At 65.1% G+C, this 113,676-nt stretch carries 101 protein-coding genes, 1 other RNA gene and 1 riboswitch (2 of these 103 only partly in view); of the genes, 54 read left to right on the forward strand and 48 right to left on the reverse strand.

All coding sequences use genetic code 11. The features are described from left to right. Both ACT89O_RS04200 and ACT89O_RS04205 read left to right on the forward strand, forming a co-directional pair. On the forward strand, positions 1-496 hold the end of the coding sequence (locus tag ACT89O_RS04200) for an ABCB family ABC transporter ATP-binding protein/permease (RefSeq protein ID WP_487261920.1). The gene continues 1,343 nt to the left of window position 1, outside the view; the window shows 496 of its 1,839 coding nt (coding positions 1,344-1,839); its start codon lies off the left edge, out of view; the stop codon is at positions 494-496. A gap of 109 nt (positions 497-605) precedes the next feature. After that, complete coding sequence (locus tag ACT89O_RS04205; protein WP_487261921.1) at positions 606-1,646, forward strand: AraC family transcriptional regulator; 1,041 nt, start codon at positions 606-608, stop codon at positions 1,644-1,646. A 140-nt stretch (positions 1,647-1,786) separates the two neighbouring features. On the opposite strand, the gene ACT89O_RS04210 is transcribed toward ACT89O_RS04205, so the two are convergent. Both ACT89O_RS04210 and ACT89O_RS04215 read right to left on the reverse strand, forming a co-directional pair. After that, positions 1,787-2,692 carry an SDR family NAD(P)-dependent oxidoreductase gene (locus ACT89O_RS04210; protein ID WP_487261922.1) on the reverse strand — a complete coding sequence of 302 codons (906 nt, stop codon included), beginning with the start codon at positions 2,690-2,692 and terminating at the stop codon, positions 1,787-1,789. After that, on the reverse strand, positions 2,685-4,115 hold the full coding sequence (locus tag ACT89O_RS04215) for a flavin-containing monooxygenase (RefSeq protein ID WP_487261923.1): 1,431 nt from the start codon (positions 4,113-4,115) through the stop codon (positions 2,685-2,687). The genes ACT89O_RS04210 and ACT89O_RS04215 overlap by 8 nt, the downstream gene beginning before the upstream one ends. A 415-nt stretch (positions 4,116-4,530) precedes the next feature. Here ACT89O_RS04215 and ACT89O_RS04220 point away from each other — a divergent pair, with 415 nt between their 5' ends. Both ACT89O_RS04220 and ACT89O_RS04225 read left to right on the forward strand, forming a co-directional pair. After that, positions 4,531-5,463: a 2-hydroxyacid dehydrogenase gene (locus ACT89O_RS04220; protein WP_487261924.1), complete on the forward strand. Its 933-nt coding sequence runs from the start codon at positions 4,531-4,533 to the stop codon at positions 5,461-5,463. A 71-nt stretch (positions 5,464-5,534) separates the two neighbouring features. After that, positions 5,535-5,891, forward strand: a complete 357-nt coding sequence (locus ACT89O_RS04225) for a nucleotide pyrophosphohydrolase (protein WP_487261925.1) — start codon at positions 5,535-5,537, stop codon at positions 5,889-5,891. A 147-nt stretch (positions 5,892-6,038) separates the two neighbouring features. Here ACT89O_RS04225 and ACT89O_RS04230 read toward each other — a convergent pair whose 3' ends face one another. The 3 genes from ACT89O_RS04230 to ACT89O_RS04240 are packed head-to-tail and all read right to left on the reverse strand — an operon-like array spanning position 6,039 to position 8,969. Further along, positions 6,039-7,076, reverse strand: coding sequence for a DctP family TRAP transporter solute-binding subunit (locus ACT89O_RS04230; RefSeq protein WP_487261926.1), 1,038 nt, complete (start codon positions 7,074-7,076; stop codon positions 6,039-6,041). Positions 7,077-7,116: 40 nt separating this feature from the next. Beyond that, complete coding sequence (locus ACT89O_RS04235) at positions 7,117-8,415, reverse strand: TRAP transporter large permease (RefSeq protein WP_121422277.1); 1,299 nt, start codon at positions 8,413-8,415, stop codon at positions 7,117-7,119. After that, positions 8,412-8,969, reverse strand: a complete 558-nt coding sequence (locus ACT89O_RS04240) for a TRAP transporter small permease (RefSeq protein ID WP_487261927.1) — start codon at positions 8,967-8,969, stop codon at positions 8,412-8,414. Before ACT89O_RS04240 ends, ACT89O_RS04235 begins: the two co-directional genes overlap by 4 nt. Before the next feature lie 261 nt (positions 8,970-9,230). Here ACT89O_RS04240 and ACT89O_RS04245 point away from each other — a divergent pair, with 261 nt between their 5' ends. The 6 genes from ACT89O_RS04245 (at position 9,231) to ACT89O_RS04270 (ending at position 14,577) form a co-directional block, all read left to right on the forward strand. Then, positions 9,231-10,163: a LysR family transcriptional regulator gene (locus tag ACT89O_RS04245; RefSeq protein ID WP_055400828.1), complete on the forward strand. Its 933-nt coding sequence runs from the start codon at positions 9,231-9,233 to the stop codon at positions 10,161-10,163. Between the two features lie 192 nt (positions 10,164-10,355). After that, complete coding sequence (locus ACT89O_RS04250; protein WP_121422279.1) at positions 10,356-11,252, forward strand: amino acid ABC transporter substrate-binding protein; 897 nt, start codon at positions 10,356-10,358, stop codon at positions 11,250-11,252. 113 nt (positions 11,253-11,365) lie between these two features. After that, positions 11,366-12,265, forward strand: coding sequence for an amino acid ABC transporter substrate-binding protein (locus ACT89O_RS04255; protein ID WP_228897373.1), 900 nt, complete (start codon positions 11,366-11,368; stop codon positions 12,263-12,265). Between the two features lie 108 nt (positions 12,266-12,373). Beyond that, on the forward strand, positions 12,374-13,132 hold the full coding sequence (locus ACT89O_RS04260) for an amino acid ABC transporter permease (protein WP_055400823.1): 759 nt from the start codon (positions 12,374-12,376) through the stop codon (positions 13,130-13,132). A 1-nt stretch (position 13,133) separates the two neighbouring features. Next, complete coding sequence (locus tag ACT89O_RS04265; protein ID WP_055400821.1) at positions 13,134-13,799, forward strand: amino acid ABC transporter permease; 666 nt, start codon at positions 13,134-13,136, stop codon at positions 13,797-13,799. A gap of 40 nt (positions 13,800-13,839) precedes the next feature. Beyond that, positions 13,840-14,577, forward strand: a complete 738-nt coding sequence (locus ACT89O_RS04270; protein ID WP_055400819.1) for an amino acid ABC transporter ATP-binding protein — start codon at positions 13,840-13,842, stop codon at positions 14,575-14,577. Positions 14,578-14,783: 206 nt separating this feature from the next. Here ACT89O_RS04270 and ACT89O_RS04275 read toward each other — a convergent pair whose 3' ends face one another. Further along, a complete protein-coding gene (locus ACT89O_RS04275) occupies positions 14,784-15,704 on the reverse strand; it encodes a MurR/RpiR family transcriptional regulator (protein WP_487261928.1) in 921 nt (306 codons plus the stop codon). 99 nt (positions 15,705-15,803) lie between these two features. Here ACT89O_RS04275 and ACT89O_RS04280 point away from each other — a divergent pair, with 99 nt between their 5' ends. The 6 genes from ACT89O_RS04280 (at position 15,804) to ACT89O_RS04305 (ending at position 22,787) form a co-directional block, all read left to right on the forward strand. Then, positions 15,804-16,985, forward strand: a complete 1,182-nt coding sequence (locus ACT89O_RS04280; RefSeq protein WP_487261929.1) for a M20 family metallopeptidase — start codon at positions 15,804-15,806, stop codon at positions 16,983-16,985. A gap of 46 nt (positions 16,986-17,031) precedes the next feature. After that, positions 17,032-18,021: a Bug family tripartite tricarboxylate transporter substrate binding protein gene (locus ACT89O_RS04285; RefSeq protein WP_055400813.1), complete on the forward strand. Its 990-nt coding sequence runs from the start codon at positions 17,032-17,034 to the stop codon at positions 18,019-18,021. Between the two features lie 98 nt (positions 18,022-18,119). Continuing rightward, positions 18,120-19,187 carry a dihydroorotase gene (gene pyrC, locus ACT89O_RS04290; RefSeq protein ID WP_487261930.1) on the forward strand — a complete coding sequence of 356 codons (1,068 nt, stop codon included), beginning with the start codon at positions 18,120-18,122 and terminating at the stop codon, positions 19,185-19,187. Continuing rightward, complete coding sequence (locus ACT89O_RS04295; protein ID WP_487261931.1) at positions 19,172-19,942, forward strand: DUF3025 domain-containing protein; 771 nt, start codon at positions 19,172-19,174, stop codon at positions 19,940-19,942. The genes pyrC and ACT89O_RS04295 overlap by 16 nt, the downstream gene beginning before the upstream one ends. A gap of 195 nt (positions 19,943-20,137) precedes the next feature. Then, on the forward strand, positions 20,138-21,019 hold the full coding sequence (gene htpX, locus ACT89O_RS04300) for a protease HtpX (protein ID WP_010462430.1): 882 nt from the start codon (positions 20,138-20,140) through the stop codon (positions 21,017-21,019). Between the two features lie 199 nt (positions 21,020-21,218). Further along, positions 21,219-22,787, forward strand: coding sequence for a methyl-accepting chemotaxis protein (locus tag ACT89O_RS04305; protein ID WP_121422284.1), 1,569 nt, complete (start codon positions 21,219-21,221; stop codon positions 22,785-22,787). A gap of 43 nt (positions 22,788-22,830) precedes the next feature. Here ACT89O_RS04305 and ACT89O_RS04310 read toward each other — a convergent pair whose 3' ends face one another. Further along, entirely contained in the window at positions 22,831-23,910 is a 1,080-nt protein-coding gene (locus ACT89O_RS04310; protein WP_487261932.1) for a GlxA family transcriptional regulator, read from the reverse strand. Between the two features lie 126 nt (positions 23,911-24,036). On the opposite strand from ACT89O_RS04310, the gene ACT89O_RS04315 reads away from it, so the two are divergent. Beyond that, positions 24,037-25,380 carry an amidohydrolase gene (locus tag ACT89O_RS04315; protein ID WP_487261933.1) on the forward strand — a complete coding sequence of 448 codons (1,344 nt, stop codon included), beginning with the start codon at positions 24,037-24,039 and terminating at the stop codon, positions 25,378-25,380. A gap of 30 nt (positions 25,381-25,410) precedes the next feature. Here the strand turns inward: ACT89O_RS04315 and ACT89O_RS04320 are convergent, their stop codons facing one another. The 11 genes from ACT89O_RS04320 to ACT89O_RS04370 form a co-directional block, all read right to left on the reverse strand. Further along, entirely contained in the window at positions 25,411-25,953 is a 543-nt protein-coding gene (locus ACT89O_RS04320) for a VUT family protein (RefSeq protein WP_487261934.1), read from the reverse strand. Next, on the reverse strand, positions 25,950-27,668 hold the full coding sequence (locus tag ACT89O_RS04325; RefSeq protein ID WP_487261935.1) for an NAD(P)/FAD-dependent oxidoreductase: 1,719 nt from the start codon (positions 27,666-27,668) through the stop codon (positions 25,950-25,952). The genes ACT89O_RS04320 and ACT89O_RS04325 overlap by 4 nt, the downstream gene beginning before the upstream one ends. 177 nt (positions 27,669-27,845) lie before the next feature. Further along, positions 27,846-28,925 (reverse strand): lysylphosphatidylglycerol synthase transmembrane domain-containing protein, encoded by a 1,080-nt coding sequence (locus tag ACT89O_RS04330; RefSeq protein WP_487261936.1) that lies wholly within the window; start codon positions 28,923-28,925, stop codon positions 27,846-27,848. 21 nt (positions 28,926-28,946) lie between these two features. Further along, on the reverse strand, positions 28,947-30,185 hold the full coding sequence (clsB, locus tag ACT89O_RS04335) for a cardiolipin synthase ClsB (RefSeq protein WP_487261937.1): 1,239 nt from the start codon (positions 30,183-30,185) through the stop codon (positions 28,947-28,949). Next, positions 30,182-30,955, reverse strand: a complete 774-nt coding sequence (locus ACT89O_RS04340; RefSeq protein ID WP_487261938.1) for an endonuclease/exonuclease/phosphatase family protein — start codon at positions 30,953-30,955, stop codon at positions 30,182-30,184. The genes clsB and ACT89O_RS04340 overlap by 4 nt, the downstream gene beginning before the upstream one ends. Positions 30,956-31,173: 218 nt before the next feature. After that, the gene (gene cysK, locus ACT89O_RS04345) at positions 31,174-32,091 is read right to left on the reverse strand and encodes a cysteine synthase A (protein ID WP_055399638.1); all 918 of its coding nucleotides are present in this window, start codon (positions 32,089-32,091) and stop codon (positions 31,174-31,176) included. Positions 32,092-32,323: 232 nt separating this feature from the next. Then, complete coding sequence (gene rtcA / locus ACT89O_RS04350) at positions 32,324-33,391, reverse strand: RNA 3'-terminal phosphate cyclase (protein ID WP_487261939.1); 1,068 nt, start codon at positions 33,389-33,391, stop codon at positions 32,324-32,326. Next, positions 33,388-34,251 carry a nucleotidyltransferase domain-containing protein gene (locus ACT89O_RS04355; RefSeq protein WP_487261940.1) on the reverse strand — a complete coding sequence of 288 codons (864 nt, stop codon included), beginning with the start codon at positions 34,249-34,251 and terminating at the stop codon, positions 33,388-33,390. The genes rtcA and ACT89O_RS04355 overlap by 4 nt, the downstream gene beginning before the upstream one ends. A 169-nt stretch (positions 34,252-34,420) precedes the next feature. Beyond that, positions 34,421-35,644: an RtcB family protein gene (locus ACT89O_RS04360; protein ID WP_487261941.1), complete on the reverse strand. Its 1,224-nt coding sequence runs from the start codon at positions 35,642-35,644 to the stop codon at positions 34,421-34,423. 22 nt (positions 35,645-35,666) lie between these two features. After that, complete coding sequence (locus ACT89O_RS04365; RefSeq protein ID WP_487261942.1) at positions 35,667-36,410, reverse strand: hypothetical protein; 744 nt, start codon at positions 36,408-36,410, stop codon at positions 35,667-35,669. A 27-nt stretch (positions 36,411-36,437) separates the two neighbouring features. Next, complete coding sequence (locus ACT89O_RS04370; RefSeq protein ID WP_487262817.1) at positions 36,438-37,577, reverse strand: slipin family protein; 1,140 nt, start codon at positions 37,575-37,577, stop codon at positions 36,438-36,440. Positions 37,578-38,299: 722 nt separating this feature from the next. Here ACT89O_RS04370 and rtcR point away from each other — a divergent pair. Beyond that, positions 38,300-39,958 carry an RNA repair transcriptional activator RtcR gene (gene rtcR, locus ACT89O_RS04375; RefSeq protein WP_487261943.1) on the forward strand — a complete coding sequence of 553 codons (1,659 nt, stop codon included), beginning with the start codon at positions 38,300-38,302 and terminating at the stop codon, positions 39,956-39,958. Positions 39,959-40,070: 112 nt separating this feature from the next. On the opposite strand, the gene ACT89O_RS04380 is transcribed toward rtcR, so the two are convergent. Together ACT89O_RS04380 and ACT89O_RS04385 are read right to left on the reverse strand one after the other, a co-directional pair. Continuing rightward, positions 40,071-40,367 carry a hypothetical protein gene (locus tag ACT89O_RS04380; protein ID WP_487261944.1) on the reverse strand — a complete coding sequence of 99 codons (297 nt, stop codon included), beginning with the start codon at positions 40,365-40,367 and terminating at the stop codon, positions 40,071-40,073. Positions 40,368-40,414: 47 nt separating this feature from the next. Then, positions 40,415-41,080: a peptidoglycan recognition protein family protein gene (locus ACT89O_RS04385; protein WP_487261945.1), complete on the reverse strand. Its 666-nt coding sequence runs from the start codon at positions 41,078-41,080 to the stop codon at positions 40,415-40,417. 334 nt (positions 41,081-41,414) lie between these two features. Here ACT89O_RS04385 and rnpB point away from each other — a divergent pair. Further along, positions 41,415-41,754, forward strand: an RNA gene (gene rnpB / locus ACT89O_RS04390) — RNase P RNA component class A. Positions 41,755-41,864: 110 nt separating this feature from the next. Here the strand turns inward: rnpB and ACT89O_RS04395 are convergent. From ACT89O_RS04395 to ACT89O_RS04420, 6 genes are all read right to left on the reverse strand, one after another. Continuing rightward, a complete protein-coding gene (locus tag ACT89O_RS04395; protein ID WP_487261946.1) occupies positions 41,865-43,109 on the reverse strand; it encodes a M48 family metallopeptidase in 1,245 nt (414 codons plus the stop codon). A gap of 2 nt (positions 43,110-43,111) precedes the next feature. Next, the gene (locus tag ACT89O_RS04400; RefSeq protein WP_487256944.1) at positions 43,112-44,380 is read right to left on the reverse strand and encodes a YjgN family protein; all 1,269 of its coding nucleotides are present in this window, start codon (positions 44,378-44,380) and stop codon (positions 43,112-43,114) included. 374 nt (positions 44,381-44,754) lie between these two features. Further along, positions 44,755-45,540: an rRNA pseudouridine synthase gene (locus ACT89O_RS04405; protein WP_487261947.1), complete on the reverse strand. Its 786-nt coding sequence runs from the start codon at positions 45,538-45,540 to the stop codon at positions 44,755-44,757. 158 nt (positions 45,541-45,698) lie between these two features. After that, positions 45,699-47,372 (reverse strand): MBL fold metallo-hydrolase, encoded by a 1,674-nt coding sequence (locus ACT89O_RS04410; RefSeq protein ID WP_487261948.1) that lies wholly within the window; start codon positions 47,370-47,372, stop codon positions 45,699-45,701. Between the two features lie 95 nt (positions 47,373-47,467). After that, complete coding sequence (locus tag ACT89O_RS04415; RefSeq protein ID WP_055399614.1) at positions 47,468-47,665, reverse strand: hypothetical protein; 198 nt, start codon at positions 47,663-47,665, stop codon at positions 47,468-47,470. Positions 47,666-47,790: 125 nt separating this feature from the next. After that, positions 47,791-48,495: a glutathione S-transferase N-terminal domain-containing protein gene (locus ACT89O_RS04420; protein ID WP_487261949.1), complete on the reverse strand. Its 705-nt coding sequence runs from the start codon at positions 48,493-48,495 to the stop codon at positions 47,791-47,793. A gap of 116 nt (positions 48,496-48,611) precedes the next feature. Here ACT89O_RS04420 and dapF point away from each other — a divergent pair, with 116 nt between their 5' ends. From dapF to ACT89O_RS04445, 5 genes are all read left to right on the forward strand, one after another. Next, complete coding sequence (gene dapF / locus ACT89O_RS04425; RefSeq protein WP_487261950.1) at positions 48,612-49,493, forward strand: diaminopimelate epimerase; 882 nt, start codon at positions 48,612-48,614, stop codon at positions 49,491-49,493. Next, positions 49,490-50,179, forward strand: coding sequence for a DUF484 family protein (locus ACT89O_RS04430; protein ID WP_055399608.1), 690 nt, complete (start codon positions 49,490-49,492; stop codon positions 50,177-50,179). The genes dapF and ACT89O_RS04430 overlap by 4 nt, the downstream gene beginning before the upstream one ends. 45 nt (positions 50,180-50,224) lie before the next feature. After that, entirely contained in the window at positions 50,225-51,202 is a 978-nt protein-coding gene (locus ACT89O_RS04435; protein ID WP_487261951.1) for a tyrosine recombinase XerC, read from the forward strand. A 192-nt stretch (positions 51,203-51,394) separates the two neighbouring features. After that, positions 51,395-52,066 carry a signal peptidase I gene (gene lepB, locus ACT89O_RS04440; protein WP_487256949.1) on the forward strand — a complete coding sequence of 224 codons (672 nt, stop codon included), beginning with the start codon at positions 51,395-51,397 and terminating at the stop codon, positions 52,064-52,066. 297 nt (positions 52,067-52,363) lie between these two features. Continuing rightward, positions 52,364-54,043, forward strand: coding sequence for an IPTL-CTERM sorting domain-containing protein (locus ACT89O_RS04445; RefSeq protein WP_487262818.1), 1,680 nt, complete (start codon positions 52,364-52,366; stop codon positions 54,041-54,043). A gap of 56 nt (positions 54,044-54,099) precedes the next feature. Here the strand turns inward: ACT89O_RS04445 and ACT89O_RS04450 are convergent, their stop codons facing one another. The 5 genes from ACT89O_RS04450 to ACT89O_RS04470 are packed head-to-tail and all read right to left on the reverse strand — an operon-like array spanning position 54,100 to position 60,322. Continuing rightward, positions 54,100-55,869 carry a sensor histidine kinase gene (locus tag ACT89O_RS04450; RefSeq protein ID WP_487261952.1) on the reverse strand — a complete coding sequence of 590 codons (1,770 nt, stop codon included), beginning with the start codon at positions 55,867-55,869 and terminating at the stop codon, positions 54,100-54,102. Then, positions 55,866-58,361 (reverse strand): sensor histidine kinase, encoded by a 2,496-nt coding sequence (locus ACT89O_RS04455; RefSeq protein WP_487261953.1) that lies wholly within the window; start codon positions 58,359-58,361, stop codon positions 55,866-55,868. The genes ACT89O_RS04450 and ACT89O_RS04455 overlap by 4 nt, the downstream gene beginning before the upstream one ends. 10 nt (positions 58,362-58,371) lie before the next feature. Next, the gene (locus ACT89O_RS04460; RefSeq protein WP_487261954.1) at positions 58,372-59,175 is read right to left on the reverse strand and encodes an ABC transporter substrate-binding protein; all 804 of its coding nucleotides are present in this window, start codon (positions 59,173-59,175) and stop codon (positions 58,372-58,374) included. Next, positions 59,172-59,939: an HD-GYP domain-containing protein gene (locus ACT89O_RS04465; RefSeq protein WP_487261955.1), complete on the reverse strand. Its 768-nt coding sequence runs from the start codon at positions 59,937-59,939 to the stop codon at positions 59,172-59,174. Before ACT89O_RS04465 ends, ACT89O_RS04460 begins: the two co-directional genes overlap by 4 nt. Then, positions 59,936-60,322, reverse strand: a complete 387-nt coding sequence (locus tag ACT89O_RS04470) for a response regulator transcription factor (RefSeq protein WP_055399596.1) — start codon at positions 60,320-60,322, stop codon at positions 59,936-59,938. The genes ACT89O_RS04465 and ACT89O_RS04470 overlap by 4 nt, the downstream gene beginning before the upstream one ends. 76 nt (positions 60,323-60,398) lie before the next feature. On the opposite strand from ACT89O_RS04470, the gene ACT89O_RS04475 reads away from it, so the two are divergent. Both ACT89O_RS04475 and ACT89O_RS04480 read left to right on the forward strand, forming a co-directional pair. Beyond that, positions 60,399-61,112 carry a response regulator gene (locus ACT89O_RS04475; RefSeq protein ID WP_218298812.1) on the forward strand — a complete coding sequence of 238 codons (714 nt, stop codon included), beginning with the start codon at positions 60,399-60,401 and terminating at the stop codon, positions 61,110-61,112. An 8-nt stretch (positions 61,113-61,120) separates the two neighbouring features. Further along, complete coding sequence (locus tag ACT89O_RS04480) at positions 61,121-61,858, forward strand: response regulator (protein ID WP_487261956.1); 738 nt, start codon at positions 61,121-61,123, stop codon at positions 61,856-61,858. A 225-nt stretch (positions 61,859-62,083) separates the two neighbouring features. On the opposite strand, the gene ACT89O_RS04485 is transcribed toward ACT89O_RS04480, so the two are convergent. Further along, positions 62,084-63,868: a methyl-accepting chemotaxis protein gene (locus ACT89O_RS04485; RefSeq protein ID WP_487261957.1), complete on the reverse strand. Its 1,785-nt coding sequence runs from the start codon at positions 63,866-63,868 to the stop codon at positions 62,084-62,086. 49 nt (positions 63,869-63,917) lie between these two features. After that, complete coding sequence (locus ACT89O_RS04490) at positions 63,918-64,370, reverse strand: chemotaxis protein CheW (RefSeq protein WP_487261958.1); 453 nt, start codon at positions 64,368-64,370, stop codon at positions 63,918-63,920. A gap of 275 nt (positions 64,371-64,645) precedes the next feature. On the opposite strand from ACT89O_RS04490, the gene ACT89O_RS04495 reads away from it, so the two are divergent. The 21 genes from ACT89O_RS04495 (at position 64,646) to ftsZ (ending at position 90,305) form a co-directional block, all read left to right on the forward strand. Beyond that, positions 64,646-65,881 (forward strand): class I SAM-dependent rRNA methyltransferase, encoded by a 1,236-nt coding sequence (locus tag ACT89O_RS04495; RefSeq protein WP_487261959.1) that lies wholly within the window; start codon positions 64,646-64,648, stop codon positions 65,879-65,881. A 125-nt stretch (positions 65,882-66,006) separates the two neighbouring features. Then, on the forward strand, positions 66,007-67,068 hold the full coding sequence (locus tag ACT89O_RS04500; RefSeq protein WP_306555985.1) for a CobW family GTP-binding protein: 1,062 nt from the start codon (positions 66,007-66,009) through the stop codon (positions 67,066-67,068). Between the two features lie 181 nt (positions 67,069-67,249). Then, positions 67,250-68,047 carry an RNA polymerase-binding protein DksA gene (gene dksA / locus ACT89O_RS04505; RefSeq protein WP_082437502.1) on the forward strand — a complete coding sequence of 266 codons (798 nt, stop codon included), beginning with the start codon at positions 67,250-67,252 and terminating at the stop codon, positions 68,045-68,047. Between the two features lie 42 nt (positions 68,048-68,089). After that, on the forward strand, positions 68,090-69,853 hold the full coding sequence (locus ACT89O_RS04510; RefSeq protein WP_487261960.1) for an STAS domain-containing protein: 1,764 nt from the start codon (positions 68,090-68,092) through the stop codon (positions 69,851-69,853). A 181-nt stretch (positions 69,854-70,034) separates the two neighbouring features. Continuing rightward, positions 70,035-70,601, forward strand: coding sequence for an ATP-dependent protease subunit HslV (gene hslV, locus ACT89O_RS04515; protein ID WP_055399580.1), 567 nt, complete (start codon positions 70,035-70,037; stop codon positions 70,599-70,601). Between the two features lie 107 nt (positions 70,602-70,708). Continuing rightward, positions 70,709-72,034, forward strand: a complete 1,326-nt coding sequence (hslU, locus tag ACT89O_RS04520) for an ATP-dependent protease ATPase subunit HslU (RefSeq protein ID WP_487261961.1) — start codon at positions 70,709-70,711, stop codon at positions 72,032-72,034. 253 nt (positions 72,035-72,287) lie between these two features. Further along, on the forward strand, positions 72,288-72,716 hold the full coding sequence (gene mraZ, locus ACT89O_RS04525) for a division/cell wall cluster transcriptional repressor MraZ (protein WP_218293289.1): 429 nt from the start codon (positions 72,288-72,290) through the stop codon (positions 72,714-72,716). 8 nt (positions 72,717-72,724) lie between these two features. Next, entirely contained in the window at positions 72,725-73,651 is a 927-nt protein-coding gene (gene rsmH / locus ACT89O_RS04530) for a 16S rRNA (cytosine(1402)-N(4))-methyltransferase RsmH (protein WP_487261962.1), read from the forward strand. Position 73,652: 1 nt separating this feature from the next. Further along, positions 73,653-73,973 carry a cell division protein FtsL gene (gene ftsL, locus ACT89O_RS04535; RefSeq protein ID WP_055399574.1) on the forward strand — a complete coding sequence of 107 codons (321 nt, stop codon included), beginning with the start codon at positions 73,653-73,655 and terminating at the stop codon, positions 73,971-73,973. Then, positions 73,970-75,715, forward strand: a complete 1,746-nt coding sequence (locus ACT89O_RS04540; RefSeq protein WP_487261963.1) for a peptidoglycan D,D-transpeptidase FtsI family protein — start codon at positions 73,970-73,972, stop codon at positions 75,713-75,715. Before ftsL ends, ACT89O_RS04540 begins: the two co-directional genes overlap by 4 nt. Beyond that, complete coding sequence (locus ACT89O_RS04545) at positions 75,712-77,217, forward strand: UDP-N-acetylmuramoyl-L-alanyl-D-glutamate--2,6-diaminopimelate ligase (protein WP_487261964.1); 1,506 nt, start codon at positions 75,712-75,714, stop codon at positions 77,215-77,217. The genes ACT89O_RS04540 and ACT89O_RS04545 overlap by 4 nt, the downstream gene beginning before the upstream one ends. Further along, entirely contained in the window at positions 77,214-78,677 is a 1,464-nt protein-coding gene (locus ACT89O_RS04550) for a UDP-N-acetylmuramoyl-tripeptide--D-alanyl-D-alanine ligase (protein WP_487261965.1), read from the forward strand. The genes ACT89O_RS04545 and ACT89O_RS04550 overlap by 4 nt, the downstream gene beginning before the upstream one ends. A gap of 51 nt (positions 78,678-78,728) precedes the next feature. After that, positions 78,729-79,907 (forward strand): phospho-N-acetylmuramoyl-pentapeptide-transferase, encoded by a 1,179-nt coding sequence (mraY, locus tag ACT89O_RS04555; RefSeq protein WP_121507542.1) that lies wholly within the window; start codon positions 78,729-78,731, stop codon positions 79,905-79,907. After that, positions 79,904-81,928: a UDP-N-acetylmuramoyl-L-alanine--D-glutamate ligase gene (gene murD / locus ACT89O_RS04560; protein ID WP_487261966.1), complete on the forward strand. Its 2,025-nt coding sequence runs from the start codon at positions 79,904-79,906 to the stop codon at positions 81,926-81,928. The genes mraY and murD overlap by 4 nt, the downstream gene beginning before the upstream one ends. Beyond that, positions 81,925-83,199, forward strand: coding sequence for a putative lipid II flippase FtsW (gene ftsW / locus ACT89O_RS04565; protein WP_055399564.1), 1,275 nt, complete (start codon positions 81,925-81,927; stop codon positions 83,197-83,199). Before murD ends, ftsW begins: the two co-directional genes overlap by 4 nt. Next, the gene (gene murG / locus ACT89O_RS04570; RefSeq protein ID WP_228897334.1) at positions 83,196-84,260 is read left to right on the forward strand and encodes an undecaprenyldiphospho-muramoylpentapeptide beta-N-acetylglucosaminyltransferase; all 1,065 of its coding nucleotides are present in this window, start codon (positions 83,196-83,198) and stop codon (positions 84,258-84,260) included. The genes ftsW and murG overlap by 4 nt, the downstream gene beginning before the upstream one ends. Further along, positions 84,257-85,690 carry a UDP-N-acetylmuramate--L-alanine ligase gene (murC, locus tag ACT89O_RS04575; protein WP_055399560.1) on the forward strand — a complete coding sequence of 478 codons (1,434 nt, stop codon included), beginning with the start codon at positions 84,257-84,259 and terminating at the stop codon, positions 85,688-85,690. Before murG ends, murC begins: the two co-directional genes overlap by 4 nt. Continuing rightward, positions 85,687-86,676: a D-alanine--D-alanine ligase gene (locus ACT89O_RS04580; RefSeq protein WP_055399558.1), complete on the forward strand. Its 990-nt coding sequence runs from the start codon at positions 85,687-85,689 to the stop codon at positions 86,674-86,676. The genes murC and ACT89O_RS04580 overlap by 4 nt, the downstream gene beginning before the upstream one ends. Then, complete coding sequence (locus ACT89O_RS04585; RefSeq protein ID WP_487261967.1) at positions 86,676-87,491, forward strand: cell division protein FtsQ/DivIB; 816 nt, start codon at positions 86,676-86,678, stop codon at positions 87,489-87,491. The genes ACT89O_RS04580 and ACT89O_RS04585 overlap by 1 nt, the downstream gene beginning before the upstream one ends. Before the next feature lie 107 nt (positions 87,492-87,598). Beyond that, positions 87,599-88,828: a cell division protein FtsA gene (gene ftsA, locus ACT89O_RS04590; protein ID WP_008903721.1), complete on the forward strand. Its 1,230-nt coding sequence runs from the start codon at positions 87,599-87,601 to the stop codon at positions 88,826-88,828. 235 nt (positions 88,829-89,063) lie between these two features. After that, a complete protein-coding gene (ftsZ, locus tag ACT89O_RS04595) occupies positions 89,064-90,305 on the forward strand; it encodes a cell division protein FtsZ (RefSeq protein WP_487261968.1) in 1,242 nt (413 codons plus the stop codon). A gap of 124 nt (positions 90,306-90,429) precedes the next feature. Here the strand turns inward: ftsZ and ACT89O_RS04600 are convergent, their stop codons facing one another. Then, positions 90,430-92,217, reverse strand: coding sequence for a methyl-accepting chemotaxis protein (locus ACT89O_RS04600; protein ID WP_121422315.1), 1,788 nt, complete (start codon positions 92,215-92,217; stop codon positions 90,430-90,432). A gap of 215 nt (positions 92,218-92,432) precedes the next feature. Here ACT89O_RS04600 and lpxC point away from each other — a divergent pair, with 215 nt between their 5' ends. From lpxC to ACT89O_RS04620, 4 genes are all read left to right on the forward strand, one after another. After that, positions 92,433-93,356 (forward strand): UDP-3-O-acyl-N-acetylglucosamine deacetylase, encoded by a 924-nt coding sequence (gene lpxC, locus ACT89O_RS04605; RefSeq protein WP_121422316.1) that lies wholly within the window; start codon positions 92,433-92,435, stop codon positions 93,354-93,356. Between the two features lie 7 nt (positions 93,357-93,363). Continuing rightward, positions 93,364-93,540 (forward strand): hypothetical protein, encoded by a 177-nt coding sequence (locus ACT89O_RS04610; protein WP_176888338.1) that lies wholly within the window; start codon positions 93,364-93,366, stop codon positions 93,538-93,540. Between the two features lie 42 nt (positions 93,541-93,582). Further along, positions 93,583-93,706, forward strand: a riboswitch (TPP riboswitch). Positions 93,707-93,820: 114 nt separating this feature from the next. Next, complete coding sequence (thiC, locus tag ACT89O_RS04615) at positions 93,821-95,713, forward strand: phosphomethylpyrimidine synthase ThiC (protein ID WP_436130231.1); 1,893 nt, start codon at positions 93,821-93,823, stop codon at positions 95,711-95,713. A 197-nt stretch (positions 95,714-95,910) separates the two neighbouring features. Then, positions 95,911-97,566, forward strand: a complete 1,656-nt coding sequence (locus tag ACT89O_RS04620) for a methyl-accepting chemotaxis protein (protein WP_055398550.1) — start codon at positions 95,911-95,913, stop codon at positions 97,564-97,566. A gap of 248 nt (positions 97,567-97,814) precedes the next feature. Here ACT89O_RS04620 and ACT89O_RS04625 read toward each other — a convergent pair whose 3' ends face one another. The 10 genes from ACT89O_RS04625 to gspG all read right to left on the reverse strand — a co-directional run bounded on the left by ACT89O_RS04625 (position 97,815) and on the right by gspG (position 107,867). Then, entirely contained in the window at positions 97,815-99,203 is a 1,389-nt protein-coding gene (locus tag ACT89O_RS04625; RefSeq protein WP_487261969.1) for a GspE/PulE family protein, read from the reverse strand. Between the two features lie 13 nt (positions 99,204-99,216). Further along, a complete protein-coding gene (gene gspD / locus ACT89O_RS04630; RefSeq protein WP_487261970.1) occupies positions 99,217-101,829 on the reverse strand; it encodes a type II secretion system secretin GspD in 2,613 nt (870 codons plus the stop codon). A gap of 4 nt (positions 101,830-101,833) precedes the next feature. Next, positions 101,834-102,643, reverse strand: a complete 810-nt coding sequence (gene gspN, locus ACT89O_RS04635) for a type II secretion system protein N (protein ID WP_121507533.1) — start codon at positions 102,641-102,643, stop codon at positions 101,834-101,836. A 28-nt stretch (positions 102,644-102,671) separates the two neighbouring features. Beyond that, positions 102,672-103,229: a type II secretion system protein M gene (locus ACT89O_RS04640; RefSeq protein ID WP_055398546.1), complete on the reverse strand. Its 558-nt coding sequence runs from the start codon at positions 103,227-103,229 to the stop codon at positions 102,672-102,674. Beyond that, positions 103,226-104,494, reverse strand: coding sequence for a type II secretion system protein GspL (gene gspL, locus ACT89O_RS04645; RefSeq protein WP_487261971.1), 1,269 nt, complete (start codon positions 104,492-104,494; stop codon positions 103,226-103,228). Before gspL ends, ACT89O_RS04640 begins: the two co-directional genes overlap by 4 nt. A gap of 82 nt (positions 104,495-104,576) precedes the next feature. Then, positions 104,577-105,563, reverse strand: a complete 987-nt coding sequence (gspK, locus tag ACT89O_RS04650; protein WP_487261972.1) for a type II secretion system minor pseudopilin GspK — start codon at positions 105,561-105,563, stop codon at positions 104,577-104,579. Positions 105,564-105,691: 128 nt separating this feature from the next. Further along, positions 105,692-106,492, reverse strand: a complete 801-nt coding sequence (locus ACT89O_RS04655) for a PulJ/GspJ family protein (RefSeq protein ID WP_487261973.1) — start codon at positions 106,490-106,492, stop codon at positions 105,692-105,694. 4 nt (positions 106,493-106,496) lie between these two features. Then, positions 106,497-106,883: a type II secretion system minor pseudopilin GspI gene (gspI, locus tag ACT89O_RS04660; RefSeq protein WP_055398542.1), complete on the reverse strand. Its 387-nt coding sequence runs from the start codon at positions 106,881-106,883 to the stop codon at positions 106,497-106,499. Continuing rightward, positions 106,880-107,395, reverse strand: a complete 516-nt coding sequence (locus ACT89O_RS04665) for a prepilin-type N-terminal cleavage/methylation domain-containing protein (protein WP_255484830.1) — start codon at positions 107,393-107,395, stop codon at positions 106,880-106,882. Before ACT89O_RS04665 ends, gspI begins: the two co-directional genes overlap by 4 nt. 31 nt (positions 107,396-107,426) lie before the next feature. Continuing rightward, complete coding sequence (gene gspG, locus ACT89O_RS04670) at positions 107,427-107,867, reverse strand: type II secretion system major pseudopilin GspG (protein WP_121422325.1); 441 nt, start codon at positions 107,865-107,867, stop codon at positions 107,427-107,429. A gap of 72 nt (positions 107,868-107,939) precedes the next feature. Between gspG and ACT89O_RS04675 the strand changes: the two genes are divergently transcribed. Next, positions 107,940-108,395: a type II secretion system protein N gene (locus ACT89O_RS04675; RefSeq protein WP_487261974.1), complete on the forward strand. Its 456-nt coding sequence runs from the start codon at positions 107,940-107,942 to the stop codon at positions 108,393-108,395. 31 nt (positions 108,396-108,426) lie between these two features. Here ACT89O_RS04675 and ACT89O_RS04680 read toward each other — a convergent pair whose 3' ends face one another. The 3 genes from ACT89O_RS04680 to ilvA all read right to left on the reverse strand — a co-directional run bounded on the left by ACT89O_RS04680 (position 108,427) and on the right by ilvA (position 111,451). Next, positions 108,427-108,966, reverse strand: a complete 540-nt coding sequence (locus tag ACT89O_RS04680) for a histidine phosphatase family protein (protein ID WP_487261975.1) — start codon at positions 108,964-108,966, stop codon at positions 108,427-108,429. 32 nt (positions 108,967-108,998) lie between these two features. Then, positions 108,999-109,805: an adenosylcobinamide-GDP ribazoletransferase gene (cobS, locus tag ACT89O_RS04685; protein WP_487261976.1), complete on the reverse strand. Its 807-nt coding sequence runs from the start codon at positions 109,803-109,805 to the stop codon at positions 108,999-109,001. 83 nt (positions 109,806-109,888) lie between these two features. Then, complete coding sequence (gene ilvA / locus ACT89O_RS04690; RefSeq protein ID WP_121507527.1) at positions 109,889-111,451, reverse strand: threonine ammonia-lyase, biosynthetic; 1,563 nt, start codon at positions 111,449-111,451, stop codon at positions 109,889-109,891. Between the two features lie 357 nt (positions 111,452-111,808). Between ilvA and ACT89O_RS04695 the strand changes: the two genes are divergently transcribed. Further along, a complete protein-coding gene (locus tag ACT89O_RS04695) occupies positions 111,809-112,258 on the forward strand; it encodes an OsmC family protein (protein ID WP_055398537.1) in 450 nt (149 codons plus the stop codon). 175 nt (positions 112,259-112,433) lie between these two features. Here the strand turns inward: ACT89O_RS04695 and coq7 are convergent, their stop codons facing one another. Beyond that, positions 112,434-113,051: a 2-polyprenyl-3-methyl-6-methoxy-1,4-benzoquinone monooxygenase gene (coq7, locus tag ACT89O_RS04700; protein WP_176888349.1), complete on the reverse strand. Its 618-nt coding sequence runs from the start codon at positions 113,049-113,051 to the stop codon at positions 112,434-112,436. Positions 113,052-113,365: 314 nt separating this feature from the next. Here coq7 and ACT89O_RS04705 point away from each other — a divergent pair, with 314 nt between their 5' ends. Beyond that, positions 113,366-113,676 carry the start of a porin gene (locus ACT89O_RS04705; RefSeq protein WP_121422331.1) on the forward strand. The gene runs 742 nt beyond the window's last position, so the window shows 311 of its 1,053 coding nt (coding positions 1-311); its start codon is at positions 113,366-113,368; its stop codon lies off the right edge, out of view.

Below are 113,676 nucleotides of genomic sequence, written 5' to 3' on the forward strand. Positions count from 1 at the left end.
CATCGTCCCGCAGGACACGGTGCTGTTCAACGACACGGTGGCCTACAACATCGCCTATGGCCGCACCGGTGCCAGCCAGGATGAGATCGAAGCCGCCGCCCGTGCCGCACGCATCCACGACTTCATTGCCAGCACGCCCAAGGGCTACGCCACCATGGTGGGCGAGCGCGGGCTCAAGCTCTCGGGCGGTGAAAAGCAGCGCGTGGCCATTGCGCGCACCCTGCTCAAGAACCCGCCGATCCTGATCTTTGACGAGGCCACCAGCGCGCTGGATTCCGCCAACGAACGCGCCATCCAGGCCGAGCTGCAGGGCGTGGCGCAGAACAAGACCACGCTGGTGATTGCGCACCGCCTCTCCACCGTGGTGGATGCGCACGAGATCCTGGTCATGGACGCGGGCCGCATCATCGAGCGCGGCACGCACGCGCAGCTGCTGGCCCAGGGTGGCCGCTACGCGAGCATGTGGGCGTTGCAGCAAAGTGCGGGCGAGGGTTGAAGTCGCGGGGGCTCAGGAATTGGAGTGGTACAGGACTTGCAGGTCGGGTGAACAATGCCGGAGCCCTGTTGTGGGGCACGGATTGTTGGAACCAAGTGAGTCCCAAACCATGACCATCCTCCAGGCGCCCCCCACTGCCCATGACGCCAGCAGAGTCGCCAATATTGTTGCCAATGTCGCCAGGTCCCTGTTGGGCCTGATCGATGACCGGGGTTTGTCCCCCGAACGGTTGTGCCGTGGGCTGGGCTTCACCTACCAAGACCTGCAGGACCGGGAGGTCCTGCTGTCCCACCACCAGACGCGGTCGTTAATTTTGCGGGCCCAGGCCACGTTGGCAGAGTCAGCGCTGGGCCTGGCGGCGGGGGCTCGGCAGACGCCGGTGTCGTGGGGACTGCCGGGGTTGGCCATGCTCACGTGCGAGACCTTCGGCGAAGCCATCAGCTATGGTCTGGGCCACCAGAATGAGGCGGGCGCCATGATGCACCACCTGTTCGAGGTGCATGGGCGGGAGATGTACATCGAGCTGGTGCCCCGGATTTACGACCTGGAGATCGAGCCCTACCTGATCGAGGAGGCGTTTGCTTCGGCATTGAACGTGAGTCGGTATCTGGTGGGCACGGACCTCTCGCCGGTGCGGGTGGAGCTGGCCTACCCGGCGCCCGAAACCTTGGAGCCGCATGCGCGATTTTTTCGCTGCCCGGTGCATTTCAGTGCAGGTTGCAACCGCCTGACGCTGGAGTCGCGCTGGATGGGTGTGCGCCTGCCCGGATACGACCGCATTACCTGCGGCCTGCTGCGCAAACAACTCAATACCCTGCTGCAGCGACCCTTGGGTCGCCATGAGCTGGTGGAGTCGATTACCACGCGGCTGCGGGTCAGTGCTGAAGGGCTGCCGCGCCAGAGTGATCTGGCGCGGCAGGTCAACCTGAGTGAGCGCACCTTGCGGCGGCGCCTGCAAGCCCAGTCGGTCGGGTACCGGGCGTTGCGCAACGACGCGCGTTTTGAACGCGCCAAGGACATGCTGCTGAACTCGCGCGTGGCGATCTCCGAGGTTGCCCAGGCCGTGGGCTATGCCGACGTGAGAACCTTCCGGCGGGCCTTTAAGCGCTGGTCTGGGCAGGCACCGCTGGAGTACCGCAACTCGCATTGACATGGCTAGCCCGGCGGAATCCAACCCCCCGCACGTGTGAAGGGGGGTGTCTCCGGGAACTTGTACCCACCGTCGGCACCACGGGCCTGGTGTCCGGGTGCGCAGGCGTGAGCGGATGGAATGCGCCGCAAGGCTGATGGTCAGCGTGCGGCGTTGCTGCTGGCTGCGCGGTCAGCCGTCAGCTCCCACTGGCCGTTGTGCTGGCGCACCAGGCCGCGCTCCACCAGCGTGGCCAGGTAGCGCTGGTGCCCGCGCTCTGCGCTGCGTTGGAAAAGGGGCAGTGCCTTGCCCAGCAGGTTGGGTAACAGCATGACCAGGCGTACCGTCCACGATTCGCTGGTGCGCACAAAGCGCTCCAGGCAGGGCTCGTCCAGGCAGCACAGCACCTGTCGGGCCACCTCGTCGGGCGTTTGCGGAGGGTCCATGAACTGCAGCTTGTTGCCGCCGTGGATGGCTTCGCGCATCAGCATGGGGGTTTCGGTGGCGGATGGGTTGACCACAGAAAACTTCACGCCCAGGCGGTCGCCATCCAGGCCTAGGCAGAGCATGGCTCCGCGCAAGCCGAACTTGCTGGCCGAGTACACGGTGGATTCGGGCAGCGGGAACATGCCACCCAGCGAGACGATGCTGACCACGCGCCCGCTGGGCGCGCGCTGCAGCAACGGCAGCAGGCGGTGGGTGAGCAGCAGCGGGGCCATCAGGTTCAGCTCCATCTCGCCCCGGATGGAAGCCTGCGAGCGCTGCTCGAAATGCGTGGTGCCCACGATGCCCGCGTTGTTGACCAGCAGGTCCAGCCGCCCCCATTGCTGCTGCACGGCGCGCACCAGTCCCTCGCGGGCCGCCTCGCTGGTCAGGTCCACCACTTGGGCGCTGGCCTGGGGGCCCAGCGCGTGCACTGCCTGCTCCAGGGCGACGGGGTTCACGTCGGCCAGCACGCAGTGCACGCCGCGCTCGATCAGCCTCGCTGCGATCGCGCGGCCCAGCCCCCCCGCACCGCCGGTGATGAGCGCCACCCAACCCCGCAGGTTCTGCACTGATTTAGCCATGGGCCACCCCTGCGGCGGCGCGCTGGGCCGGTGTGGTGCCGCCGCGCAACGCGCTGTGGGCGGGTGTCACCACTTTCAGATGGTCGTACATGCCGTCTTGCAGTTCGCCCCAGCCCATGCGTTGGCGCAGCTTGCGCAGATACGTTTTGAAGGTGTGAGCGTCGATGTAAACCGCATGCCGCTGCGACTTTACGAAGTCGATGCCGCCGGACAGATCGGGCTCGTCCTGCCGGATGATGGCGTCGAACTTTTGCGCGCTCTGGGGCGCCGTGCGCTGGGCCTTCAGGTACGAGGCGATCATGTAGGCCTGCGTGTCAAACAGCTTGTAGGCGCTGGAGTTCGTCTCCAGGTAGCCGATGCCAAACAGGTTGCGGTGGTTGCGGTTGAACATCGACAGGTACATCTGCGGGCGCCCGCCCACCCACTCGAAAAACTCGGTCGCGTAAGGGCAACTCCAGCGGTAGCCGGTGGCGCACAGCACCATGTCAATGGTTTCGCGCGTGCCGTCCTTGAACACCACCTGCTTGCCGTCGAGCCGTTCAATGTCGGGCTTGGCGCGGATGTTGCCGTGCTGCAGGTGGTGCAGCAGTTGCGAGTTGAGCAGCGGGTGCGTTTCAAACAAGCGGTGGTCGGGCCGCTGCAGGCCCAGCCGCGTGAGGTCGCCGTTCACAAACCGCAGCAAGGCGCTGAAGATGGGCCGCGCTAGCCACATGGGCAGGTGGGGGCCGGTCTCGGCAAATTCGTCGGCCGGTTTGCCCATCAGGTGCTTGGGCACGAAGTGGTAGCCCCGGCGCATGCTGATGAAGGCCTGCTGCGCATGCGTTGCCGCGTCGCAGGCAATGTCGGCCCCGGAGTTGCCAGCGCCCACAATCAGCACGCGCTTGCCGCGAAACTCGTCGCCATGCTTGTAGGTGACCGAGTGGCGCACCTCGCCGTCAAACTGCCCCGCAAACTGCGGCATGCTGGGGTCCCAGTTCACGCCGGTGGCGCAGATCACGGCGTTGTACAGGCGGCGCGTGCCGTCCGACAAATCGACCACCCAGTGCGCGGTGCTGTCCTTCTGGATGCGAACCACGTGGGTGTTGAACTGGATGCGCTCGCGCAGCCCGAAGGTGTCGGCAAAGCTGCGCAGGTAGGCCAGGATCTGGCGGTGTGAGGGGTAGTCGGGGTAGTCGCGCGGCATGGGGTGGCCGATGAAGGCCGACAGGTCACGCGATGAGATGAAGTGGGTGGATTCATAGATGGGCGAGCCGGGGTTGGTCGGGTCCCACAGCCCGCCCAGGTCGCTGTGGCGATCAAACTGCTCGTAGCCCAGGCCCTGCGCCTTGAGGGCGCGCGCTGCGCTCAGGCCACCGGGCCCCGCGCCGATGATGCAGACAGCGTCTGAGCGGTCCATCACACTGGGTTGCAAAGGGGTGTTCATGTGTTCCATCCTTGAGTGAATGCCCAACTGGCATGGAAAGAATGTAGAAAACAGGTCCCCCTTGGCATGGGGGTCTTTTTGGCCGTCGGTGTGTCCAAACTGGCCAGGAGTGCCCCGGGAAATCCTTGGCTTGTAGCAGGTGTTTTGCGGATGGGGCGACGAGGCCTGCATGCCTGCGTTGCCAGCGGAGTTGCGTGGGTGCTGGGGCACAATGCTCGGGCGGTTGCTGGCCGCCATGGCGTGGGTTGCGGTGCCAGTGTCTGCACCGTGGCGCCGTGTGCACCGTGCCCTATCCCCCGAGCCCTGCCTGTGCCGGGTGACGCTTGAGGGTCCGGTCGCGGCCATCCCGCCCGCCGCTGGCCAGCCTGCTTTGTTCGCTGGTTTGCACGCCTGTTTTATCCCTCCCTGTTGCGCTATGAAGCCCGTTCTGCTTGCCCTCATGTTTTTGTCTGAAGAGCACATCGCCCAGATGGCCCAGACCTTCGAAGTGATCTACGCTCCCGACGCACCGCAGGCCGCCGCTGCCATTGCGCAGCACGGCAGCCGCGTGCGGGTGGTGTTGACCATCGGTGCCGTGGGCCTGAGCCTGGCGCAGATCGATGCGCTGCCCGCGCTCACGCTGATTTGCGCGCTGGGCGCAGGCTACGAGAACATCGCCGTGGCCCACGCCAAGGCGCGGGGCGTTGTGGTGGCCACGGGCGCGGGCACCAATGACGACTGCGTGGCCGACCACACCTGGGGCCTGCTGATTGCCGCGCAGCGCCGCATCCTGCCGCTGGACAAGGCCACGCGCGCAGGCATCTGGCGCACGGCCCTGCCGCTACCGCCCAACGTGTCGCACAAGCGCCTGGGCATCATCGGCCTGGGCACCATCGGCAAGAAGATCGCACAGCGCGCGCTGGGCTTCGAGATCGAGGTGGGCTACCACAACCGCAGCGCGCGCACCGATGTGCCGTACCGCTACTTTGGCGATGTAAAGGCGCTGGCCGAATGGTCGAACTTCCTCGTGGTCGCCACGCCCGGTGGCGCGGGCACCAAGCACCTGGTCAACGCAGACGTGCTGAATGCCCTGGGCGCGCGCGGCGTGGTGGTCAACATCGCGCGCGGCAGCGTGATCGACACCGCCGCCCTGGCCGCCGCGCTGCGCGAAGGCCGCATTGCGGCAGCAGGCCTGGATGTGTACGAGAGCGAGCCCGCGCCCCCGGCTGAACTGCTGGACCTGGACAACGTGGTGCTGACACCCCATGTGGCGGGCTGGTCGCCCGAAGCGGTGCAGGCTTCGGTGGACCGTTTCCTGGAAAACGCTCGCCGCCATCTGGCAGGCGAGGCGCCGGTGTCTCCGCTCTGAAATTTGAATGAAAAATGGCTCTAGCGCTTTATGGATAAGCGCAAGCAGCTATCAAATAAGGAGTTTTGGCAATGCCCCTGGATGTCGATGCCTTGCAGGCGCGGCTGCGCGCGTTTGCCGCCGAGCGGCAGTGGCAGCCGTTTCACACCCCCAAGAACCTGGCGATGGCGCTGGTGGTGGAAGCGGCAGAACTGACCGAGATTTTTCAGTGGATGACCCCCGAGCAGTCGCTGGCGGTACGTGATGACCCGGCGCTCACGGAGCCCATTGCCGATGAGGTTGCCGATGTGCTCCTGTACCTGCTGCAGCTGGCAGACCACGCGGGTGTGGACCTGGCGCAGGCGGTGGAGAACAAGCTGCGCAAGAACGCCGTCAAACACCCGGCGCCGTGCGTTGGTGGTGCAGCCGTGGGTGGTCGTGAAATTTAGATGAAAAGTGCCTCTGGCGCTTTACTGGTAATCGTCGACAGCTATCAATAGTGAAGCGACCGGCTCTCGCCCTGCAAGGATCCAGCGACAGCAAAAAGCCCCGCGAGCGGGGCTTTTGTTGGGGGCTTTGGCGAACCAGCGTCTGGCTTATTGCTTGCGGGCCGCAATCGCCTTCTCGGCCGAGGTGACCAGGTCGGCACCAATCTGGCCCTTCCACTTGTCATATACCGGGCGTGTGGCCTTCACAAAGGCGGTGCGTTCGGCGGGGCTCAGCTGGGTCACCGTCACGCCCAGTGCGGCGATGTCTTTGAGCAGAGGTTTGTCGGCTTCGACCACGCCCTTGCGGGCCAGGGCGATTTCTTCCTTGCCCGCGTCGATGGCGGCTTGCTTGACGATCTCGCGGTCGGCTGGGGTCCAGCTGTTCCAGATCTCCTTGTTCACCACAAAGATCAGCGGATCGTTCACGTAGCCCCACAGCGTGATGTGCTTTTGCGCCACGCTGTGCAGCTTGGCGGCGGTGAAGATGGATAACGGGTTTTCCTGTCCGTCCACCGCGCCGCTGGCAAAAGCGGGCTGTGCGTCGGCCCAGCTCATCTGCGTGGGGTTGGCGCCCAGGGCGGTGAAGGTGTCGAGGAACAGCGGCGAGCCCACCACGCGAATCTTCAGGCCTTTGAGGTCTTCAGGGCTCTTGATGGCCTTTTTGGAGTTGGAGATTTCGCGGTAGCCGTTCTCGCCCCAGGCCAGTGGCATCACACCGGCCTTGTCCAGCGTGGCGAAGATGCTCTTGCCCACATCGCCCTGCGTCACGGCGTCCACGGCGGCGTAGTCGGGGAACAGGAAGGGCAGCGAGAACAGGTTGAGTTGCTTGACCTGGGGCGACCAGTTGATGGTGGAGCCCACGGCCATGTCGATCACGCCCTGGCGCAGCGCGCTGAATTCACGCGTCTGGTCGCCCTGGATCAGCGACACGCCGGGGTAGAGCTTGATGTTGATGCGGCCATTGGTGCGCTCGCGGACCTTGTTGGCCCACAGCTCGCCGCCCTTGCCCCACGGGAATGCGGGGCCCAGCACCAGCGACATGCGGTATTCGCTCTTGTACGCAGTTTGTGCGATGGCGGCAGGTGCGGTGAAGGCCAGGGCGGCTGCAGCGGCCACGGCAGAGGTGAGGAAGGTGCGCAGTTTCATCGGTTGTCTCCTTGTTGGATGGTGAATGGGTGAGGAAAAATCAGTAGCCCAGCCGCTGGGGCAGCCAGAGCGCAATCTGCGGAAACACGACGACCAGCAGCATCGCCAGCGTCATGGCCAGCACCAGCCAGACGACCCAGCGGGTGGTCTGCTCCATGCGTACACCGGCAATCTTGCTGGACACCATCAGGTTCACGGCCATGGGCGGGGTGAACTGGCCGATGGCCACCGTGAGGGTCAGCACCACGCCGAACCACACCACGTCCCACTGGTAGTGCTGCATGATGGGCATGAGCAGGGGCACAAAGATCAGGAAGATGGAGATGCCGTCGAGGAACATGCCTGCGATCAGCAGCATGACGATCAGCACGCCGAGCACACCCTGCTCGCTCAGCCCCGACTGCACGATGGTGCGGGTGATGGGGTCGATCACTCCCAGGGTGGACAGCGAGAACGCAAAGATGCCAGCCAGCGATACCACCACGAGGATCACGGCCGACAGTTCACCGGCTTCGCGCAGGATGGTGAACAGGTCGCGCACACGGATCGTGCGGTGAATGCACATGCCCACAAACAGGCCGTAGAACACGGCCACCACGGCAGCCTCGGTGGGAGTGAACCAGCCGGCGCGCATGCCGCCCAGAATCACCACCGGCGCGGCCAGCCCCCACGCCGCCTCGCGCAGGCTGCGCCAGAACGGCGGGCGGGGCATGTCGGCTTCAGCGCCACCCATCTTGTGGCGCCGTGCCAGCCACACGGCGGGCACGATCAGCGCAATGCCCGCCAGGATGCCTGGGAACATGCCTGCGGCAAACAAGGCGGGCACCGAGGCGCCCGGCACCAGCACCGAATACACGATGAACGCCACCGAGGGCGGGATGAGGATGTCGGTGGCTGCTGCGCCCGCCACCACACTCGCCGAGTAGGCAGCGGGATACCCGGCGCGCGCCATGGCGGCGATCATGACGCCACCCACCGCCGCTGCGGTAGCAGGGCCCGAGCCGGAGATGCCGCCCAGGAACATGGCCACGGCAATCGCAACCAGCGGCAGCATGCCGGGCCCTCGGCCCACGATGGACACCGCAAAGTTCACCAGCCGCAGCGCCACGCCTGAGCGGTCGAAGATCGAGCCCACCAGCACAAACATCGGGATGGCCAGCAGCGGGTATTTGCCCAGGCCTGCGTAGAAGTTCTGCGGCACGGCCAGCAGGCCGAACCAGGGGGTCTCGGCATTGGCCACGGCAATCGCCGTGGCGCCCGCAAGACCCAGGGCCGCACCAATCGGAACGCCCAGAAACATCATGCCCAGGAAGGCGACAAACAGCAGGGTAGCGATCACGGGCGGGCCTTCGGTGCGGTCGATGCGGCCGATGCACGCCGCAGGCGGGCAAACAGTTGCAGTGCCCGGGCTGTGGTCAGCGCGCACAGCACAGGCAGCCAGACGGTGTACCACCACTGCGGCACACCGATGCCGGGCGATGTCTCTTCAAACCGGTAGTCGTCCCACACCACGCGGATGCTCAGCACCGTGATGAGCCCAAACAACAGCGCCACCATGAGAGTACCAAACTGCGCCAGCACCTGACGCCGGTGCTCGGAGCCGCCATCGGCAAAGAACTCGATGCGTATGTGCAACTGGCGCGCCACGGCGGCGGAGCCGCCGACCATGGCCAGCACGATCATCAGGAACACCGATATTTCTTCGGTCCAGGCGAAGGACGCATCGGTGAAATAGCGCAACACCACGTTCACAAAGGTGATGAGCGCCAGGGCGGCCATGGTCAGGACGATGAGCCAGTCTTCCAGGCGCAGGGAGCGGGGTTCGTCAGCGGCAGCGGGCGCTGCAGGCACTATGGGCGCAGAGGGCTGCCCATCGGGAGTGGAGGTGGACATGAACGCGGGGAGTCAGAAGAACACGGGGCAAATGCCGATCTTGCTGCCCGGCGGCGTTGTGCACCTGGGGCGTTGACCGAGGGAGAAGCGGGGTAGACGCGCTGGGTATTATGCGTCGCTCGCTATGCATGCACAGCATTGGTGCGGGGGCCAGCGCAGCCGGGAGACGCGCATGGAGCCGAGGGCCGCGGGCGCGCAGGCCTGTGGAAACCCTGATGCCCGGTGCCAGCACGTTGCAGCGCCCGCGCGGATAATGCGCCGATGGAAACCAAGTGGCTTGAAGATTTCGTCAGTCTTGCGGAAACCCGCAGCTTCAGCCGGTCAGCGCAGCTGCGGCATGTGACGCAGCCCGCGTTCTCGCGGCGCATCCAGGCGCTGGAAGCCTGGGCTGGCACCGATCTGGTGGACCGCAGCTCTTACCCCACCCGACTCACTCCGGCTGGCAAGACCCTGTACGACCAGTCTCTGGAAGTGCTGCAGGCGCTGCAGAACACGCGTGCCATGCTGCGGGCGCACACAAGCGCGGGCAAGGACATGATCGAGTTCGCCGTGCCGCACACGCTGGCGTTCACGTTTTTCCCGGCCTGGGTGTCGAGCTTGCACGACAAGTTTGGGCCGTTTAAAAGCCGGCTGATTGCGTTGAACGTGCACGACGCCGTGATGCGCCTGGTGGAGGGCGGGTGCGATCTGCTGATTGCCTACCACCACCCTTCGCAGCCCTTCCAGCTGGATGCCGACCGTTACGAGATGGTGAGCCTGGGGCAGGAAGTGATCTCCCCCTACAGCAAGGCCGACGCCGACGGACAACCCGTGCACCGCCTGCCGGGCCGGGCCGGGCAACCACTGCCCTACCTGGGCTACGCCCCGGGCGCCTATCTGGGGCGCGTGACCGAACTGATCCTGAAGGAATCCGGCACGCCCATCCATCTGGAGCGCGTGTACGAAACCGACATGGCCGAGGGCCTCAAGGCCATGGCGCTCGAAGGCCATGGCGTGGCCTTTCTGCCGCACAGCGCCGTGAAGAAAGAACTGCGTTCGCGCCGCCTGGTCAGTGCAGCACCGGTCGATAGTGAAGGCCTGCAGATGACCATGGATGTGCGCGCCTACCGTGAGAAACCAGCGGGCAAAGAGGCTCCCAAAGGCACGGCACAGGCGCTGTGGATGTACCTTCAAGCGCAGGCCGGGTCATGCTAAGGGTAAATACGGATATAAACACTTTGCATAGTTGCGCGCGCAAACGGCATTGGAATTTCACGGTAACGACACGTACAGTCGGCGCCATCGCTGGGTCGGCTGCCGCAGCGTGTGCCGTCTAAGAGCAGATTCTTAGTCCCCACGGTGGCACGAACATTGCGAATCCGATCCATCCACTCACCGAGACGCCGTATGAAAGTTCAGCATTGGGGAATTGCCTGGGGCCTTGCCGCTGCAAGCTGCGCTTTCGCGGCCTCTGCGCAGGCCTCGGTGCTGGAGCGCATCGGTGCCGGCGGCAAGCTGGTGATTGCGTACCGTGAATCGTCTGTGCCCTTTTCGTACATCGACACCCAGTCCGGCAAGCCGGTGGGTTATGCCATGGACCTGTGCCTGCGCCTGGCCGAGGTGGTGCGCAAGAAAACCGGCAAGAAGGACATGGAGGTCGAGCTTGTAGCGGTCACGCCGGCCAACCGTATCGCCATGATCGAGCAGGGCAAAGCCGACATGGAGTGTGGCTCTACCACCAACAACGCCGAGCGGCGCCAGAAGGTTGCGTTCACCATCCCCCATTTCATCACCGGTGCGCGGTTGCTGGTGAAGACCTCCAGCCCCATCGACCGCGTGGAAGACCTCAATGGCAAGAAGCTGGTGTCCACCAAGGGCACGACACCGCTCAAGGCCGCCGATCAGGCCAACCGCGAGCGCCTCATGGGGATCACCATTGTTGAGGCGCCGGACCACGCCAAGGCGGTCGAGATGGTCGAGAAGGGCGAGGCCGATGCTTTTGTGATGGACGACGTGCTGTTGTATGGCCTGGCCGCCGGGCGGCCTGACCCCAAGGCGCTCAAGGTGGTGGGCCGCTTCATGACCACCGAGCCACTGGCCATCATGCTGCCCAAGAACGACCCCGAGTTCAAAAAGCTGATTGATGAAGAGATGCGCCGCCTGATCACCAGCCGGGACATCTACCCCATTTATGACAAGTGGTTTAACAAACCCATCCCTCCCAACAACACGGTGCTGAACCTCCCGGTCAGCTACTTGTTGCGCGACTTCTGGAAATACCCCACCGACCAGGTTCCGTTCTGACTAATATCCCGGTCGAGGTTTCTGTTTTTGGAGAATGCGACCTGCCGGCACTGCCGGCGTGGGCGAATCTCTAGAATCCCCCCGTTTTTAGCTTCACACACAAGGAGATACCAATGAAGAAGCATTTGCTCGCGGTTGCCGTGACCGCCCTGGCTGCAGGTAGCGCTTTCGCTCAAGCCACCGATACCCTGGCCAAGATCAAGGCCTCGGGTAGCGTGACGCTGGGCGTTCGCGAATCTTCCGGTCTTTCCTACACCCTGGGTAACGGCAAGTTTGTGGGCTTCCATACCGAAATGGGCGAAATCGTCCTGGCCGATATCCAGAAGCAACTGGGCCTGCCCAAGCTGGAAGTCAAGTACCAGCCCGTCACCTCGCAAAACCGCATTCCCCTGGTGACCAACGGTACTGTGGACCTGGAGTGTGGCTCCACCACCAACAACGCAGCCCGCCAAAAGGACGTTGCCTTTGCCGTGACCACCTACGTGGAAGAAGTGCGCACCGTTGTTAAGGCCAACTCGGGCATCACGTCCATCAAGGACCTGAACGGCAAGACCATCGCCACCACCACGGGCACCACTTCGGTGCAAACCCTGCGCAAGCATGAGCGTGCTGGCGGCATCGACTTCAAGGAAGTCTTTGGCAAAGACCACGCTGACAGCTTCCTGATGCTGGAAACCGGCCGCGCCGATGCGTTTGTGATGGACGGCTCTATCCTGGCTGCCAACATCTCCAAGTCCAAGAACCCTGCCGACTACAAGATCGTCGGTGAAGTTCTGAGCGTGGAGCCTATCGCCTGCATGCTGCGCAAGGACGATCCAGCCTTCAAGAAGGCCGTGGACGACTCCATCAAGCGCCAGATTGCAGACGGTTCGCTGGCCAAGCTGTACGACAAGTGGTTCATGCAACCCGTGCCACCGACCAACACCAAGATTGGTCTGCCGATGTCCGACGCTACCAAGGCAGCATGGGCATCGCCCAATGACAAGCCCATGGAAGACTACGCAAAGAAGTAATTTTCTGAACGCTTGTGCCCCTTCGGCCAACCGGTTTGAAGGGGCTTTTTTGTTGGGCTCGCAAAGGGTTGCGCCCAACGCAATACCAAGAATTTAAGGGGTGCTCCTATGAGTTGGGATTGGCAGGTGTTCTGCCAGGACACCATGGACAGGGAAGTCGTGCAAAGCTGCTTTGGCAAGGGCGGCGATATCACCTACCTGGACTGGATGCTGTCGGCCTGGGGTTGGACGGTGTCTGTTTCGGTGCTGGCCTTGGTGCTGGCGCTTGTGTTGGGTTCCTTGATCGGGACGCTGCGTACCTTGCAGGACCGGCCCATGATCGTGCGCTTGGGCAATGCCTGGGTCGAGCTGTTTCGCAATATTCCGTTGCTGGTGCAGATTTTCCTGTGGTACCACGTGCTACCCAGCCTGTTTCCGGTGCTCAGGGGCGTTCCTGGCTTTGCGCTGGTGGTGCTGGCACTGGGCTTCTTCACGTCGGCACGTATTGCCGAGCAGGTGCGCTCCGGCATCCAGGCGTTGCCACGCGGCCAGCGGTACGCAGGTCTGGCCGTAGGCTTCACCACGTTCCAGACCTACCGCTATGTGCTTCTGCCCATGGCGTTTCGCATCATCATCCCGCCGCTGACCAGCGAGACGATGAACATCTTCAAGAACTCGTCCGTGGCGTTTGCCGTGTCGGTGGCTGAACTCACGATGTTTGCCATGCAGGCGCAGGAAGAAACCTCGCGCGGCATCGAGGTCTACCTGGCGGTGACGACGCTGTACATCATCTCGGCATTTGCCATCAACCGCATCATGGCCTTCATCGAAAAACGCGCACGCATCCCTGGCATGGTCGTGAGCGGCGCGGCCGGAGGGGGGCATTGATATGAATATCGATTTCTCCTTCTACAACTGGGAGCTGATCTCCAACTTTGTGCTCAAAGGGCTGTATTTCAGCCTGCTGCTCACGCTCATCGCCACCATCGGTGGCGTGATCTTCGGCACGGTGCTGGCGCTCATGCGCCTGTCGGGCAAGAAGTGGCTGGATGTTCCTGCGACCATCTACGTCAACGGCATGCGATCCATTCCGCTGGTGATGGTGATCCTGTGGTTCTTCCTGCTGGTGCCCGCCATCATCGGCCGCCCGATTGGCGCGGAAGTGTCGGCGATCATTACCTTCATCGCCTTTGAAGCGGCCTACTTCAGCGAAATCATGCGCGCTGGCATCCAGTCCATCCCACGCGGCCAGGTGTATGCCGGCCAGGCGCTGGGCATGACGTACGGCCAGAACATGAAGCTGGTGGTGCTGCCCCAGGCGTTCCGCAACATGCTGCCGGTGCTGCTCACGCAGACCATCATCCTGTTCCAGGACACGTCGCTGGTCTACGCCATCGGTGCCTACGACATGCTCAAGGGCTTTGAAGTGGCGGGCAAGAACTTTGGTCGTCCGATCGAGGCATACCTGGCCGCTGCGGTCCTGTACTTCATCATGTGCTACGCGCTGTCCTGGGCGGTCAAGCGCCTGCACCAGAAGATCGCGATCATCCGCTGATCGATGCTGGTGCAAAAGAGATTGGATTGAGGAAAAAGAAATGATCGAACTCAAAAACGTATCCAAGTGGTATGGCCCGGTGCAGGTGCTCAACGAATGCACGGCCACCATCCAAAAGGGTGAAGTGGTGGTGGTGTGCGGCCCCTCGGGCTCAGGCAAGTCCACGCTGATCAAGACCATCAACGCGCTCGAACCCTTCCAGAAGGGCGAGATCACGGTGGACGGAATTGCACTGCACGACCCCAAGACCGACCTGCCCAAGCTGCGCAGCCGCGTAGGCATGGTGTTCCAGCATTTCGAGTTGTTCCCGCACCTGTCGGTGACGGACAACCTGACCATTGCGCAGATCAAGGTGCTGGGCCGCAGTGCGGACGACGCCAAGAAGCGCGGTCTGAAGATGCTCGAACGTGTGGGCCTGATGGCGCACAAGGACAAGTTCCCCGGCCAGCTCTCGGGCGGCCAGCAGCAGCGTGTGGCCATTGCGCGCGCGCTGTCGATGGACCCCATCGTGATGCTGTTCGACGAGCCCACCTCCGCGCTCGACCCCGAAATGGTCGGTGAAGTGCTGGACGTCATGGTGGGCCTGGCCAACGAAGGCATGACCATGATGTGCGTGACCCACGAAATGGGCTTTGCCCGCAAGGTGAGCAACCGCGTGATCTTCATGGACGTGGGCGGCAAGATCCTGGAAGACTGCTCCAAGGACGACTTCTTCAACAACCCCGACGCACGCCAGCCGCGTACCAAGGACTTCCTCAACAAGATCCTGCAGCACTGATGGCTCCCCCCTGAGTCGCCTGCGGCGCCTTCCCCCAGGGGACGCCGCCAGCGCGGCGGGGCGGCCCTTGCGCGGCGGCCACTGGTCTGGGCCTCGCCAGTTCCACGGGGTGTGGGTTGTGCGCAGGTTTGGGTTGAGGCTGGGAAGCAAAAAGCGCTCCTCGGAGCGCTTTTTTTATGGGAGCATGCAATGCCAAGGAGCCCAGGCTAACGCTTGCCCCGCCGACCGGCTGGCGGGTGGCCTTCCACGATGAGCTGCGACTCGAAATCCGTCCACAGATCGTCGCGCCGTTTCAGTGCTTCTGACACCGCCTTGTGCCGCAGCTGGGCCACAGCCGAGACCAGCGCGTTGCACAGGAAGAACGCGGCGGTGTACGAGTCGAACGGCGATGCGTTGGACGTGCGCACCTGCAGCCGGTGGTGGGACAGCGCGGCCAATGGCGCTGCGGCGCTGTCGGTGATGGCCAGCACCTGGGCCCCCGCGTCGCGAAAGCGCTGCGCCACTTTCACCGGCCCGCTGGCGTAGCGGCGGATGCTGAAGACCAGCAAGGCGTCCTCGGGTTGGATCCACAGCAGCTGGTCGGTGGCGTCCACCGCGCCAGCCCCCAGTTCGTGCACGCCGGGGCGGCACATGTTCAGGTGCAGCGCCAGCCAGGCGGCCACCGGGGCGCTGTTGATCTGCGCCAGCACAAAGATGCGTCCCTTGCCCTGTGCGATGCGCGTCACCATGGCCTCGAAGGCCGCCATGTCCAGTCCATCGCGCGTGGTGGTGAGGTTGTGCTGGTCGTGCAGCAGCGCATCGTCCACGCACTGTTGCAGGCTGCGCCGGGTGCCGATGGTGACGGGTGCGCGCTGCCCGGCCGTTTGCAGCAGGGCGGTGACCTCGGCCCGCGCCTCGCGCTGGGCCTCGGCATAGCTGCCGTAGCCCAGCTTGGCAAACAGCCGCACCACGGTCGATGCACTGGTGCCAGTGCGCGCAGCGAGGGCAGTGGCGGACTCCAGCAGGGCGTGGGGGTAGTCGCGCCCCAGGGCCTCGGCCAGCGCCCGTTCGCTGGCTGTCAGGTCGGCGTCCTGGCGGGCCAGCCGCTCGGTCAGCAAGGCGCTGGATTCGTGCAATGATGATTTCATAAAATTCTCATTCGTGCAAAATACGTTGCAGAAGCCCGGGTCGCGTGCAACACTGCGGCCCAAATTTTGCCCCTACCTGGGGCTTGCCCAAGGACAACGATGCTCAATACCCCCAACGAAAGCCAGCTGCCGGTGCATGCGCAGGTCCTGGACTGGCTGGCCAGGCAGCAGCAGGCCATGCAAGACCTGTTGCAAAAAGTGGTCAATATCGAGAGTGGCAGCCGCAATGAGGCGGGCGTGACGGCCGTGGCGCATGCCCTGGCCGAGCGCCTGCAGGCGGCCGGTGTGCCGGTGCAGTTTGAGCCCGTGCCCGGCTATGGCGTGCTGCTGCATGCGCAGGTCAACCCGGCAGAGGGCGCTGCAGCCGATGGCGCGCCCATCATCCTCATGGGGCACATGGACACGGTGTTTCCAGATGGCACCGTGGCCAAGCGCCCCTACCGCGAAGAAGCGGGGCGCGCCTATGGCCCTGGCGTGGCCGACATGAAGTCCGGTCTGGTGCTCAACGTGTTTGTGGCCGAGGCCTTTGCGCGCTGTGGCGGCCTGCAGGCGCCGCTGCACCTGTTCTTCTCGTGCGATGAAGAGATCGGTTCGCCCGCCACGCGTGACCTCATCATGGCCCGCGTGCGGGGGGCGCGTGCCGTGTTCAACGCCGAGCCCGGCCGCGTGAGCGGCAACGTGGTCACCAGCCGCAAGGGCTCGATGGTGGTGGAATTCGAGGTGCAGGGCGTGGCCGCGCATGCAGGCATCAACCACGCCGCTGGCGCCAGCGCCATCGAAGCCTTGGCCCGCAAGACCTTGGCGCTGCATGCGCTGACTGACCCGGCCACGGGCATCACCTGCAACGTGGGCGTGGTGCAGGGCGGCATCGTGCCCAACATGGTCGCCCCACACGCACGCGCCGAGGTGGACCTGCGCTTTACTGCCGACACCAACCCCGACGCGCTGCTGGAGCGCGTGCGCGCCATCGTCGAAGAAGAGTCCGTGCCCCGCACCCAGGGCCGTGTCATCACCGCGCGCCGCACGATGCCCATGAAGCCCACCCCGGACGACTTGCTGGCGCTGTACCAGCAAGGCGCAAGCGCGCTGGGCTTTGAGGTGCAAGGCGAATTCACCGGCGGCGCGGCCGACAGCGGCCTGACCGCATCGGTGGGCGTGCCCACGCTGTGTGCCACGGGCCCGGTGGGCGGACATGCACACACCGAACGCGAGTACTGCGAGCTGTCCACCTTTGTCCCGCGCGCGCAGGCCGTGGCGCTGGCCGTGCTGTCACACCCTTGATTCTTTCCGTATCTTTTCAACCTGTTTCTTGAGTTCTTTGACCGCCATGAACACCACACCTTCCCGCCGCCACCTTCTGACTACCGGACTGGGCCTTGCCGGTCTTGCCGCGCTGCCCGCCATGGCACAAGACAAGTTCCCTTCGCGCCCGATCACGCTGGTGGTGCCGTTCCCACCCGGTGGGTCGGTGGACATCATGGCGCGCCAGTATTCCGAGCCGCTGTCGCGCGTGCTGGGCGTGCCCATCGTGGTGGAAAACCGCGCCGGCGCGGGTGGCTCGGTGGGCGCGCAGTATGTGGCGCGCTCCAAGGCCGATGGCTACACCCTGGTGGTGTCGTCGCAAAGCAGCCACCTGGCCAACCCGCTCACCCAGCCCAAGATTGGCTACGACCCGGTCAAGGATTTTGAAAACATCGCCATCCTGGGCCGCCAGCCCAACGCCCTGGTGGTGCACAGCAGCCTGCCTTTCAAGACCTTCAAGGAGTTCATCGACTACGCCAAGAAGAACCCCGGCAAGCTCAACTATGGCAGCGGTGGCGTGGGCAGCATGGGCCAGCTCAACGTGGAAATGCTCAAGGTCTCCACGGGCGTGTTCACCACGCACATTCCCTACCGTGGGGGCACGCCGCTGATTACGGGCGTGCTGGGCAACGAGGTGCAGTTCATCCTCGACAACCTGGTCATCATGCTGCCGCACATCCAGGCGGGCAAGGTGCGCGCCCTGGCCGTAGCGGCCGACCAGCGCCTGCCCCAGCTGCCCGATGTGCCCACCATGGCCGAGGTCGGTCACCCCGAGCTGAACCTCACCTCCTGGACGGGCCTGGCCGCGCCCGCGGGCACGCCTGAAGCGGTGGTGCAGACGCTGTACAAAGCCGTGCGCCAGGTTGCCACATCGCCCGCCATGGTGACGAACCTCAAGGAGCGCGGCGTGATCGTGCCCGAAGAGATGCCACCCGCCGCGTTCGAAAAGATGATGGCAGAGCGCCTGGTGAAGTTTGGCGACGTGGTGCGCAAGGCAGGCATCACTGCCGAATGACGCGGTGTTGCTCTGAATTTTGAGTGTTTTTGGCTGCTGGCGCTTATTGGATAAGCGTTAGCAGCTATCAAAAAAATAGTTGATAACCCGATGGGACAATGCTGCCCATGACAGCCGCACTCCACACCCCCACCGCGCCCACCACCCTCACCATCACCCGCCCCGACGACTGGCACCTGCACGTGCGCGACGGCGAGCCCCTGCACACCGTCGTGCCCCACACCGCCGCCCAGTTCGGTCGCGCGATCATCATGCCCAACCTGCGCCCGCCGGTCACCACGGCCGAGCAGGCCATGGCCTACAAGCAGCGCATCCTGGCCGCCGTGCCCGCAGGCATGAGCTTTGAGCCGCTGATGACGCTCTACCTCACCGACAACCTGCCGCCCGAAGAAATCGTGCGTGCCAAGGCCGCGGGCGTGGTGGCCTGCAAGCTTTACCCCGCCGGCGCCACCACCAACAGCGACGCGGGCGTGACCGACCTGCGTAAGACCTACAAGACGCTCGAAGCCATGCAGAAGGCAGGGATGCTGCTGCTGGTGCACGGCGAGGTGACCAGCAGCGACATCGACCTGTTCGACCGCGAGGCGGTGTTCATCGAGCAGCAGCTCATCCCGCTGCGCCGCGACTTCCCCGAGCTGAAGATCGTCTTCGAGCACATCACCACCAAGGATGCGGCCGACTACGTGATGCAGGCCGACCGCTTCACCGCCGCCACCATCACTGCGCACCACCTGCTGTACAACCGCAACGCCATCTTCATTGGTGGCGTGCGCCCGCACTATTACTGCCTGCCGGTGCTCAAGCGCGAAACGCACCGCGTGGCTCTGGTGCAGGCTGCCACCAGCGGCAGCAGCAAGTTCTTCCTGGGCACCGACAGCGCACCGCACCCCGCGCACCTCAAGGAACACGCCAGCGGCTGCGCGGGCTGCTACACCGCCCACGCCGCCATTGAGATGTATGCCGAGGCGTTCGACAACGCCGGTGCGCTCGACAAGCTCGAAGGTTTCGCCAGCTTCCACGGCCCCGACTTCTACAGCCTGCCGCGCAACACCGGCAGCATCACCCTGCGCCGCGAGTCGTGGACACCGCCCGATAGCTTTGCGTTTGGCGAAGCTGAGCTCAAGCCCCTGCGCGCTGGTGAAGCCCTGCCGTGGCGGCTGGTGTAAGCGAAGCCTTCGACGCCATCGACTGGAGCGCTCCCTGGCTGGCGCCGTGGCGCGGCCGGGGCCAGCCTGTGGCGCAGCAGCTGCAGCGCGATCCGTCAGTGCATCGGGCGTTGCAGGCCGCGGCGCCGCCGGGGGCGCCTGTGGGCTTTGCGCCGCAAGACGAGCTGCCGGACGGCGCCGCCTACGAGCAGTACATCTGGGACACCCACAGGGTGCCCACGCGCGACAACCTGCACGACTTCTTCAACGGCCTGGTCTGGCAACAGTTTCCGCACACCAAGCGGCGCCTGAACGAGCTGCAGGCCCAGGCCATCGCCGCCGACGGCGTGCAGGCCGTGCGCGGCCCGCTGCGCGATGCGCTCACGGTGTTTGATGAAAACGGCGCCGTGCTGCAGGCGCCCGACGTGCTGTGGGCCGCGCTCAGGGTGCGAGACTGGCAGCGCCTGTTCATCGACCTGCGCCCGCTGTGGGGGCAGGCCCGGCTGGTGGTGTTCGGGCACGCGCTGCTTGAAAAGCTGGTTATCCCTCGAAAACCCATGGTGGCGCATGTGTATCAGGCGCCAGTAGCTATTGAATCCATAGCGATTCTGGATGCCTGGTTGGCGGGGGCGATTCATGCGCAGCAGTGGGCCACCAAGCCCTTCACCCCGCTGCCCGTGCTGGGCGTACCCGGCTGGTGGCCCCCTAACGAGACGCCGGACTTTTATGCCGACACCCAGGTGTTCCGCCTGCCCCGGGCTGTGTCAGGGGGCTAATTCCCGTCAACGCTTGTGTGATAAGGCCTGTGCGCGGGTTTGCACCTACCATAGCGCGATGAAATCGCGGCCATGGGGCTGCCAGGGGCGTGCAGTGGCCCCAGCAGCGGGTGTTTGGTGCTTGAAGCGCAGCACCCGGCCCCCATCTGAGCCAGCAAACACTTGTTGTTGTTTACCCCACGGAGAAACCATTCCATGAAGCGGATCCTTTTGTTTGTGATGACCAACCTGGCCGTCGTTGTCGTGCTGGGGGTGGTGGCCAGCCTGCTGGGCGTCAACCGCTACCTCACGGCCAACGGGCTCAACCTGGGCGCGCTGCTGGGCTTTGCGCTCGTCATGGGCTTTGGCGGCGCCATCATCTCGCTGCTCATCAGCAAGCCCATGGCCAAGTGGACCTCGGGCGTGCGCGTGATCGACGGCTCCGGCTCGCCCGACGAGCGCTGGATCGTCGAGACCGTGCGCAAGTTCGCCACCGAAGCCAAGATCGGCATGCCTGAAGTCGGCATCTTCGAAGGCGACCCCAATGCGTTTGCCACGGGCGCGTTCAAGAACTCGGCTCTGGTGGCGGTGTCCACGGGCCTGCTGCAAGGCATGACGCGTGAAGAGGTCGAGGCCGTGATCGGCCACGAGGTGGCCCACATCGCCAACGGTGACATGGTCACCATGACGCTGATCCAGGGCGTGATGAACACCTTTGTGGTGTTCCTGTCGCGGGTGATCGGCTATGCGGTCGACAGCTTTCTGCGCAAGAACGACGAGAGCAGCTCGGGCCCCGGCATCGGCTACTACGTGACCACCATCGTGCTCGACATCCTGCTGGGCTTTGTGGCCGCGATGATCGTCGCCTGGTTCAGCCGCCAGCGCGAGTTCCGTGCCGATGCAGGCGCGGCGCAACTGATGGGCCGCCGCCAGCCCATGATCAATGCCCTGGCCCGCCTGGGTGGCATGCACCCGGCCGAGCTGCCCAAGAGCATGGCTGCCATGGGCATTGCCGGTGGCATTGGCAAGCTGTTCAGCACCCACCCGCCCATCGAAGAGCGCATTGCTGCGCTGCAGAACGCGCAGCAGCAAGGCTGATCCGGTTCAACCTGGCCCTTGATTGAAGGCCGCTGCAGGGGTTGCCCCTGCGGCGGCCTTTTTGTTTGTGGGTGGGTTGTTGGCCTTGTGGGGCGGCTCAAGGGCTTGTAACCTTTTGTCGATAACCAGTGGAAACCCAATCCCGCATGCCGTGCGGGCAGCAGCGGGTTGCCGATCCTTATTCCCACGAGAACACCTTATGTCCATCTCCCACGCACGTGTTGCGGTCCGCCTGGCTCTGGCCTTTGGCGTTGTCTGTCTGGTCATGTCGCTCTCGGCCGCCGTCGGTATCTGGCGGCTGGCGGGGCTGCAGGACATTGCCGACGACCTGGGCGGCGCATCGTCCGAGCGCGCGCTGCTGGCGCGTGAGCTGCACGCCATCGTGGTGCTGAGTTCCGCACGCGCCGAAACACTGCTGGAGATCGACAACCCCGCCTACGCGGCGCGCATCGACGCGGACCGCAAAACCACGTCGGCCCGTTCGTCCGAAGTGCGCAAGCGCCTGGACGAGCTGGCGGCAGACCCGGAATCCCAGGCCTTGTTCGATGCCATCGACAAGGCAGGCAACGGTTTTCGCACGGTGCGGGACGACCTTGTCAAGCGCCGCAAGGCGGGCGAGGCCCTGCCGCCCGACGCCATTGCCAACCAGCTGCGCCCTGCGGCCGATGCCTATGCCGCGTCGGTGAACAAGCTGGCCGAGTACCAGCGCCAGCGTGTGGCCGAGGCCCGCGAGGCTGCCGCCCGCAGCGAGAGCCAGGGCATCACGCTGCTGGCCGCAGGCTCGCTGGTGGGGCTTCTGCTGAGCCTTGCCTGCGCCTGGCTGCTGTCGCGGTCCATCCTGCAGCCGCTGGCCCATGCGTCCGAGGTGACCGACCGCATTGCCGAGGGCGACCTCACCTCTCCCGTGCCCGCGCCGCAGGCGGGCAGCCGCGACGAACTGCAAGCCCTGCTGGCGCGCCTGGGGGGTATGCAGGCGCGGCTGGCGGAACTGGTGGTGGGCATGCGCCAGGCCAGCACCTCGGTGGCCGGTGCCAGCAGCGAGATCGCGGCGGGCAACAGCGACCTGTCGGCCCGCACCGAGCACACAGCTTCCAATCTGGAAGAAATCGCCGCCAGCATGGAAGAACTGCTGGCCACCGTGCGCCACAGCGCCGACGCCGCAGCGCAGGCCAGCACCCTGGCCACCGGTGCCAGCAGCGTTGCCCAGCGCGGGCGCGAGGCAGTGGACCGCGTGGTGGGCACCATGGATGGCATCGCGCTGTCGTCGCGCCGCATTGCCGACATCACCAGCGTGATCGATGGCATTGCGTTCCAGACCAATATCCTGGCGCTGAACGCGGCCGTGGAAGCGGCCCGTGCCGGTGAGCAGGGGCGGGGCTTTGCGGTGGTGGCCAGCGAGGTGCGCAGCCTGGCCCAGCGTTCGGCAACGGCGGCCAAGGAGATCGGGGGCCTGATCAGCGACAGCGTGCGGCAGGTGGACGAAGGAACCAAGCTGGTCCATGCAGCAGGCGGCACCATGGGCGAGATCGTGAACTCGGTGCAGCAGGTGGCCACCATCATTGGCGAGATCAGCACGGCGGCGCGTGAGCAGACCACGGGCCTGAGCCAGGTGGGCGAGGCCGTCTCGCAGCTCGACCAGATGACTCAGCAGAACGCCGCGCTGGTGGAAGAATCATCCGCCGCCGCGCAGGGCCTGCGGGTTCAGGCGCAGCAACTGGCCGAGCTGGTGGAGGCCTTCCGTCTGCCCGCTGGCAACGCGCTGCGCTGAGCTGGGCAGGGCTGGGCTGGGCGGAGAGCAGGAGCGTACCGCTCTACTTCACCTCCACCCGCCAGCGCCGCCGTGGCGCACGCAGCGCATGGCGCTTGCGGTACTCGGCCGGGGCCATGCCGGTGTAGCGCACAAAGATGCGCCGGAACGCCGCCGGGTCAGCGTAGCCGCAGGCCACGGCAATGCTGGGCACGCTTTCCAGCGTCACCTCCAGCATCACCCGGGCACGCGCGCAGCGCAGGCCGTGCAGGTGGTCCAGCGGCGACTGCGACAGCTCCTGCTGGAAATGCCGCAGCAGGGTGCGCGTGCTCACCGATGCGGCCTCGGCCAGCCGGTCCAGCGAGTAAGGCTGGTCCAGGTGCGCCTCCATCCAGGCAATGGCGCGGGCGAGTGTGCTGTCGCGGGTGGCGGGGATGTGCTGCTGTGCGTTGGCCTGCAGCGCCGCGCGGGCGCGCTGGTGGTCGGGGGTCATCACGGTCTCGCAGGCGGCGGCCAGCTCCGGCCCCAGCGCCTGGTGCACCAGGGCGATGGCCAGCAGGTTCACGTTGCTGGGCAGCGCGCAGCTCATCCAGGGGCCGTCGTCTGACAGATCCTGACCCAGGCTGTGGCCGATGCCCGGGAAGTCCCGTTCAAACCCCGCGATGTAGAACCAGGGCAGGCAGGCCTGGCGCCCATTCAGCCGCCCGCTTTGCGCCGCCAGCCAGGCGCCATTGCCCATGGTGAGCAGCTTTTGCCCTGCGTCCAGCGCAATGCCCAGCTGGCGTGACAGCGCCTGGTGGCGGGCTGCCACGGCACGGATGGCCGGGATGTCCGGCGCGTGGAACGAGGGGATGAACAGCGCCCGGGTGGTGGCCAGTGCCGCATCCTTGTCATCTGGCACCGTGTAGGCTGCCAGGGGGCTCGGCAAGGGTGCCAGGGGCAGGCCCTCGGCGTCCAGTAGGCGCCATGCCAGGCGGGGTGCTTGTGCACCCATCCGCTGGCTGGCCAGCAGGTTGGCGCCGCGCAGCAGGTCGATGAGCTGCAGGGCACTGCCTGCGGCCGATTCGGGCAGCAGCGGGATGTCCACGCGGAACACCGGGGGCTTGGGCGGCGCCGAAGGCAAGGACGAAGGTGGCGGTGGCATGGCGATATTGGCTCTGTGTATGGCGATTTTCGCTTGTCATGAAGGCAGCGTGCGCTTTTAGCATGAACGTGCTTTTCGCTTCCCCACCCAGGCCCTCGTGGCTGTTCACTCCCTACGGATCTGCCCATGCACAAACCCTTCTCTGCCATCGCACTTGCCGCCGGCCTCGTCGCCAGCGGGCTGACTTTTGTCTCTTCGGCTCAGGCCCAGGCGCTGGATGCCGCGGGCCTGCAGACCATCGACGCCGCCGTGAACGCCGTGGCGCCCAAGATGGTCAACTGGCGCCGCGACATCCATGCCCACCCCGAACTCTCGGGCCAGGAAGTGCGCACCGCCAAGCTGGTGGCCGAGCACCTGAAGAAGCTGGGCATGGAGGTGCAGACCGGCGTGGGCGGCACCGGCGTGGTGGGCACGCTCAAGGGCGGCCTGCCCGGCAAGGTGGTGGCCCTGCGCGCCGACATGGACGCGCTGCCCGTGCTGGAGAACACCGGCCTGCCATTTGCCAGCAAGGCCAAGGCCAACTACCTGGGCAAGGAAGTGCCCGTGATGCACGCCTGCGGCCATGACGCCCACACCGCCATGCTGATGGGCGCGGCCGAGGTGCTGGCGGGCATGAAGGCCCAGCTGCCCGGCACGATCAAGTTCATCTTCCAGCCCGCCGAAGAGGGCGCGCCGGTGGAGCCCGACGCCAGCGGCAAGGTGCCCAGCTTCGGCGCCAAGGCCATGATCGAAGCCGGTGCGCTCAAGGACGTGCAGGCCATCTACGGCCTGCATATCACCTCCAACCTGCCCGGTGGTGTGGTGGGCTACCGCAGCGGCCCGCTGATGGCCGGGTCGGACAACATCACCATCCATGTGGAAGGGCGCGGCGGCCATGGCTCGTCGCCCTGGGCCACCATCGACCCCATCGTCGCCGCCAGCCAGGTGGTGATGGGCCTGCAGACTGTGGTGAGCCGCCAGCTCAACATCAGCCAGGAACCGGCCGTGGTCACCATCGGCCAGATCCAGGGCGGCACGCGCTACAACATCATCCCCGACAAGGTGGAGATGCTGGGCACGCTGCGCACGTTTGACGAAGACATGCGCCAGGAAGCACTCAAGCGCATCACCACCACGGCCGAGTCAATCGCTGCCGCCAGCGGCGCCAAGGCCAGCGTGCGTTTTGGCCCCGTGGCCTACCCCGTGACCACCAACCCTGCGCAACTCACGCAGGCCTCGCTGCCCGCGCTGAACCTGGCCATGGGCGGCAAGACCATGGTGATCCCCAAGGTGGCGGGCTCGGAGGACTTCTCGGAGTTCCAGAAGGTCGTGCCCGGCTTCTTCTACTTCCTGGGCGCACCGCCCAAGGGCAAGGAGTTTGCCAAGGCGCCACCCAACCACTCCGCGCTGTTCGACATCGACGAAGACCAGCTGCCGACCGGCGCACGCAGCCTGGCCGCACTGGCCGTGGACTTCCTGCAGCGCAAGTAAGAAGCGAAAAGAAGAGGGGCGCCGCGCGGCTCAGGCCGTGCGGCGGGGCGACGCCAGTCGGCTGCCGATGAGCAGGCGAAACGGCAGCAGCAGCGCCACGCCCAGCCCCAACTTCACCGCGAGGTCACCCAGTGCCCAGGTGATCCACGGGTCGCTGGTGTCCCCAAACGCAATGCTCCAGAACACGGCCGTGTCCAGCATGGCCGCCAGAAATGTGGCCACCAGCGGCGCGCGCCACCAGATGCCGTGGCGCAGGCGGTCAAACACGCTGATGTCCAGCCACTGCGAGAGCAAAAACGCCGAGCCCGACGCGATGGCAATGCGCACCGGCGCCAGCACCAGCGAGGCCGCAACGGCCACCGCAAACCCCACCCACGCCACCCGCCGCGCCTGCTGCGGGCCGTGGGCGCGGTTGACCAGCTCGCTCACCAAAAAGGCCACCGGGTAAGTGATGGCACCCCAGGTGAGCCAGTCATTGAGGGGGAACTGGACTAGGATGTTGGACGCCAGCACCACGGCGGCCATGGCCAGGGCCGCTGCTGCAAACTGCAGCGGGGTGGGCGAACGCATCATGTGGCGGCACCGAGCAGGCTGCGCGCTACGGCTTCGCCGACCTTGATGCCATCCACGCCCGCCGACAGAATGCCGCCCGCGTAGCTGGCGCCTTCGCCCGCCGGGTACAGGCCCGGCGTGTTCAGGCTTTGCAGGTTCTCGCCACGCCCGATCTTCAGGGGCGATGAGGTGCGCGTCTCCACGCCCGTCAGCACCGCGTCGTGCATGTCAAAGCCCTTGATCTTGCGGCCGAACACGGGCAGTGCCTCGCGCAGCGCCTCGATGGCGTAGCCGGGCAGGGCGGCGTGCAGGTCGCCCAGGGCCACGCCCGGCTTGTACGAGGGCTCCACGCTGCCCAGCTGGGTCGAAGGCTTGCCCGCAATGAACTCGCCCACCAGCTGGCCCGGTGCGCTGTAGTCGCGGCCGCCCAGCACAAACGCATTCGATTCGAGCTGGCGCTGCAGCACGCTGCCCGACAGGGGGTGGAACTGACCGGCGGGCAAGGCTTCCACACCGTAGGTCTGGCCCAGGTGGGTCTCAAACGCCTGCGCGTCCTGCGGATAGTCGCGTGGGTCGATGCCCACCACCATGCCCGCGTTGGCATTGCGCTCGTTGCGCGAATACTGGCTCATTCCGTTGGTCACCACGCGGTTGGGCTCGCTGGTAGCGGCCACCACGGTGCCACCGGGGCACATGCAGAAGCTGTACACCGCGCGCCCGTTGGCGGCGTGGTGCACCAGCTTGTAGTCGGCCGCGCCCAGCAGCGGGTGGCCCGCGTGACGGCCCCATCGGGCGCGGTCGATCACGCCCTGCGGGTGCTCAATGCGGAAACCGATGGAAAACGGCTTGGCCTCCATGGCCACGCCGCGCTGGTACAGCATGGCAAAGGTGTCGCGCGAGCTGTGGCCCAGCGCCATCACCACGTGGTCGGCACGCAGCTCGGTGGTCTCGCCCGTGGCCTGGTTCAGCACCTTCAGGCCGCGCAGGTGGCGGGCTTCACCGGTGCCTTCGATGATCACGTCCGTCACGCGCTGCTCAAAGCGGATCTCGCCGCCCAGCGCAATGATCTGCTCGCGCAGGTTCTCCACCACCTTCACCAGCTTGAAGGTGCCGATGTGCGGGTGGGCGACGTACAAAATCTCTTCGGGCGCACCGGCTTTGACGAACTCGTTCATCACTTTGCGGCCCAGGTGGCGCGGGTCCTTGATCTGGCTGTATAGCTTGCCGTCGCTGAAGGTGCCTGCGCCGCCTTCGCCAAATTGCACGTTGCTCTCGGCATGCAGCTCGCGTTTGCGCCACAGGCCCCAGGTGTCTTTGGTGCGCTCGCGCACGGTCTTGCCGCGCTCCAGCACGATGGGCTTGAAGCCCATCTGCGCCAGCACCAGGGCCGCAAAGATGCCGCAGGGGCCAAAGCCCACCACCACGGGGCGCAGGGGCAGGTCTGCCGGGGCCTGGCCCACAGGGTGCCAGGCCATGTCGGGCGTGGGCTGGATGTGCGGGTTGCCCGCAAACTGGGCCAGGAGGGCGGCTTCGCGCGCGGGCTGCGTGAGGGTGATGTCCACGATGTAGACCGCCAGCAGGTCGGCCTTGCGCGCATCAAAGCTGCGCTTGAAGACGTGCAGGTGGGCGATGTCGGTGTCCGCCAGGCCCAGGATTTGGGTGGCTGCGGCGCGCAGGGGCGCCTCGGGGGCTTCGGCCACGGTGAAGGGCAGCCGGATTTCGGAGAGTCGGATCATGTTCTTGCGGGCCCGTGTCGATCGGGCGGGTTGCAATGGCGTGGGGCCGCGATGATACGGGGTGCTCGCCACCCACGGAAGCCCTGGCGTGCAGGGGGCGTGGAGCCGTGTGCCTAAAAAGCTATCAAATCAATAGCTTCTAGCGCTTTATGGATAAGCGACAGAGGCATTTTTGAATCATATTTTTCGAGCTGTTGGAACTTCATCATCGCTGCCCGACTGCTGGCGCCAGCGCAGCTCTGCCACACCAAAGGCTATGGCCGCGAGCACCAGTGGCCCAAAGTAATACAGCGCGCGGTAGGCCAGCAGGGCCGCCAGCACTTCTTCCTGCCCCAGCGCCTGGGAGGCCAGCAGCGCCACGCCCACGGCCTCCAGCACACCCAGGCCCGCAGGCACGCGCAGCACCAGCCCGGCCACCGCCCCCAGCAACACGGTGGCCAGCGCGGCAGGGTAGCTCACCTGGTGTTGCAGCACCGTCCACAGCGCGGCGCCCATCAACATCCAGTTGGCGGCCGACACGGCCACCTGCCACAGCGCCACGGGCCAGCCGGGCAGCGGGAACGCGTGGCCTCTCAGCGTGAGGGCGCGGCCACTGCGCAGGCCACACAGCGCCACATAGGCCAGTGGCAGCAATCCCAACACGGTGCCGCCCAGGCGCCACTGCCAGGACTCTACAGCCCACCCGGCCAACGCAGGCGGCTGCCACGTCCACGCCAGCACGCCCGCCAGCAACAGGTAACCCACCCAGTTCGTCACGATGCTGGTGCCCACCACCTGACCGATCGTGCCGGGGTCCACGCCACGCCGGTCATACAGCCGGTAGCGCACGCCCACGCCGCCAATCAGCGAGCCCAGGTTGAGCGTGAACGGGTAGCTCGTCATGGCGATGGCCAGCGTGGTGGTGCGCGCCAAGCGGTGGCCGCTGCAATGGCGGCCCACCCAGTCAAAGCTGCCATAGGTGAAGTGGCTCAGCAGCGCCAGCGCGCCACCCACGGCCAGTGCGGTGGTGGGCAGGTCGCGCAGCGCCTGCAGCACGGCGGGCCAGTCCACGGTGCGCGCCTGCCGAAAGATCAGCCCGGCCACCACCGCAAAAAAAGCGGCAGCGAACCCCCGGGTGACCCATGGCCACCAGGCCTGCTCCGGCCAGTGGCGCCAACCGGGTGGGCTGCTGCTACTGGTGCTGCTGCTGGTGGCAGGTGATGCCATGGCGTCGGCGGTGCCCGTCTGGGTGTCCGCGGGCAGTGTGGAGGTGGCCATGGCGGGGGCTCCGGGGCGCCGTCAGGTGGCCGCGCTGCTGGCGGGCTCGGCCGACGACGTATCTGGGCTGGCCAGCGTGATCGTGGGCTCATGGTGGGGCAGCCAGCCCGCCCACGCCGGGAACCAGCGCATCAGGTGGTACACCGCATAGCTGCGCAGCAGACGCAGTCCATTCCAATGGCTGGGCGCTGCAGCTTCGATCTGCTTGCAACTGGTGTCCATCAGGTGCGACAGGCGGCGGTGCAGGTGGGCGTTGAAGTCGCGGTCCTGGATGATCACGTTGGCCTCCAGGTTCAGCGACAGGCTCAACGGGTCGAGGTTGCTGGAGCCCACGGTGGACCAGTCCTCATCCACCAGCGCAACCTTGCCGTGCAGCGGGCGGTCGCAGTATTCGTACACCCGCACGCCCGCGCGTTGCAGGTGGTCGTACAGCAGGCTGGCTGCCGTCTTCACGATGGGCATGTCGGGCTGGCCTTGCAGGATCAGCCGCACATCCACGCCCCGCTTTGCGGCCCGCCGCATCTCGCGGATGAAGCGGTAGCCCGGGAAGAAGTAGGCGTTGGCAATCACCACTCGGCTGCGCGCGGCGCGCAGGGCCACGCGGTACTGGCGCTCGATATCGTTGGTGTGCTGCTGGTTGTCGCGCGTCACAAACATGGCGTTGGCTGTGCCTGCGTGGGGGCGGCCGGTAATGTCTGTGGCGTGGGGACGTTGGTGCGCGCTGCGGTCCAGTACCGCCTCGCGCGTGAAGCGGTGCATCTGCGCCACAACCGGGCCGCGCACCTGCACGGCGTAGTCCTGCTTGGCCTCGGGGCCGAAGTCGGCCATGTGGTCAGCTGAATAGTTGATGCCGCCGATGAAACCCAGCTGGCCGTCCACCACCACGATCTTGCGGTGCATGCGGCGCAGCACGTTCAGGCGCTGCCCCAGAAAGCGGCGGCCCGGGTCAAAGATGCGAAACCGCACACCGGCCTCAACCAGGCTGCCCACAAATGTGTCGGACAGGTCGGGCGAGCCAAAGCCATCCACCAGCACATGCACCTCGACACCGCGCTTGGCTGCGGCCAGCAGGGCTGCATGCAGTTCCTGCCCGATCTTGTCCTCGAACAGGATGAAGGTCTCCAGCATCACCTCGCGCCGGGCCTGGGCAATGGCGTTGAACACACGCGGGAAGAACTCCTCGCCGTTTTCCAGCAACTCGAAGTGGTTGCCCGGAACCCAGCGGGATGAGCGTGGCAGGCTGAAAGCAGGGCGCTTCATAGCAGGATCTCCGCCGCCAAAGGCGCATGGTCCGAGAGCTTGTCCCAGGGTTTTTTGGGCAGTGACAGCGGCGCATGCACAGCGGCGTTGCGCACGTAGATGCGGTCCAGTGCCAGCAGCGGCATGGAGGCTGGAAACGTGCGCACCGCACGGCCAAAGGCCTGCACAAACACCTCTTGCAGGTCCGCTTCGCGGTGCAGGATGTCGTGCGCGCGGTTGCGCCAGTCGTTGAAATCCCCCGCCAGCACCACGGGCTCGTTGGCTGGGAAGCTGCGCAGCAGATCGCACACACGCAGCAGCTGCCGCTGTCGATGGGATTCCTGCAGGCCCAGGTGCACGCAGACCGCATGCACCGGCAGGTGGTGGCCCGGCGGCTGCAGCACGCAATGCAGCATGCCGCGCCGCTCAGGCCCGCTGATGGAGATATCGTGGTTCTCGTAGTGCGTGATCGGAAACTTGGACAACAGCGCATTGCCGTGGTCGCCGTTGTCATACACCGCGTTGCGCCCGTAGGCGTATTGCGACCAGATGGTGTCCGCCAGAAACTCGTAGTGCGGCACTTGCGGAAAGTTGGAGAACCGGCTGGCATGGCGGTGGTGCGTGCCCAGCACCTCCTGCAGAAACACCAGATCGGCTGCCACATCCCGCACGGCATCCCGCAGCTCATGCAGCATGAAACGCCGGTTGAAGGTGGTAAAGCCCTTGTGCACGTTCACGGTGAGCACCTTGAACGCGATGGGCTGGGGATCGGTAGCGGCGGTGGTGGCCATGGGCAGTCAAACAATCTTTGGAGTGGGACCCCCGCGAAGCCGCCGCGGTGTGCGCAATGGCCACCAGGGGCAGGCCGAGGGATGACTTGATTGTTTGGGCTGCACTGCCTTGCCGCTGTAGGACGGCTGGCCGTGGTTTTGTGCTGCTGGGGACGAAAAAAATGGGGCCTGATAGCCCCATTTCGTTCTGCAAAGTGCTGCCCTGGCGGCAGCGGCGCTTACGCCGGCAGGAACCCTTCGACCGACAGGTAGCGCTCGCCCGTGTCGTAGTTGAAGCCCAGCACCTTGGCGCCCGCAGGCAGCTCGGGCAGCTTTTGCGCAATGGCGGCGAGCGTGGCGCCCGACGAAATACCCACCAGGATGCCTTCTTCGCGCGCAGAGCGGCGTGCGTATTCGCGCGCCGGTTCGGCATCGACCTGGATCACACCGTCGAGCAGGCTGGTGTCGAGGTTCTTGGGGATGAACCCCGCGCCAATGCCCTGGATGGGGTGGGGCGACGGTGCGCCCCCCGAGATCACGGGCGACGCCGTGGGCTCCACCGCAAACACCTTGAGGTTGGGGAACTTGGCCTTGAGCACCCGTGCCACGCCGGTGATGTGGCCGCCCGTGCCCACGCCGGTGATCAGCACGTCGATGCCATCGGGGAAGTCCGCCAGGATCTCCTGCGCCGTGGTGCGCACATGCACATCGATGTTGGCGGGGTTCTCGAACTGCTGGGGAACCCACGCGCCGGGTGTCTGCGCCTGCAGTTCTTGTGCGCGGGCAATCGCGCCCTTCATGCCCTTTTCGCGCGGGGTCAGGTCAAACTGCGCGCCATAGGCCAGCATCAGGCGGCGGCGCTCGATGCTCATGCTGTCGGGCATCACCAAAATCAGCTTGTAGCCCTTGACGGCTGCCACCAGCGCCAGGCCGATGCCGGTGTTGCCGCTGGTGGGCTCGATGATCGTGCCGCCGGGCTGCAGGGCGCCCGACTTTTCGGCGTCTTCCACCATCGACAGCGCAATGCGGTCCTTGATGGAGCCGCCCGGGTTGCTGCGCTCGGACTTCACCCACACGTTGGCCGCCGGGCCAAACAGGCGGTTGATGCGCACGTGGGGCGTGTTGCCGATGGTTTGCAGAATGTTGTCAACTTTCATGGCGTCTCCTGTGAGGGGCAAAGAAGGGGGTTGATGCAATCCAGCCCTTCAGAACAAATCCGTTCGGGCTGAGCCTGTCGAAGCGGGGCGCGATGGCGAACTCTTCCACAAACTCAAGCGAACGAGTTCCCGGGCTGGCATTGCGGCACCACGCGCATTCTGAACCAGTTGTTCTACAGCCTTGGTGATATGGATATAGCCAAGGCATCCACCCCAGTCTCTGCAACCCGGCTTACAGCTGCGGGCTGATCTCCACCAGCATGGCCTGCTTGACCGGCGTGATCTGCACCCGCACGGGCAACCCCAGCGCGATGGTCTGCGCGTTGGTGGCAGTGTGCTGCGTCACCTCGGTGCAGGTATAGCGGGCGGCCTGCCCGCTGCGCCACACCGCCAGGGCCAGCGGCAGCATCCACTGATCGGCTAGGTGCGGACCCAGGGTACCCGCGCTGCGCTGGTAGGCGCGCACCTCATCCACCAGCCGCTTGGCAACCTGCTCGGCCGACAGGCTGCGCTCGCCCAGCTGGCAGAACACCTCGGTGACGTGCTCGTACTCCAGCGTGGCGATCAACGCGTTGCCCGGGCCTTCGTTCTGGCGCGTAGGGGGCTGGCGCAGTCGGCCGGATTCAAAGGTCCAGCCCATGCGCTGGCCCAGCGCGTCCAGCTCCCGCGTGGCAATGTTGCGCGCCAGGCCCGGCACCAGTGCCTCGCCCCAGGCGTCTTGCAGCGGGCCGCGCTCCAGCACATCCACGGGCGTCAACGGCAGCGCTGCGGGCGTGATGTGCGCCAGCAGCTCGCCACCCCCGGCGGGGTAGAAGCCGCGCCGCTGCAGTTGCAGATCCAGGCCCACGCCCAGCCGCCGCACCAGCGGTGCAAACGCCCGCTCCAGAAAGTCAAACGGCGGCGCCATCGGGTTGTGCGTGCCGCCCGAGAGCTGCACGCGGCTTTCGCCCTCCGTCAGCATCAGTGCGGGCAGCACGGTCTGCAGCACCAGCAGGCAACTGCCCGCCGTGGCGATCTGAAAGCGGTAGTCGCCTGCGCGCACGGCGCCGGGCGTGAACAGCAGCGTTTGCGACCCCAGTTCCGCGCCTTCTGCATCGCCGCCGCATACCGCCACCGCCGCCTGCACGCAGGCCAGGTGCTGGCGCATCAGCCCCGGCTTGGGCCGCCCGGCGCGAATGCGTGTGATGTGCAGCGGGCGGCCGGTGACCATGGCAAGGGCCAGGCCGGTGCGGAGGATCTGGCCGCCGCCTTCGCCGGTGGAGCCGTCGAGGGTGAGGGGGGACAAGGTCAATTCCGTCATGGCGATGTCTCCGCTGCACCGGCGTTCCGGGCGTCGTAGTGCAACACCGTGTCGTACAGCAACGCGTCCAGCGCGGCATGGCCCGGTACCGGCAAGGCTTGCACAGGCTCGGCCGCGTTGCGCGCCAGTTCGGCTTCGATGAACGCATGGATGCGGGGCCAGCGTGGGCTGGTGGCGGCTTCGCCCGCGCGCATCTTCACCTCTAGCAGTGCATTGATCTCATCGACCAGCGCCGCATCGTGCACGGGGTGCAGCGTGTGCTGGGCCAGCTCGGCAAAGCGCATGGGCGGCACGCCGGGCTGCGTGCGTATCCAGCGCGCAGCCAGCAGCGGGCGCAGCACGTAGAGGTACTTCTTGTAGCGCACCTCATCGGCCTGCAAATGCTCACGAAAGTTCTTCTTGGCCATGGAGGCGTAGTGGTGCCAGCCCTTGGCGTTGGAGAACACTTGCGCCGCCAGCGCGCGGAACTGCGCCATGGTGTCCGCCTCTTCGCGGTACACGATGGGTGAGTCCAGCCATTCGAGCAGCGTGGGGTTCGATTCGCGCATCAGGCCCAGTGCCTTGCGCAGGTCCCAGCCGTTCACATCCAGGTCGCCGCTGATCGGCAGCTCGATCACGTCGCGCCCGGGCGCCACCGTGAGGTACCACGGCAGCCGGTTCACGTAGATGAAGCGCACGTCGTAGTCGCTGTCGGGCGAGGCAAAGCCCCAGCCGCGGCTGCCGGACTCGCACGCGAAGAGCACCGTTACGTTGTGCGTGGCTTCGATGCGCTGCAAGGCCTCAAGCACTTGCGCGCGCATGTGGGGCTCCACTGGGTGGGCGGAACGCAGGAGTTCTTGTTTTTGTTCTGATTTATGCATGAGAATTGGCTGTAGCGCTTATTGGATAAGCGCTAGCAGCTATTAAAAATGTAGTAATGTCGAAATCATTCGCAACTGTCGCGGCCCAGGCGAGAGACGCCAAGCAAGGGCCGCCCCGCAGCGAGGGCGTCGTCCCCCTGGAGGGAAGCCGCGCAGCGGCTCAGGAGGGTTACCCTTTTACGCAGACGACCTGCTTGAGTGTGTAAACCACCTCCACCAGATCCTGCTGCGCCGCCATCACCGCGTCAATGTTCTTGTAGGCCATCGGAATCTCATCGATCACGTCGGCATCCTTTCGGCATTCCACGCCTTCGGTCGCCTTGATCTGGTCCGCGACCGTGAACATCTTCTTGGCCTTGGTGCGGCTCATGGTGCGCCCTGCGCCGTGGCTGCAGCTGTTGAAGCTCTCGGGGTTACCTTTTCCGCGCACGATGAAGCTCTTGGCCCCCATGCTCCCCGGGATGATCCCCAGCTTGCCTTGCTCGGCACTCACCGCGCCCTTGCGGGTCACGAACACGTCCTGCCCGAAGTGCGTTTCGCGCTGCACGTAATTGTGGTGGCAGTTCACCGCCTCCACGTGCGTCTCGAACGGCTTGGTGATCACTTTGCGCAGCGCGGCAATCACCCGGCCCATCATCACTTCGCGGTTGGCGGCGGCGAACTTCTGCGCCCACCCCACGGCCTTCACGTAGTCACCGAAGTACTGCGCGCCTTCCTCGAAGTACGCCAGGTCCTTGTCGGGCAGGTTGCGCTGGTTCATCTCGGCGTCCTTTTTGGCCAGCTCGATGAAGTGGGTGCCGATGGCGTTCCCTACACCGCGCGAACCGGAATGCAGCATCACCCACACGGACTGGTGTTCGTCCAGGCAGATTTCGATGAAGTGGTTACCCGTTCCGAGCGTTCCCAGGTGTTTGTAGTTGTTGGTCTTCTCAATGCGCGGGTGCGCTTCGCAGATTTCCTTGAACTCGTCCACCAGCGCCGACCATGCGCGGTCGGTCTCGGCAGGCGGGGTATCCCAGCTTCCCTTGTCGCGGCCGAAGTGCTTGGGCGTCATCCCTACCGGCACGGCGCGCTCGATGGCGGCACGCACGCCGGACAGGTTGTCTGGCAGGTCGCTCGCGGTCAGCGTGGTCTTGCACGCCATCATTCCGCACCCCAGGTCCACCCCCACTGCAGCGGGAATGATGGCCTTGAGGGTCGGCACCACCGAGCCGATGGTGGCGCCAATCCCCAGGTGCACATCGGGCATCACCGCCACGTGCTTGAACACGATGGGCAGGCGCGCGATGTTGCGCAGTTGGTTGCGGGCTTCTTCTTCCACGGGAACGCCGTTGGTCCACATCTTCACGGGGACGCCATTGGGGACTTCGTATTGTTCGTAGTTGTTGTTCATATTGTTCTTTCGTCTTTGTTGTTCATTGAACCATTCCACGCGCTGCGGCTTGGGCATAGTTTTTCAGTTCGTCGTCGTTCTTCACCTGGCGGATGAAAGCATCCATGTGTGCCTGCAATTCCTGGTGCCGGTTCAGGCGGTTGCCCTCATGGCCGATCCCGTGCAACGCCGATATCTGCGCTTCGCGCCAGGGCATAGCCAGCATCTCGCAAAACACCTTCCACATCGCGTCGCACCATTCGGGAACGTGCTTGGCATTCCAGAACGTGGGCCATACGTCAAACCACATGTAGCTCACGAAGTAGAGGCGGTCGCTCCGGCTTCCGATTGCGCTCTGCTCGGCAGTGCTCAGGCGCGGGCCAAGGCAATCGCGCCACAGGGTGGGCAAGGCCCGCACCATGCGCATCGCGTCGTCCAGCGGCACGGTCGGGTCGTTCACCATGTGCGGGATGTCGCCCGCGTTGTTGCTCATCACATGGTTCAGGCCCATGCCGACCTGATCGTCGCTGTACGGCGCCAGGTCGTTTCCAGCGTTGGCGAACAGCACGGTCTGGATGTGCGTCCATTGCAGCGGCGTGGCTTCGAACTCGGGCTCGTCAATATCCCAGTACCACTCTTGCCCGCCTTTTTCTGGCACGGGGCGGTCGAAAAGGTAGCGCAATGCTGCGTGGTAGACCGCCGGGTCCAGCCCCACGGACTCGCAACTCAATGAAGTGGTTTCCCGGCTCAGACGCCTTTCACGCGCAGACAGTTTCTTTGCTTTCATCACGATCTTCTCTTTGTCTATTTGCGCTCAACGCATCTTCACCAGGCCGTTCAGCACCTGATCCAGTCCACCAAACACCGAGATCTTGTCGATCCGTTCAGCCACCCGCTCCAGCGTCTCCAGCTCCTTCATGCGCAGGGCAACAGGGTTGTCCTCCATCACCTTCGCCGTGTTGAGCAGTGAGCGCGTAGCGGCAGTCTCTTCGCGGCGGCGGATCACGTTGGCCTGGGCCTGTTTCTCCGCCTGCACCACCTGGGTCAGGATGGTTTTCATCTCGCCGGGCAGCACGATGTCCTTCACGCCCACGCTTTCCAGCTGCATGCCGTAGGGCGATAGCTTGGCGGCCATGTGCGCGGTCACCACGTCGTCGATCACCGTCTTGTTCTCCAGCAGCTCATCGAGCGTGCGGGTGCCCACGGCGGCGCGCAGCGCAAACTGCAGTTCGCGATACAGGTGATCGGCAGGCTTTTGCAACTGGGCAAAGGCGCGCAGCACATCGGTGTAGCGAAAGGTGGCAGACAGGTTCAGCCGCAGGCTCACCTTGTCACGGGTCATGATGTCCTGGCCTGAGACCTCTACGGCTTGCAGGCGCAGGTCCACCAGCTCCACGGCGATGGTGCGGCCGTACTTCCAGAACGCGTAGGCGCCTGCAGGCAGCAGCCGATCCACTTTGCCGTCGATGGTGAGCAGCGCGCACTGGCCCTCGGGCACCTGCACTTGCAGCACGCCGGTCAATCCGGTCACGCTGCGCTGGCGCAGTTGTGTGTGCGTGAGGCGCGCCACCAGGGCGGCGGGCAGCTCGGGGCCTGCGTCGAGGTCGATCACCTGCACGCTTACCTCCACCAGGCCTTTCCAATACAGGCGGCGTGTGCCGGGCGGCAGCACCTCGACCAGCACGCCGTTTTCGCTGCGCAGGCCCACTTGCTGCTCCGACAGGTTCACTTGCACAAACTCTGCCGCCACCACGGCAGGCTCCTGCGCCATCAGGTAGTCGGCCAGGCCGTGGGTGAAAGCGGGTTGTTCCAGGGCGAAGGTTTCCACGCGCAGTTGGTCCATGCCCGCAAACAACCAGTAGGTGCCGCTTTGGAGCACGCGGTCAAAGCTGCCGTTGCGCAGCAGCAGGGCGCGTTCGTTCTTCTTCACGGTCACTCGTTGGATCAGCTTCATCATTTTTCTTCTCCTCGTTCTTTTGTTGTCGTTACTTCGTCGTCGTCATTGCAATCAGGGTGCCGTTACAGCAATGGCGGGGTGCCAGGGGGCACAGCCAGGGCCCTGCAGTGCGCCGTGGTTGCTGCCCTGCAAGCAGGGCGGCAGCGTGGCTGGCTGCGGGCGCGGGCCGTGCCGGGTGCTGGCACAAACCGCCACCGGCTGACGGGGCCTTGCCTTGCGGTTGCGTCAAGAAAAAACGCAACCCTGGGGCAACTCCCCGCGTTCGGCGGGTGGTCTTTCGACCGTTACTTCCAAGTACTGGCCTTGCGGCCATGGGCAGGAATCGAACCTGCGACAACCCCTTTCGGGGGGCTCTACCAGACTGAGCTACCAGTGGTGGCAAGCCGGGAGTCGAACCCGGCACGTCCTCTTGCGAGGCGTCACCGCGACCTTGCCGTTACCCAGCGTTTGCGGAGTGCGGCATGCGGGGAATCGACAAGGCCTTGAGAGCCCGGACTCCCTGCACCGGCGGGGCGAACGTTGGTCCTAACCCCGGCCTGTGAGCGGTCACCGCTTGCGCTGGATGTCTTATCTATTGCCAGATGTGTGCCAGCCTGAGTTTTGTCGGTTGAATTTCTTCAAGCCGTTGATTTGTATGGGGAAATTCATCCGTAAGATTTTTTGCTTCTTAGATGAATTTGAAATAACTAGAATTAAAGCTAGCTAAATAGATGAACAGCATGCGCAAAAACAAGGTCGTGATCGGTTTCCTTGGCACCCAGCTCGACTCCGGCCGGGGCGCGGGGCGGTGGGAGAAGTGGCGCCCCACCGTATCGCTGGTGCAGCATGAGGACGTGGTGATCGAGCGGCTGGAGCTTCTCTATACGCCGCCCCACCAGGACTTGGCGCAACAGGTGCGCGCGGACATGGTGATCGCGTCCCCCGAAACCACGGTGAACCTGGTACCCCTGCCCATTGCCGACCCGTGGGACTTTGGCGAGGTGTATGCGAAGCTCTTTGATTGGGCGCAGCGCTACCGCTTTGACACCGAGCGCGAGGAATACTGGACCCACATCACCACCGGCACCCACGTGGCGCAGATCTGCCTGTTCCTGCTGGTGGAGTCGCGCCGCATTCCGGGCGTGCTGGCGCAGACCTCGCCGCCCAAGCGCCAGCAGATGGGCGACCCGGGCAGCTACGCGCTGATTGATCTGGACCTCTCGCGCTACGACGTGATCGCGCAGCGCTTTGGCGCCGAGCAGCAGGACGCGGTGCAGTTCCTCAAAAGCGGTATTGCCACGCGCAACGCGCGCTTCAACGCGCTGATCGACGAGGTGGAGCGCGTGGCGGTGCGCTCGCGCGCGCCCATCCTGTTCACCGGGCCCACAGGCGCGGGCAAGTCGCACCTGGCGCGGCGCATGTACGAGCTGAAGAAGGCGCGCCACCAGGTCGAGGGCGAATTTGTGGAGGTGAACTGCGCCACGCTGCACGGCGATGGCGCCGCGTCCACGCTGTTCGGCCACAAGAAAGGCGCCTTCACAGGCGCGGCAGCCGACCGTGCGGGTTTGCTGCGCACGGCGCACAAGGGCGTGCTGTTCCTCGACGAGATCGGCGAGCTGGGCCTGGACGAGCAAGCCATGCTGCTCAAGGCCGTGGAAGAAAAACGCTTCTACCCCATGGGCAGCGACCGCGAGGTGGCCAGCGATTTCGAGCTGATCGCCGGCACCAACCGCGACCTGCGCGCCGAGGTGGCGGCCGGGCGCTTTCGCGAAGACCTGTATGCGCGCATCAACCTCTGGAGCTATGTGCTGCCGGGCCTGGCGCAGCGGCCTGAAGACATCGAACCCAATGTGGACCACCAGCTGGCCCGCGCAGGCGCCGAGCTGGGCCGCAGCGTGCGCTTTTCCAACGAGGCGCGCGCCGCCTACCTGCGCTACGCCCAGTCGCCGGAGGCCCTGTGGACCGGCAACTTCCGCGACCTTTCGGCCAGCGTGACGCGCCTGGCTACGCTGGCCGACAGCGGCCGCATCGGCCTGCCGCTGGTCGAGGCCGAAATGGCCCGCCTGCGCTGGCTGTGGCAACCCGCCAGCGATGCGCGCAACGGTTTGGCGTCCACGCCCGGCGCGTTGGGCCGCGACGATCTTGCGGATCTGCTCGGCAAGGATGCCGTGGAGTCCATGGATCTCTTCGACCAGCTGCAACTCGCTGCCGTGCTGCAGGTCTGCCGCCAGGCCCGCACCCTGTCGGACGCAGGGCGCCTGCTGTTCCAAGCCTCGCGCACGCAGCGCACGGTGGTCAATGATGCGGACCGGCTGCGCAAGTACCTGGCGCGGTTTGGGCTGGACTGGGAGCGGTTGACTTCGGCGTCGTTCCCGTCATGGTTGGGACGACGCCATTAGACACAGCGCGTGGTCCCGCGCGGTGTTTGCAGCGCAAGCCTCGGCGGCCGCCCTACGATGGCTGGCGGGGCAGCGCCCAGCCGCGCAGCAGGGCGGTGATGCGGGAAGCGTCTCACTGCTCGCGCGCGAAATGGTGAGTCTGGCCATCTGTCCAGGTGATGATTCCTGTTCCCAGCAGGTCGAGCTGCCAGTGAAGTTGGCGTTCGCCCCGAGCGTTTACTGCGAACCCTTCCGCGTAGCAGCCAGACCAGTCACGTTGCGCGAACCCTTCTTCCGGGACGCGCTTGGCTTCGTGCAGAAAGTACGTCCTTAATTCGGCTTCACTGAAGCGCGGTGCATCGCAGCGGTTACGTGTGCCTTCTTTGACGGCGAAACTCTGTACCCAATGAAGCTTGGATGGCTGTGCCACTGCAGTCGCACAGGCCCAACAAGACAAGAGGGTGATCAGCGCCGCTCTCATTGGAACACCAGGCTCTTGGCCTCATCGGCCTGTTTGTAGGAAATATCGGAGTGACGGTAAACGTCTGTTTGCAGGTCCAGCCCGTAGTGGCGACCGAGTGCCTGCGTCAGCCATTTCAGCGATTCCGTCTGCTCTGCCGTGGGACGTTCGAACAGTTTTGTCTTTGGGTCGAACTTGGCTACCACTTCAATGGCCACGGAGTCGCCGTTGGTTGGATATCGATCGGGGTAGGCCTTGGCCTGCTCCCGGGTGTTGAGCGCTTTGACTTTGGCGCCGTAGCTTGCAGACGAGTTCATGAGCGTGTCGATCGCCGTTTTCTCTTCTTTGCTGCAGGTTCGGCTGTCATCGCATCGGGAGCGGATTTTTCCGACGCTGTAGACGCTCTGGTCCAGTCGCGCAGTTTGGTAAATGGTGCCGTCTTTTTCGATGTAGAAGTGCGCGCCGATCCCGTCGGTCTTGGCGTGTTCTAGATTCATGGTGCTGCTGTCGGTTTGGTGCAGCACGATGGCATCGACCCTGGTCATGGCGCCGTGTTCCAGTGCCGCAACGCGCTTATCGACTACGCGTGGGTCGACGATAAAGCCGTCCTTGATGGTCAAATCTTCATTGACCCCGTGGCCACCCGGAACTCCTCCCGCATGGGTCGTTGCAGTCACGTTCATTGGCATTCCTCCTGATGTTGCTGTGGTAAACGGTGCGGGGCCAGTGTGCCCATTGAGAACCCATGGCGCCATATGTGTGATTCCCAGTGAGACAGTGTTTCTGGTTTCATCCTGTAAGTAGTCATTGCACGGCCTGTCACGATCTAGGACCAGTTTTCAATGGCTGCATACCGTTTATGCACGCAAAGCCGGAAAGCGACTCAGGCAGGTCAACAAGTGGCCACCGGCCTACCGGGGCGCATTAAGTAGATTTTTGAGACAGGTGCAGCTGGCGGATGGCGCAGCGCAGTGCGCAGTGCGCTGTGGCCCGGGGCGATGCGATAATCGACAGCGTGAAGCGCGCCAGACCGCCGCTGGTGCAATCTGGGAAACCAGGCACTGGAGGAACGTCCGGACTGCACAGGACAGCGTAGCAGCTAACGGCTGCCCACCGTGAGGTGAGGATCAGAGCAACAGAGACGAGTCCCGGGGGAGTGCCGCAAGGCAAACCACCGGGGGTGAAACGGGCAATCTCTACGCGCAGCAATACCAAGTAGGCCAACGTTGATGTGGTTCCGCAGAGTTGGCGGGTAGGTAGCACCGAGCCGTGGTGGCGACACCCGGCCCAGATTAATGGCGGTCACACTGCGGGCAACCGTGGTGCACAGAATCCGGCTTATCGGCGCGCTTCACACTTTATTTCCCATCCCCGGTTTCCCCACCGCGGTTCCCAGGCCCCTCGCGCTTCAAGCTCTGCCGATGGCGGGAATCAGCCCGCCTTGCCCAGCAAGAGGCGAGGGCTGGCTCAGTTTTTCGTGCAATGGGGCGCATGCCCCTTTTCCAGCTCGCTGGCTCGCGCCACGGTGTCGGGGTGGCTGCTGAGCAGCGACCAGACAGGGTGCGACGCCATCTCTTCGGCCGTCTTGCGCTGGCGCGAGCGTTCGGGGCTGCTGGCGCCGGGCTTGGCCGTGGGTGCGGCTGCCTGGTTCTGGCCTGCTTTCTCTTCTTCTTCTTCTTCTTCTTTCTTCTTGTTTTCTTCTTCTTCCTCTTCGTCATGGGCAATGGCCAGCAGCAGCTTGCCCATGGGTGCCGTGGGCAGGGCCGTGTGGTTCATGAGGGCGATGGCGTAGCAGTCGGCTTCGCGTTCGTGGCTGCGGCTGTAGGCCAGGCCGGTGAGCAACGATGCGCCTGTGGACACCACGGCCGAAACGTCCCCGAGCGCCAGGCCCAGGCCCATGTTGAGCACGCCTTGTTCCACCACCATGCGCGTAGTGTGGCGGTACATCACATGGCCGATCTCGTGGGCCAGCACGCCCACCAGGGCGTCGTCGGGCAGGCCCTGGTCGGTGGCGGTTTTCACGATGCCGTCGGTCATCACGATCTTGCCGCCGGGCAGGGCAAACGCATTGGCGCCCATGCCTGATCGGAACTCCAGCGACAGCGGCGGACGGTAGTCGGGGTAGCGGTGCATGGTTGTGGGCGTCTGCTGCACCAGGGCGTCAAAGCGGGCCTTGAGCTGCTCCTGCCGCTCCTTGGGGAGCTTGCTGGGCTTCAAGGTGCCGTCGTCCATCTGCTTGAGCACGTTCTCGGCCACGCTGGTTTCCCAGCCCAGGGGCACAAAGCGGGTGAGCTGGGTGGCGGCCCAGGGCGTGCCATAGCGGTAGAACAGCGTGAGGCCGATGACGGCGGCAGCCGTTACACCCAGCAGTACGGGCCAGCGGGTCTGCATCCGCTGGGCCAGGCCGGGGCGTTCGCCAGCGGCTGCGAGGGCGGCACGCCAGTCGCTCACGGCATCGATCTCCAGGCTGCCGTGGTCCCGCAAGTCCACGACCACCCGGGGCTGGGGCTTGTGTTCGTTCCAGGCCTCTGGCCAGCCCACGTCCTTCCAGGCGAACACGACCGGCTCGGCGCCCGGCTGTGAGAGCGGGTGGAGCACCAGCGACGGGCCCTGCGGCGTGGGCCGCAGGCTCACCATCACGGGGCGGGCTCTGCTGCTCTGGCCGTCGAACCAGCGTCCTTGGATCAGGTCTGCGTTCACGGGGGCGGGCATGCTCAACCGATGAGGTCCAGGCCTGCCGCATCGGCCAGCGCATCGCCCAGGCCGTTTTGCTGCTGGCGCACCATGGCGCCCGCAACCTGTTCGACGCCGCCCTTGACGTGCAGGGTGACGGATTCGCATTTCATGCGGTATTCACTCACCCGTGCAAATGGGCGGTAGAGGCCGAGCGTGAGCAGGGTAAGCAGCATGTTCTTGATGCGCAGCCCCACGTAGCTGCCGCTCTTGAGGTGGCACTTGAACCGTGCCACATGGCTCACGCCGATGTTGTTCCACATGAGCTGGAACATGCGCGCCTCGCGGTAGGCGCGGGCGGGGGCCGAAGCCAGGATCAGCATGAAGATGCCCGCGATGATGGACACGATGATCACCAGAATCATCCACAGGCCCATGCGGCTGCTCTGACCGGCGAACAGGGCGATGGAGCTGCCCGCCAGCACGCCAATCAGCACCGAGAACCCCACCACGGTCAGCACGAAAACGGCCACCGTGGCCAGCCACACCTTGACGAAATCCATGTACACCGGCTTCCAGCGGCCTTTTTCGGCGCCTACCTGGGCCTTGAGCACCAGCAGGCTCTTGTAGTTGTATTCCAGGCGGATGAAGCACAGCACGGTCAGCACCAGGCCCAGCAGCAGCAGGGCGCCCATGGCCGGGGTGAACGAAGGCATCTTGGGGTTGGCGGCTTCGTCCTCCACCTCCTGCAAGACGTCGGCCAGTTCGGGCGAGAGGATCTGCATGCCAAAAAACACGCCAAACCACACCAATGCCAGCGCAAACAGGGGCCAGCTCGCGAGGTAGACCTCTTTCCAGTGGGCGGTGAACTGCAGGCGCAGGCCGCGCCAGCGCGTGGCGCCCAGCCGAAAGCGCATGGCACTGCCCCAGATCAGCGGCGAGAGCACGGCGCCCGTCAGCAGCAAGACGCCCACGGCAGCATCCTGCCCCGTGTTGGCGGCAATGTTGTAGGCCAGGGTGATAAGCATCAGCAGCACGAAGCCCATCACCATCTTGCGCTGCTGCGCAGTGAATTCGAGCGGGCTGCCCGCCACCAGCGTGTGGCTGTAGAAGTACTGCGCCGTGCGGCGCCGGGCCCAGGGGGTGTAGATGCCCAGCGTGACGATGGACAGCAGCACGTTGACGATCCACACCCGAAAGTATTCGCCCCCGCTGCCCGTGAACTCCATCGGGTGTGCATCGATGTTCTGCGGCATGAACGTAGACATCGGCCCCGCAGCGCTGTCTCTGTCTGATGAAACTTGGCTCATGAACTCCCTCCTGTTTGCGCGCAGTGTAGCAGCGGTCAGTGGAAGATAAATTTATGCCAAATTGGCATCTAGCGCTTTTCCAACAAGCGCTGGCAGCTATGAATTTGATAGCTGTGAGCTTGTCGCTTGGAAGCTGGGGCTTACCGTTCGGGCCGAGCATGTCCAAGCTTGGCGCCGTGCTTCGACAAGCTCAGCGTGAACGGTTTGGGTTGGTCTGATACCGAACCCGTCGGCAGGGTCGCCAAGCGGACGGTCGCACCGACGTAGCCACGGGGCGCGCGGCCAGACCAGTGCCACCGTGGAACTGGCTTTGCCAGGCCACCGGTGGCGTCCCCCCGGGGGGGGGACGGCGCCGAAGGCGACTCAGGGGGGATTCAAAATCTTTCCCAAGGCTGCAAATACCGCCACTGCCCTTCAGGCACCTTCGCCAGCGGCACGCGGCCAATGCGAATGCGCTTCAAGGCCACCACAGTGAGGCCCACGGCCTCGCACATGGCCGGGATCTGGCCGGGGCGGATGCCCTTGAGGGCAAAGCGCAGCTTGGTCTCGTTTTGCCAGCTCACCTTGATGGGCGGCAGCGGGCGGCCGTTGAACGAGAGGCCGTGGCACAGGCGCTGCAGCCCGTTCGGTGCAATGTCGCCTTTCACCTCCACGATGCATTCCTGCTCCAGCGACTCGATGTCTTCCGCCAGCTTGCGCGCGATGCGCTTGTCCTGCGTATAGACCACCAAGCCACTGGCCTCCGTGGGCAGCGGGGTGAAACATTCCAGCTGCTTGAAGTGGCGCTGCAGCACGCGGATGCCTGAGGCGTCCTCAGGCAGGTGGGATGCCGGGCCCAGCAGGGTGGCGGCCGCAGTGGCGCCCTGGCTGCGGCTGGCGTGGGCCGCCTGCCCGGCGGGCAGACCCAGGCCCGCTTCAAACCCCACTGGCTTATGTAGCAGCAAGGTCACCGTGGTCAACTCCAGCAGGCTGGCGTCTGGCGCCACCGTCACGGCCTGGTCGGGGCGCACGCGTGCGCCGGGGGCTTCCACCACCTGGCCGTCCACGCTCACAAAGCCGCCTTCGACGAACTGCTCGGCCGTGCTGCGCGAGCAGTTCAGTTGGTCGGCCACACGCTTGGCCAGGCGGATGTGGGAGGGGTTGGGGTTTTTGTCATTCATGGGTTGGGGCGGCTTTCTTTGTAGGATGGATTGTGTGGGCACGCCTCTTGTTGTTCGTGGCGCGTGCAGCGGGCGCGCTCTCCGCCAGGGACGCCAAGCAAGGGCCGCCCCGCAGCGAGGGCGTCGTCCCCCGGATGGGGGAAGGCGCCGCAGGCGACTCAGGGGGCGAACATTCTTATTCGCTCCACATGCGCCAGGAGCGAGCGCTGCGCAACGGGCCACATGCGCGGCGGCACGTCGGCGTAGGCGTGCCGCACCCAGTCTTCCATGCTGCCCTGGGGCAGCGCCTGCATGGCGGCCAGCACCTTGGCCTCGCGTGCCAGGCGGTGGGACTTGAGCTTGGCGATGGCGCTACGGGCATCGCCCAGAACATAACCGTGCGCAGGCAGGATGAACCCCACGCCATGCTCGGCGCACACGGCGTCGAGCTTGTCCAGCGAATCGAGGTAGTCGGCCATGTTGCCGTCGGGTGGGTCCACCACCGTGGTGCTGCCGTTCAGGATGTGGTCACCGCTGAACAGCAGGGCGTCTTCCACCAGCAGCAGGCACAGGTGGTTGGCGGCGTGGCCCGGGGTGTAGATGACCCGCAAAGTATGGGTAATATTGCCCTCTGGCGCTTGTCCATCAAGCGCGAGTAGCTCATTATTTTGTAGCGATCTGTCGGGTGTGAATGTGCTGGCCGTGCGCGCGGTGGGCGCCGAGGGCAGGCCCAGGATGGGGGGCCGGGCTTTGCCCGCCTGCACACACAGTGCCTGCAGCGGCGCGGCGCCCGGCGAGTGGTCGGGGTGCGAGTGGGTGCACACGATCATGCGGATGTCGCCCCCGGCGGCGCGCCAGAGCTTGTCCAGGTGTTCGGGGTCTGCCGGGCCGGGGTCGATGGCGATATAGCCCGTGGCGGGGTCGCCCACCAGGTAGCTGTTGGTGCCGGGGCCGGTCATCACACCGGGGTTGGGGGCGGTCAACCGCTGTACGTTGCGCAGCAGCGGCACGGGGCGCTCGGTTTGCCAGTCCAGCGGGTGCACGATCTGGCCGTCGGGGCACACCAGGGCCAGCTCGCCGTAGGGCATGTCGCTTTCCATGTACCGCGCTTCCTTGCCCGCCAGCGTGCCCGCGCGCGGGCAGCTGGTCCACAGGGGCAGCTCGTGGGCCAGCGCGTCAAACACGGCCTGGGTGGTGGCAAACGTGGCCAGCCGCTGCAGCGTGCGGATGGTTGGAAAGATCATGAAGAACTGCCCCGCCTCATGCCGCGCCAGCGCATCGGCCGGGCGCACCCAGACGGGCTCGAACTGCTCGGCCTCGTCAGCCACAGGCTCCTGGCCCTCGGGCATGCGGGCGACGAGAAATGGCACGTCGAAGCGGCGCGGCAGGTCGCGGTCGGTGATCCAGTGGGCCAGCATGAAAACGCTGTCGGCCGCCAGCCGCAGGCCGCGCGCGGTGCATTGCGCCACAAAGGGCTGGTGGCGGTCGATGGCGGCGATGTCCTGCGCATCGGCCATCAACCCCTTGCGGGGGCCGTCGGCATGGCGGGCCAGCAGCACACCCAGTTCTTCAAAACTCTCACGGATGGCGGCGATGGCCTGGGTGAGGTGCAGGTCGCTTTGGGTGGGGCGGCGGTCGGCGGCGGTGTGCGATTGCGCATCCAGCGCATCGATGCCCCCGCCCGGGAACACATAGGCACCCGGTGCAAAGCTGGCCTTGTCGGAGCGCCGGGTCATGAGGACTTCGATGCCTTCCGCATTGCCGGGCGCATCGCGCAGCAGCAGCACAGTGGCGGCCAGGCGGGTGGCTACAGGTTCGCGGTAGGGGTGCAGTTGTTGGCTGGTGCGGGGCATCGGGCCATTATCGAGGGGAGGCGCGCCATGTGCACACCTCCCACTTCGGTACGGCCCATGGGCCGTACTACGGCGGATGTGCTGGGGTTGGCCACTCAGCGCAACGCCCGCAGCTGCTGCAGGCGCAGCAGCACCGCATCAATGACGGCGTTGGCGCCTTCCACGTCGCAGCTCCACAGCATCTCCAGCAGCTCGATCAATGCGATGGCGTTGGTCTCCTGCAGTGCCGCCTGGGCCGCTGCCTGAAGGTTGTGCGCGCCCAGATCGTCCAGAACGTTGACGGTCAATCCCATGAGGTACTCCCTGTTTTTTAAGGAGGTCCATCGTAGGTGCGCGGCGGCCGTGCGGCAGGCTGGCGGGCATGATCAATATCAAGGGCGGGCGAGAAAGAAAGCGCCAGTGCGCACCCTCTCTTCTCTCAACCGCGTGCCGGAATTGCCAGACCCCTGACCACCGCAGGGCGTGCCACAAACACGTCCAGCACGCGCTGCACGTCGGTGAACTGGCCAAACTCCACCAGGTCGCCCGCGCCGTAGAAACCAATCAGGTTGCGCACCCAGGGCAGGATGGCGATGTCGGCAATGGTGTACTGGTCGCCCATCACCCACTGGCGGCCTGCCAGGCGCTGGTTCAGCACGCCCAGCAGGCGTTTGGATTCGGCCACATAGCGGTCGCGCGGGCGCTTGTCTTCATAGTCCTTGCCCGCAAACTTGTGGAAGAAGCCGAGCTGGCCGAACATCGGGCCCAGGCCGCCCATCTGCCACATCACCCACTGGATGGTTTCGTAGCGCGCAGCGGCCTCCTGCGGGATCAGCTGGCCGGTTTTCTCTGCCAGGTACAACAGGATGGCGCCGGATTCGAACAGCGCCAGCGGCTGGCCGCCCGGGCCATTCGGGTCCAGGATGGCGGGGATCTTGTTGTTGGGGTTGAGCGACAGGAACTCGGGCGAGGTCTGGTCGTTGGTGTCAAAGCTCACCAGGTGGGGCTCATAAGGCAGGCCCAGCTCTTCGAGCGCAATCGACACCTTCACGCCGTTGGGCGTGGGCAGCGAATACAGCTGGAGGCGGTCGGGGTGCTGGGCGGGCCATTTGTGGGTGATGGCGAAGGCGGAAAGATCGGGCATCAAAGAGTCCTTGGCGGGTGGCAGCCAGAGCGGCGCCCAAAGAGCGCAAGCCTAATGGGGCCGTGAAACCGGCGCTGCCTGAGGTTATTGGTTGCCCACCGACGATAATCTGACGGATGCAGATTCGCTTCACCAAAATGCAGGGCGCGGGCAACGATTTCGTGGTGCTCGACGAAACCCAGGGCCGCCTGGGGCTCAGCACCGCCCAATACCGTTTTCTGGCCGACCGCCACTTCGGCGTGGGGGCCGACCAGATCCTCACCGTGCGTCCTTCGCCCGCTGACGGTATCGACTTCGAATACGTGATCCACAACGCCGATGGCGGAGAGGTGGAGCAGTGTGGCAACGGCGCCCGCTGCTTTGCGCGCTTTGTGCACGACAAAGGCCTGTCGGGCAAAGACACCCTGCGGGTGCAGACCAAAAGCGGCGTGATCGCCCCCCGCCTCACGCCCGATGGCCGTGTCACCGTGGACATGGGCCGCCCGCAGTTCGATCCCGCGCAGGTACCGTTCGATGCCAGCGGCCTGAGCCCTGTAGAGCAAGGATCAGGGCAAAAATGGCCTCTAGCGCTGGATGGTAAAGCGCTAGTAGCTACTTTTTTGATAGCAGTGGTCTCCATGGGCAACCCCCACGCCGTACAACTGGTGGACAACGTGGACACCGCCCCCGTCGCCGAAGCGGGCCCTTTGATCGAGCGCCACGCGCGTTTTCCGCAGCGCGTGAACGCAGGCTTTTTGCAGATCGTGGACCGCACCCACGTGCGGCTGCGCGTGTTCGAGCGCGGTGCCGGTGAGACCCTGGCCTGCGGCACGGGCGCCTGCGCCGCCGTGTCGGCCGGCATCCGCCTCGGCCTGCTCGATAACGAGGTGCATGTGGACACGCGCGGCGGACGCCTCACCATTGCCTGGAGCGGTGCCGACACCGATTCCGTTTTCATGACAGGCCCCGCCACCACGGTGTTCGAAGGCCAGATCGATATTCCTGACACCCTCCTATGACGTCCCACATCCCACCGATCACCGAAGACGACATCGCCCAGTTCCTCACCAACACACCGGGCTTTTTCGAACGCCATGCCGAGGTGCTGGCCAGCGTGCAGATCACCAGCCCCCACGGCGCGCGCGCCGTGAGCTTGCAGGAGCGACAGGCCGAGATGCTGCGCGAAAAGATCAAGGGCCTGGAGCAGCGCATCATGGAAATGGTGCGCAACAGCACCGAAAACGCTGCCATTGCCAACAAGGTCCACCAATGGACCGGCAGCCTGCTGCAGGTGCGCGACCCGTTCGACCTGCCCCAGGCCGTGGTGGATGGTGTGCGCACCCTTTTCGACGTGCCCCAGGCGGCGGTCCGCGTGTGGGAGGTGGCTGCGCCGTACATCGACGCCGACTTCACCCAGGGCGCCAGCGAAGACGCTCGCGCGTTCGCCTCGTCGCTCACCATGCCGTTCTGCGGCCCAAACCTGGGTTTCGAGCCCGCCGCCTGGCTGGCCAACGAGGCGGGCGAACCCGCCCAGTCGCTGGCTCTGCTGCCGCTGCGCGCAGGCGCCATCGACAGCGCCACGCCCGCCTTTGGCCTGCTGGTGCTGGGCTCGCAAGACCCGCAGCGTTTTGATGCCACGATGGGCACCGAATTTCTGTCGCGCATGGCAGAACTCGCCAGCGCCGCATTGCTTCGTCTGAAGTAGCCAGACGGCCAGCGGCCACTCTGCGGCGGCTCAGCCACGGTAACCATGTCTGACACGCCCACTGCGCCCACCACGCTCGACCCCCACGTCCTGCGCTACCTGGAGCACGTGCGCGTCGAAAAGCGGCTGGCAGCGCGCACGCTCACGCTCTACGCGCTGGACCTTGAAAAGCTCGCGCAGTTTGCGGCGGCGGTCAGCGTGCCGCTGCTGCAGCTGCAGACTGCACACATCCGCCGTTTTGTGGCGCAGATGCACAGCGGCGGGCGCAGCGGGCGCGGCATTGCGCTCATCCTCTCGGGCTGGCGCGGTTTTTTCATCTGGGCGGGGCGGCAGGGGCTGATTCCGCACAACCCGGTGCAGGACGTGCGCGCCCCCAAGGCGCCCAAGCCACTGCCCAAGGCGCTGGGCGTGGACGACGCCGTCCGGCTGGCCGAATTCGACAACACCGGCGCCGACCCCTGGCTGGAGGCGCGCGATGCTGCGATGGTCGAGCTGCTCTACGGCTGCGGCCTGCGCGTGGGTGAACTCGCGGGGCTCGACGCCATCCCCAATGCCGACACCCAGCGCCAGGGCCGGGGCTGGGTCGATCTGCAAGCGGGTGAGGCCCATGTGTTCGGCAAAGGCAGCAAGCGCCGCAGCGTGCCCGTGGGGCGCGCGGCCACCGCAGCGCTGCAGGCTTGGCTGCTACTGCGGGCCACGCCCTTCGGCGGTGAAGGATCGGCGCGGCTTGACACCGCACTGTTCGTCGGCCGGCGCGGCAAGCGGCTCACGGCACAGTCGATCTGGCTGCGCCTGCGCCAGCGCAGCCAGCAGGCGGGTTTGACCACGCCGGTGCACCCGCACATGCTGCGCCACTCCTTTGCCAGCCACCTGCTGCAAAGCAGCGGCGACCTGCGTGCGGTGCAGGAGCTGCTGGGCCACGCCAACATCACGACCACGCAGGTCTACACGCGCCTCGATTTTCAGCACCTGGCCAAGGTGTATGACGCGGCGCATCCCCGAGCTAGAAAAAAGCCCCCCTGAGCGGCTGCGCCGCTTCCCCCAAGGGGGACGCACCCCCTGGCCCGGCAAAGCCGGTTCCACGGGTGCACTGGAATTGGCTGCGCTCACAGCAAGTGCTGTGGGAGATTCGCAATGGCCTGTCTCACGGAACCAAGTTGCAACAGGGCGCATCCGAGCAGAGCGCTTGCTTTGAAGCTACTTGGAGTTGTCGTCATGCTGCTGAACTGGATCAAATCGAACCGTGGGTTCATCGTGCTGCTGCTGTGCTTCGGCATCTTCCGCACGGCGGTGGCCGACTGGAACCCCATCCCTTCGGGGTCCATGCGCCCCACGCTGCTCGAAGGCGACGTCGTTTTTGTCAACCGCCTGGCCTACGATCTGAAGCTGCCGCTGACCGATGTGGTGCTCGCCCGCCTGGGCGAGCCCGAGCGGGGCGATGTGGTCACCTTCTCGTCGCCGCGCGATGGCACGCGGCTCATCAAGCGCATTGCGGCGTTGCCCGGCGACACTGTGGAAATGCGCGACGAGGTGCTGTACCTCAACGGCGAGGCGGCGCGCTATGACGCGCCCGAGGCGGTGACCGAAACCCTGCTGGAATGGGGCGCCCAGGTGCCCGCCACCCGCTGGACGGAGCACCTGCAGGGCCACGAGCGCCGTGTGCAGTGGCTGCAGGGCGTGACCGCGCACCGCAGCTTCGGCCCGGTGACGGTGCCCGAGGGCGAATACCTGGTGCTGGGCGACAACCGCGACAACAGCGCCGACTCACGCTACATCGGGTTTGTGCCGCGCCACTTGCTCATCGGCCAGGCGCGCCGGGTGCTGGTGTCGGCCGACATCCTTGCCAACTGGGCCCCGCGCCTGGGGCGTTTCGGTCACGCGCTTTGATTCGGCGTGAGCGCTGAACCGCCTTCTGCGGTGGGCGCTGAGAGGCATCGTGGCCACGTCCGCGACTCGGGAAACGCTTCACTTTCGCCTTGATTGGTCGCATGCAAGCATGGGGTTGAGCTCGCTGGAGGCGTGAGGGACGGGGCTGCTGACCCCGCATTCAGAGGGAGTCACTCTGGAGCTTGCGGCCGCCGCAGGTAGCAGATTGTCAACAAATGTTGCATTTCGGTGGCGCTTGTCGCTTTGCGTAACAGCCCTCCTATGATCGCGGCCACACTTTTGAGCCTGTCCCGATCTATGCGCTTCTCTGGTTCTCTGCTGCGTCCCCCGACCTTGTCTGCAGTGCTGATTGGCGCGGCTTGTTTGCTGAGCGGCTTTAACGCTGGCGCTCAGACTCTGGACGTATACCTTTCACCGCCCGGCGAACAGAACACGACGCGATCGGGCGCCATCGTGGAAACCTTCTCGGATGCAGCAGGGGCAATTGGTGCGACGGGGAGTTTTGCCATCGGGGCTTGGACGGGTGCCACCGGGGGTGTCAACCGCACTGCGGCTGACCAGTATGGTGGCGCAGATGGGACAGGGAACTACCTTGCTATAGGAAACGGCAACCAGGTCACCATCACCCTGATTGGCGACCGGAAGTACGTTGGATTCTGGTGGTCGGCGGGCAACGCCGGCAACACCATCGAGTTCTATGACGACACCAACACCTTGTTGGCGCAGTTCACGACGAACTCGCTGACAACGCTGCTGGGTGGGGGCGGCAACATCACGGCGATCGACGGCAATTCGTACGCCAAGGCGGACTACTTTGGCAACCCCAACCCGCCTGCGGGTCGCAATACAGGAGAGCCCTATGGCTACATCAACCTGTTGCTGCGGGGGGCCAGCGTCAATTTCAGGACCATCGTTGTCCGCCACGCTGGAGGAGGGGGCTTCGAGCTGGACAACCTGGCCGTGACCGATGCAGCCACGGTGCCAGGCACCTGGGTGGATGTTGGAACCGTGACGGTGACCTTGCCGCCTGGAGCCATCGGCGCTGTGGACGACACGGCCACCACCCCGTTCAACACCCCTGTGCCGGGCAATGTGGCCACCAACGATACGGCCGTGGCGGGCTCCACTTTTGCCGTGGTTGCGACACCCGCCAACGGTTCTGTGGTGCTCGGTCCATCCACGGGGGCCTACACCTACACGCCGCAACCTGGTTTTTCAGGCCAGGATACGTTCACCTATCAACAGTGCAAGCCAGCACCTGATCAGGCAACCTGCGTCCCCGCTACGGTCACAGTGACCGTCGGCCCGAATGCGGTAGATGACAATGCAGGCCCCGCCACCCAAGGGGTGCCGTTCAATGCTTCGGTGACGGGCAATGATTCCGCCCCGGTGGGTTCCACGTACGCGGTGCTCGCGAGCACCGCCAACGGCACCCTGAATCTGAACAGCGCGACGGGTGCTTACACCTACACGCCGAATGCTGGCTTCAGCGGGACCGACACATTCACCTACCGGGTGTGCCTGCCTGCTCCGAACGCGGCTCTTTGTGACGATGCGACGGTGCAAATCTCGGTGGTTGCGCAGGTGCCCCCCGTGGCCCTGTCCGTGTCCGTTGCGGGCGTGCCGACCATTGGGCAACCCGCCACAGGCAACTACACCTACACGGACGCCAATGCAGACGTGCAGGGTGCGTCCACCTTCCGCTGGGTGCGCAGCCCCAGCAACAGCGTGGCGGCAGGAACGAATGTCGCCACAACGATGGGGTATACCCCGATGGCAGGCGATATGGGCAACTTCCTGTTTTTCTGTGTGACGCCAGTGGCCGCTACCGGGGCCACGCCGGGTCTGGAAGTGTGTTCGCCGGCAAGCCAGATCGGGTTTGCGTCACCCATTCCTACGCTGTCCCAGTGGGGGATGATCATTTTGTCGATTCTGATGGGCTGTTTCACCACGGCCTTTGCACGCCGTCGCCGCTGATGCATAACCAATAAACCTCTGCGGTGTATCGGCCCCGCAGTGGTAAGCAATGCGGCTTATGCGAAGTGCGGGGCGGCTTTCGGCGGAATTTGCAGCGGCAGCGACAGCGTAAATGTGGAGCCCTCGCCCACCCGGGACCTGACGGTTAACGTGCCGCCCAGCAGTTGGGCAAGCGCACGAGACAGCGACAGCCCCAGTCCGGTGCCCCCGTGTTGGTAGCTGACGCGGGCGTGGCCCTGGCTGAACTTTTCGAAAATGACCTCGTGCAGGTTTTCCGGGATACCCGGGCCTGTGTCTGTGACATGGAACTGCACATGGTGACCGTCTGCGCTGGTATCCACGGCCAGGCACACGGTGCCCGACGGGGTGAATTTGATGGCATTGGACAAGAGATTGTTCAGGATCTGCTTGAGCTTGAGGCGGTCGGTTAGCAGAGAGTTCGGGACGTTGGCGGCCGTGGTCGACGTGAGCGCCAGCGATTTGGCCACTGCACTGACACGGAACAGCTCGATCACATCGTGCAGCAGACCGGGCAGTTCCACGGACTCGGGGTGCGTTGGCATGGCACCCGCTTCAATTCGCGCCAGATCGAGGATTTCCGTCAGCAGAGCGTTCAGGTGCTCAGCGCCCTGGCGGATAAGGCTCGATTGCTCCCGGGTCTGTGGATCGTTGCTGCGCAGCTCCATGAGTTCAGCAAAGCCGCGGATGCTCGTCAGCGGAGTGCGCAGCTCGTGCGACATGGCGGCCAGGAATTCGCTTTTGGCCTGGTTGGCGCGCTGGGCTTCGGCCTCGCTGCGGGTCAGGGCCGCGTGGCTGACCGCCAGCTTGCGTATGCTTCCCAGAAATACGGCGACAAAGGCCACAACCGCCAGGCTCAACAGTGCCGTCAACCACAGGATCGTGTCGCGTGTGGTGCGCCAGCGGGCGAAAGAGTGTTCTTCTGAGGTGCCGCTGAGTACGGCAAGCGGGTAACTTCCGACACGGCTGAAACCAATGATGCGCAGTCTGGCGTCGGACGATGGCGACAACATGGCCCCGCTGTCCTGGCTGCGCAGTGCTTGCAGGAGGGGCGCGGGCAGTTGCATCCCAACCTCTGTGCTGGCACCTCCCAACACGCGCACACGGATCACTCCGTCAAGCCCCGCAAGTCCCACACCGCCGTCGCTGCCCAGTTGCACGCCCCGGTACACGTCGGCGAAATGGCGTGGATTGAGTGACGCCACCACCACCCCCAGCACGCGCCCATCAGCGGCCGTGACTTTGCGTGAGAGCTGGATGGTCGATACCCCCGACACCTTGCCCAGCAGGGACTTGCTGATGAAAAGGCCGTTGTGCAGCATGCCAGAGCTGGGCGGGGCCGCTTCGGCGGGCAGCAAGTGCACCCGGATATGGTCGCGGTCCATCAGGCTCACATGGTTGCTGCGCGAGCCGTCGGGGTCGAGGTTGCTGCCCTGAAAGCGGCCATCGGGGCCCACGAAGGACAACTGCGTCAGGATGTGCGGCACCATGCCGGTTTCATTGGCGATGGTTGCCAGGTCCTCGCCGTTGAGTGGTCCGTCTTCGGCGGTATGCTGCAAACGCCACATGGCCTGGTCCACCGTGTCCAGGATGCGCAGCGTGTGCTCCTTCAGTGCCAGGGCGGTGTTGGTGTTCTGGCGCATCTCGGCGTCCAGGGTTTCCTTCCACTGCCAGCGCAGCATGGCGGCCATGGTGGCCCAGGCACCTAGCAGCACTACAGCGCTGAAAACGCAGGCCACCACAAAGTACATCAGCGCCGGGCTGCTGCGCCAGTCGGAGGATTGGGGCTTGCTGGGCTTCCTGTTCATGTGAGCGGGGCTGGCATCGTGTCCGTGTAGCCTGCGGTGAGCAGCATGATATGGAAGATGGTACCGCCGTCGGGCCCGTTGGTGGCATGGATGCGCCCCCCATGTGCTTCGACGATCTTGCGGCATATCGCCAGGCCCAGGCCCGTTCCGCCGGAGCCATCGCGCGTCTTGCTCGATTGCACGAAGGCCTGGAACACGGTCTCCAGCTCTGAGGGAGGTATGCCCGGGCCTTGATCGCGCACCTGGATGTGGATGCTGTGGTCGTCCGAGACTCCGGCGGTGATGTCGATGATGCTGTCTTCGGGCGAGAACTTGATGGCGTTGCTCAAGACATTGCGTACCACTTGCTGAAAGCGCGATGGATCCACTTTGGCGATCAAAGGCATGCGGCCCAGGCGCAAGCCCAGGCCCAGGCGTTTGCGGTCCAGCAGCAACTCCATCTCTGCCGCCACTTCCTCGATGAGATCGCGCACGTCGGCGCGCTCGAATTGGAAGGCTCCAACCGTGCTCTCGATCTTTGCGATGTCGAGCAGGTCATTGACCAGCACCAGCATGCGCTGGCCCGCGTCGTGGATGTCACTGAACATGGATGCCAGCTTGGATTGATGGCGACCCCGCGCCAGTCCGAGTTCGGAGAAGCCCAGGATGGATTGCAGGGGCGTGCGCAACTCATGGCTGATGTTGGCCACAAATTCCGACTTGGAGCGCGACGCCTCTTCGGCCAGATCGCGTGCGGCCCGGAATTCCGTGATGTCCATCTTGGCGGTCAGGATACCGATGGGCTGCTTGCCGTTGGTGGTGACGAGCACCTTGGTGACCTGCACATCCCGGAAGCTGCCATCGGGTCGGCGCATGCGCTCTTCGTAGCGGACACGACCGCCCTCGCGCAACAGTTGTTCTTGGTGTGCGCAGTACGCCTGCGCCTCTTGCTTGGGCAGAAAGTCGATGTTGCGCATCCCCAGGACGCTTTTGCGCGACAGCCCCATGAAACTTTCCCAGGCCTGGTTGACCGAGAGAAGACGTCCTTCGGTGTCGGTCATGCAGATGGGCAACGGGTTGCATTCGAGCACCTGGCTTGTGAGGGCCAACTGCTCTTGCAGGCTTTGCTGGGCGGCCAGCAGGGCTGTCACATCCACCGCGCTGCCCGCAAAGCCGCGCAACTGACCCGACCGGTCACGCAGCGGAACCACCGAGATGTCCAGCGCGCGCGTTTCTCCTGCGGGTCCCGTGAGGCGGACCTGCGCCATGCGCACGCCCGGGGGCTGGGTGGCGTCGAACAGGGCATCCACGCCATCGCGGCACTCGGGGTGGACGACGTCCCGCAGACGCTGGCCTCGGGCCATTTCAGCGGGCTGGTTGGTAATGGCATGCCAGCGGGGATTGACGAACCGGATGGTCCCTTGGGCATCGGTGCGGAAGATCAGCTCCTGAACACTTCGGAACAGGACCGACAGCTCTTGTTCGCGCCGTGCGGTTTCTTGCTGGGCCTCATCGCGTTCACGTTGCGCAACTTCTTTTGCGCGGGCATTGCGCCAGGACGCATGCGTGAGAAGTCCTATCAGCGCCAAGGCCACCCCCATGAACAGCAGCGGTCCTCGCATTGCGTCCAGCCACTGCTGGGTCGTGGCTTCATAGGGTTGCTCTACAAACGCCACCAGAGGCTGGCTATTGGAGCTGCGCCAGGCGCCCAGGCTGCGCGCCTGAAAGGTTTGCAGCGGGCCGTAGGTTCCTTTGTGCGCTGGCAGCAAACCCTGGAACAAAGGGTGGGTGCCCAGGCTGCTTCCAAGATTCAGGGTGTCGTTGCCCACCTGGGTGAGCAAGGTCCCGTTGTCCAACGCCAGCATGACCTGTGTGCCAGGGTGGCCCGCCTCCATCAACTGCCGCTGGTAGGTGGCCAGGGCGTCGGGATTGATCTGTGCCACCAACGTCACCACAGCGTTCGATGGCAGGCGAACCAGGCGCACCATGGGAATGTAGCCAAGGCCCGCTGGCACGGCTGCATTGCGCATATCTTGGGCGAGTGTGCGGCCATGCACCCAGGCTCCAATGACCACCCGCTCATCGGTCGCTGGTGAAGGAGGCAGGCGCTGCAGATCCACCCGGCCACCCCGGTCCGAGGCGGTCGTGGAGGCCAGCACCAGCCCTTCGGAGCTGACGATGGCGATGCTGCGCAGAAAAGGCAGGCCTTGCAAGCGGTAAGACTGCTGTGCTTCGAGCTGCGCGGGAGTGTGGTTCTCGGTGGTCAGGTTTTTCGCAAGGCTGTCGAGGGTGAGCTTGGTGTTGTCGAAAACCTGGCTGGCGTGCGACTCCATGACGCTGGCCAGTAGTTCGAGCTGCTTGCGGTCCTGAGCTTCTGTGCGGCGGAACTCCAGCCACATCAGCGATGCGGTGCCGACGATTACGGCCAGCATGAGAAGTGTGCCCCCGAAGAGCGCCCTGCTGCTGGCAACTTCCAGCAAGCTGAGCTTGGCAAAGGGAATGGATCGTTTCATGGCAGGGGCATCAGTTCAGGAGGATGCTTTCGAGTCCGTGGCGCCGTGCTGCCGTTTCCAGGCGACCGTCCTGCCGAATCCGGGCGACAAAAGCGTTGAGCACGGCTCGCCATTCGACGTCGCCTGGTTTGCTGGCATGGGCGTAGGGGAGCGTATAGAACGGCTTGGGGGGGGGCACCAGTGCGGCCCATTCCGTGCTTTCGATCAGTGCGCGACCGTAGGGGTAATCGGTCATGAAGACGTCCACGCGGCCCGCAATGAGCTCGCGTTCGCGTGTCTGTGGCAGGTGGATGGAGACGAGACCTGCATGCTTGAGGCGTTGCCGCATGACTGGCTCCATGAATGTTCCAGCCTGCACGCCTACCTGCACGCCGGGTTGGTCGATGTCGCTCCACTGCCGCACGATGCGGCTGGTGCGTGTGGTTACGGCATAGATATCGCTTTGCAAATAGGGCGTGGAGAACTGGAGTTGCTCCATGCGCTGCGGCAGCATGGCGATGCCGAACATCGCTACATCGCATGTGCCTGCCTGCAGGTCCTGCACCAAGGTGACAAAGGAGGAGTCCACGAATCGCAGCTTGACGCGCAGATCAGACGCCAGTGCCGTAGCCAGATCGATGTCCAGGCCGCTGAGCTGGCCGGAGCGCGGGTCCCGAAACGAGATGCGCTGGTACGCGGGCCAGATACAGACCCTGACTTCACCCCGGGCCTGAACGCGGTCCTGAACCTCACCTGCTGTGGCGCCCCAGGAGGCCAGAGCGGTAGCCAGGAGCATGAGCACCGCAGCCTGCACTCGGTATGTACGGAAGATCATGGTGCCTCCTGCTTGCGGTTGATCAGGTCGGCGAAGGTCATGCGTCCGACCGTGACTTGCTCACGCAAGGCCGAAATGGCGGCGCTGTTGCGCAGGAAGCAGTCCACGATATCCGGGTCGAAGGCTTTGCCTCGTTCTGCCAGGAGCATCTCCAGCGCTTTTTCGTGGCTGAAGGCCGGGCGGTAGACGCGGTCCATGGTCAGGGCGTCGTAGAAGTCCACGATGGTCACAATGCGCCCCGACAGGGGGATGGCTTGGCCTGCCAACTGGTTCGGGTAACCCTTGCCATCCCAGCGTTCATGGTGTGCAAGCGCAATTTCGGCGGCCACCTGGAACAGCTCGATGCGCGATTTTCCCAGGATGTCTGCCCCGATGGCAGGGTGCCGGTTCATGATCATGCGCTCCTGAGGCGTGAAGGCACCAGGTTTCTTCAGCACGTCGTCAGGAATGCCGATCTTGCCAATGTCATGCATGGGGGCCGCCTTGCGCAGCATCAGGGCGTAGTCCTTGGATTCGCCCAGAAAAAGTGCCAGGGCCTCGGCCAGGAATCCGATGCGCACGATGTGGATGCCTGTGTCATCGTCTTTGTATTCCGCCGCCATGGACAGCAGAAACAGTGCCTCATGGTGGGCGCGGGCCACTTCCTGCAACGCCTCGTTGCGTTCCTGGTACATGCGCCCCAGATCGAAGACGATCTTCTCCATCTGGTCGGCCGCCGCAGGGCTGAACTGGGTATTTTCGCGTGCAGCTGCAACCATGTTCATGGCGCCTCGCCGGGGGTTGTGCCCAGGTGGTTGATGGTTTCGATCAGTTTGAGGGGGCTGAAGGGCTTGAGCAGATAGGCGTCGGCCCCGGCCATCATCCCCGCCTCGATATCCTGGCTTTGCCCGCGAGCCGTCAGCAGCACCACCCAAGGTTTGCCCAGCGATGGGTCGCTTTTGACAAGGCGGCACAGATCGAGTCCGTCCATGCTCCCGGGCATCATGATGTCCAGCAACAGTAACTGGGGGCGCAGCGTTCGCACGGCCTCCAGGCCCTCGTCGGCGTTGACGGCTTCATGGATGTCGTGGTCTTCGAACTCCAGGGTCATGCGGATCAGTCGGCGGATATCCGCATGGTCTTCGATGATCAGAATGCGTTTGTTCATGGTTGGGCGCTTGTTGTAACTAGTTTTATCAATTTTATCACAAAAGTGATTTTTCGAAGTGATAAAATTCGCCGCTATGGAACTCAGTCTTCTCTCTTCGCTGCCGGTGGATTGCAGTACCCGTGATGTGGCGCGGGTGCTGGGCATGGCGGTTCGTTCTGTTCAGCTGATGGTGGACCGGGGTGAGCTGGAGGCCTGGAAAACACCAGGAGGTCATCGGCGCATCGCGAAGGCATCGGTCGAGCGGTGGCTGGCCCAGCGGCAGGGTCAGGGCCAGCCCGTTGTACCGGTTGCCGAAGTTGCCGTGTCTGGTGTGGTGGTCGCGCCAGACGATGGGGTGGTCAAAGCTGCTCCCAGGCGCGCCGAGCAGGTCGGCGCTTCTCGCGAACCAGCGGGTACACACGGCCAGCGGGTGTTGCTGATCGAGGATTCCGCACATTTCCAGACCCTGGTGAAGCTGTTGATGGCGCACGATTTCCCGCAAGTGGAACTGCATGTGGCAGACGACGGCATCGTTGGCTTGGCTATGGCGGGCGAACTGCAGCCGGATGTGCTGATTGTGGACATCCTTCTTCCTGGCATTGATGGCGCAACGCTGATTGCGCGTCTGCGCTCGCATCCCCAGTTCCAGCGCAGCCGTCTGATCGTTGTGACCTCGCTCGACGAAGAGCAGCGCAGTCCCTACGCCTTTGCGCTGGCCGGGCTGCCTGTGGTGCACAAGCCCCGCTTGGTGCAGGAGCTGCCTGCGTTGCTGGCGGGGTTCCTGCGTCCTGTGGCCGAGAAGGCCTGAGCGCCGTCGTGACGCAGCCGCGCGTGCTGTTGGTGGAGGACGATCCGTCAGTGCGCCGGTTTGTCCAGATGGCGCTCGATCCCCTCGGCGTGAATCTGGTGCCATGCGCCACGCTCGTCGAGGCGAAGCAGGCGCTGACCACCGAAGTGGCACCCCTGGTCCTCACGGATCTGACCCTGCCCGATGGCTCCGGCCTTGATCTACTGGTATGGATGCAGACAAATCTTTCGCCTCAGGGAGCGGCCTGCCGCACCGTGGTGTTCAGTGGTGGGATTGACCCAGCCACGCAGCGCACGCTGGAGTCGCTCAACGTCTGGCGCGTTCTGCACAAACCCGCCTCCGTGGGGGCGCTGATGGCGTGTGTTTCTGAGACTCTGGCCAGCCTCGAATTGGGGGCGCAGGCCGATTCCGCCGTCGTCACCGTTGCTCAACACAATCCAGTGGCCGAGTTTTTCGGCGGCAACCGAGCGCTTTACCAAGCTTATCGACAGGCATGCCTGGCCCGATTTCCTCAAGATGTGATGGAAGGCGATCAGGCCGTGGCGGCGCAAGATGTACAGGCCCTGCGGCGCGTGGCGCACAACCTCAAGTCAGTGTTGACGATGCTGGGTGAGGCGCCAGCTGCCCAGTGTGCGCGAAGCACCGAGGAGTGGGCTGCAGGGGGCCATTCTGACCTTATGCAACAGGGATGGCGACAGTTGCGGCAGCAGGTGCTGCGTGTGGTTTCTGTTCAAGGCGAAAGTTGAATTCTTTGCATCTCGCAAGCGGCAGCCTATTGCCGGTACGTGGATCATTTCACAGCTTCTGAACAATAGAAAAACCACCCGAAGGTGGTGATTCCAAGGGGACTTCAACAGCTGACGCTTGGCGTCCGGCGTCTGGCCTTTATTCTTTCGGGCTTGGAGTGCCGATAGCGAAAGTTGCCCCTGGGGGGCAACTTGCAACAGACGTTTTCCAAGTCCGGCGGGTTCCTAGAAGTTTTCCCACTCTTTCTCTGCATGTGGAGCGGCAGTCACGAGTTTTGCCGAAGGCAGATGCGCTACGCCCGATTTCGCCATTGCCACACTTCGGACAGCCGCCTTGATGGCGGAGGTCGCGGATCGCTGGTTTGGGGCTTTCCGGGCCATCGGCGGCCGTGAAGCATATGTGGTGGATGTGCTGAGCGCTCCTTGTGGGGGCACCACCGCAGGGCGCTCTTCCAAAGCCAAGGGCGAAATCTTGAAGGAGGAAACCACGTTGACCAGCTCCGCTGCCTGGGTGTTGAGGCTGCTGGCTGCTGCCGCCATTTCCTCCACCAGTGCCGCGTTCTGCTGGGTGGCCTGGTCCATCTGGGTGACGGCTTCGTTCACCTGGTCCACGCCCTGGCTCTGCTCGGAACTGGCTGCGCTGATCTCCGCCATGATGTCGGTAACGCGGCCAATTGCCGAAACCACGTCGCTCATGGTCTGGCCTGCCCGGTCCACGAGGGCGGAGCCGGCTTCTACCCGTTCCACACTGGCACCGATCAGCACTTTGATTTCGCGCGCGGCGTCTGCGGATCGGCTTGCCAGGCTACGAACCTCGCTCGCAACCACCGCAAAGCCCCGGCCTTGTTCACCCGCACGGGCGGCCTCCACGGCGGCGTTCAGGGCCAGGATGTTCGTCTGGAAGGCGATGCCGTCAATGACACCGATGATGTCCGAGATCTTGCGGGAGCTGTCGTTGATGTCTTTCATCGTGCGGACCACGTCTGCGACAACCTCGCCGCCTTGGCTTGCCACGTTCGACGCGTTCTGCGCGAGCTGATTGGCTTGCCGGGCGTTCTCGGCGTTCTGGCGAACCGTCGAATTCAGCTCCTCCATCGATGCTGCGGTTTCTTCCAGTGCACTGGCCTGGTTTTCGGTGCGTGCCGAGAGATCGCTGTTGCCCGCCGATATCTCCGCGCTGGCAGTGGCCACGCTGTCGGAGCCTTGGCGTACCTGCGAGACAACCTGTGTCAGCGATGTCTGCATGTCGGAGAGCGCTTGCAGCAGCGGACTGAATTCATCGTTGGCGTTGTCAATGACCTCTCCGGTCAGGTCGCCATCGCGCACGCGGGCTGCGATCACTTGCGCTTCTGACACCCGGCGCTGAAGGACGCTGCCGACATACCAGGAAAACACCATCAAACCGGCTGCAATCGCCGCGACGGCTGCCACCAGGCTGTAAAGCGTTTGTTTCGCATCTGACTCGATCTTTCCAATGCTCTCGGTCAGCGATGTGTTCTGGCGCTGCTTTTGTTGGCTCAGCATCTCGAGCACCACGTTCCGGGCAGGAATCGTCTTGGCGACCAGAAAGTCGAAGCCTTCTTCCTTGTTACCTTGCTCAATCAACTGGATGTTTTGCCCTGCGATCTGCCAGAACGTGCCCAGCGCCTGAACGAGTGCAGCGTACTCAGTCTTTTCGGTCGTGGTGACAGCAGTTTTTTCCAGTGCCAACTGGTCGGTGTCGATCAGCTTCTTTTTCTCCGCAATGTCTGCCAAGGTGGCCTTCACGTCGCTGGGTGTCCTGACCAGCAGCGCATGGCGCAACTGGAGAGATGATCGTGTGACGTTGAGCTCCATGGCTGCCAGCCGCAACTGGTGGGGAACGGACTCTGTGGCGACTTTTCGGGTTTGGGCGGTGACCTCGGAGAGGTTGAACCATGCGAGAAGCGCGACCAGGGTCAGGCCACTGATGAGTGCGAAGGACAGCAGGTGCAGGCGTTTCGCAATGCCGAATGCTCTGAAGAAGTTCATAGGGATTCCGTGTAGGTGTGTTTGTGTTTCGTGGCAATGCGACAGCGCGTCATTGCACGGTGAGGGGCGATGGCAACGAGGGTGCCAAGAGCTTTTCGATGTCGAGCAGGATGAGCATCCGGTCATCGACCGATCCGATGGCCAGCAGGTGGTCCCGATCCACGTCCATGTCGAGTGCGGGGACAGGGCGCAATTGCTCTCTCTGCAGCGTGAGCACATCAGACACGCCATCCACCACAACGCCCACGACGCGCTGACCAATGTTGAGGACGATCACCACGGTCAGATGGTCATAGCGAGCCTCTGGCAAGCCCAGTTTCAGGCGCAGGTCGATGATGGGCACGATCACGCCGCGCAGGTTGACCACGCCCTTCAGGTCGGCGGCGGCATTGGCGATGGTGGTGGGCTTTTCGTACGAACGGATTTCCTGCACCCGCAGGATATCTACGCCGTACTCCTCGTTGCCGATCTTGAATGCCAGGAACTCGCGAAGATCCGTCAAGACCGTTGGGGCTGCATCAGGGATAGAACCCAGGCTGGATAGGGTGTGAAGATTCGCTGACATGTTTGTTTGATATAAATGATAGTTGTGCGAATTTTATGAGAGATGAATCAAATTTGTCAAATAAATGATTCCAAAAAATGATAAATATGCTTTCTCGCCAGCGCTGTGGGTGGTCTTTTGTGCAAACGGGCGGGCTTATCGCAGGGTCCGCGCATGCTGTTTTTCAAGGGATGATGGTTGGACGGCAGCGGTGAGCCCGCACAATCCGGGGCATGAAAACCCTTCGCCTTCGCCCTGGCAAAGAGCGCTCGCTCCTGCGCCGCCACCCCTGGATCTTCGAATCGGCCATCGCCAAGGGCGGCGGCGACAGCGGCGAGACCGTGCGTGTGGAGTCGCACGAAGGCCAGTTCCTTGCCTGGGCCGCCTTCAGTCCCAGCTCGCGCATACGCGCGCGGGTGTGGAGCTTTGACGAAGCACAGCGCATTGATGCTCCGTTTTTTATAGCTGCTTGCGCCCGATCCATAATCGCCAGAGCCCGATTTGACGTGCAAAGCGATGGCGTGCGTCTGGTGCACGGTGAATCCGACGGTCTGCCGGGGCTCATCGTGGACCGCTATGGCGATACGCTGGTGGCCCAGTTCACCAGCGCGGGCACCGAGCGCTGGAAGGATGTGATCGCCGACGCGCTGCTGCGCGAGACGGGCCTGACCAAGCTGTATGAACGCTCAGACGCCAGCGTGCGTGCGCTGGAAGGTCTGGAGCCCGCCACGGGCTGGCTGCGCGGCGGGCCCACGGGCACGGCGGGCGATAGCGAAGGGCCGCCGCTTGAACTCACCATCCACGAACACCAGTGGAGCCTGACGCTCAACATCGCCGAGGGCCACAAGACCGGCTTCTACCTGGACCAGCGCGACAGCCGCAAGCGGTTTGCCGACTACACCCAGCGCCTGGGCTTCAAGCATGTGCTCAACTGCTTTTGCTACACCGGCGGCTTCAGCGTGGCGGCGCTGGCGGGCATGCGTGCGGCAGGCACCGTGGCCGATGGGCATGTGACGTCCATCGACTCGTCCGGTCCTGCCTTGGAGCGTGCCCGTGCGCACGTGGCGCTCAACGGCTTCGACCCGAACCGCGCGAGCTTTATGGACGCCGACGTGAACGCTTCACTGCGCCAGTTCCTCAAGGAAGGCCAGCGGTTTGACGCCATCATCCTCGACCCGCCCAAGTTTGCGCCGACCGCAGCGCACGCCGAACGCGCGGCCCGCGCTTACAAGGACATCAACCGGCTGGCGCTGCAACTGCTGACCCCGGGCGGGGTGCTGTTCACCTTCTCGTGTTCGGGCGGCATCAGCGCCGACCTGTTCCACAAGATCGTGGCGTCGGCGGGCGCGGATGCGGGCGTGGACGGCTACATCCTGGAGCGCCTGGGCGGCGCGCCCGACCACCCGATGACGCTGGAGTTTCCGGAGGGCGAGTACCTCAAGGGGCTGGCGGTGATGCGCAAGGCGTGAGCTATCCGTGCCCTGCAAGGGCTTGACAGCCTCGGTACACTGAAAAATGAGTCCCTCCGCAGGGAGGTCGCGCTGAGTGGCATCGGGCCGCAGCGCAGGTATTGATCCCCTTGAAAGACAGATTTATGGCACTGATCCCCGTCACTATCCTCACCGGCTTCCTGGGCTCGGGCAAAACCACGCTGCTCAAGCGCCTGCTCTCCGAAGCCCATGGCCAGAAGATCGCCGTGATCGAGAACGAATTCGGCGAAGAGAACATTGACAACGACATCCTCGTGACCGAGTCCAAGGAGCAGATCGTGCAGATGAGCAACGGCTGCATCTGCTGCACCATCCGCGAAGACCTGCGCGAGACGCTGCAGCTACTGGCCGCCAAGAAGCGCAAGAACCTGCTGGAGTTCGACCGCATCGTGATCGAGACCACCGGCGTGGCCGACCCGGGGCCAGTGGCGCAAACCTTCTTCATGGACGAAGAAATTGCCGAGACCTACCTCATCGACTCCATCATCACCCTGGTGGACGCCAAGCATGCGCCCCAGCAGCTCAACGACCGCCAGGAAGCGCGCCGCCAAGTGGGTTTTGCGGACCAGATCTTCCTGTCCAAGACCGACCTGGTGTCCAAGGACGAGACCGACGCGCTGATCCATCGCCTCAAGCACATGAACCCGCGCGCACCCATCAAGGCCGTGCATTTTGGCGAAGTGCCGCTCAAGGAGGTGTTGGACCTGCGCGGCTTCAACCTCAATGCCAAGCTGGACATCGACCCGGACTTCCTGAAGGAAGAAGGGGATGGGCATGACCACCACGACCATGACCACGAACATGGCGAGCACTGCAGCCACCCCTCGCACCAGCATGAACATGGCCATGGTCACCACCATCACCACGACGATGATGTGAAGAGCTTCGTTTACCGCTCCGACCGGCCATTCGACCCGGCCAAGCTGGAGGACTTCCTGGGGGCCATCGTGAATATTTACGGCCCGCGCATGCTGCGCTACAAAGGTGTGCTTAATATGAAGGGCACTGAACGCAAGGTGATCTTCCAGGGGGTGCACCAGCTCATGGGAAGCGATCTGGGCCCCCAATGGGCCGAGGGTGAGACGCGCACGAGCAAGATGGTCTTTATTGGCATTGACCTGCCCAAGGACATCTTCCTGCAGGGGCTGGAACAAAGCCTGGTCTGACCCTCACCGGGGCCTGTGCCGCCCAGGGGAGAACGGCGTGTTTGTGTTGTATCTGCAACGTTTTCGTTTGCGTCAGCCCAGGTCGATACAATCGCGCCCCGGTAAAACCCCGGAAGGCTTGCCACCCGCCCTTGGCTGCGAATGCAGCTAGGGCCCGCCCGTACTGCGAGGAGACCAGGAAGTGAAAGCCGACACCAGCAAATCCAAGGGGGCCACCAAGGCAACCCCTGCCGCGGCGAAAAGCGCCGCCGCCCCAGCGGCACCCAAAGTTGCTGCGAAGGCCACTGCCAAGGCTGCTGCGGCGCCCAAGGTGGCCGCACCCCCCGCCGTGGCGGCGCCTGCTCCGGCACCCGTGCTGCAAGCAGGCTCGCAGGTACCCGTGCGCACAACCCGGCCTTCTTCACGATTGGCCCAATTGACCGTACCATCCATGGCACAGACAGTGGCTTCGACCGCTGCCAAAGCCAGTTATCTACATACCATGCCCACGACCGCGCAAGCACAGCCTACGTATACGGCTGCCAAAAAAGACCCCAAGCTGGCGAACAACTGGAAAACCAAGTCCGCCGCTGAGTTGACCGATGCTGAAGTCATGGCCATGCCTGACGACGAGTACATGAACGACAAGCAGATGGCCTTCTTCCGCCTGAAGCTGGTGCAGCTCAAGCAGGAGATCCACAACAGCGCTGGTGAAACGACCGAACACCTTCGTGAAGACACCGTGGTGGTGCCCGATCCGGCCGACCGCGCCACGATCGAAGAGGAACATGCCCTGGAGCTGCGCACCCGCGACCGCGAGCGCAAGCTGCTCAAGAAGATCGAGCAGTCCATTGCCCGCATCGACGCAGGTGACTATGGCTACTGCGACGAAACCGGCGAACCCATTGGTGTGGGCCGCCTGATTGCCCGTCCTACTGCCACGTTGTCCCTCGAAGCACAACAACGCCGCGAACTCAAGCAGAAGATGTTTGGTGATTGACCGGGCCGTCTGGCCTGATCAACCCCAAGCGCACCCTGAGCCATGAGCAAGGAAGAAACCACCCCCGGAGGCCTGCTGTCGAAGGTGGTTCGGTTCGTGAAGAACCCGACGGTGAACTGGACCGAGCTGGACTCCATCCAGGACGACCGGGAGAGCCAGTACAGCAAGCAGATGCTCAAGGAGATGATCGAGCGCAAGCGCCGCAACGATTTCGTGCGGCGCCGCGAGTTCGATCAGCTGCGCAAGCTGCGTCAGCGCGAGGTGCTGCAAGGCCAGCGTGTGGAAGACGCCGCAGGGCGCCCCTCGTTCTTTCAGAGCAGCATGGCATCGCCCGACGAGCGGGCCGTCACGCTCAAGAAGATCGACGAGATCGAAGCGCAGATGTCGCAGCAGTGGTGGAAGAGCAAGCAAGGTGCAGAGGCTCCCACGCAACCCGGCACTATGCCTGTTGCTGCCGACGCAGCTGCGTCCTCTGATTCCGCCCACGCAAGGGCGTATGCGCCCACGGCACCCGGCAGCCTGCCAGCGCCCCTCGAAAACAAGGCCGGTGTCCAGCCGCTGTTTGCCGATGACAGCATGGCAATTGGCCGGTTTGGCGGCACCGATGCGCAAATGCTCGCGGGCGCAGGTCCTGGCGAAGCGTCCTTCAGCCTTGCGGCAGCTACTGCGGTAACGCCAGCGCCCGCATCCGAACCGGAGGAATTCGTGCACGAACCCGATTTAGAAGAAGCTGCCATCCGGTTTGCCAATGGCGACCACGCCGGGGCTGAGTCCGGCCTGCTCGATGTGCTGGCCCAGCACCAGCAGGATGCGCCCGACGACCAGCTCGAAATCTGGATGACACTGTTCGACCTGTACCGTGCAACGGGCCAGCACGACCGGTTTGACACCCTGGCCATCGACTTCGCCGCCCAGTACAGCCGCTCCGCTCCGCTGTGGTTTTCCATGCCCGAGCAATTGGGCATGGCGCCGCCCGCTGCAGCGGCTGCGCCTGGAACGGCTGCAGCCGCACCGGCAGGCGCGGTGCGCCGCGATTTCAGCTGGAACGCGCCGCCCACGCTGGCTGTGTCTTCGGTGGCCGCACTCCAGGCCTCGCTGGCACGCGCCGCCTCGCCCTGGACCCTGTCCTGGGCCCGCTTGGGCGCTATTGATGACGCTGCCGTGCCTTTGCTGGCGGACCAGTTCACCCAGTGGGCCGAGCGTGATGTTCAGCTGGTGTTCTCCGGGGTAGAAAAGCTCAACGCCCTGCTGGATGCCAAAACCCAGTCTGGCGACCGCGCCACCAGCCCCGAGTGGTGGCGCCTGCGCATGGCGGCACTGCGGCTCATGGGCAAGCCGGATGAGTTCGAGCTGGTTGCGTTGGATTACTGCGTGACCTACGAAGTCTCTCCGCCGTCGTGGGCGTCGCCGCGCTGCGGGTATTCGGACAACGAAGGTGTGTCTTCGGGCTCGGCGCCTCTGGCGGCCGACAGTGACTTCATGGCCTCCGACCTGGGTGAGTTGTCCGCCCCCGCTCCGCTGGAGGCGGGCCCCGTGGCGCAGCTCAGCGGCTATATCGATGGTGATGCCACGCCATTGCTGGAGCCTTTCCAGGCCTTCCTGCGCCCGGGTGTGCCGCTGACCATTGCCTGCGACAAGCTCATTCGTGTGGACTTCGCGGCTGCGGGCTCGGTGCTCAACTGGGCGGCCGAGCAGCAGGGCCACGGCCATGTGATCCAGTTCCAGAACCTGCAGCGGCTGGTGGCAATTTTCTTCAACGTTATCGGTATCAACGAGCACGCTTGGGTGGTACCCCGAAAGAACTGAAACCTCCATGGGGCGCACCACCAGCGCGGCGGAGCAACCCTTGCGCGGCGGCTGGGTGCGGGCTGTGACCGTTGCATAGTTTTTGGGTGGGCTGCAGGGCCACAGATTCCCTGGCTGCTCGTGGCAGTTAGCGTTCGGCTTCGCCTTGAAAGCGCTGCCCGTGCCCTCAACTGCCGCAGCTATGGACTCATCAAACGACAACCACCCGGTGTTCCACGGCACCACCATCCTGAGCGTACGCCGCCAGACGCCCCAGGGCGTTCAAGTGGCCATTGGCGGGGATGGCCAGGTCACCCTGGGCAACATCGTGGTCAAGGGCACGGCGCGCAAGGTGCGCAAGCTGCACCACGGCAAGGTGCTGGCCGGTTTTGCGGGCGCCACGGCCGATGCCTTCACCCTGTTTGAGCGCTTTGAAGCCAAGCTCGAAAAACACCAGGGCCACCTGGTGCGGGCAGCCATTGAACTCACCAAGGACTGGCGCACCGATCGCGTGCTGCGCCGCCTCGAAGCCATGCTTGCCGTGGCCGATCTGGAGGCCTCGCTCATCATCACCGGCAATGGCGACGTGCTGGAGCCCGAGCAGGGCATCGTGGCCATTGGATCGGGCGGGGCCTACGCGCACTCGGCCGCCAAGGCGTTGCTCAACCACACCGACCTCTCTGCGCAGGACATCGTCAAGAAGTCGCTGGAGATTGCTGGCGAGTTGTGCATCTACACCAACATGAACCACACCATCGAGACCTTGTAGGTCGGGTGTTTTTTGCAGGGCGGTCTTGACCGCATTTGATACGTTTTTGATAGCTGCTAGCGCTTGATAGATAAGCGCTAGAGCCCAATTTGACTGGAATTTTCGCCATGTCGTCCATGACCCCCCAGGAAATCGTCTCCGAGCTGGACCACCATATCGTGGGCCAGGCCAGCGCCAAGCGTGCCGTGGCCATTGCGCTGCGCAACCGCTGGCGCCGCCAGCAGGTCGAAGGCAGCCTGCGCCAGGAGATCACACCCAAGAACATCCTCATGATCGGCCCGACCGGCGTGGGCAAGACCGAGATTGCGCGCCGCCTGGCCAAGCTGGCCGATGCGCCCTTCATCAAGGTCGAAGCCACCAAGTTCACCGAGGTCGGCTATGTCGGCAAGGACGTGGATTCCATCATCCGCGACCTGGCGGAGATGGCCGTCAAGCAGACGCGCGAATCCGAGATGAAAAAGGTGCGCGCCCGCGCCGAAGATGCTGCCGAGGAGCGCATCCTGGACGTGCTGATTCCCCCTGCCCGCGCAGCCGCAGGCACCGAGCCCGCGGCTGACAACACGGCCCGCCAAGTCTTTCGCAAGAAACTGCGCGAAGGCGCGCTGGCCGACAAGGAGATCGAGATCGATGTCGCCGAAGGCCGCCCGCAACTCGAAATCATGGGCCCCCAGGGCATGGAAGAAATGGCCGAGCAGTTGCGTGGCATGTTCAGCCAGATGGGGCAGGACAAGCGCAAGACCCGCAAGCTCAAGATTGCCGAGGCCCTCAAGCTCATCACCGACGAAGAGGCGGGCAAGCTCGTCAACGAGGAAGAGATCAAGACCCGCGCCGTTGCCAATGCCGAGCAGAACGGCATCGTCTTCATCGACGAGATCGACAAGGTGGCTGCGCGCCAGGAAACCAGTGGTGCCGACGTGTCGCGCCAGGGCGTACAGCGCGACCTGCTGCCGCTGGTGGAGGGCACCACGGTGTCCACCAAGTACGGCATGATCAAGACGGACCACATCCTGTTCATCGCATCCGGGGCGTTCCACCTGTCCAAACCCAGCGACCTGATTCCGGAGCTGCAGGGGCGCTTCCCCATCCGGGTCGAGCTGGAGTCGCTGTCGGTCAAGGACTTTGAGGCCATCCTCACGCAGACCCATGCGTCCCTGGTCAAGCAGTACCAGGCCCTGCTGGCCACCGAAGGCGTCACGCTCGAATTTGCACCCGAGGGCATCACGCGCCTGGCGCACATCGCCTTTGAGGTGAACGAGCGCACGGAGAACATCGGTGCACGCCGCCTGTCCACGGTGATGGAGCGCTTGCTGGACGAGGTGAGTTTTGATGCGACTCGCCTATCGGGTCAGACCATCACCATTGACGCAGCCTATGTGGACGCCCGCCTGCAGACACTGAGCCAGGACGAGGACCTTTCGCGCTACATCCTGTGACCACTCGGCCAAGCCTTGAGAGGTCACTTTCATAGGCCTCTCTAAGTGCTTATTTTTCAACGACTTTTGGCTTTTTAATCTCTGCAAAGTCGCGTCTAAGTCGTTGATTTCATTACAAAAGTTTGTTGGACACCCTCTTGTTCGGTGTGCTTTTCCTGCTACAGTGCAAAAAAGTGCAATTAAGTGGTGAAAAGTGCCCTCAAGGTCCATTGCACGGACCCCCGAGGCGCAAAACCGAATTGGAAATCTGTCCGTGTTTCAAGGTGCCTCGTCGCTGAGTCTCGATGCGAAGGGTCGGCTGTCTGTGCCGACCCGGCATCGTGACGTCCTGGCGGCCACGGCATCCGGTCAGCTCACCATCACCAAACACCCGCACGGCTGCCTGATGGTGTTCCCCCGCCCCGAGTGGGAGAAGTTCCGCGAGCGCATTGCCCAGCTGCCCATGTCCGCCCAGTGGTGGAAGCGCATTTTTCTGGGCAACGCCATGGATGTGGAAATGGACGCCACGGGCCGCGTGCTGGTTTCGCCCGAGCTGCGTGAAGCAGCCGGTATCTCCAAAGACACCATGCTGCTGGGCATGGGCAACCATTTCGAACTTTGGGACAAGGCCACCTACGACGAGCAGGAGGCCAAGGCCATGCAGGGCGAGATGCCGGATGTCTTCAAGGACTTCTCCTTCTAAGGCGCGCTGTGACATCCCCCTTGCAACATACCACCGTCCTGCTCAATGAGGCCGTGGATTCTCTCCTGGGCGGCGCAAGCCCTGAGCCTGCGGGCACCTGGGTCGATGCGACCTTTGGGCGCGGTGGGCACTCTCGCCTCATCCTCCTTCGGCTGGGGCCGCAGGGGTGCCTTGTGGCCTTCGACAAGGACCCCGAAGCCATCGCCGAAGCAACGCGCATCACCGATGCGCGTTTTTCCATTCGGCACGAGGGTTTCCGCCATCTGGCCGATCTGCCGCCCGCCAGTGCTGCGGGCGTGCTGATGGACCTGGGCGTGAGCTCGCCCCAGATCGACAGCCCCGAGCGGGGCTTCAGTTTCCGTTTTGACGGCCCGCTGGACATGCGCATGGATACCACGCGCGGCGAAAGCGTGGCCGATTGGTTGGCCACGGCCGAAGTCGGTCAGATTGCGGAGGTGATACGTGACTACGGTGAAGAACGGTTTGCTGGCCCCATTGCAAAGGCGATTGTTGCTCGGCGCGAAGAACGGGGTCCTCTTTCAACCACCGCAGAACTTGCCGATCTCGTGGCTGGCGCGGTCAAAACCCGCGAAGCGGGCCAGAACCCTGCAACGCGCACATTTCAAGCTCTTCGGATTTTCATCAACGCCGAGCTTGAAGAGCTGCAACAGGCGCTAGAGGCCAGCCTCTCGGTGCTGCAGCCGGGCGGGCGGCTGGTAGTCATCAGCTTTCACTCGCTCGAAGACCGCATCGTCAAACAGTTCATCGCCAAACACTCCAAGGAGGTGTACGACCGCCGTGCGCCGTTTGCCGCACCCCAGGCCATGAAGCTCATCGCGCTGGACCGCATCAAGCCCAGTGCTGCCGAAGTGGCCGCCAACCCCCGCTCACGCAGCGCCATCATGCGCGTGGCCGAGCGCACGGCGGTCGTCTGACATGACGAGGCTCAACGTGGTCCTGTTGCTGGCGGTGCTGGCCAGCGCGATCTATCTGGTGCACACCCAGTATGAATCGCGCCGCCTGTTCACCGAGCTGGACCGCGCTGTGGCCGAGGCCCGTCGTCTGGAAACCGAGCACCAGCGCCTGCAGGTGGAAAAGCGCGCCCAGGCCACGCCGCTGCGGGTGGAGAAGATCGCGCGTGCCCAGCTGAACATGCGCACGGCCACGCCGGCCATCACGCAGTATGTATCTGACCCACAGGGTGTTGCGGCGGCGGCTGCAGCGGCCGCATCGCAACCGGCAGGGGTGCAGCCATGAGCCGCAGCGTGCTCTACACCTCCAGCCCGCTGCTGGCCAGCAAGACACCGGTCTGGCGCAGCAAGTTCATCGTGGCGATGATTGCGCTGGGTTTTCTGGGGCTGGCGGGGCGCGCTGCCTATGTGCAGGTGTTTGGCAACGCGTTTTTTCAGCGCCAGGGCGAAGTGCGTTTTGCGCGCACGCTGGAGCTGCCCGCCAACCGCGGCAAGATTGTGGACCGCAATGGATTGATCCTCGCCTCCAGCGTGCCGGCGGCCAGCATCTGGGCCATCCCTGAAGACGTGGACCAGGACAGGCCCGAGGTGCGCGCCAAGCTCAAGCAGCTGGCCAAACTGCTCGACATGCCGCAGGCCGAGCTGCAGAAAAAGCTGGCGGATGAAGACAAGACCTTTGTCTGGATCAAGCGCCAGCTCGACTGGGATGTGGGCCAGCAGATTGCTGCACTCGACATCAAGGGCATCTACCAGCGCAAGGAATACAAACGCCAGTACCCCGAGGGTGAAGCCGCTGCGCACGTGGTGGGCTTCACCAACGTGGAAGACCATGGCCAGGAAGGCATGGAACTGGCGTTCGACAAGGAGCTCGCGGGCAAGCCGGGCTCGCGCCGCGTGATCAAGGACCGCCTGGGTCGCGTGGTCGAAAGCGTGGGCGAAACCGTGCCGCCGGTCGATGGCAAGGACATGCAGCTGTCCATCGACAGCAAGGTGCAGTTCTTTGCCTACCAGAAGCTGCGCGACCAGGTGGCCGCGCACAAGGCCAAGGCGGGCAGTGTGGTGGTGCTCGATGCGCACACAGGCGAGCTGCTGGCGCTGGCCAACTACCCGAGCTACGTACCCGACAGGCGCCAGAACCTCACGGGCGAACAGCTGCGCAACCGCGCACTGACCGACGTGTTCGAGCCCGGTTCGACCATGAAGCCCTTCACCATCGGCCTGGCACTGGAGACGGGCCGCGTGCGTCCCGAAACCATCGTGGACACCACACCGGGGCGCATCAACATTACCGGCTCCACCATCTCCGACACGCACAACTACGGCGTGCTGACGGTGGAAGGCGTGATCCAGAAGTCCAGCAACGTGGGCACCACCAAGCTGGCCATGCAGATGCCTGCACGCGAAATGTGGGAGACCTTCTCAGCCGCTGGTTTTGGCCAGAAGCCGCAACTGCATTTCCCCGGTGTGGTGACGGGTCGTCTGCGCCCGTACAAGACCTGGCGCCCGGTGGAGCAGGCCACCATGTCGTATGGCTACGGCCTGTCGGCCAGCCTGTTCCAGATGGCGCGCTCGTACACGGTGTTTGCCAACGGTGGCCGGGTGATTCCCGCCACCATGCTCAAGACGGCCGAGCCCGCCGTGGGCGTGCCGGTATTTTCCGAGCGCACGGCCGACCAGGTGCGCAAGATGCTGCAGATGGCTGCAGGCCCTGGTGGCACCGGCCAGAAGGCCCAGACCCTGGGCTACTCGGTGGGCGGCAAGTCGGGCACGGCGCGCAAGCAGGTGGGCAAGAACTACGCTTCGGGCAAGTACCGCGCGTGGTTCACCGGCATGGCGCCCATCGACAAGCCCCGCATCATCGTGGCCGTGATGATTGACGAGCCCAGCAATGGCGTGTTCTACGGCGGTGCCGTGGCTGCACCGGTGTTCAGCGAAGTCGTGCAGCAGACGCTGCGCATGATGGGCGTGCAGCCCGACATGGCGGTCAAGCCACAGATCGTGGCCAACGCGGTGGAGGAATCGCTATGACGACGGTGCCTTTGCTCCAATCGGTGCACGATGCCGTGGCCTGGCTGCGCGAGCGGGTGACCGGCACCCTGCAGACCGACAGCCGCCAGATCCGTCCCGGCGATGGTTTCATCGCCTGGCCTGGTGCCGCTACCGACGGCCGCGCCCACATCGGGGATGCGCTGTCGCGCGGCGCTGTGGCTTGCCTGGTGGAGCACGAGGGTGTCGAGGCCTTTGCGCTGCAAGGTCTGCCCGTGGCGGCACTCCATGGCCTGAAGGCCGCCACCGGCCTGATTGCGGCCGACTGGTTCGACCAGCCCACGCAGCGCTTGGACGTGCTGGCCGTGACGGGCACCAACGGCAAGACCAGCACCAGCTGGTGGCTGGCCGAAGCCCTCAATGTGCTATCAAAACATGAGCTTGCTACGCAAGGTGGATGCGCGCTGGTAGGCACTTTGGGCATGGGAACGCCGCCTGCACTCACCAGCACGGGCATGACCACCCCCGACCCGGTGCGCTTGCAGCGCGCGTTCCAGCAGTTCGCCGACTCGGGCCGCACGGCCTGCGCCATAGAGGCCTCTTCCATCGGCCTGGCCGAACACCGCATGGCAGGCACACGCATCCGTGTTGCCTTGTTCACCAACTTCACGCAGGACCATCTGGACTACCACCCCGGCATGGCGGCCTACTGGCAGGCCAAGAGCGTGCTCTTTGACTGGCCGGGCCTGCAGGCTGCGGTGGTCAACATCGACGATGCACGCGGCGCCGAGCTGCATGCCACGTTGGCAGACCGGCTGCTGGACCTGTGGAGTGTGTCCATCACCGGCCCCGCGCGTCTGGCGGCGCGCGACATCAGCATGGGCGAAGGCGGGCTGCGCTTCACCGTGGCCGAAGGTGTGCACACGCATGTGCTGCAGACCCGTGTGATCGGGCAGTACAACGTCTCCAACCTGCTGGGCGTGCTGGCCGGGCTGCGCGCGCTGGGCGTGCCGCTGCAGCATGCGCTGTATGCCTGTGCCCAGCTTTCCCCGGTGCCAGGCCGCATGGAGCAGATCCACCACCCTGGCCAACCCCTGGTGGCCGTGGACTATGCCCATACGCCCGATGCGCTGGACAAGGCCCTGCAAGCCCTGCGCCCGATCGCGCAGGAGCGCGGCGGCCAGCTCTGGTGCGTTTTTGGCTGTGGCGGCGACCGCGATGCAGGCAAGCGCCCGTTGATGGGCGCCGTCGCCCAGCACCACGCCGACCGGGTGGTGGTGACCAGCGACAACCCGCGCAGCGAAGACCCTGCGGCCATCCTGCACCAGATTCTGCAAGGCACCATCGCTGGCAACACCGTGCGCGCCGAGCCCGACCGCGCCGCCGCCATTGCGCTGGCCATTGCCGAGGCAGCGCCAGCCGATGTGGTACTGATCGCCGGCAAGGGCCACGAAGACACCCAGGAGACGGCCGGTGTGCGCCAGCCGTTCTCCGACATGGCCCATGCGCAGACCGCGCTGCAGGCCCGAGGAGCCCGTCCATGACCGCCACCCCTGGGGTGATGATGACCCTGGCGCAGGCGTTTGCGCTGCTTCAGCCGCGCATTCCTGCCGCCCGCCTGGTGGGCGATGGCGCCACGCCGCTCGCACGCGTGCACACCGACACGCGCACGCTGCAGGCGGGGGACCTGTTTGTGGCGCTCAAGGGCGAGCGGTTTGACGCCAATGCGTTCTTGCCCGACGCCCGTGCTGGTGGCGCCGCTGCTGCCATCGCCCATGGCGGCCTTGCCGCCGCAGGCCTGCCGGGCATCGAGGTGCCGGACAGCCTGGCAGCGCTGGGCGCGCTGGCTGCAGCGTGGCGGGCGCAGTTCAGCCTTTCGTTGGTCGGCGTGACGGGCAGCAACGGCAAAACCACGGTGACGCAGATGATTGCGTCCATCCTGCGCGCCTGGAAGGGTGACGCTGCCTTTGCCACGCAGGGCAATTTCAACAACGACATCGGCGTGCCGCTGATGCTTCTGCGCCTGCGGGCCAGCCACGCCGCCGCCGTGATCGAAATGGGCATGAACCACCCGGGCGAGATCGCCACGCTGGCCGCCATGGCGCAGCCCACGGTGGCGCTGGTCAACAACGCGCAGCGTGAGCACCTGGAGTTCATGCACACGGTGGAAGCCGTGGCCCGCGAGAACGGCTCGGTGTTCGCCAGCCTGCCTGCCGACGGTGTGGCCGTGTTCCCTGCGGAGGATGCCTACACGGGCCTCTGGCGCTCGTTGGCGGCAGGGCGCCGCGTTGTCACTTTTGGCGACGGTGGCGATGTGGCCTGCGCGCAAGCTGCGTGGGGCCAGGGCGCTTGGGCCGTCACACTGGCCACGCCACAAGGCGAAGTGGCCACCCACCTGCACATTGCGGGGCGCCACAATGTGACCAATGCACTGGCAGCCGCTGCCTGCACGCTGGCGGCGGGGGCGCCCCTGGCCGCCATCGCCCAAGGGCTGAACGACTTTGTGCCAGTCAAGGGCCGCTCGCGCGCTTTCAGCGTGCACTGCGCGGGCCGCGACATCACCGTGGTGGACGACACCTACAACGCCAACCCCGACTCCATGCGCGCCGCCATCGACGTACTGGCCGAGCTGCCCGGCCCGCAACTGCTGGTGCTGGGCGACATGGGCGAGGTGGGCGACCAGGGCCCGCAGTTCCACGCCGAGGCCGGTGCCCATGCGCGTGCGGCAGGCATCCCCCTGCTGTTCGCGCTGGGCGCGCAGTCGGTGCACGCCGCCACGGCCTATGGAGGTGCCCGGCATTTCAACGATATGAGTGCGCTGCTGGTGGCAATGCGCGATGCCCTGTCCACCGTGGGCAGTGTGCTGGTCAAGGGATCGAGATTCATGAAGATGGAACAGGTGGTGGAGGCGATTGCCGCCACTGCAGCCGCCGCAGCGCAGCCGCAAGAACAACAACAAAAGCAGAACCGGGCACTGGAGGGACACCATGGCGCAACACTCTGAAGTCACCCGTGTGGTGGCGGCACCCAAGGCCGTGCAAGCGGGGGAGGCCACATGCTGCTGATGTTGTCGCAATGGCTGCAGGGTCTGTCGCCCGAGTTCGGCTTTTTCCGCGTGTTCCAGTACCTCACGTTCCGCGCGGTGATGGCCGCCATGACGGCGCTGCTCATCGGCCTGATTGCGGGCCCCAAGGTGATCCGTGTGCTCACCTCGCTCAAGATCGGCCAGCCCATCCGGGGCTATGCCATGCAGACGCACCTGTCCAAGAGCGGAACGCCCACGATGGGTGGCGTGCTGATCCTGCTGTCGATTGCGATTTCCACGCTGTTGTGGTTCGACCTGTCCAACCGCTTTGTGTGGATCGTGCTCATCGTCACGCTGGGTTTTGGCGCCATCGGCTGGGTGGACGACTGGCGCAAGGTGGTCAACAAGGACCCCGAAGGCATGCGCTCACGCGAGAAGTATTTCTGGCAGTCGGTGATCGGCTTGATTGCTGCGCTGTATCTGGTGTTCAGCATTTCCGAAAGCTCCAACGCCAAGGTGTGGGAGCTGTTCGTGGGCTGGGTGCAGTCGGGCTTCTCGCTGGACCTGCCGCCCAAGGCAGGCTTGCAACTGCCGTTCTTCAAGGAGATCAGCTACCCGCTGGGCGTGCTGGGCTTCGTGATCCTCACCTACCTCGTCATCGTCGGCTCCAGCAATGCCGTGAACCTGACAGACGGCCTGGACGGCCTGGCCATCATGCCGGTGGTGATGGTGGGTTCGGCCCTGGGCGTGTTTGCCTATGTCACGGGCAGCTCGGTGTACTCCAAGTACCTGTTTTTCCCGCACATTCCGGGCGCGGGCGAACTCTTGATCTTCTGCGCCGCCATGGCGGGGGCGGGCCTTGCCTTCCTGTGGTTCAACGCGCATCCAGCCCAGGTGTTCATGGGCGACGTGGGCGCACTGGCGCTGGGTGCTGCGCTGGGCACCATCGCCATCATCGTGCGGCAGGAAATCGTGCTGGCCATCATGGGCGGCATCTTCGTGGTTGAAGCACTGTCGGTGATGCTGCAGGTGACCTGGTTCAAGTTCACCAAGAAGCGCTATGGAGAAGGCCGCCGCCTGCTCAAGATGGCGCCCCTGCACCACCACTTTGAAAAGAGCGGCTGGAAGGAAACGCAGGTGGTCGTGCGCTTCTGGATCATCACCATGCTGCTGTGCCTCATCGGCCTGTCCACCTTGAAACTGAGATGAACGCTGACGAGCCTCTCATCCGTCCCACGCCCGCCGAACCCGGGGCGCCCGATGCCGCGCGGCCGTTGGCAGGGCCGGGCGCGGACGCCGACGTGAACGCGCCCGCCGGTGACGACTTTTTTGCACCGGACCCCACGGAAACTGTCGATACCGATACCGATGCGCTGAACACCGATGCGCAGCAGCCCAGCGTGGGCATTGCGGCTGAGCCGTCGTCCCGGGCTGGCGAACCCGTCGCCGCAGTGCCGCCTGAAATGGCCACGCCGGACGTGACCCCTGCGGCCGGGAACGCACCCTCCAAGGGCCATACCTGGGACCCTGAAGCCGTGCCCGCCATCTCGGCTGCCAAGGCTGCCGCCGATTTCGTGGCGCAGATCTTTGCCGACGTATCGGCGCCCGAGGCCGCGCCCGTCGAGCACAGTGTCGACGTTGAAGACGTTGACGCCCCGGGTGCATCCGGCGCAGAGGCCGAGCCGCAGGTCGCGCCGCGCGAAGCCATGGCCCAACTGCTGCAAGGTCAGAACATCCTCATCCTGGGGCTGGGCGCCTCGGGCCTGGCCATGGCCCGCTGGTGCGTGCGCTGCGGGGCCGAGGTCACCGTGGCCGACACCCGCGCTGCGCCGCCACAGCTGCCCCTGCTGCAGCAGGAGCTGCCCCAGGTGCGTTTTGTCGCCGGTGCCTTTGATGCCAGCCTGGTGGAAGGCCAAGGCCTGAACGCGGTCTACCGTTCTCCCGGTTTGAGTCCTGAGGCAATAGATCCTGTTTGGATAGCTGCCAGTGCTTGTGGAATAAGCGCTGGGGGCGAACTAAGTTTGTATTCCATGGCGCTGAACGCGCTGCGGGCATCCCACGGCTACGCACCGGCGGTGCTGGCGATCACCGGTACCAACGGCAAAACCACGGTCACATCGCTCACGGGCCAGCTCGTGGAGCGCTCGGGCAAGAGCGTGGCTGTGGCTGGCAACATCGGCCCTACGCTGCTCGATACCCTGGCGGGCCACATCGACGCCGACACGTTGCCCGAGGTGTGGGTGCTGGAGCTATCAAGCTTCCAGCTCGATGGTGTGACCAACTTTGAGCCCACTGCGGCGACCGTGCTCAACATCACGCAGGACCACCTGGACTGGCACGGTGACATGGCGGCCTACGCGGCGGCCAAGGCGCGCATCTTTGGCCAGACGGGGCTCATGATTTTGAACCGCGAAGACGTGGCCGTGATGCAGATGCTGCCGCCTCCGGTCAAGGTCAAGCTGCAAAAGCCCCAGGTGCGTGAGCACCTGACCTTTGGCGCCGACATGCCCCGGCGCCCCGGCGACTTTGGCATTGAGGTCGTGAGCGGCATGCCCTGGCTGGTACGCGCGATGGACGCGGATGAAACCCGCAAGCGCGGCCGCAACGAAGTGGCGGAAGACCTGCACATCCAGCGCCTGATGCCCGCCGATGCGCTGCGCATCCGGGGTCGCCACAACGCGGTGAACGCGCTGGCTGCGCTGGCCCTGGCCTCGGCCGCAGGCTGCACCTTGGCCCCGCTGCTCTACGGGCTGCGCGAATACCGGGGTGAGCCGCACCGTGTGGAGCCCGTGGCCATCATCAACGGCATTGAGTACTTTGACGACAGCAAGGGCACCAACGTGGGTGCCACGGTGGCGGCCCTTACGGGCCTGGGCGCAGAGCGCCGCATCGTGGTCATCCTGGGTGGCGAAGGCAAGGGGCAGGACTTCTCGCCGCTCGCAGCGCCGGTGTCGCGCTATGCGCGCGCTGCGGTGCTCATCGGGCGCGATGCGCCGCAGATCCGCGCTGCGCTGCAGGACTGCGGTGTGGTACTGCTGGATGCCGAGACGTTGCCTCAGGCTGTGGCTCTGGCCACGCAGCGGGCCCATGCGGGCGATGCCGTGCTGATGTCGCCCGCCTGCGCCAGCTTTGACATGTTCAAGGACTACGAACACCGCGCACAGGTCTTCTGCGACGCGGTGCGCACGCTGGCAGACGATGCCGGGCAATCCCTGGAGGGCATGGCATGACCGCCGACGTGCGCAATTCCACATTGCTGCAGCGGGTGACCGGCTGGTTTGGCGGCCTGCCCGGCAAGGCGGCCGACGTATTGCCGGTGCGCGTGGGTGGCACCGAGTACCGCCAGTCGTCGAGCACGCCGGCCAGCGTGCTGGGCTTCGACCAGGCCCTGCTGTGGGTGGTGGTCGCGTTGCTGGCCTGGGGGCTGGTGATGGTGTATTCGGCCTCGATTGCCATGCCGGACAACCCGCGTTTTGCCAACTATGCCTCCACCCATTTTCTGACCCGCCACGCGATGTATCTGGTGATCGGGTTTGTGGTGGCCTTGCTGGCCTTCCAGGTGCCGATGGCGCTGTGGGAGCGTGCGGCGCCGTGGTTGTTCGTGGTCGCATTGCTGCTGCTGATCGCGGTGCTGATCCCCGGCGTGGGCAAGGTCGTCAACGGCGCGCGGCGCTGGTTGTCCATCGGACCCATTGGCTTTCAGCCCTCTGAAGTGGCCAAGTTTGCCGTGCTCATCTATGCGGCCGACTACATGGTGCGCAAGATGGAAGTGAAGGAGCGGTTTTTCCGCGCCGTGCTGCCCATGGGCGCTGCCGTGGGCATTGTGGGCGTGCTGCTGCTGGCCGAACCCGACATGGGCGCGTTCATGGTGGTGGCGGTCATCGCCATGGGCATTCTGTTCCTGGGGGGCGTCAACGCCCGCATGTTCTTTCTCATCGCCGGGGTGCTGGTGGCGGCTTTTGGCGTGATGATCGCCAGCTCGCCTTGGCGCCGCGAACGCGTGTTTGCCTACCTCGACCCCTTCAGCGAGGAGCACGCTCTGGGCAAGGGCTACCAGCTCTCGCACTCGCTCATCGCCATCGGGCGCGGCGAGATTTTTGGTGTGGGCCTGGGCGGCAGCGTGGAAAAGCTGCACTGGCTGCCCGAAGCGCACACCGACTTTTTGCTCGCCGTGATCGGCGAGGAGTTTGGACTGGTGGGCGTGGTCACGCTCATCGTGCTGTTCTTGTGGATGACGCGCCGCATCATGCACATCGGCCGCCAGGCGATTGCCCTGGACCGCGTGTTCGCTGGATTGGTGGCGCAGGGCGTGGCGATCTGGATCGGCTTTCAGGCCTTCATCAACATGGGTGTGAACCTGGGCGCGTTGCCGACCAAGGGGCTCACGCTGCCGTTGATGAGCTTTGGGGGCTCGGCGATCTTGATGAATCTGGTGGCGCTTGCGGTGGTATTGCGGGTCGACTACGAGAACAAGCTCCTCATGAGAGGGGGCCGCGTATGAGCGCGCAGAAAACTGCTCTGATCATGGCCGGTGGTACCGGTGGCCACATCTTTCCGGGCCTTGCGGTGGCCGAAGAGCTGCGCACGCGTGGCTGGCGTGTGCACTGGCTGGGCGCGCCCGGCAGCATGGAGGCGCGCATCGTGCCCACGCACGGTTTCGCCCTCGAACTGATCGACTTCTCGGGCGTGCGCGGCAAAGGCATCGTGACGCTGGCCCTGCTGCCGCTGCGCCTGCTGCGTGCGTTCTGGCAAGCCCTGCAGGTGGTGCGGCGCGTCAAGCCCGATGTGGTGGTGGGCCTGGGCGGATACATCACCTTTCCGGGCGGCATGATGGGTGTGCTGGCAGGCAAGCCGCTGGTGCTGCACGAGCAGAACTCGGTGGCGGGCATGGCCAACAAGGTGCTGGCCGGTGTGGCCGACCGGGTGTTTACCGCCTTCCCCAACGTGTTCAAACAAGGCCAGTGGGTGGGCAACCCCCTGCGCACGCCGTTCACGCAGCAGCCCGGTCCGGCCGAGCGGTTTGCGGGGCGCACCGGTCCGCTGCGCCTGCTGGTGGTGGGTGGCAGCCTGGGGGCGCGCGCACTCAACGAGATCGTGCCAAAGGCTATTGCCCTGATGCCTGCCGACCAGCGCCCGCAGGTGATTCACCAGAGCGGCGCCACGCAGATCGACGCCCTGCGGGCCAACTATGCGGCTGCAGGGGTCGAGGCGGAGTGCACGCCCTTCATCGATGACACCGCCAGCGCGTTTGCGGCGGCCGACATCGTCGTCTGCCGCTCTGGCGCGAGCACGGTCACCGAGATTGCTGCCGTGGGCGCTGCTGCCTTGTTTGTGCCCTTCCCGTCGGCGGTGGACGACCACCAGACCACCAATGCCAGGTTCCTCGTGGATGCCGGTGGCGGCTGGCTGGTGCAGCAGCGCGACCTGACGCCCGAAGGGCTGTCGCAAATGCTATTGAAATTGGAGCGCCCTGCGCTTGTAGATATTGCGCTGAAGGCCAAAAACATGCAAAAAATCAACGCCACCCGCGAAGTGGTGACTGCCTGCGAGGAGTTGGCATGAAACACGCGATTCGCCATATCCATTTTGTGGGCCTGGGCGGCGCGGGCATGAGCGGCATCGCCGAGGTGCTGTTCAACCTGGGCTACCGCATCTCGGGCTCGGACCTGGCCGACAGCGCCACGCTGCGCCGCCTGGAGGGGCTGGGCATCAAGACCTGCCTGGGCCATGCGGCTGCGCACATTGATGGTGCCGATGCGGTGGTCACCTCCACCGCCGTCACGCCCGACAACCCCGAGGTGCTGGCAGCGCGCGAGAAAAAAATTCCCGTGGTGCCCCGCGCGCTGATGCTCGCCGAGCTGATGCGCCTGAAGCAGGGCATCGCCATTGCAGGCACCCACGGCAAGACCACCACCACCAGCCTGGTGACCAGCGTGCTGGCCGAGGCGGGCCTGGACCCGACCTTTGTGATCGGCGGCAAGCTCAACAGCGCAGGCGCCAATGCCAAGCTGGGCAGCGGCGACTACATCGTGGTCGAGGCCGATGAGTCCGACGCATCGTTCCTGAACCTGCTGCCCGTGATGGCCGTGGTGACCAACATCGACGCAGACCACATGGAGACCTACGGCCACGACTTCGGCCGGCTCAAGGGCGCGTTTGTCGATTTTCTGCACCGCATGCCGTTCTACGGCACGGCCATCCTGTGTGTGGACAGTCCCGCCGTGCGCGACATCCTGCAAAGCGTGACCTGCCCCATCACCAGCTACGGCTTTTCGGAAGACGCGCAGGTGCGCGCCATCAACGTGCGCGCCGAGGCGGGCCAGATGCGCTTTACCGTGCAGCGGCGCAACGGCGTCACGCTGCCCGACATGGAGATCGTGCTCAACCTCGCGGGCGAGCACAACGTGCTCAACGCGCTGTCGGCCATTGCCGTGGCGGTGGAGCTGAACATTCCGGACGAAGCCGTACAGCGTGCGCTGGCAGGCTTCAAGGGTGTGGGCCGGCGCTTCCAGCGTTATGGCGACCTGCCCGCCAAGGACGGCGGCCAGTTCACCGTGATCGACGACTACGGCCACCACCCGGTGGAGATGGCGGCCACCTTGGCTGCCGCACGGGGTGCCTTCCCGGGGCGCCGCCTGGTGCTGGCTTTCCAGCCGCACCGTTACAGCCGCACGCGCGATTGCTTCGAGGATTTTGTGAAGGTTATTGGCAATGCCGATGCCGTGCTGCTCACCGAGGTGTATGCCGCTGGGGAGGCGCCTGTGGTGGCCGCCGATGGTCGATCGCTGGCCCGTGCGCTGCGCGTGGCGGGCCGCGTGGAGCCGGTGTTCATCGACAACGTGGCCGACCTGCCGCAAGCCATTGCCGACAACGCGAAGGACGGCGACGTGGTGATGTGCATGGGCGCAGGGTCGATTGGCGCCGTACCTGGCAAGGTGGTGGAGATGCTACAAAATAGTGAGCTTTCAGCGCTTGAAGGGAGCGCGCTATGACCGTTTTTGATTCCAATTTTGATGTGAAATCCCTGGGCAAGGTTGCCGTACTGATGGGCGGTGACTCGGCCGAGCGCGAGGTCTCGCTGATGTCTGGCAGCGGGGTGCTGCAGGCGCTGCGTTCGCGCGGGGTGGATGCCCATGCCTTCGACCCCGCGCAGAACGCGCTGGGCGACCTGAAGCGCGACGGCTATGCACGCTGCTTCATCGCGCTGCACGGCCGCCATGGTGAAGACGGCACGGTGCAGGGCGCGCTGGAGCTGCTGCGCATCCCGTACACCGGTCCGGGCGTGATGGCCTCGGCCATCGCCATGGACAAGGTCATGACCAAGCGCGTGTGGCTGGCCGAGGGCCTGCCCACACCACGCTACGTGTGGCTGGCGCCCGACCGCCAGCAGCGCGAGGTGGTGCGCACCGTGCCCGATGAGCTGGGCCTGCCCCTCATCGTGAAGCCGCCGCGCGAAGGCTCCTCCATCGGCGTGACCAAGGTGCGTGGCTACTCGGACATGCAGGAGGCCGTGCAGCTGTCTGCCCAGTACGACCCCGATGTGTTGTGCGAAGAGTTCATCGAAGGCGAAGAAGTGACCTGCCCCGTGCTGGGCCAGGGCGCCAGTGCCCGTGCGCTGCCAGTGATCCGCATCGTGGCACCCGATGGCGCCTACGACTACCAGAACAAGTATTTCACCGACGACGTGAAGTACCAGTGCCCGAGCGGCCTGCCCGAAGCCGAGGAGCGCGAGATCCAGCGCATCGTGCTGGAGGCTTACCGCACCCTGGGCTGCCGGGGCTGGGGCCGTGCCGACCTGATGATCCGCGCCAGTGACCGCAAGCCCTTCCTGCTGGAGATGAACACGTCCCCCGGCATGACCGGGCATTCGCTGGTGCCGATGTCCGCACGGGCTTCGGGCATCAGCTACGAAGAGCTGTGCCTGCGCATCCTGGCCGATGCCGCCTTGGACACACCGACAAGGTCGAAGGCCGACTGATGACCCCAACGTTGCCCGCACCGCTGGACGTCAAGCTCATGAACCTGACCGCATCGGTCTTGTTCGTGGGCTGCGTCCTGCTCGTGCTGGCGGCGGGGGCCTGGTGGGTGCTGCGCTACCCGGGCTTTGCGATTGCGCGCATCGTGGTGCAGGGCGAGCTGGTGCACAACAACGCGGTGACCTTGCGGGCCAATGTCGCGCCGCACCTGGTGGGCAATTTCTTCACGGTGGATTTGCGTGCCGCGCGCGAGGCCTTCGAGCAAGTGCCCTGGGTGCGCCGCGCCCAGGTGCGGCGGGTGTACCCCGGCAGCCTGCGCGTGGAACTGCAGGAGCATGACGCGGTGGCGTACTGGGGGCCGGACACCGGCTCTGCGCTGGTCAACAGCCAGGGCGAAGTGTTCGAGGCCAACGTGGGTGATGTGGAACAGGACGGCCTGCCGCGCCTGCTGGGACCTGCGGGCAGCTCCCCCGAGGTGCTGCAGATGTTTGGCCTGCTGCAGCCGGTGTTCAAACCGCTCGGGCTGGAGGTCGAGACGCTGGAGCTGACGGGGCGGGGCGGTTGGCGGGCCACGCTGGACAGCGACGCCGTGGTGGAGCTGGGCGGCGGCACACCGCAGGAGGTGGTGCAGCGCACGCAACGCTTCACGCGCACCCTGACACAGGTGGCTGCGCAGTACGGGCGGCGCGTGGATGCCCTGGAGTCCGCCGACCTGCGGCATGCCGGGGGCTACGCCCTGCGCATGCGCGGTGTGACCACGGTGGTGACCGATACCGCAGCGGCGGCTGCTTCGGCAAGTGCCGTGCGCAGGAGGTAATGGCATGCAGCAACAGCAACAGCGCTGGTATGTGGAGCGGGACGCAGGTGGGTTCGTGAATGGGGCCGTGGGGCGGCGGGACAGAACAGAGAAGGGCAGAGACTGATATGGCAAGAGAATACAAAGACGTTGTGGTGGGGCTGGATATCGGCACCGCCAAGGTCATGGCCGTGGTGGCCGAGGTCCTGCCCAATGGCGAGCTCAAGCTTGCAGGCTTGGGCGTGGCCCCGAGCAATGGCCTCAAGCGCGGTGTGGTGGTGAACATCGACGCTACCGTGCAAAGCATCCAGCAGGCCCTGAAAGAGGCCGAGCTGATGGCCGACTGCAAGATCCAGCGTGTGTACACCGGCATCACCGGCAGCCATATCCGGGGGCTCAACTCCAGCGGCATGGTGGCCGTGAAGGACAAGGAAGTCACCTCGGCCGACGTGGCGCGCGTGGTCGAGACGGCCAAGGCCATCAACATCAGCAGCGACCAGCGCCTGCTGCTGGTGGAGCCGCAAGAGTTTGTGATCGACGGGCAGGATGTGAAAGAGCCTATCGGCATGAGCGGCATCCGCCTGGAGGCCAAGATCCACATCGTGACCGGTGCGCAGAGCGCGGCCGAAAACATCATCAAGTGCGTACGCCGCTGCGGCCTGGAGGTCGAGCAACTCATGCTGAACCCGCTGGCCAGCAGCCAGGCCGTGCTGACCGACGATGAGCGCGAGCTGGGTGTGGTGGTGGTGGACATTGGCGCGGGCACGACCGATGTGGCCATCTTCACCGGCGGCGCGATCCGCCACACGGCAGTGATTCCGATTGCGGGCGACCTCATCACCAGCGACATCGCGATGGCGCTGCGCACGCCCACCAAGGACGCTGAAGACATCAAGGTGGAAAGCGGTTACGCCAAACAACTGCTGGCCGACCCCGAGGCGCAGGTGGAAGTGCCGGGCCTGGGCGACCGCAGCCCGCGCATGCTGAGCAAGCAGGCGCTGGCCGGTGTGATCGAGCCGCGGGTGGAAGAAATTTTCTCGCTCGTGCAGCAGGTGGTGCGCGAGTCGGGCTATGAAGAAGTGCTGTCGTCGGGCATCGTGCTCACAGGCGGCAGCTCGGTGATGCCCGGCATGATCGAGCTGGGGGAAGACATCTTCCTCAAGCCCGTGCGCCGAGGCATTCCCAAGTATTCCAGCGCGTTGTCTGACATGGTGGCCCAGCCCCGTGCTGCTACCGTCATGGGCCTTCTCGAAGAGGCCCGGCTGGCCCGTTTGCGCGGCTTCAAGGTGGCGCAAAAGAGCGGGTCCATGAAGACGGCGTTCGGCCGTTTCAAAGATTTCATCGTGGGGAATTTCTGACCATGAAATACCCAGGAATGAGCGCCGCCGGGCCGCCCCAAGGTGCGAAGGCCCCCTTGGGGGGCAGCGCAGCACACGCAGTGGCAAGCGTGGGGGCCTTGTGGTTAGCCCGTGGTAGCCCGCACGGCACTGCGCGAGAGCGATGGCGATGTACAGGACCGCCTCGTTCTCCAGCCACCAGTACCCCCTTCCCCATATGGCAATTGCCTACGAATTTAGAAACAGGAGCTCCAAGATGACCATCGAAATGATCGAAGCCGAAGAATTCAACCAGGGCACCCAGATCAAGGTGATCGGTGTGGGCGGTGGCGGCAGCAATGCCGTCGAGCACATGATTTCCCGCAGCGTGCAGGGCGTGGAGTTTGTCAGCGCCAATACCGACGCGCAGGCGCTCACGCGCAGCTCGGCCCACCGTGTCATCCAGCTGGGTGGCAGTGGTCTGGGGGCAGGCGGCAAGCCTGAAAAGGCGCGCGATGCCGCCGAAGCCGCAGTGGAAGACATCCGCGACGCCATCTCGGGCGCGCACATGCTGTTCATCACGGCGGGCATGGGCGGTGGCACGGGCACCGGGGCTGCCCCGGTGATCGCGCGCATCGCCAAGGAAATGGGCATCCTGACCGTGGGTGTGGTCACCAAGCCGTTCGACTGGGAAGGCGGCCGCCGCATGAAGAACGCGGACGAAGGCCTGGCTGAGCTCGAAGCCAATGTGGACTCGCTGATCGTGGTGCTCAACGAGAAGCTGCTCGATGTGCTGGGCGATGACATCACCCAGGACGAGGCCTTTGCGCACGCCAACGACGTGCTCAAGAACGCCGTGGGCGGCATCGCTGAAATCATCAACGAGTACGGCCAGGTGAACGTGGACTTCGAAGACGTGCGCACCGTGATGGGCGAGCCCGGCAAGGCCATGATGGGCACGGCCACGGCCAGCGGCCCGGACCGTGCGCGCATCGCCGCCGAGCAGGCCATCGCCTGCCCGCTGCTCGAAGGCATCGACCTGTCGGGTGCCAAGGGCGTGCTGGTGTTGGTCACCGCGAGCAAGGGCAGCCTCAAGCTGTCCGAGTCGCGCCAGGCCATGAACACCATCAATGCCTACGCATCGACCGACGCTCATGTGATCTTCGGCGCTGCCTACGACGAAACCCTGGGCGACGAGATCCGCGTGACCGTGGTGGCCACAGGCCTGTCGCGTGTCAACGCACGCCGCCAGCCCATCTCGGTGGTGCAAGGTGGCCTGCGCACGGGCACGGACAATATGGCCTACCAGATGCCCATGGCCGGTGTGGGAACGCTGGGGGGGGCTGTGGGTGTGCAAGGCGGCCACACGGGCAGCGCGCAAGCCGACTACGGCAGCATGTCGGTGCCCAGCGTGTGGCGCACCAACCGCACCCAGGCTGCGGCCCGTGTGGACGCGCTGTCCTCGGGTGGCATGGATGACCTGGAGATCCCGGCTTTCCTGCGCAAGCAAGCCGACTGATCGACAACAGGCTCTTCCATGGGCCGCAAGACAAGAAGCCCTGCCAGCACAAGCTGGCAGGGCTTCTCTTTTTTTGCAGCGAGGTTTGCTTGCGCTGTGCTTGTGCTGCTTCAGGTCCTTGGGGTCAGAAGGACTCCCAGTCGTCGTTGTTGTTGTCCGCTGCAGGTTTGGGGCTGCTGGCCTTGGGCGGCAGCGCCGCTGCCGGGGCCTTGGCGGGCGACGCAGGGCGGGGTGCAGCGGCCTTGGCCAGTGCGGGGCGTGGTGCGGCAGCGCGTACTGGAGCGGGTGTGGGGCGGGGTGTGGCCGCAGGGGCGGGCCGGCTTGCCGGGGACGGCGCTGGGGCATTGCTGCCATTGACCCGGAACAGCGCGACCACCTGGGTGAGCTTCATGGCCTGCTCGCGCAGACTGTCTGCGGCGGCAGTGGATTGCTCCACCAAGGCAGAGTTCTGCTGCGTCATCTGGTCGAGCTGGTTCATGGCCGTGTTGACCTGGGCAATGCCCTGGCTCTGCTCGGACGTGGCTGAGCGGATTTCGCCAATGATGTCGGTCACGCGCTGAACGCTTTCCACGATCTCGGTCATGGTGGCGCCCGCATTGCCCACCAGCTGCGTGCCCGACTCCACCTTTTCGACCGACGCGCCAATCAAGGCCTTGATCTCCTTGGCGGCTTCGGCACTGCGTCCGGCCAGGCTGCGCACCTCGCTGGCCACCACGGCAAAGCCCCGGCCTTGCTCGCCCGCGCGGGCCGCCTCGACGGCGGCATTCAAGGCCAGGATATTGGTCTGAAAGGCGATGCCATCGATCACGCCGATGATGTCGCTGATCTTGTTGCTGCTGGCGTTGATGTCCTGCATGGTGGCCACCACCCGCGACACCACTTCGCCCCCACGCGCCGCGACCGCAGCGGCCGATGTGGCCATCTGGTTGGCCGTCTGGGCGGAGTCCGAGGTCTGCTTGACGGTGCTGGTCAGCTCCTCCATGCTGCTGGCCGTGCTTTGCAGGTTGCTGGCGGTGTCTTCGGTGCGGTGAGCCAGGTCGTTGTTGCCCTGCGCGATTTCGCTCGACGCGGTGGCGATGCTGTCGGTGGCGGCGCGCACGTCGGTGACCAGCTTGCGCAGCGAAGTGACCATGTGGGCGAGCCCGTCGAGCATCGAGCCGGGGTGGGCCGTGGGGATGTGTGTATCGAGATTGCCTTCGGCCACTTCCGACATGATCGCGATGGCGTCAGTAGGCTCTCCCCCGATCTGGCGCAGCACGGAGCGCGATACGAACAGGCCGATGGCCCCCACCACAAGAATCACCACCACCACCATGGCCAGGCTCGACAGCAGGGCCTTGCGCAGCAGCATGTCTACGTCATCGGTATACAGCCCCGAGCCCACCATCCAGTTCCACCCGTCTACACGGACGATGTACTGGAGCTTGGGCACCGGGGTGGTCTGGTTGGGGCGGGCAAACATGGTGGGGACAAACGCCTTGCCATCCTTGCTGCTGCGCATGCCGTTCACCAGCAGGGCGATGATGTCCACCCCCGAGCCGTCCTTGACCTTGCCCAGCATGTTCTGCCCATCCCACTCGGGTTTGAAGGGGTGCATCACCCCCACGCCCTCGGTGGTCCAGATGTAGAAATACTCGGTCTTGCCCTCGGGGCCACCATAGCGCGCAATGCGCAGGGCGTCCTTGGCGGCCTTTTGGGCCTCCTCCTGGGGCATGGCGCCGCTGGCGGCCTTGGCCTGGTAGGCGGCCACTATGCTGTGGGCGGACTGGACGGCGGTGGTCAGCAGCTCTTTTCGGGACTCGGTGATGAGTCGTCGCTCCTGCAGGAGGGAGGTGACGGCCATGATCAGCAGCGCGACAAGCGCAGTGCCGATCATGAGCATGATTTTCATTTTGAAGCTGAGCTTGCTCATGGGAGTCTCCTGGGGGGCATTTGTGGTGTGTTCATGTTGTATCTTTTCAAGGCCCTCTGGCCCCAAATTGTGCGGCGAACCCGGTGGCCTGCGCAGTAGGTGAAAACGCGGCGGTAGCTCTACGTACGGGCCCCAAGCGCTCCGGGCATGGCGTCTGCAAGGCAGGCAAGACCTCAGCCCGTGCGGGACAGGGCGCCAGAAACTAAAATGGCGGGATGCTCCAGCAACGCACCCTCAAGACACTGACCCGCGCCGTAGGCGTCGGGCTGCACAGCGGCCAGCGGGTCGAGTTGACCCTGCGGCCAGCGCAGCCGGACACGGGGATTGTCTTTCGGCGGGTGGATCTGCCACAGCCCGTGGACATCCCGATCCGCGCCGAGGCCGTGACGGACACCCGGCTGGCATCCACCATCGCGGTCGGCAATGCCAAGGTGCACACGGTGGAACACCTGATGTCGGCCTGTGCCGGGTTGGGGCTGGATAACCTTTATGTGGACATCACGGCCGAAGAGGTGCCTATCCTCGACGGATCTTCCGCATCTTTCGTTTTCCTGCTCCAAAGCGCAGGGGTCGAGCTGCAAAACGCGCCCAAGCGCTTCATCCGCGTCCTGCGGCCGGTGGAGGTCCGCGAGGGCGAGGGCGCCAATGCCAAATGGGCACGTTTGACGCCTTACCACGGCTACAAGCTCAGTTTCGAGATCGACTTTGACCACCCGGCCGTGGACTCCACCGGCCAGCGTGTGGAGTTTGACCTGGGGCAAGGCAACTACAGCCGCGACATTGCCCGCGCCCGCACCTTCGGCTTTACCCGCGATGTGGAGATGATGCGCTCCAACGGCCTGGCGCTGGGAGGCGGGCTGGACAACGCCATCGTGATGGACGATTACAAGGTGCTCAACAGCGACGGCCTGCGCTACGACGACGAGTTCGTGAAACACAAGATCCTGGATGCCATGGGCGACCTGTACCTCATTGGCAAGCCCCTGCTGGCGGCCTACAGCGCTTTCCGCTCGGGCCACGCCATGAACAACCTCTTGCTGCGCGAGCTGCTGGCCCAGCGTGATGCCTGGGAGGTGGTCACGTTCGAGGATGAGCGCCAGGCCCCCACCGGCTTCGCTCAGCCCGCGCGCGCCTGGTAGCACGCACATGTTGATCTTTCGCTGGCTGGCCATGCTGCTGCTTCTGGCGGCTGCCGTGTCGTTTGCGTTTTATGCCGGTACGGGGCAGGCGCGCTACAAGCGCCTGGGGCTCATCATCCTCAAGTGGACGGTGATTGCCGCCGTCTTTTTCTTTGCGGTGATCCTCATTGGCCGACTCGCGTGATGCGCGGGCTCTGCAACGCAGTTTTTTCTCTGGCCTATACTCGCGCCTGCTCCGGGGTGTGCTGATGCGCTGAGATGCAAGAGGCCTGAAGAAATTCAGACCAGCTTGCGAACCCGACGAACTTGATCCGGTTCATACCGGCGGAAGAAGAGCCGACCTCCTTGTCCCCGTGCCCGCAGTCCCTGTGGGCACGTCATGCCCCAGGCGCTGCCGCCCCTGGGGGGCGCACAGGTCCATTCCGGAGCAGACCCCACCGCCACCGGAACCAGGAGACCTGCCCATGAACGCCCCCGATCCCATCGCTCGCGAGAAATTTGCTGAATTGCTGGCGCTGACGCGCGAGCCCTTCCCCGCATCGCGCAAAGCCTATATTCCCGGCCAACTGCACACCGACCTGCGTGTGCCCGTGCGCGACATCGCGTTGACCAACGGCGAGCTGGTCAGCGTGTACGACACCTCCGGCCCTTACACCGACCCTGAAGCCGTGATCGACGTGCGCAAGGGCCTGGCCAGCGTGCGCGGGGGTTGGATCACCGGCCGTGGCGATGTGGAGCACTACGAAGGCCGCGCGCCCGTGGCGCTGGACGATGGGCAAAAGAGCGAAGACGCCACGCGCCTGGCCCAGCTGCGCGCCGAGGCCGCCGCCCTGCAGCGCAAGCCCCTGCGCGCCAAGGCCGGTGCCAACGTCACGCAGATGCACTACGCCAAGAAAGGCATCATCACGCCCGAGATGGAGTACGTGGCCATCCGCGAAAACGGCAAGCGTGAGTGGATGGAGCAGTACATGGCTGACGCAGGCCGCGAGCAGCGCCTGATGGGCAACCCGATGGGTGCCAGCATCCCGCGCATCATCACCCCCGAATTCGTGCGCGACGAAGTGGCCCGGGGCCGCGCCATCATCCCCGCCAACATCAACCACCCCGAAGTGGAGCCGATGGCAATCGGCCGCAATTTCCTGGTCAAGATCAACGCCAACATCGGCAACTCGGCCGTCACGTCGAGCATTGAAGAAGAGGTGGAAAAGCTCGTGTGGGCGATCCGCTGGGGTGCCGACAATGTGATGGATCTTTCCACCGGCAAGAACATCCACACCACACGCGACTGGATCGTGCGCAACTCGCCGGTGCCGATTGGCACGGTGCCGATCTACCAGGCGCTCGAAAAGGTGGGCGGCGTGGCAGAAGACCTGACCTGGGAAATCTTCCGCGACACGCTGATCGAGCAGGCCGAGCAGGGCGTGGACTACTTCACCATCCACGCCGGTGTGCGCCTGGCCTACATCCACCTCACGGCGCAACGGCGCACGGGCATCGTCTCGCGCGGCGGCTCCATCATGGCCAAGTGGTGCATGGCACACCACCGCGAGAGCTTCCTGTACGAGCACTTCGAGGACATCTGCGACATCATGAAGGCGTACGACGTGTCGTTCAGCCTGGGCGATGGCCTGCGTCCCGGCTGCGCGTCTGACGCCAATGACGAAGCGCAATTCGCCGAGCTGCACACGCTGGGCGAACTCACGCAAGTGGCTTGGAAGCATGACGTGCAGACCATGATCGAAGGCCCCGGCCATGTGCCCATGCACATGATCCAGGCCAACATGACCGAGCAGCTCAAGACCTGCCACGAAGCGCCGTTCTACACCCTGGGCCCGTTGACCATCGACATCGCACCGGGCTATGACCACATTGCCAGCGCGATTGGCGCGGCCATGATCGGCTGGATGGGCACGGCCATGCTGTGCTACGTGACGCCCAAGGAACACCTGGGGCTGCCCGACCGTGATGACGTGAAGCAGGGCATCATTGCCTACAAGATCGCCGCCCACGCGGCCGACGTGGCCAAGGGGCACCCGGGCGCCCGCTCGCGCGACGATGCGCTGAGCCAGGCGCGCTTCGACTTCCGCTGGCAGGACCAGTTCAACCTGGGCCTGGACCCGGAAACAGCGAAGGAGTACCACGACGAAACCCTGCCCAAGGACTCGGCCAAGGTGGCGCATTTCTGCTCGATGTGCGGCCCCAAGTTCTGCTCGATGAAGATCACGCAGGAAGTGCGTGACTTTGCAAAACAAAAGGGTGTGGCCGAGGCTGAAGCCCTGGCCCAGGGCATGCAGACCAAGGCGGCAGAGTTTCAGAAGGGCGGGGGCGAGTTGTACATCCCCCTGAAGCCCGTTTGAGAACAGTGCAATAAGCGCAGCTACTGGCCCCGAGGATTCCCTGAAGCAGGGCCACGGGGCCGTGCTTACCCTGTGCGGTGGATAGCCCCGCCCGGCATATAGTCCCGCCCACCCCCGGTTCAGAAGACCGGGAGGAAGGGCGTGTGGCACTAAATTTGCTATGCTGAGTTATCTGTTAAAAAATGTAAGGAAGAGCCATGAATGCTCTCGGCCGCTTCTCTATCCGCACACGTCTTTACTTCGGAACCGTTTTTTCGCTGATTCTTCTGATCGTCATTGGCGCCATGGGCTATGTGGCCCTGGACCGCACCCGGGGCACATTGCAGGAGCTGTTTTCGCAGCGGGTGCAAACCCTGACCGATATGTCCGACCTGCGCACGACCCTGGGTGACCTGCGCCGGACCGAAAAAGACATCATCATCAATTTCAACAACTCGGTCGAGGTCTCTGCCCTGCGCGAGTCCTGGGCCAAGACCCTGGCTGCGCTGCGCAAGAGCCTGGCCGAGGTGCGCCAGGTGCAGTCGGGCGATGCAGAGTTTGTGGCCTCCATCGACAAATCCCTGGACGAGATCAAGCAGTACGAAACCGGCATTGCCCCCATCTTCGAGAAGATCGAGGGCGCGCAGCTCGATGGTGCGGGGGGCGGTGCCTACGCCGACCGCCTGAAGGTCCACATGGAGGCCACCGACAAGCTGTTCTCCAGCCTGGCCAGCGCGGCCCGCTCGCAGATGGACGAGGCCCGTGCGGGGGTTGAATCGCGCACTTCCACCATGTCGGCGTTGATTGGCATCGGGCTGGTGCTGGGGTTGGCGGTGCTGATTCCGCTCACCTTCTTCAGCGTGCGCTCCATCACCAAGTCGCTGGGGCAGGCGCAGGAACTGGCCGACCGCATTGCCAGTGGTGACCTCTCTCGCGATGTGGCGGCCATGAACCAGGACGAGGTGGGCCAGCTGGTGTCAGCCATGGGCCGCATGCAGGACGCCTTGCGCGGCCTGGTGCGCCAGGTGCAGGACGCGGCAGGCAACATCACCACCGCCAGTTCCGAGATCGCCAGCGGCAACCATGACCTGAGCCACCGCACCGAGCAGACCGCGGCCAATCTGGAGGAAACCGCTTCGTCCATGGAGCTGCTGACCAGCACCGTGCAGCAAAGCGCCCAGTCCTCCCGCCAGGCCAGCGACTTCGCTTCGTCGGCCGCCGAAGTGGCCGCACGCGGTGGTGCCGTGGTGTCCCAGGTGGTGACCACCATGGACCAGATCACCACCAGCTCGCGCAAGATTGCCGACATCACCGGCGTGATCGACTCCATTGCCTTCCAGACCAACATCCTCGCGCTCAACGCGGCCGTGGAAGCCGCGCGCGCCGGTGAACAGGGCCGGGGCTTTGCCGTGGTGGCCAGCGAGGTGCGCAACCTCGCGCAGCGCAGCGCCGAGGCGGCCAAGGAGATCAAGGGTCTGATCGGTTCGTCGGTGGAACGCGTCGAAGATGGATCGCGCCTGGTCAGCCAGGCCGGGCAGACCATGACCGAGATTGTCAGCAGCGTGCGCCGGGTGTCTGACATCATTGCCGAGATCACAGCCTCGTCGGCCGAGCAAAGTGACAACATCGGCCAGATCAGTCAGTCCGTGAGCCAGCTCGACCAGATGACGCAGCAGAACGCCGCGCTAGTGGAAGAGTCCACCGCTGCCTCTGAATCGCTGCGCGAACAGGCGCTGCACCTGAGCAGTGCGGTCAGCCAGTTCAAGCTGCAAGACGGCGGGGCTCCTGCACCCTCAGTCTTCAGCGCGGCAGCGGCGCCCGCTGCGCCAGCCGTGGCCCAGGCGCAGCGCAGGCCTGCGCTGCGCATACGTTAATTTTGAGCATTTTTGACCGCTAGGGACCCTCTGCACGAATCACCGCGCCGTGTGCATCTGCGGTCTCGGGCGGTCTGCGGCGTTGCAAAACCTCGCAATAGCTACGGCGATTGCTGCGTTTTGCGCCTTGCAGCCCATCACGATCCGCAGCGCACACTTGCCGCTCGATTCGTGCAGAGGATCCCTAGCGCTTATCTATTAAGCGCTAGTTGCTATCAAAATAATATCAAACTGGCCTCTGCGGCTGGCTAGTCCCGCGTCACCCGCAGCAATTCCTCGCGGCTGGTGATGCCTGCTGCAATCAGCCGTTCCCCATCCTCGCGCATCAGCGCCATGCCGTCGGCCAGCGCGGCGGTGCGGATGTCGGCTTCGGACGCCTGGTTGTGGATTTGCGCGCGGATCGCGTCGGTGGTCACCAGCAACTCGAACACACCAGTGCGGCCCGTGTAGCCCGTCTGGCCGCAGTGCTCGCACCCGCTGCCGTGGCAATGGCTGCAGTATTTGCGCACCAGCCGCTGGGCCAGCACGCCGAGCAGGGACGACGACAGCAGGAACGGCTCCACCCCCATGTCGGTCAGCCGCGTGACGGCGCTGGCTGCGTCGTTGGTGTGCAGCGTGGCCAGCACCAGGTGGCCCGTGAGTGAGGCCTGGATGGCGATCTGTGCGGTTTCGAAGTCGCGGATTTCGCCGATCATGATGATGTCCGGGTCCTGGCGCAGGATGGCGCGCAGGGCCTTGGCAAAGGTCAGCTCGATCTTGCTGTTGACCTGCGTTTGCCCCACCCCGGGCAGCTCGTACTCGATGGGATCTTCCACCGTCATGATGTTGTTGCGCGTGGCATCGAGCCGCCCCAGCGCCGCATACAGCGTGGTCGTCTTGCCCGAGCCCGTGGGCCCTGTCACCAGGATGATGCCGTGCGGCTGGCTGATCAGCCCCTCGAAGCGGCGCAGCGTCTCACCCTGCATGCCCACGGCTTCCAGGCTAAGTTTGCTTTCGCTCTTGTCCAAGAGGCGCAGCACCGCGCGTTCGCCATGGGCGCTGGGCAGGGTGGAAACGCGTACGTCGATGGCGCGGGTGCCCAGGCGCAGGCTGATGCGGCCGTCCTGCGGCAGGCGTTTCTCAGAGATGTCCAGGTCGGCCATGATCTTCAGGCGCGAGATCAGCGCGGCGTGCAGTGCGCGGTTGGGTTGCACCACCTCGCGCAGGGTGCCGTCCACGCGAAAACGCACGCTGGAATGGCGCTCGTAGGGCTCGATGTGGATATCGCTCGCGCCGTCGCGCGCGGCCTGCGTGAGCAGGGCGTTGAGCATGCGGATGATGGGTGCGTCGCCAGCCGATTCCAGCAGGTCTTCCACGGCGGGCAGCTCCTGCATCATGCGCGAGAGGTCCGCGTCGCTCTCGACCTCGCTCACCACGGTGGCGGCGCTTGATTCGCTGTGCGAATACACGGCGCTGATGCGCTGGGCCAGGGCCGGGGCGTCCAGCGGCAGCAACTGCTGCACCGGGTGTTTGCGCAGCACTTCGGACAGCGCACCGGCGTCGGGGTGGGGGCCATGCCACAGCACCAGCTGGTGGCCGTCGTCCTCCAGCAGCAGCTGGGCGGTGCGGGCAAAGGCGTAGGGCAGGGGGTGGCGCATGGGCGTGGGTCCGTCAGAGCGCCTTGGGCGAGACCGTAGCGTTGAGTGCCAGACTGCGCACGGTGGCGGCAGCGGCATTGGCAGCGTCTTCGGTGTTGTAGGGGCCCACACGCACGCGGGTGAGTGTGCCCCGGTTGGTGTCTACCGCCTGGATGGACAGGGGCAGTGCCGTGCTGCGCAGCTTGGTCATGGCGCTGCGCGATTCCGCATCCTTGCCGAACACACCCACGTTCACGTAGTACAGCGGCGCGGGGACCTGCGCCTGGGCTGTGGGGCTGGACTGCTCCACAGGCGCGCTGCTTTGGGGAGCAGTACCCGGTGTGGGTAGAGGGGGCGCTACAGGGGTGAGCTGCTGCATGGGAACGGGCACCGGCGCGGCGGGCTGCACAGGCATGGGGCTGGCGACCGAAGGCGCCCGCTCGGGCAGCGAGGGAAGGATGGGGGCGCCAGAGACCGACTTCATGACGGTGCTGGCGGCGGGCTGCGTGGCCTGCTGCAGCGCGCGGATCGCTTCGTAGCGGTCCATCATCAGTGCGTCGCTGGTGGCGTTGTCACGCACCACAATGGGGCGCAGGAAGACCATGAGATTGGTCTTGTTGCGCGAGCGGGTTTCGCTGCGGAACAGGTTGCCCACCACCGGCAGGTCGCCCATCACCGGCACCTTGTCCTGGCCTTGTTGGTAGCTGTCTTCCAGCAGGCCGCCGATCACGATGATGCTGCCGTCGTCCACTACCACGTTCGACTCGATGGAGCGCTTGCTGGTGCTAGGGCCGTTGGCATTGCTGAGGGTGGCGGTGTCGATCTTGGACACCTCCTGGTAGATCGCCATCTTCACCGTGCCGTTTTCGCTGATTTGCGGACGCACCTTGAGCATCAGGCCCACGTCCTTGCGTTCCACGGTCTGGAACGGGCTCACGGTGCTGCTGCCCGTGGTGTTGGCGTACGAGCCGGTGACGAAGGGCACGTTGTTGCCGATGATGATGCGCGCTTCCTCGTTGTCCAGCGTCATCAGGTTGGGAGTGGAGAGCACGTTGGCATCGCCGCTGTTCTGCAAAAAGTTGGCCAGTGCGCCCAGGTAGTACTGGCCGTTGATGCGTGGCGCCAGCGCCAGGTTCATGCCCTGACCCAGCGTGCCCGCCGCCGTTGCGATGCTGGATGCATTTCCGGTCGCCAGTGCCGCAGTGATGCCCAGGATGTTGGCGCCCGCCTGTCCGGAATTGGTGCCGATCACGCCCACGGTGCCATCGCCTTGTTTGCCCAGAATGCCTTGCCACTGGATGCCGAACTCGGCGAGCTTGTTGGCCGAGACTTCCACGATCAGGCTTTCCACCAGCACCTGTGCGCGGCGTCCGTCGAGCTTGTCGATCACTGCACGCAGCTGGCGGTACAGGGGCTCGGGCGCCGTGATGATGAGCGAGTTGGTGGTGGGGTCGGCCTGGATCTGGCCGCCCGTGGACGGCTGGTTGTTGTTGGTGCTGCTGGTGCCCATGCCACTGCTTCCCGAGCCCAGTCCCCCGCTGCTGCCACCTGATAGACCGCTGCCGGTGGACAGCATGTTGCCGCTGGTGCCGCCACCGCCCAGGACTCCACTGGGCGCGGCCGGTGCGGCGCTTGCGCCCGCGCTGCCACCGCCCGTGTTGCCGGTGCCGCCCATGGCTGCCATGGCGGCACGCAGCGTGGTGGCCAGCTTGGTGGCGTCGGCGTTCTTCAGGTACACCACATGGATGTTGCCGGTGGACGCACTGCTGCCGGGCGCAGGCGCCTGGTCCAGCTGTGCCACCAGCGCGCGCACCTGGGCCACACGGGCCGGGTTGGCGGCGCGCAGGATCAGCGCGTTGCTGCGCGGCTCGGCAATCAGCGTGGTCTTGAACGAGGTGTCCGCCTGCCCCTGTGCGGCGACCGGCGCGGCACCGCTGCCCCCGTCGATCAGGCGCGCCACCAGCGGCGCAAGGTCAGTGGCGACGGCGTTGCGCAGCGGGATCACTTCCACATCGCTGGCGTTGGAGACATCCATGGCCGCCACGATGCGCGCCAGGCGCTGCAGGTTGTCCGCGTAATCGGTGATCACCAGCGAGTTGTTGCCGGGGTTCACGTTGATGGTGTTGTTGGGGCTGATCAGCGGGCGCAGCACGGGCACCAGATTGGCGGCGTTTTCAAAGTTGAGCTTGAAGATCTGGGTGACGATCTGACCGCCACCGGGCGCGCTGCCAGAGCTGCCCTGCACCACGCTCACGCTGCCGCCTTGCAGCTTGGCGTCGGCCTCGGGCACCACCTTGTACAGGCCTGCAGCCTCCACCACCGTAAAGCCCTGCAGACGCAGCGCGGCCAGGAACTGCTGGAAGGCGGCGGCGGGGGGCACGGCGCGTTCAGTGACCAGGTTGAGCTGGCCCTTCACGCGCGGGTCGACCACCACGTTGCGGCCCGTGATGGTGGCCATGGTGCGGGCCACGGCTTCGATCTCGGCGTTGGCGAAGTTCAGGGTGACGGGCTCGCCGGCGCGCACGCTGCCGGTACCGGTATCAATTGCGGTTTGGGCAATAATTTGGCCGCTCGCGCACGCCAGTAGTGCGCTAGCTGCTATTGCTTTAAGAGCAAAACCCAGACGTGGTGACAACAAGGAGTTCATAGGTTCAACCCACGGTGATGATGGAGCGCGCGCCGTTGCGCCGTCCAATGATGTTCAGAAGATTCGACAGGGCGGCTTCGCGCTCGGGGGTGGCGCTGGCCTCGCCCGCAAAGCGCAGGCGGTTGCCCACCCACTGGCCGGTGCCGTTGAGCTGCAGGTGCCCGTCCAGCGTGCTCAGCGTGAGCGTGGGCGCCTCGCCGCCCTGCACTGCCAGCCGGTAGCTGCCCATGGGGCGCAGGGTGGACAGGCGGGACGACATGGCCCGTGCATCCAGCTGCACCTGGCCTGCCAGGGACATGCGTCCGGCACTCCAGCGCATGGTGAAGCCACGGGTCTGCAGCGCCAGCTGGCCCTGGGGCTGCAGCGTGTTCCAGGGCGTGCCCAGCCCGGTCAGCACGGAGGCCGGCCACAGGCTCTCGCCGTCGATGATGGTCAGGCGCGTACCGGACCAGCCGGCACTCGCCTGCAGTCGCAGGGGTGTAGGGGTGCAGCAGCTGGCATTCAGTTGCGCGTGCAAGCCACCCCAGCCGGGGCGGATGCGCCAGTCCAGGCGGCTGGGCAGGGCGGCGCTGTCCTGGCTGGCCGAGCCCCCCGTCAGAACCAGTTGGGCCGAACCTGTCCAGACCGTACCGCGTGCCTGCAGCAACTGTACCTGTCCGCCCGTTGCGCTGGCGACGCTTTGTGCCAGCCAATGCGCGGGTGCAAACGCCACCACGGCAGGCACTACGCCCGCCACAGCGCCGACCAGCGCCCAGCCCCATGCGCTACGGGGAGTGCGGGGTACGGGTTTTCGGTGTCGTGAGGAGGTGGCCACGGGAGAGAGTGTCTGTGCGGGGGCTGATTCAGGGCTGGGCAGGCGGCAGGGCCAGCACCAGGGTGCCGTCCCAACGTGGCATCGCCGTGGCCGCGTTGCCCAGTTTGACCGGTGCAGGGGCGTTGGGCGCGGAGCCTGCAGGGGCAGCGCTGCGCGTCAGGCGCGCCTCCACCGGGGCGGCGCGGGCGTTGCTGCGTGCCTGGGCCAGCCATTGGGCCAGCGCATCGGCGGGAGCGCCTTTGAGCGTGACCGTGGCGCGGTCTCCCACCACATTGAGCTGGGCCGTATTGCCCAGGCGCTGTGTGAGCGCGGTGCGCAGCGCACCGACGGAATCGCCGCGCGTGTTGCGCGGGGCCGACTGCAGCTGCTGCGCTTCGGCGCGCAGGCCTTGCATGCGCTGCAGCTGTGAGTCCAGCTCGGCATGGCGCGCGGGTGCGGCGCGCAACGTGGACAGGGCCGGGGCCACGGCCAGCCACCACAGCAGGGCGAACGCGACGAGGCCACCTGCGGCCAGGACCAGGGTCTGCTCACGGGGGGCCAGGGCCTGCCAGCGGGCGCGCAGGGCGGGGGAGGTGATGACAGTCATGGTGTGCCTTCAGCGCGCAGCAGCAGGCTGCCATCGTCCAGCCGGGCCCGGTAGCCCGCAGCCTGCAGGCGGGCCGAGAGCACGGTTTCTTCATCGGGGGCCAGCGTGACGCCGCGCAGGCGCAGCTCGCCGGGGGCGTATTCGATGCCCGTGGGCTGGCGGCCGCTGGGCAGGGAGGCTCCGGCCGCGGCAAGCAGGGGCTCCAGGTCGCGGGCCGAAACGGCGCCGGCCGCCTGCCGCAGCTGGGCCAGTTCGCGCTCCATCTGCACCGGGGCATCCACCACCACCTGCACCTTGGGAAAAGTCTGCGTCAGCGTGGACCGCACGGCCGCCTGTTTGGCGGCCAGCGCCTTGCGCTCCTGCCAGGCCCAGGCATTGAGCCCCACCAGATGCGCCACCACCAGCAGTGCTGCGCCCCAGCGCGCTGCGCGCCACTGTGGGGCGTTCAGCAGTGCGCTGGCCAGGCTGCCCGCCTTGCGCAGCGCCCGGGTGCGGCCGGTGCTGGCCAGATCGAACTGGGCCAGATCCCAGTCGCCACGCGCGGCGTCCAGCGCCCGCTGGCTGGCCGTGTGCAGTGCCACGCGCTGGCCCAGCGTGCGCTCTGCCAGGGCCGCGACCGCAGGCTCGGCGCGCACCACGGGCGCATCGTCTCCGTCCGTGGCCGCATCCTGGGGGAGCCCGGCACGGGCCAGCATCACGGAGGCAATGGACAGGGGCAACACGGCCACGCCGTGGTCGGCGCCTTGCCCAGTCAGCACCACGCAGGCGTCTTCGGGGGTGCCCAGGGCGCACAGCTCGGGGCGGCCACTTTGGGTGGGGCCGGGGGCGAATTCAGGCACGACACGCGACACGCGGCGACCAGCGGCTTCCAGGGCCTGCAGGTTGTCGCGCAGCCAGGTGCGGTCGCACACCGCTACCCACACGGGTTCTCCGGGATTGGCATCCGGCTGGATGGCAAAGTGCAGTTGCGATGCGTCGTCGAGCAGGCGGTCTTCAAGCAGACCCTCCAGCACCGACCGCAGGCGCGGTGTCTGCTGGCCCGCGCCCAGTGCCAGGCCGGGCGGCAGTTGCACCCGTTGCCAGGACAGCGCCCGGGCGGGCACCACGGCCACCACTTCGCCGCCGGGGCGCGTGGGTTCGGGCAGCAGCGCGGCCGGGGCAGTGGCGTGGCGAAGGGCAGTGTGGCCGTCCGCCGTCAGCGTGTAGCTGTACTCGGTGGCCGGCCCCGGACGGGCCGGCGGCAGGAAAAGGATGAGGGTGCTCATGGACAGGTTTTGCGGGCCATTTTAGGGGGCGGGCTTGACAGTGCGGGCCGAACCTGCGGATGTGTTGCAGATGTGTCAGATTTCAGCGCTGCGCCTCCCGAGCGCCCGGGGCGGTTTCGCGGTCAAAAGCACCCCGTTCGCGCCACAGTGTGGTGACCTCGATGCCCTGTTTGCGCACCAGGGATCGCTCGTCCACCATGGCATCGCCCAGGCGCAGGCGGCCGCGCACCTCAAAGTACGAAGAGGCCACGGCATGGGCGCCTTCATTGATGTCGATGCTGGCACCCAGCAGGTCGCGCACCTCGCTGAGCGTGCGGAAATGCCGGGCCTCGCGGGCCTGCAGCATCTTTTGGGCGCTGGCCATGTCCAGGCCGTCGATGGCGGCCAGCAGCACGTCGATGTCGGCGGTGTTGAGGTTGACCGGCGCGCGCACGGGCAGCAGCGTCACGTGGGGCGCCAGGCGGGCCACGGTGGTGGGCGCCAGGCCCAGCCAGCCCAGTTGCGACATGGTGGGGGGCAGCAGCGGGGCGTTCGTGCTGTCGGTGCCGGTGGTGGCCTGCGCGCGCCGCAGGGCGTCGGTGAGCAGGCTCAGCTCCTGCAGCGGCAGGCCCAGGCGCTCGAACAGCCGCGTGAACTGCCGCAGTGCCAAGGTCTGCACATTGCCGTTGTCGACCAGGTTGGTCAGATTCAGGCGGCCCTGCATGTCCGAGATTTGCCCCGACAAAAAGGCCTCGGTGGTGTCGGTGGTGGCGTCGTCCACCTGGCTGACGTTCTTGTCGGCCGCGAGAAAGGTGGACAGCCGTGCCTCCTGCAGCGGCACGGCCCAGGGCTCGGCCAGGTGGTCCGCACCACCCGAGCGCCCGTCTTCGCGCAGGATCAGGCGCGACCAGTCGAGCGCGCCGACCAGAATCCAGGTGGACTGCACGCGGCCGCGCTCGGCCGTCTCGACCTCGACCGCGCGCCATTGCTGCCACATGGACGCCGCTGCAAAGGTTGCCACGAGGGTGACCGTGAGCATGGCCAGCAGCAGCGCCGCACCGCGTTCCCTGCGGACTGGGCGCGGCCCCATGTGGCGTCCCCCTGGGTCGCTGTGAAACTGGCGCGGCCCAGGCCAGTGCCACCGTGGAGCTTGCCTTGCCAGGCCACCGGTGGCATCCCCTTGGGGGGAGGCGGCGCAGCCGCTCAGGGGGGGGCTGATCATGTCCGACCCCCACCCAGCACGGGGTTCACCCAATCGCGTGTGAGCCGCCCCACCAGGGCCTGACCGGGCGGCAGGGTGATCTGCAGGCGCACGCCATCGGGGATGGCCGAGGTGCCCACCGGGGTGGTGCCACTACTGGACAGCGGGTTGGACCACGCACCGCCCCGGTAGTAGAAGATCTGCCAGTCCTCCAGCGGCAGCAGCGTCATCTCATGGCGCCGCTCGGCGTCGCCCGGGCTGCGCGCCCACTGCGCGGCCAGCTGCCACGCCTCCTGCCACTCGGCGCGCGTGCGCACCGGGGGCGACTGCCAGCGCATCCACTGGCCCACACCCTGGCCGCCCCGGCGCGTCCAGGCCACCACCAGGGCGCCCTCGTCGGGCACTGCGCTGGTGCGCCGCGTCAAACGCAGCACCTGGCCGTCCCAGTCGAGCGGCGTGGTATTGGCAATGGGCAGCAGTGCATCCAGGTCCGTGCCCCACTGGCCCAGGGCAGACTGCAGCACCAGCATCTCGTCGGCCCGCTGGCGCGTGATCTCCTGCGCCCGCACCATGCCATCCAGCCCCCGCCAGCTCAGGATGGCCAGCAGGCTCATCACCGCAATGGCCAGCAGCAGCTCCACCAGCGTGAAGCCGCTGTGAGTGCGCCGCTGCAGGTGTCTTCCGGCTTGCCACCGAGAGCCGCGCAGGGCCGTCGAAACTGGCGCCCGCTCATGCGAGTGCCACCGTGGAACTGGCTCTGCCAGGCCACGGGTGGCGTCCCCCTGGGGGGAAGACGCGAAGCGGCTCAGGGGGGCCATTTAGCTAGTACCTTCCGATGATGGTCGAGATGCGCAGGATCGAGTTGTCGCCATCCAGCACCTGCGCGTCCATCCGGCGAAAGCTCGGGTTGGGCGTGGGCCGCACGATCAGGGCCACGGTGAGCTGGCGCCCGGCCTGTTCGCAGGTGACCTGGCTGTCGCCCACGCTGGGCATCTGGCGCGACAGGCGCGCATAGACCAGTTCGTTCTCGGCACACAACTGGGCCAGCACGATGTCTGACTGGCGCAGCGCGTTGCGCGTGAGCGCCGTGGTGGCCTGCAGCCCCGCCATCAGTGCAATAGCCACGATGCTGAGCGCCACCAGCACCTCCACCAGCGTGAAGCCGCGCTGCCGCCTGCAACGGCGTTGGGGGGGCAGGGTGGACTTCATTGGACGGTCTCGACGGTGAAGGGGCGCACCCCGTCGGTGGCAATGCGCAGCGTGCGCTCGGGATAGGCCTGGTGGGTGATCAGCACCTGCTGGGGGCCAATGAGGGGCTCTGGCCCCAGCACCAGCAGCGTGGGCGCGCGCACCGTGGTGCCCGCATCCAGCCACTGGCCGGGCATCGCCGCCAGTGCGCTGGGCGGCAGGCCCTCGAACCGGAACCCTCCGGCATCGGCACGCCAGCGCACGGGCATTCCCCCGGCGCGCGACTGCGCACGCGCAGATTCCAGCAACGCCGCCAGCCGGGCTGCCTCGCGCTCGACCAGCGTCTGCCCGCTGTCGCGCATGGCGATGCTCACACCGGCGGTGGCCAGGGCAATGATGCTGATGACCACCAGCAACTCAAGGAGGGTGAAGCCCCCCTGAGCCGCCGCGCGGCTTCCCTTCGGGGGGGAGATGCCGATGGCCTGGCGAAGCCAGTTCCACGACATCCCTGGCCGAGGGAGCGCCAGCTTCATGGAGCAGGGGTCTGTCGCGAAGAGCCGGTCGTCATTGCCAACTGCCAATATCAGCATCCTTGCCTTCACCGCCCGACTGCCCATCGGCGCCGAACGACATCACGTCGATCTCGCCCTTGATGCCAGGGTTCAGGTACTGGTACGGACGGCCCCAGGGGTCGTTGGGCAGTTTTTCGAGGTACAGCTTCCAGTTGTTGGGCACGGGGCCCGAGCTGGGCTTGACGATCAGCGATTGCAGGCCTTGCTCGGCCGTGGGGTAGCGCTGGTTGTCCAGGCGGTACAGCTTGAGCGCCTGCATGATGTTGGTGATGTCGGTGCGGGCAGCGGTCACGCGGGCGTCGTCGGCGCGTTCCAGCACATTGGGCACGATGAGGGCGGCCAGCACGCCGATGATGACGAGCACCACCATCAGCTCGATGAGGGTGAAGCCACGGGCCACGTTCGTGGCCAGGCGGTGGCGGGCGGAGCGCAAGAGGAGGGGGAAAGAAGTGTTCACTGCTGGCGGTCTCTCGGATGGTCGAATCGCGTGAATCATAATCCCCGCATGGTGACCAATACGTACAGCAAATGGGGCGTCCGCCTGGGGACTCTGGCGCTATGGGCCGCCGCAGGCGCCAGCGTGGTTTTTTGGGGGCTGCGCCTGTCGGCCCCTGCGGCCGGAGCGGCTGCGCCCGTGGTGCTGCCACCCCCCGTGGCGCCCGATGCGCAGGCTCTGGCCCGGCTGCTGGGGGCTGCGCCCGCTGCCCCGGGGGTGGTCGCAGCCGCCCCGGTGGCAACACTGGCCAGCCGCTTCGCACTGATCGGAGTGCTCTCGGGCCGCAACAGCGGGGGCGGCGCCGCGCTGATCGCGGTGGATGGCAAACCCGCCAAACCGTTCCGCGTGGGTGCCGCGGTGGATGACGGGCTGGTGCTGCAGGCGCTGGGTCCGCGCCAGGCGCAGCTGGGGCGCGATGCTGATGGCCCCGCCACGCTGACGCTGGACATGCCGCTCAAGCGTTGATGCTTGATGCCGGGGCAGGGGGCTCCGGCTCCTATCCCAGTTCGATCCTCTCCCACTCGCCCCAGCCCGGCGCGGCTACGGGCCATTCTTCCGAGCGCGGCAGCACGCCGTTGCCGTGCGCCTTCAGCCACGCCACGCTGCGGATGACCCCGGCGTGGGTGATCCACACCACATCCTGTGTGGCCCCGGGGCCGTGGTCCTGCAGCGCAGCCGCCACGCGGGCCAGCACCGCTGCCAGGTTTTCCCCCAGGCCAGGGCGGTAGCTCGCGAAGGCGGTCGTCCAGGCGTCGATGTCGCTGCGGGCAATGGACTCCCAGGCCTGCCCCTCCCAGCTGCCAAAGTCCATTTCGCGCAGGCGGGCGTCGGGTTTTGATACCAAATCGGGCCGCAGCGCTTGAAGCTCTAGCGCAAGCTGCTCGCATCTTTGCAGGGTGGAGTGAATCACCCGCGACTGGGGTGGCAGCGCGGCGGCCAGGTGCTCTGCGGCAGCGCGCGTGGCGGCGGGGTCGGCGGGGATGTCCAGCGCCCCATAGCAGGTGCCGGGTGCCACCAGCGGCTGGGCGTGGCGCACCAGCCAAAGGCGAGTTCTGGGGGGGGCGCCGGTCACATCCAGCGCAAGGCCAGCGCCGCGCCCAGGTAAAAGCCGATTTCGCTGACCTGCTGCGTGGCACCCAGGCAGTCGCCGGTAAAACCCTGCAGCCTGCGCGCGAACCAGCGGGCCATCCAGGCGGCGGCAAGGGCGCTGCAGAATACAGACGCTATAAAATAAATAGCTGATTGCGCTTGATAGACAAGCGCTAGCGGCACAAAACACCACAAAAATGCCGCCAGCAGCGCGCCGCCCGAAATCTGGTCGGCCAGCGGCTTGCTTTTGGACCGGGCGGTGTCGCCCACATGCGGCAGGCTGCGCACGATGAGCAGCGGCCAGAAACGCGACAGCACATGTGCCCCCACCAGCGCGGCCACAGCAGCCAGCAGGCTGTGGGCCCCCAGCAGCGCCAGCAGGCTGAGCTTGGCCAGCAGCGCCAGCACCAGCGCCATGGCCCCGAAGGCGCCAATGCGTGAGTCCTTCATGATGTCGAGTGCCCGCTCGCGATCGGCGCTGCCGCCCAGGCCATCGGCCACGTCGGCAAGCCCATCCTCGTGAAAGCCGCCGGTCATCAGCACCGTGGCGATGGTGCAGAACACGGCGGCCACGGCCGGGGCCAGCGGGCTGGGCGCCAGGGCCCAATGCAGCGCGGCATAGACAGCCGTGGACAGCAACGCCGCCAGCCAGCCAATGCCCGGAAAGTGTGCCGCGCTGGCCCGCAGCATGGCGGGGCTGTAGCCGACCCAGTCTGCCAGCCGACCAGTGACCGGGATGCGGGTGAAAAACTGCACGGCCAGCAGATAGTGGCGCAGGGCTTGCATGGGTTGGCTGGGGCTATGTCAGATTTGATAGCTGCCAGCGCTTGATGGATAAGCGCTGGAGGCCAATTTGGCTCATACTTTGGTTACTTGGATCGCAGGAACAGCCGGTAGGCCGGGTTCAGCGTCTCTTCCACATACGGATAGCCCAGCGTGGCCAGGAAGGCGTCGAACGTGGCGGCGTCCTCGGGTGGCACCTGCATGCCCACGAGGATGCGGCCATAGTCGGCGCCCTGGTTGCGGTAGTGGAACAGGCTGATGTTCCAGGTCGGCTGCATCAGGCTCAAAAACTTGAGCAGCGCGCCGGGCCGCTCGGGGAAGGTAAAGCGCATCAGCCGCTCGTCCTGCGCGAGCGCCGAATGGCCGCCCACCAGGTGGCGCAGATGCTCCTTGGCCAGTTCGTCGTGGGTCAGGTCCAGTGCCTCGAAGCCGTGGCGGCCGAAGTTTTTGGCGATTTTCTCCGACTCGCCCTTGCCATTGGTGGTGATGCCCACAAACACATGGGCCTGGGCGGCATCGCTGATGCGGTAGTTGAACTCGGTCACGTTGCGCGGGCCGCCGGGCAGGCCGCCCACCACCTCGCAAAAGCGGCGAAAGCTGCCGCGTTCTTCGGGGATGGTGACGGCCAGCAGCGCCTCGCGCTCTTCGCCCACCTCGGCGCGCTCGGCCACAAAGCGCAGGCGGTCGAAGTTCATGTTGGCGCCGCACAGGATGGCGGCATAGGTTTCGCCCTTGGTTTTCTTTTCAGCAACGTACTGCTTGATGGCCGCCACGGCCAAGGCCCCGGCAGGCTCGACAATGCTGCGCGTATCCACAAAGATGTCCTTGATGGCGGCGCAGACGGCGTCGGTGTCCACCGTGATGAATTCGTCCACCAGACCGCTGTGGGCGATGCGGAAGGTCTCCTCGCCCACCAGCTTGACGGCGGTGCCGTCCGAGAACAAACCCACGTCGGCCAGCGTCACGCGCTCATGTGCCTTGACGGACTGGATCATGGCGTCCGAGTCGTTCATCTGCACGCCGATCACCTTGATCTCGGGCCGCACGGCCTTGATGTAGTTGGCCACGCCCGAGATGAGCCCGCCGCCGCCAATGGCCACGAACACGGCATCGAGCTGGTTGCTGCCCAGGCTTTGCAGCTGGCGCAGGATCTCCATGGCGATGGTGCCCTGGCCGGCAATGACGTCCGGGTCGTCGAACGGGTGCACGAAGGTCAGGCCCTGTTCCTTCTCCAGCTTCACCGAATGGCCGTAGGCATCGGAATAGCTCTCGCCAAACAGCACGACCTCGCCGCCCAGCGTCTTCACGGCGTCGATCTTGAGCTGCGGCGTGGTGGTGGGCATCACGATGACGGCGCGCGTGCCCAGCTTGTGGGCGCTCATGGCCACGCCTTGCGCGTGGTTGCCGGCCGAGGCGCAGATCACCCCGCGTGCCAACTGCTCGGGCGTGAGGTGCGCCATCTTGTTGTAGGCACCCCGCAGCTTGAAGCTGAACACGGGCTGCTGGTCTTCGCGCTTGAGCAGCACTTTGTTGTGCAGGCGGCGGCTGAGGTTCTTGGCGGGCTCCAGCGCCGACTCCACCGCCACGTCGTACACGCGGGCGGTCAGGATTTTTTTCAGGTAGTCGGCGGGGGTGAGGTGCTGGGTCATGGCAGGGCAGGTGGGGCCGCCACGGGGCAGCGGCGGGGGTCCACATCATAGGGGGTCGGTTTTTGGGGGGGCGATGCGCCGCTGAGGGAAGCTATCGAGGCCAGTTCAGCCAAAAAAAAGCCCCAAGCCGTGAGGCCTGGGGCTAATCCATCCTTTGAGGAGATGGAGGAGACAATCGGTGCGGGACAAGTGCCGAAAACCGGGCTTCTTGCCATCTGCCTTTTCCATCCAGAAAAAGCAGCGCTTGGTGGAAGTTTAGCGCGAGTCTTGTTGCATTGCAGCAAAATCAACACCAAATTTTTATTTCGCCGGGCCATTCCGTGCGAAAAAAACCACGCACCAAAAAGGAGATACCCCATGGAATGCACAGTCAGCTGGACCGGAGGCACAGGAACACGTTCTGGCATGGGCTTTGTGGCCGAGACCGGCAGCGGCCATGTTTTGACAATGGATGGCGCGCCCGATGCTGCCAATCCGGCCAACGGCGGTCTGAACCTGGCGCCCCGGCCCATGGAGACAGTGCTGGCCGGTACAGGCGGCTGCACGGCCTACGACGTGGTGCTCATCCTCAAGCGGGGCCGCCACGATGTGCGCGGCTGCAGTGTCAAGCTGACCACCGAACGTGCCCAGACGGACCCCAAGGTGTTCACCAAGATCCATATGCATTTCACCGTGACCGGCAAGGGTATCCCGCCCGCTGCGGTAGAGCGCGCGATCGCCATGAGCCATGACAAATACTGCTCGGCCAGCATCATGCTGGGCAAGACGGCGGAGATCACCACCGGGTTTGAAGTGGTCGAAGCATGAGATAGACCCCCCCTGAGTCGCCTGCGGCGCCTTCCCCCCAGGGGGACGACGCCAGTGGCCTGGCAAAGCCAGTTCCACGGCGTCTGCTGGCTTGGGCTGCGCCAGTTTTTGAGGTCGTCACGCGCGCGATGCCCCCTGGCGCACGCGGTCAGTGCGTGCGCAGTGCGGCCAGTGCTCAGAGGTAGTGCGCGGTGGTGGTCATCACCTTGGCTGCTACCTTCATCGCCGCCCGGGCGGGGGGCGGCAGTTCCAGCGCTCCCGATGCCCGTGCCTGGGCTGCATGGCGCTCCTCGTCGTCCTTCATGCGTGCCACCACGGCCCGTGAGGGCAGGTCTTGTGCGGGAAGCCGTGCGAGGTGGCTTTGAAGGTGCGCCGCCACCTGGTTTTCCGTTTCCGCCACAAATCCCAGGCTTGCCCGGTCGCTGACCTTGGCGGCGACCAGCCCCAGCGCGAAGGCGCCCGCAAACCACAGGGGGTTCAGCAGGCTGGGCCGGGCGCCCAGCGCGTCCAGGCGCTGCTGGGTCCAGGCCAAGTGGTCGGTTTCTTCGCGGGCGGCCTCCAACAGGTGGGCACGGAGCGCGGGATCGCGCGTGACGGCTGCCTGCGCGGTGTACAGGGCTTGTGCGCAGACTTCGCCCACATGGTTGACACGCATCAGCGCCCCCGCCAGCTTCTTCTGGGTGGGGTCGAGCGCTCCTTCGTCCATGCCGCGCGCCGGCGTGGGCTCCGATGCCCGGGGTGTTGCAAAAAGTGTGCGCAGTGCGGTGTCAGCCGCAATAAGCAAAGAGTCCATGGAGGCTTTCAGGTTGGCAAGAGCGCAGAAACACAATTTTCACTTGGATACAAATCTCAGGCGTTGGCAGGAGCTGCCACAAGGCGCAGCAGATCGATTTGCCGGGGTTCATGGAAATGTTGCAACACTGCAACGATTTTTCCCTTTCGGGTCGATTGTGGGTGAATTCCTTTGCGAAACCTGGCCGGGTCTGGTGCAATAAGAGCAACTTCCCCACCAGGAGGTTGGCCCGGGGAACCGGCGGGACTGTGCAGGTGCTTTCACCATAGACCCCCCGTACCGGAGCCCGATGTTTAACCTTGGAGTAACTCGCAATGAAAAAATCCCTGATTGCCCTGGCTGTGCTGGCTGCTTCCGGCGCTGCAATGGCTCAATCGTCCGTAACCCTGTTCGGTATCGTTGACGCTACCTACGCATACGGTTCCGGCAGCGTCGCCAACAAGTCCCAACTGACGAACTCCGGCTACAACAGCAGCCGTCTGGGCTTCCGCGGTGTTGAAGATCTGGGTGGCGGCATGTCCGCTTCGTTCTGGCTCGAAGCTGGCGTGAACAACGACAACGGTTCCGGTGGCACCACCAGCACCAACAACCAAGGCGCAAGCGGCGTCACCGGCGGTGGCGGCTT

It is taken from the genome of Acidovorax sp. NN32, assembly GCF_057597245.1.

What these genes read in the sequence shown, in the direction of transcription:
- gspI (WP_055398542.1), bottom strand. Translation starts at nt 106,883, where the DNA reads ATGAAGTCCACCCTGCCCCCCCAACGCCGTTGCAGGCGGCAGCGCGGC.
- hslV (WP_055399580.1), top strand. Translation starts at nt 70,035, where the DNA reads ATGGACTCATCAAACGACAACCACCCGGTGTTCCACGGCACCACCATC.
- ftsZ (WP_487261968.1), top strand. Translation starts at nt 89,064, where the DNA reads ATGACCATCGAAATGATCGAAGCCGAAGAATTCAACCAGGGCACCCAG.
- ACT89O_RS04460 (WP_487261954.1), bottom strand. Translation starts at nt 59,175, where the DNA reads ATGATCTTCCGTACATACCGAGTGCAGGCTGCGGTGCTCATGCTCCTG.
- ACT89O_RS04305 (WP_121422284.1), top strand. Translation starts at nt 21,219, where the DNA reads ATGTCCATCTCCCACGCACGTGTTGCGGTCCGCCTGGCTCTGGCCTTT.
- gspL (WP_487261971.1), bottom strand. Translation starts at nt 104,494, where the DNA reads ATGAGCACCCTCATCCTTTTCCTGCCGCCGGCCCGTCCGGGGCCGGCC.
- ACT89O_RS04455 (WP_487261953.1), bottom strand. Translation starts at nt 58,361, where the DNA reads ATGAAACGATCCATTCCCTTTGCCAAGCTCAGCTTGCTGGAAGTTGCC.
- ACT89O_RS04500 (WP_306555985.1), top strand. Translation starts at nt 66,007, where the DNA reads ATGGCACTGATCCCCGTCACTATCCTCACCGGCTTCCTGGGCTCGGGC.
- ACT89O_RS04405 (WP_487261947.1), bottom strand. Translation starts at nt 45,540, where the DNA reads ATGAATGACAAAAACCCCAACCCCTCCCACATCCGCCTGGCCAAGCGT.
- rtcA (WP_487261939.1), bottom strand. Translation starts at nt 33,391, where the DNA reads ATGACGGAATTGACCTTGTCCCCCCTCACCCTCGACGGCTCCACCGGC.
- ACT89O_RS04435 (WP_487261951.1), top strand. Translation starts at nt 50,225, where the DNA reads ATGTCTGACACGCCCACTGCGCCCACCACGCTCGACCCCCACGTCCTG.
- murG (WP_228897334.1), top strand. Translation starts at nt 83,196, where the DNA reads ATGAGCGCGCAGAAAACTGCTCTGATCATGGCCGGTGGTACCGGTGGC.
- clsB (WP_487261937.1), bottom strand. Translation starts at nt 30,185, where the DNA reads ATGAAGCGCCCTGCTTTCAGCCTGCCACGCTCATCCCGCTGGGTTCCG.
- ACT89O_RS04230 (WP_487261926.1), bottom strand. Translation starts at nt 7,076, where the DNA reads ATGAAACTGCGCACCTTCCTCACCTCTGCCGTGGCCGCTGCAGCCGCC.
- ACT89O_RS04365 (WP_487261942.1), bottom strand. Translation starts at nt 36,410, where the DNA reads ATGAAAGCAAAGAAACTGTCTGCGCGTGAAAGGCGTCTGAGCCGGGAA.
- ACT89O_RS04280 (WP_487261929.1), top strand. Translation starts at nt 15,804, where the DNA reads ATGCTCAATACCCCCAACGAAAGCCAGCTGCCGGTGCATGCGCAGGTC.
- ACT89O_RS04545 (WP_487261964.1), top strand. Translation starts at nt 75,712, where the DNA reads ATGACGACGGTGCCTTTGCTCCAATCGGTGCACGATGCCGTGGCCTGG.
- mraY (WP_121507542.1), top strand. Translation starts at nt 78,729, where the DNA reads ATGCTGCTGATGTTGTCGCAATGGCTGCAGGGTCTGTCGCCCGAGTTC.
- ACT89O_RS04310 (WP_487261932.1), bottom strand. Translation starts at nt 23,910, where the DNA reads ATGCCACCGCCACCTTCGTCCTTGCCTTCGGCGCCGCCCAAGCCCCCG.
- gspD (WP_487261970.1), bottom strand. Translation starts at nt 101,829, where the DNA reads ATGAACTCCTTGTTGTCACCACGTCTGGGTTTTGCTCTTAAAGCAATA.
- ACT89O_RS04315 (WP_487261933.1), top strand. Translation starts at nt 24,037, where the DNA reads ATGCACAAACCCTTCTCTGCCATCGCACTTGCCGCCGGCCTCGTCGCC.
- ACT89O_RS04325 (WP_487261935.1), bottom strand. Translation starts at nt 27,668, where the DNA reads ATGATCCGACTCTCCGAAATCCGGCTGCCCTTCACCGTGGCCGAAGCC.
- lpxC (WP_121422316.1), top strand. Translation starts at nt 92,433, where the DNA reads ATGCTCCAGCAACGCACCCTCAAGACACTGACCCGCGCCGTAGGCGTC.
- ACT89O_RS04675 (WP_487261974.1), top strand. Translation starts at nt 107,940, where the DNA reads ATGGTGACCAATACGTACAGCAAATGGGGCGTCCGCCTGGGGACTCTG.
- ACT89O_RS04450 (WP_487261952.1), bottom strand. Translation starts at nt 55,869, where the DNA reads ATGAACAGGAAGCCCAGCAAGCCCCAATCCTCCGACTGGCGCAGCAGC.
- ACT89O_RS04210 (WP_487261922.1), bottom strand. Translation starts at nt 2,692, where the DNA reads ATGGCTAAATCAGTGCAGAACCTGCGGGGTTGGGTGGCGCTCATCACC.
- ACT89O_RS04355 (WP_487261940.1), bottom strand. Translation starts at nt 34,251, where the DNA reads ATGCATAAATCAGAACAAAAACAAGAACTCCTGCGTTCCGCCCACCCA.
- ACT89O_RS04215 (WP_487261923.1), bottom strand. Translation starts at nt 4,115, where the DNA reads ATGAACACCCCTTTGCAACCCAGTGTGATGGACCGCTCAGACGCTGTC.
- ACT89O_RS04385 (WP_487261945.1), bottom strand. Translation starts at nt 41,080, where the DNA reads ATGAACGTGACTGCAACGACCCATGCGGGAGGAGTTCCGGGTGGCCAC.
- ACT89O_RS04585 (WP_487261967.1), top strand. Translation starts at nt 86,676, where the DNA reads ATGACCCCAACGTTGCCCGCACCGCTGGACGTCAAGCTCATGAACCTG.
- ACT89O_RS04410 (WP_487261948.1), bottom strand. Translation starts at nt 47,372, where the DNA reads ATGCCCCGCACCAGCCAACAACTGCACCCCTACCGCGAACCTGTAGCC.
- ilvA (WP_121507527.1), bottom strand. Translation starts at nt 111,451, where the DNA reads ATGACCCAGCACCTCACCCCCGCCGACTACCTGAAAAAAATCCTGACC.
- ACT89O_RS04360 (WP_487261941.1), bottom strand. Translation starts at nt 35,644, where the DNA reads ATGAACAACAACTACGAACAATACGAAGTCCCCAATGGCGTCCCCGTG.
- ACT89O_RS04475 (WP_218298812.1), top strand. Translation starts at nt 60,399, where the DNA reads ATGGAACTCAGTCTTCTCTCTTCGCTGCCGGTGGATTGCAGTACCCGT.
- ACT89O_RS04655 (WP_487261973.1), bottom strand. Translation starts at nt 106,492, where the DNA reads ATGGCCCCCCTGAGCCGCTTCGCGTCTTCCCCCCAGGGGGACGCCACC.
- ACT89O_RS04400 (WP_487256944.1), bottom strand. Translation starts at nt 44,380, where the DNA reads ATGAGCCAAGTTTCATCAGACAGAGACAGCGCTGCGGGGCCGATGTCT.
- ACT89O_RS04320 (WP_487261934.1), bottom strand. Translation starts at nt 25,953, where the DNA reads ATGATGCGTTCGCCCACCCCGCTGCAGTTTGCAGCAGCGGCCCTGGCC.
- thiC (WP_436130231.1), top strand. Translation starts at nt 93,821, where the DNA reads ATGAACGCCCCCGATCCCATCGCTCGCGAGAAATTTGCTGAATTGCTG.
- ACT89O_RS04415 (WP_055399614.1), bottom strand. Translation starts at nt 47,665, where the DNA reads ATGGGATTGACCGTCAACGTTCTGGACGATCTGGGCGCGCACAACCTT.
- ACT89O_RS04370 (WP_487262817.1), bottom strand. Translation starts at nt 37,577, where the DNA reads ATGAAGCTGATCCAACGAGTGACCGTGAAGAAGAACGAACGCGCCCTG.
- ftsW (WP_055399564.1), top strand. Translation starts at nt 81,925, where the DNA reads ATGACCGCCGACGTGCGCAATTCCACATTGCTGCAGCGGGTGACCGGC.
- ACT89O_RS04270 (WP_055400819.1), top strand. Translation starts at nt 13,840, where the DNA reads ATGATCGAACTCAAAAACGTATCCAAGTGGTATGGCCCGGTGCAGGTG.
- ACT89O_RS04260 (WP_055400823.1), top strand. Translation starts at nt 12,374, where the DNA reads ATGAGTTGGGATTGGCAGGTGTTCTGCCAGGACACCATGGACAGGGAA.
- ACT89O_RS04540 (WP_487261963.1), top strand. Translation starts at nt 73,970, where the DNA reads ATGAGCCGCAGCGTGCTCTACACCTCCAGCCCGCTGCTGGCCAGCAAG.
- pyrC (WP_487261930.1), top strand. Translation starts at nt 18,120, where the DNA reads ATGCTGCCCATGACAGCCGCACTCCACACCCCCACCGCGCCCACCACC.
- ACT89O_RS04495 (WP_487261959.1), top strand. Translation starts at nt 64,646, where the DNA reads ATGAAAACCCTTCGCCTTCGCCCTGGCAAAGAGCGCTCGCTCCTGCGC.
- ACT89O_RS04240 (WP_487261927.1), bottom strand. Translation starts at nt 8,969, where the DNA reads ATGTCCACCTCCACTCCCGATGGGCAGCCCTCTGCGCCCATAGTGCCT.
- ACT89O_RS04205 (WP_487261921.1), top strand. Translation starts at nt 606, where the DNA reads ATGACCATCCTCCAGGCGCCCCCCACTGCCCATGACGCCAGCAGAGTC.
- ACT89O_RS04470 (WP_055399596.1), bottom strand. Translation starts at nt 60,322, where the DNA reads ATGAACAAACGCATTCTGATCATCGAAGACCATGCGGATATCCGCCGA.
- ACT89O_RS04695 (WP_055398537.1), top strand. Translation starts at nt 111,809, where the DNA reads ATGGAATGCACAGTCAGCTGGACCGGAGGCACAGGAACACGTTCTGGC.
- ACT89O_RS04245 (WP_055400828.1), top strand. Translation starts at nt 9,231, where the DNA reads ATGGAAACCAAGTGGCTTGAAGATTTCGTCAGTCTTGCGGAAACCCGC.
- cysK (WP_055399638.1), bottom strand. Translation starts at nt 32,091, where the DNA reads ATGAAAGTTGACAACATTCTGCAAACCATCGGCAACACGCCCCACGTG.
- ACT89O_RS04620 (WP_055398550.1), top strand. Translation starts at nt 95,911, where the DNA reads ATGAATGCTCTCGGCCGCTTCTCTATCCGCACACGTCTTTACTTCGGA.
- ACT89O_RS04485 (WP_487261957.1), bottom strand. Translation starts at nt 63,868, where the DNA reads ATGAACTTCTTCAGAGCATTCGGCATTGCGAAACGCCTGCACCTGCTG.
- ACT89O_RS04420 (WP_487261949.1), bottom strand. Translation starts at nt 48,495, where the DNA reads ATGCCCGATCTTTCCGCCTTCGCCATCACCCACAAATGGCCCGCCCAG.
- ACT89O_RS04220 (WP_487261924.1), top strand. Translation starts at nt 4,531, where the DNA reads ATGAAGCCCGTTCTGCTTGCCCTCATGTTTTTGTCTGAAGAGCACATC.
- hslU (WP_487261961.1), top strand. Translation starts at nt 70,709, where the DNA reads ATGTCGTCCATGACCCCCCAGGAAATCGTCTCCGAGCTGGACCACCAT.
- ACT89O_RS04610 (WP_176888338.1), top strand. Translation starts at nt 93,364, where the DNA reads ATGTTGATCTTTCGCTGGCTGGCCATGCTGCTGCTTCTGGCGGCTGCC.
- ACT89O_RS04265 (WP_055400821.1), top strand. Translation starts at nt 13,134, where the DNA reads ATGAATATCGATTTCTCCTTCTACAACTGGGAGCTGATCTCCAACTTT.
- gspK (WP_487261972.1), bottom strand. Translation starts at nt 105,563, where the DNA reads ATGGGGCCGCGCCCAGTCCGCAGGGAACGCGGTGCGGCGCTGCTGCTG.
- rtcR (WP_487261943.1), top strand. Translation starts at nt 38,300, where the DNA reads ATGCGCAAAAACAAGGTCGTGATCGGTTTCCTTGGCACCCAGCTCGAC.
- ACT89O_RS04625 (WP_487261969.1), bottom strand. Translation starts at nt 99,203, where the DNA reads ATGCGCCACCCCCTGCCCTACGCCTTTGCCCGCACCGCCCAGCTGCTG.
- ACT89O_RS04275 (WP_487261928.1), bottom strand. Translation starts at nt 15,704, where the DNA reads ATGAAATCATCATTGCACGAATCCAGCGCCTTGCTGACCGAGCGGCTG.
- ACT89O_RS04580 (WP_055399558.1), top strand. Translation starts at nt 85,687, where the DNA reads ATGACCGTTTTTGATTCCAATTTTGATGTGAAATCCCTGGGCAAGGTT.
- ACT89O_RS04445 (WP_487262818.1), top strand. Translation starts at nt 52,364, where the DNA reads ATGCGCTTCTCTGGTTCTCTGCTGCGTCCCCCGACCTTGTCTGCAGTG.
- ACT89O_RS04395 (WP_487261946.1), bottom strand. Translation starts at nt 43,109, where the DNA reads ATGCCCGCCCCCGTGAACGCAGACCTGATCCAAGGACGCTGGTTCGAC.
- ACT89O_RS04225 (WP_487261925.1), top strand. Translation starts at nt 5,535, where the DNA reads ATGCCCCTGGATGTCGATGCCTTGCAGGCGCGGCTGCGCGCGTTTGCC.
- ACT89O_RS04510 (WP_487261960.1), top strand. Translation starts at nt 68,090, where the DNA reads ATGAGCAAGGAAGAAACCACCCCCGGAGGCCTGCTGTCGAAGGTGGTT.
- lepB (WP_487256949.1), top strand. Translation starts at nt 51,395, where the DNA reads ATGCTGCTGAACTGGATCAAATCGAACCGTGGGTTCATCGTGCTGCTG.
- ACT89O_RS04600 (WP_121422315.1), bottom strand. Translation starts at nt 92,217, where the DNA reads ATGAGCAAGCTCAGCTTCAAAATGAAAATCATGCTCATGATCGGCACT.
- ftsL (WP_055399574.1), top strand. Translation starts at nt 73,653, where the DNA reads ATGACGAGGCTCAACGTGGTCCTGTTGCTGGCGGTGCTGGCCAGCGCG.
- murC (WP_055399560.1), top strand. Translation starts at nt 84,257, where the DNA reads ATGAAACACGCGATTCGCCATATCCATTTTGTGGGCCTGGGCGGCGCG.
- cobS (WP_487261976.1), bottom strand. Translation starts at nt 109,805, where the DNA reads ATGCAAGCCCTGCGCCACTATCTGCTGGCCGTGCAGTTTTTCACCCGC.
- ACT89O_RS04665 (WP_255484830.1), bottom strand. Translation starts at nt 107,395, where the DNA reads ATGAAGCTGGCGCTCCCTCGGCCAGGGATGTCGTGGAACTGGCTTCGC.
- murD (WP_487261966.1), top strand. Translation starts at nt 79,904, where the DNA reads ATGAACGCTGACGAGCCTCTCATCCGTCCCACGCCCGCCGAACCCGGG.
- ftsA (WP_008903721.1), top strand. Translation starts at nt 87,599, where the DNA reads ATGGCAAGAGAATACAAAGACGTTGTGGTGGGGCTGGATATCGGCACC.
- ACT89O_RS04330 (WP_487261936.1), bottom strand. Translation starts at nt 28,925, where the DNA reads ATGGCCACCTCCACACTGCCCGCGGACACCCAGACGGGCACCGCCGAC.
- ACT89O_RS04255 (WP_228897373.1), top strand. Translation starts at nt 11,366, where the DNA reads ATGAAGAAGCATTTGCTCGCGGTTGCCGTGACCGCCCTGGCTGCAGGT.
- ACT89O_RS04340 (WP_487261938.1), bottom strand. Translation starts at nt 30,955, where the DNA reads ATGGCCACCACCGCCGCTACCGATCCCCAGCCCATCGCGTTCAAGGTG.
- ACT89O_RS04430 (WP_055399608.1), top strand. Translation starts at nt 49,490, where the DNA reads ATGACGTCCCACATCCCACCGATCACCGAAGACGACATCGCCCAGTTC.
- ACT89O_RS04250 (WP_121422279.1), top strand. Translation starts at nt 10,356, where the DNA reads ATGAAAGTTCAGCATTGGGGAATTGCCTGGGGCCTTGCCGCTGCAAGC.
- coq7 (WP_176888349.1), bottom strand. Translation starts at nt 113,051, where the DNA reads ATGGACTCTTTGCTTATTGCGGCTGACACCGCACTGCGCACACTTTTT.
- ACT89O_RS04465 (WP_487261955.1), bottom strand. Translation starts at nt 59,939, where the DNA reads ATGAACATGGTTGCAGCTGCACGCGAAAATACCCAGTTCAGCCCTGCG.
- ACT89O_RS04285 (WP_055400813.1), top strand. Translation starts at nt 17,032, where the DNA reads ATGAACACCACACCTTCCCGCCGCCACCTTCTGACTACCGGACTGGGC.
- ACT89O_RS04640 (WP_055398546.1), bottom strand. Translation starts at nt 103,229, where the DNA reads ATGACTGTCATCACCTCCCCCGCCCTGCGCGCCCGCTGGCAGGCCCTG.
- dapF (WP_487261950.1), top strand. Translation starts at nt 48,612, where the DNA reads ATGCAGATTCGCTTCACCAAAATGCAGGGCGCGGGCAACGATTTCGTG.
- ACT89O_RS04550 (WP_487261965.1), top strand. Translation starts at nt 77,214, where the DNA reads ATGACCGCCACCCCTGGGGTGATGATGACCCTGGCGCAGGCGTTTGCG.
- htpX (WP_010462430.1), top strand. Translation starts at nt 20,138, where the DNA reads ATGAAGCGGATCCTTTTGTTTGTGATGACCAACCTGGCCGTCGTTGTC.